Annotated in this window: 105 protein-coding genes, 5 pseudogenes and 1 riboswitch (2 of these 111 running past the window's edge); of the genes and pseudogenes, 72 read left to right on the plus strand and 38 right to left on the minus strand. The window is 66.7% G+C overall.

All coding sequences use genetic code 11. The features are described from left to right. The 10 genes and pseudogenes from OG874_RS09635 to OG874_RS09680 all read left to right on the plus strand — a co-directional run. Positions 1 to 389, plus strand: partial view of a serine/threonine-protein kinase gene (locus OG874_RS09635; protein ID WP_330254770.1) — the 3' portion only. 1,279 nt of this gene lie to the left of the window's left edge; the window shows 389 of its 1,668 coding nt (coding positions 1,280-1,668); the start codon falls outside the window, past its left edge; it ends in the stop codon at positions 387 to 389. A gap of 18 nt (positions 390 to 407) precedes the next feature. After that, complete coding sequence (locus OG874_RS09640; protein WP_330254771.1) at positions 408 to 1,079, plus strand: HAD family hydrolase; 672 nt, start codon at positions 408 to 410, stop codon at positions 1,077 to 1,079. Positions 1,080 to 1,286: 207 nt separating this feature from the next. Then, on the plus strand, positions 1,287 to 2,150 hold the full coding sequence (locus OG874_RS09645; RefSeq protein ID WP_330254772.1) for a HalD/BesD family halogenase: 864 nt from the start codon (positions 1,287 to 1,289) through the stop codon (positions 2,148 to 2,150). 10 nt (positions 2,151 to 2,160) lie between these two features. Further along, complete coding sequence (locus OG874_RS09650; protein WP_330254773.1) at positions 2,161 to 2,997, plus strand: class I SAM-dependent methyltransferase; 837 nt, start codon at positions 2,161 to 2,163, stop codon at positions 2,995 to 2,997. Further along, entirely contained in the window at positions 2,994 to 4,805 is a 1,812-nt protein-coding gene (locus OG874_RS09655; RefSeq protein ID WP_330254774.1) for a choline/carnitine O-acyltransferase, read from the plus strand. The genes OG874_RS09650 and OG874_RS09655 overlap by 4 nt, the downstream gene beginning before the upstream one ends. A 163-nt stretch (positions 4,806 to 4,968) precedes the next feature. After that, complete coding sequence (locus OG874_RS09660) at positions 4,969 to 5,250, plus strand: phosphoribosyl-ATP diphosphatase (RefSeq protein WP_174415078.1); 282 nt, start codon at positions 4,969 to 4,971, stop codon at positions 5,248 to 5,250. Positions 5,251 to 5,296: 46 nt separating this feature from the next. Beyond that, positions 5,297 to 6,148: an ATP phosphoribosyltransferase gene (hisG, locus tag OG874_RS09665; RefSeq protein WP_330254775.1), complete on the plus strand. Its 852-nt coding sequence runs from the start codon at positions 5,297 to 5,299 to the stop codon at positions 6,146 to 6,148. A 132-nt stretch (positions 6,149 to 6,280) separates the two neighbouring features. Then, on the plus strand, positions 6,281 to 6,415 hold the full coding sequence (locus OG874_RS09670) for a hypothetical protein (RefSeq protein ID WP_330254776.1): 135 nt from the start codon (positions 6,281 to 6,283) through the stop codon (positions 6,413 to 6,415). Then, positions 6,415 to 7,582: pseudogene (locus tag OG874_RS09675) on the plus strand (YeiH family protein). Before OG874_RS09670 ends, OG874_RS09675 begins: the two are co-directional and overlap by 1 nt. Positions 7,583 to 7,793: 211 nt before the next feature. Next, positions 7,794 to 7,943 carry a hypothetical protein gene (locus OG874_RS09680; RefSeq protein ID WP_330254777.1) on the plus strand — a complete coding sequence of 50 codons (150 nt, stop codon included), beginning with the start codon at positions 7,794 to 7,796 and terminating at the stop codon, positions 7,941 to 7,943. A 24-nt stretch (positions 7,944 to 7,967) separates the two neighbouring features. Here the strand turns inward: OG874_RS09680 and OG874_RS09685 are convergent, their stop codons facing one another. Then, positions 7,968 to 8,879, minus strand: coding sequence for a RecB family exonuclease (locus OG874_RS09685; RefSeq protein WP_330254778.1), 912 nt, complete (start codon positions 8,877 to 8,879; stop codon positions 7,968 to 7,970). A gap of 81 nt (positions 8,880 to 8,960) precedes the next feature. Here OG874_RS09685 and OG874_RS09690 point away from each other — a divergent pair, with 81 nt between their 5' ends. Further along, a complete protein-coding gene (locus tag OG874_RS09690) occupies positions 8,961 to 9,794 on the plus strand; it encodes a tRNA (adenine-N1)-methyltransferase (RefSeq protein ID WP_330254779.1) in 834 nt (277 codons plus the stop codon). Here OG874_RS09690 and OG874_RS09695 read toward each other — a convergent pair. Continuing rightward, entirely contained in the window at positions 9,791 to 10,306 is a 516-nt protein-coding gene (locus OG874_RS09695) for a hypothetical protein (RefSeq protein WP_330254780.1), read from the minus strand. The two genes, OG874_RS09690 and OG874_RS09695, sit on opposite strands and share 4 nt — an antisense overlap. 179 nt (positions 10,307 to 10,485) lie before the next feature. On the opposite strand from OG874_RS09695, the gene arc reads away from it, so the two are divergent. The 5 genes from arc (at position 10,486) to OG874_RS09720 (ending at position 15,118) form a co-directional block, all read left to right on the plus strand. Further along, entirely contained in the window at positions 10,486 to 12,246 is a 1,761-nt protein-coding gene (gene arc, locus OG874_RS09700; RefSeq protein WP_330254781.1) for a proteasome ATPase, read from the plus strand. 284 nt (positions 12,247 to 12,530) lie between these two features. Next, the gene (locus OG874_RS09705) at positions 12,531 to 13,166 is read left to right on the plus strand and encodes a TetR/AcrR family transcriptional regulator (RefSeq protein WP_330254782.1); all 636 of its coding nucleotides are present in this window, start codon (positions 12,531 to 12,533) and stop codon (positions 13,164 to 13,166) included. Then, positions 13,159 to 13,608, plus strand: a complete 450-nt coding sequence (locus OG874_RS09710) for a glycosyltransferase family 39 protein (protein WP_330254783.1) — start codon at positions 13,159 to 13,161, stop codon at positions 13,606 to 13,608. Before OG874_RS09705 ends, OG874_RS09710 begins: the two co-directional genes overlap by 8 nt. Then, a complete protein-coding gene (locus OG874_RS09715; RefSeq protein ID WP_330254784.1) occupies positions 13,599 to 14,588 on the plus strand; it encodes a hypothetical protein in 990 nt (329 codons plus the stop codon). The genes OG874_RS09710 and OG874_RS09715 overlap by 10 nt, the downstream gene beginning before the upstream one ends. 101 nt (positions 14,589 to 14,689) lie before the next feature. Continuing rightward, a complete protein-coding gene (locus OG874_RS09720) occupies positions 14,690 to 15,118 on the plus strand; it encodes a VOC family protein (RefSeq protein ID WP_330254785.1) in 429 nt (142 codons plus the stop codon). Between the two features lie 132 nt (positions 15,119 to 15,250). On the opposite strand, the gene OG874_RS09725 is transcribed toward OG874_RS09720, so the two are convergent. Together OG874_RS09725 and OG874_RS09730 are read right to left on the minus strand one after the other, a co-directional pair. Further along, a complete protein-coding gene (locus OG874_RS09725; protein ID WP_330254786.1) occupies positions 15,251 to 15,979 on the minus strand; it encodes a peptidylprolyl isomerase in 729 nt (242 codons plus the stop codon). A 150-nt stretch (positions 15,980 to 16,129) separates the two neighbouring features. Next, a complete protein-coding gene (locus OG874_RS09730) occupies positions 16,130 to 17,584 on the minus strand; it encodes an aminotransferase-like domain-containing protein (RefSeq protein ID WP_330254787.1) in 1,455 nt (484 codons plus the stop codon). Positions 17,585 to 17,706: 122 nt separating this feature from the next. Here OG874_RS09730 and OG874_RS09735 point away from each other — a divergent pair, with 122 nt between their 5' ends. From OG874_RS09735 to OG874_RS09775, 9 genes are all read left to right on the plus strand, one after another. Next, positions 17,707 to 18,543: a nitrilase-related carbon-nitrogen hydrolase gene (locus OG874_RS09735; RefSeq protein WP_330254788.1), complete on the plus strand. Its 837-nt coding sequence runs from the start codon at positions 17,707 to 17,709 to the stop codon at positions 18,541 to 18,543. Between the two features lie 16 nt (positions 18,544 to 18,559). After that, on the plus strand, positions 18,560 to 19,981 hold the full coding sequence (gene hydA, locus OG874_RS09740; protein ID WP_330254789.1) for a dihydropyrimidinase: 1,422 nt from the start codon (positions 18,560 to 18,562) through the stop codon (positions 19,979 to 19,981). Between the two features lie 40 nt (positions 19,982 to 20,021). Then, positions 20,022 to 21,059: a TIGR03842 family LLM class F420-dependent oxidoreductase gene (locus OG874_RS09745; RefSeq protein WP_330254790.1), complete on the plus strand. Its 1,038-nt coding sequence runs from the start codon at positions 20,022 to 20,024 to the stop codon at positions 21,057 to 21,059. Positions 21,060 to 21,275: 216 nt separating this feature from the next. Next, positions 21,276 to 22,163, plus strand: coding sequence for an ABC transporter permease (locus tag OG874_RS09750; RefSeq protein ID WP_330254791.1), 888 nt, complete (start codon positions 21,276 to 21,278; stop codon positions 22,161 to 22,163). Beyond that, entirely contained in the window at positions 22,160 to 23,044 is an 885-nt protein-coding gene (locus OG874_RS09755) for an ABC transporter ATP-binding protein (RefSeq protein ID WP_330254792.1), read from the plus strand. Before OG874_RS09750 ends, OG874_RS09755 begins: the two co-directional genes overlap by 4 nt. Beyond that, positions 23,041 to 23,817 carry an ABC transporter permease gene (locus OG874_RS09760; protein ID WP_330254793.1) on the plus strand — a complete coding sequence of 259 codons (777 nt, stop codon included), beginning with the start codon at positions 23,041 to 23,043 and terminating at the stop codon, positions 23,815 to 23,817. The genes OG874_RS09755 and OG874_RS09760 overlap by 4 nt, the downstream gene beginning before the upstream one ends. After that, on the plus strand, positions 23,814 to 24,956 hold the full coding sequence (locus tag OG874_RS09765; RefSeq protein ID WP_330254794.1) for an ABC transporter substrate-binding protein: 1,143 nt from the start codon (positions 23,814 to 23,816) through the stop codon (positions 24,954 to 24,956). The genes OG874_RS09760 and OG874_RS09765 overlap by 4 nt, the downstream gene beginning before the upstream one ends. Beyond that, positions 24,957 to 26,264, plus strand: a complete 1,308-nt coding sequence (locus tag OG874_RS09770; RefSeq protein WP_330254795.1) for an aspartate aminotransferase family protein — start codon at positions 24,957 to 24,959, stop codon at positions 26,262 to 26,264. It abuts the gene before it with no gap. A 202-nt stretch (positions 26,265 to 26,466) separates the two neighbouring features. Next, positions 26,467 to 28,002 carry a glycosyltransferase family 39 protein gene (locus tag OG874_RS09775; RefSeq protein ID WP_330254796.1) on the plus strand — a complete coding sequence of 512 codons (1,536 nt, stop codon included), beginning with the start codon at positions 26,467 to 26,469 and terminating at the stop codon, positions 28,000 to 28,002. A 138-nt stretch (positions 28,003 to 28,140) separates the two neighbouring features. Here the strand turns inward: OG874_RS09775 and OG874_RS09780 are convergent, their stop codons facing one another. Continuing rightward, complete coding sequence (locus OG874_RS09780; RefSeq protein ID WP_330254797.1) at positions 28,141 to 29,091, minus strand: helix-turn-helix transcriptional regulator; 951 nt, start codon at positions 29,089 to 29,091, stop codon at positions 28,141 to 28,143. 64 nt (positions 29,092 to 29,155) lie between these two features. On the opposite strand from OG874_RS09780, the gene OG874_RS09785 reads away from it, so the two are divergent. From OG874_RS09785 to OG874_RS09795, 3 genes are all read left to right on the plus strand, one after another. After that, positions 29,156 to 30,319, plus strand: coding sequence for an epoxide hydrolase family protein (locus OG874_RS09785; protein ID WP_330254798.1), 1,164 nt, complete (start codon positions 29,156 to 29,158; stop codon positions 30,317 to 30,319). 67 nt (positions 30,320 to 30,386) lie between these two features. After that, a complete protein-coding gene (locus OG874_RS09790; RefSeq protein WP_330254799.1) occupies positions 30,387 to 30,758 on the plus strand; it encodes an arsenate reductase family protein in 372 nt (123 codons plus the stop codon). A gap of 57 nt (positions 30,759 to 30,815) precedes the next feature. Beyond that, positions 30,816 to 31,496 carry a TIGR00266 family protein gene (locus OG874_RS09795; RefSeq protein ID WP_330254800.1) on the plus strand — a complete coding sequence of 227 codons (681 nt, stop codon included), beginning with the start codon at positions 30,816 to 30,818 and terminating at the stop codon, positions 31,494 to 31,496. 223 nt (positions 31,497 to 31,719) lie between these two features. Here OG874_RS09795 and OG874_RS09800 read toward each other — a convergent pair whose 3' ends face one another. Further along, a complete protein-coding gene (locus OG874_RS09800) occupies positions 31,720 to 32,229 on the minus strand; it encodes an NUDIX hydrolase (protein ID WP_330257241.1) in 510 nt (169 codons plus the stop codon). A gap of 78 nt (positions 32,230 to 32,307) precedes the next feature. On the opposite strand from OG874_RS09800, the gene OG874_RS09805 reads away from it, so the two are divergent. Further along, a complete protein-coding gene (locus tag OG874_RS09805; RefSeq protein WP_330254801.1) occupies positions 32,308 to 32,685 on the plus strand; it encodes a nitroreductase family deazaflavin-dependent oxidoreductase in 378 nt (125 codons plus the stop codon). Between the two features lie 53 nt (positions 32,686 to 32,738). Here the strand turns inward: OG874_RS09805 and OG874_RS09810 are convergent, their stop codons facing one another. From OG874_RS09810 to OG874_RS09820, 3 genes are all read right to left on the minus strand, one after another. Then, on the minus strand, positions 32,739 to 33,389 hold the full coding sequence (locus OG874_RS09810; protein ID WP_330254802.1) for a slipin family protein: 651 nt from the start codon (positions 33,387 to 33,389) through the stop codon (positions 32,739 to 32,741). A 315-nt stretch (positions 33,390 to 33,704) separates the two neighbouring features. Beyond that, positions 33,705 to 34,595: a membrane protein insertase YidC gene (gene yidC / locus OG874_RS09815; protein ID WP_330254803.1), complete on the minus strand. Its 891-nt coding sequence runs from the start codon at positions 34,593 to 34,595 to the stop codon at positions 33,705 to 33,707. A gap of 111 nt (positions 34,596 to 34,706) precedes the next feature. Further along, positions 34,707 to 35,006 carry a DUF6412 domain-containing protein gene (locus OG874_RS09820; protein ID WP_330254804.1) on the minus strand — a complete coding sequence of 100 codons (300 nt, stop codon included), beginning with the start codon at positions 35,004 to 35,006 and terminating at the stop codon, positions 34,707 to 34,709. Between the two features lie 114 nt (positions 35,007 to 35,120). On the opposite strand from OG874_RS09820, the gene OG874_RS09825 reads away from it, so the two are divergent. Next, on the plus strand, positions 35,121 to 35,549 hold the full coding sequence (locus tag OG874_RS09825) for a hypothetical protein (protein WP_330254805.1): 429 nt from the start codon (positions 35,121 to 35,123) through the stop codon (positions 35,547 to 35,549). Here the strand turns inward: OG874_RS09825 and OG874_RS09830 are convergent. From OG874_RS09830 to OG874_RS09855, 6 genes and pseudogenes are all read right to left on the minus strand, one after another. Continuing rightward, positions 35,531 to 35,626: pseudogene (locus OG874_RS09830) on the minus strand (sterol desaturase family protein); the annotation flags it as partial. The gene OG874_RS09825 and the pseudogene OG874_RS09830 sit on opposite strands and share 19 nt — an antisense overlap. Beyond that, positions 35,627 to 36,445: an AraC family transcriptional regulator gene (locus OG874_RS09835; protein ID WP_330254806.1), complete on the minus strand. Its 819-nt coding sequence runs from the start codon at positions 36,443 to 36,445 to the stop codon at positions 35,627 to 35,629. 75 nt (positions 36,446 to 36,520) lie between these two features. Further along, positions 36,521 to 36,673: a hypothetical protein gene (locus tag OG874_RS09840; RefSeq protein ID WP_330254807.1), complete on the minus strand. Its 153-nt coding sequence runs from the start codon at positions 36,671 to 36,673 to the stop codon at positions 36,521 to 36,523. Between the two features lie 259 nt (positions 36,674 to 36,932). After that, positions 36,933 to 38,105, minus strand: coding sequence for a PucR family transcriptional regulator (locus tag OG874_RS09845; protein ID WP_330254808.1), 1,173 nt, complete (start codon positions 38,103 to 38,105; stop codon positions 36,933 to 36,935). Positions 38,106 to 38,203: 98 nt separating this feature from the next. Next, complete coding sequence (locus tag OG874_RS09850; RefSeq protein WP_442943323.1) at positions 38,204 to 39,220, minus strand: AMP-binding protein; 1,017 nt, start codon at positions 39,218 to 39,220, stop codon at positions 38,204 to 38,206. Between the two features lie 231 nt (positions 39,221 to 39,451). Continuing rightward, a complete protein-coding gene (locus tag OG874_RS09855; protein ID WP_330254809.1) occupies positions 39,452 to 40,234 on the minus strand; it encodes a helix-turn-helix domain-containing protein in 783 nt (260 codons plus the stop codon). Between the two features lie 71 nt (positions 40,235 to 40,305). Between OG874_RS09855 and OG874_RS09860 the strand changes: the two are divergent. Further along, positions 40,306 to 40,515, plus strand: a pseudogene (locus OG874_RS09860) (alpha/beta fold hydrolase); the annotation flags it as partial. Positions 40,516 to 40,535: 20 nt separating this feature from the next. Here OG874_RS09860 and OG874_RS09865 read toward each other — a convergent pair. Beyond that, on the minus strand, positions 40,536 to 42,308 hold the full coding sequence (locus tag OG874_RS09865; protein ID WP_330254810.1) for a DUF4873 domain-containing protein: 1,773 nt from the start codon (positions 42,306 to 42,308) through the stop codon (positions 40,536 to 40,538). Then, positions 42,305 to 43,203: pseudogene (locus tag OG874_RS09870) on the minus strand (AurF N-oxygenase family protein). Before OG874_RS09870 ends, OG874_RS09865 begins: the two are co-directional and overlap by 4 nt. Positions 43,204 to 43,274: 71 nt before the next feature. Between OG874_RS09870 and OG874_RS09875 the strand changes: the two are divergent. After that, entirely contained in the window at positions 43,275 to 43,688 is a 414-nt protein-coding gene (locus tag OG874_RS09875; protein ID WP_330254811.1) for a hypothetical protein, read from the plus strand. Here the strand turns inward: OG874_RS09875 and OG874_RS09880 are convergent. From OG874_RS09880 to OG874_RS09890, 3 genes are all read right to left on the minus strand, one after another. Beyond that, on the minus strand, positions 43,685 to 44,230 hold the full coding sequence (locus OG874_RS09880; RefSeq protein ID WP_330254812.1) for an NUDIX hydrolase: 546 nt from the start codon (positions 44,228 to 44,230) through the stop codon (positions 43,685 to 43,687). The two genes, OG874_RS09875 and OG874_RS09880, sit on opposite strands and share 4 nt — an antisense overlap. Before the next feature lie 19 nt (positions 44,231 to 44,249). Further along, on the minus strand, positions 44,250 to 44,990 hold the full coding sequence (locus tag OG874_RS09885) for a hypothetical protein (protein ID WP_330254813.1): 741 nt from the start codon (positions 44,988 to 44,990) through the stop codon (positions 44,250 to 44,252). Between the two features lie 212 nt (positions 44,991 to 45,202). After that, positions 45,203 to 46,444 (minus strand): DUF418 domain-containing protein, encoded by a 1,242-nt coding sequence (locus tag OG874_RS09890; RefSeq protein ID WP_330254814.1) that lies wholly within the window; start codon positions 46,442 to 46,444, stop codon positions 45,203 to 45,205. A gap of 129 nt (positions 46,445 to 46,573) precedes the next feature. On the opposite strand from OG874_RS09890, the gene dop reads away from it, so the two are divergent. The 5 genes from dop (at position 46,574) to pafA (ending at position 51,820) form a co-directional block, all read left to right on the plus strand. Then, positions 46,574 to 48,073 (plus strand): depupylase/deamidase Dop, encoded by a 1,500-nt coding sequence (gene dop / locus OG874_RS09895; protein WP_330254815.1) that lies wholly within the window; start codon positions 46,574 to 46,576, stop codon positions 48,071 to 48,073. Positions 48,074 to 48,389: 316 nt separating this feature from the next. Then, on the plus strand, positions 48,390 to 48,584 hold the full coding sequence (locus OG874_RS09900) for a ubiquitin-like protein Pup (RefSeq protein ID WP_014351559.1): 195 nt from the start codon (positions 48,390 to 48,392) through the stop codon (positions 48,582 to 48,584). Continuing rightward, complete coding sequence (prcB, locus tag OG874_RS09905; protein ID WP_330254816.1) at positions 48,581 to 49,447, plus strand: proteasome subunit beta; 867 nt, start codon at positions 48,581 to 48,583, stop codon at positions 49,445 to 49,447. The genes OG874_RS09900 and prcB overlap by 4 nt, the downstream gene beginning before the upstream one ends. After that, entirely contained in the window at positions 49,444 to 50,259 is an 816-nt protein-coding gene (gene prcA / locus OG874_RS09910) for a proteasome subunit alpha (RefSeq protein ID WP_330254817.1), read from the plus strand. Before prcB ends, prcA begins: the two co-directional genes overlap by 4 nt. A 202-nt stretch (positions 50,260 to 50,461) precedes the next feature. Continuing rightward, positions 50,462 to 51,820 (plus strand): Pup--protein ligase, encoded by a 1,359-nt coding sequence (gene pafA / locus OG874_RS09915; protein WP_330254818.1) that lies wholly within the window; start codon positions 50,462 to 50,464, stop codon positions 51,818 to 51,820. 140 nt (positions 51,821 to 51,960) lie between these two features. On the opposite strand, the gene OG874_RS09920 is transcribed toward pafA, so the two are convergent. Beyond that, positions 51,961 to 52,257, minus strand: a complete 297-nt coding sequence (locus OG874_RS09920; RefSeq protein WP_330254819.1) for an MTH1187 family thiamine-binding protein — start codon at positions 52,255 to 52,257, stop codon at positions 51,961 to 51,963. A gap of 88 nt (positions 52,258 to 52,345) precedes the next feature. Here OG874_RS09920 and OG874_RS09925 point away from each other — a divergent pair, with 88 nt between their 5' ends. The 7 genes from OG874_RS09925 to OG874_RS09955 all read left to right on the plus strand — a co-directional run bounded on the left by OG874_RS09925 (position 52,346) and on the right by OG874_RS09955 (position 60,603). Next, positions 52,346 to 53,341, plus strand: coding sequence for a helix-turn-helix transcriptional regulator (locus OG874_RS09925; protein WP_330254820.1), 996 nt, complete (start codon positions 52,346 to 52,348; stop codon positions 53,339 to 53,341). A gap of 136 nt (positions 53,342 to 53,477) precedes the next feature. After that, positions 53,478 to 54,467 carry a helix-turn-helix transcriptional regulator gene (locus OG874_RS09930; RefSeq protein ID WP_330254821.1) on the plus strand — a complete coding sequence of 330 codons (990 nt, stop codon included), beginning with the start codon at positions 53,478 to 53,480 and terminating at the stop codon, positions 54,465 to 54,467. Positions 54,468 to 54,488: 21 nt separating this feature from the next. Further along, entirely contained in the window at positions 54,489 to 55,550 is a 1,062-nt protein-coding gene (locus OG874_RS09935; RefSeq protein WP_330254822.1) for a 2-dehydropantoate 2-reductase, read from the plus strand. Between the two features lie 149 nt (positions 55,551 to 55,699). Next, the gene (gene tatA / locus OG874_RS09940; RefSeq protein ID WP_330254823.1) at positions 55,700 to 55,963 is read left to right on the plus strand and encodes a Sec-independent protein translocase subunit TatA; all 264 of its coding nucleotides are present in this window, start codon (positions 55,700 to 55,702) and stop codon (positions 55,961 to 55,963) included. 102 nt (positions 55,964 to 56,065) lie between these two features. After that, positions 56,066 to 57,019, plus strand: coding sequence for a twin-arginine translocase subunit TatC (tatC, locus tag OG874_RS09945; RefSeq protein WP_330254824.1), 954 nt, complete (start codon positions 56,066 to 56,068; stop codon positions 57,017 to 57,019). 2 nt (positions 57,020 to 57,021) lie between these two features. Further along, the gene (locus tag OG874_RS09950) at positions 57,022 to 59,721 is read left to right on the plus strand and encodes a DEAD/DEAH box helicase (protein ID WP_330254825.1); all 2,700 of its coding nucleotides are present in this window, start codon (positions 57,022 to 57,024) and stop codon (positions 59,719 to 59,721) included. Positions 59,722 to 59,868: 147 nt separating this feature from the next. Continuing rightward, a complete protein-coding gene (locus tag OG874_RS09955; protein ID WP_330254826.1) occupies positions 59,869 to 60,603 on the plus strand; it encodes a DUF4333 domain-containing protein in 735 nt (244 codons plus the stop codon). A 159-nt stretch (positions 60,604 to 60,762) separates the two neighbouring features. On the opposite strand, the gene OG874_RS09960 is transcribed toward OG874_RS09955, so the two are convergent. Then, the gene (locus tag OG874_RS09960; protein ID WP_330254827.1) at positions 60,763 to 61,728 is read right to left on the minus strand and encodes a 5'-3' exonuclease; all 966 of its coding nucleotides are present in this window, start codon (positions 61,726 to 61,728) and stop codon (positions 60,763 to 60,765) included. A gap of 89 nt (positions 61,729 to 61,817) precedes the next feature. Between OG874_RS09960 and OG874_RS09965 the strand changes: the two genes are divergently transcribed. After that, entirely contained in the window at positions 61,818 to 62,945 is a 1,128-nt protein-coding gene (locus tag OG874_RS09965) for a M24 family metallopeptidase (protein WP_330254828.1), read from the plus strand. Positions 62,946 to 63,014: 69 nt separating this feature from the next. On the opposite strand, the gene OG874_RS09970 is transcribed toward OG874_RS09965, so the two are convergent. Further along, complete coding sequence (locus tag OG874_RS09970) at positions 63,015 to 63,425, minus strand: PPOX class F420-dependent oxidoreductase (protein WP_330254829.1); 411 nt, start codon at positions 63,423 to 63,425, stop codon at positions 63,015 to 63,017. 776 nt (positions 63,426 to 64,201) lie between these two features. On the opposite strand from OG874_RS09970, the gene OG874_RS09975 reads away from it, so the two are divergent. Genes OG874_RS09975 through OG874_RS09990 form a run of 4 tightly spaced genes read left to right on the plus strand, consistent with a single transcriptional unit; the run spans position 64,202 to position 67,683 of the window. After that, on the plus strand, positions 64,202 to 64,957 hold the full coding sequence (locus tag OG874_RS09975; RefSeq protein WP_330254830.1) for an SDR family NAD(P)-dependent oxidoreductase: 756 nt from the start codon (positions 64,202 to 64,204) through the stop codon (positions 64,955 to 64,957). Positions 64,958 to 65,014: 57 nt separating this feature from the next. Then, complete coding sequence (cbiE, locus tag OG874_RS09980) at positions 65,015 to 66,295, plus strand: precorrin-6y C5,15-methyltransferase (decarboxylating) subunit CbiE (RefSeq protein ID WP_330254831.1); 1,281 nt, start codon at positions 65,015 to 65,017, stop codon at positions 66,293 to 66,295. Positions 66,296 to 66,352: 57 nt separating this feature from the next. After that, a complete protein-coding gene (locus OG874_RS09985; RefSeq protein WP_330254832.1) occupies positions 66,353 to 66,943 on the plus strand; it encodes a hypothetical protein in 591 nt (196 codons plus the stop codon). Further along, positions 66,940 to 67,683, plus strand: a complete 744-nt coding sequence (locus tag OG874_RS09990) for a cobalt-precorrin-6A reductase (protein ID WP_330257242.1) — start codon at positions 66,940 to 66,942, stop codon at positions 67,681 to 67,683. Before OG874_RS09985 ends, OG874_RS09990 begins: the two co-directional genes overlap by 4 nt. Position 67,684: 1 nt before the next feature. On the opposite strand, the gene OG874_RS09995 is transcribed toward OG874_RS09990, so the two are convergent. Beyond that, complete coding sequence (locus tag OG874_RS09995; protein WP_330254833.1) at positions 67,685 to 68,215, minus strand: PadR family transcriptional regulator; 531 nt, start codon at positions 68,213 to 68,215, stop codon at positions 67,685 to 67,687. A 101-nt stretch (positions 68,216 to 68,316) separates the two neighbouring features. Between OG874_RS09995 and OG874_RS10000 the strand changes: the two genes are divergently transcribed. Beyond that, entirely contained in the window at positions 68,317 to 68,952 is a 636-nt protein-coding gene (locus OG874_RS10000; protein ID WP_330254834.1) for a GntR family transcriptional regulator, read from the plus strand. 329 nt (positions 68,953 to 69,281) lie between these two features. On the opposite strand, the gene OG874_RS10010 is transcribed toward OG874_RS10000, so the two are convergent. From OG874_RS10010 to OG874_RS10025, 4 genes are all read right to left on the minus strand, one after another. Then, positions 69,282 to 69,545 (minus strand): dihydrofolate reductase family protein, encoded by a 264-nt coding sequence (locus OG874_RS10010; RefSeq protein WP_330257243.1) that lies wholly within the window; start codon positions 69,543 to 69,545, stop codon positions 69,282 to 69,284. After that, entirely contained in the window at positions 69,542 to 71,230 is a 1,689-nt protein-coding gene (gene cobJ, locus OG874_RS10015; protein ID WP_330254835.1) for a precorrin-3B C(17)-methyltransferase, read from the minus strand. The genes OG874_RS10010 and cobJ overlap by 4 nt, the downstream gene beginning before the upstream one ends. Next, a complete protein-coding gene (locus OG874_RS10020; protein ID WP_330254836.1) occupies positions 71,227 to 71,862 on the minus strand; it encodes a precorrin-8X methylmutase in 636 nt (211 codons plus the stop codon). Before OG874_RS10020 ends, cobJ begins: the two co-directional genes overlap by 4 nt. A 113-nt stretch (positions 71,863 to 71,975) precedes the next feature. Continuing rightward, positions 71,976 to 72,413, minus strand: coding sequence for an Lrp/AsnC family transcriptional regulator (locus tag OG874_RS10025; protein ID WP_330254837.1), 438 nt, complete (start codon positions 72,411 to 72,413; stop codon positions 71,976 to 71,978). 138 nt (positions 72,414 to 72,551) lie between these two features. On the opposite strand from OG874_RS10025, the gene ddaH reads away from it, so the two are divergent. After that, positions 72,552 to 73,427, plus strand: coding sequence for a dimethylargininase (gene ddaH / locus OG874_RS10030; protein ID WP_330254838.1), 876 nt, complete (start codon positions 72,552 to 72,554; stop codon positions 73,425 to 73,427). Between the two features lie 114 nt (positions 73,428 to 73,541). On the opposite strand, the gene cobG is transcribed toward ddaH, so the two are convergent. After that, positions 73,542 to 74,717, minus strand: coding sequence for a precorrin-3B synthase (gene cobG, locus OG874_RS10035; RefSeq protein WP_330254839.1), 1,176 nt, complete (start codon positions 74,715 to 74,717; stop codon positions 73,542 to 73,544). A 79-nt stretch (positions 74,718 to 74,796) separates the two neighbouring features. Between cobG and OG874_RS10040 the strand changes: the two genes are divergently transcribed. From OG874_RS10040 to OG874_RS10050, 3 genes are all read left to right on the plus strand, one after another. Next, complete coding sequence (locus OG874_RS10040; protein ID WP_330254840.1) at positions 74,797 to 74,940, plus strand: hypothetical protein; 144 nt, start codon at positions 74,797 to 74,799, stop codon at positions 74,938 to 74,940. Between the two features lie 175 nt (positions 74,941 to 75,115). Further along, positions 75,116 to 75,215: riboswitch (cobalamin riboswitch) on the plus strand. Positions 75,216 to 75,247: 32 nt separating this feature from the next. Beyond that, the gene (gene cobN, locus OG874_RS10045; RefSeq protein WP_330254841.1) at positions 75,248 to 79,036 is read left to right on the plus strand and encodes a cobaltochelatase subunit CobN; all 3,789 of its coding nucleotides are present in this window, start codon (positions 75,248 to 75,250) and stop codon (positions 79,034 to 79,036) included. A 172-nt stretch (positions 79,037 to 79,208) separates the two neighbouring features. Next, positions 79,209 to 79,736, plus strand: a complete 528-nt coding sequence (locus tag OG874_RS10050) for a hypothetical protein (RefSeq protein WP_330254842.1) — start codon at positions 79,209 to 79,211, stop codon at positions 79,734 to 79,736. A 111-nt stretch (positions 79,737 to 79,847) separates the two neighbouring features. Here OG874_RS10050 and OG874_RS10055 read toward each other — a convergent pair whose 3' ends face one another. After that, a complete protein-coding gene (locus OG874_RS10055) occupies positions 79,848 to 80,840 on the minus strand; it encodes a helix-turn-helix transcriptional regulator (protein WP_330254843.1) in 993 nt (330 codons plus the stop codon). A 255-nt stretch (positions 80,841 to 81,095) separates the two neighbouring features. Here OG874_RS10055 and OG874_RS10060 point away from each other — a divergent pair. The 6 genes and pseudogenes from OG874_RS10060 to OG874_RS10085 all read left to right on the plus strand — a co-directional run. Next, positions 81,096 to 81,422, plus strand: a pseudogene (locus tag OG874_RS10060) (GNAT family N-acetyltransferase); the annotation flags it as partial. Positions 81,423 to 81,466: 44 nt separating this feature from the next. Further along, positions 81,467 to 82,240 carry a DUF5984 family protein gene (locus OG874_RS10065; RefSeq protein WP_330254844.1) on the plus strand — a complete coding sequence of 258 codons (774 nt, stop codon included), beginning with the start codon at positions 81,467 to 81,469 and terminating at the stop codon, positions 82,238 to 82,240. A 223-nt stretch (positions 82,241 to 82,463) separates the two neighbouring features. Beyond that, entirely contained in the window at positions 82,464 to 83,357 is an 894-nt protein-coding gene (locus OG874_RS10070) for a class I SAM-dependent methyltransferase (protein ID WP_330254845.1), read from the plus strand. 463 nt (positions 83,358 to 83,820) lie between these two features. Then, positions 83,821 to 84,966 carry a lipase family protein gene (locus tag OG874_RS10075; RefSeq protein WP_330254846.1) on the plus strand — a complete coding sequence of 382 codons (1,146 nt, stop codon included), beginning with the start codon at positions 83,821 to 83,823 and terminating at the stop codon, positions 84,964 to 84,966. A gap of 255 nt (positions 84,967 to 85,221) precedes the next feature. After that, positions 85,222 to 86,388: an epoxide hydrolase family protein gene (locus OG874_RS10080; RefSeq protein WP_330254847.1), complete on the plus strand. Its 1,167-nt coding sequence runs from the start codon at positions 85,222 to 85,224 to the stop codon at positions 86,386 to 86,388. A gap of 117 nt (positions 86,389 to 86,505) precedes the next feature. Beyond that, positions 86,506 to 86,892 (plus strand): PPOX class F420-dependent oxidoreductase, encoded by a 387-nt coding sequence (locus tag OG874_RS10085; RefSeq protein WP_330254848.1) that lies wholly within the window; start codon positions 86,506 to 86,508, stop codon positions 86,890 to 86,892. A gap of 9 nt (positions 86,893 to 86,901) precedes the next feature. Here OG874_RS10085 and OG874_RS10090 read toward each other — a convergent pair whose 3' ends face one another. Further along, positions 86,902 to 87,165 (minus strand): helix-turn-helix transcriptional regulator, encoded by a 264-nt coding sequence (locus OG874_RS10090; protein WP_330254849.1) that lies wholly within the window; start codon positions 87,163 to 87,165, stop codon positions 86,902 to 86,904. A gap of 38 nt (positions 87,166 to 87,203) precedes the next feature. Then, entirely contained in the window at positions 87,204 to 88,832 is a 1,629-nt protein-coding gene (locus tag OG874_RS10095; RefSeq protein WP_330254850.1) for a hypothetical protein, read from the minus strand. 203 nt (positions 88,833 to 89,035) lie between these two features. Between OG874_RS10095 and map the strand changes: the two genes are divergently transcribed. Continuing rightward, entirely contained in the window at positions 89,036 to 89,800 is a 765-nt protein-coding gene (gene map, locus OG874_RS10100) for a type I methionyl aminopeptidase (protein ID WP_330254851.1), read from the plus strand. A 13-nt stretch (positions 89,801 to 89,813) separates the two neighbouring features. On the opposite strand, the gene OG874_RS10105 is transcribed toward map, so the two are convergent. After that, entirely contained in the window at positions 89,814 to 90,203 is a 390-nt protein-coding gene (locus OG874_RS10105; protein ID WP_330254852.1) for a hypothetical protein, read from the minus strand. Between the two features lie 76 nt (positions 90,204 to 90,279). Here OG874_RS10105 and OG874_RS10110 point away from each other — a divergent pair, with 76 nt between their 5' ends. Together OG874_RS10110 and OG874_RS10115 are read left to right on the plus strand one after the other, a co-directional pair. Continuing rightward, entirely contained in the window at positions 90,280 to 90,717 is a 438-nt protein-coding gene (locus tag OG874_RS10110) for a hypothetical protein (RefSeq protein WP_330254853.1), read from the plus strand. A 9-nt stretch (positions 90,718 to 90,726) separates the two neighbouring features. Further along, positions 90,727 to 91,116, plus strand: a complete 390-nt coding sequence (locus OG874_RS10115) for a PPOX class F420-dependent oxidoreductase (protein WP_330254854.1) — start codon at positions 90,727 to 90,729, stop codon at positions 91,114 to 91,116. 35 nt (positions 91,117 to 91,151) lie between these two features. Here the strand turns inward: OG874_RS10115 and OG874_RS10120 are convergent, their stop codons facing one another. The 3 genes from OG874_RS10120 to OG874_RS10130 all read right to left on the minus strand — a co-directional run bounded on the left by OG874_RS10120 (position 91,152) and on the right by OG874_RS10130 (position 94,993). Further along, positions 91,152 to 92,555, minus strand: a complete 1,404-nt coding sequence (locus OG874_RS10120; protein ID WP_330257244.1) for a metallopeptidase TldD-related protein — start codon at positions 92,553 to 92,555, stop codon at positions 91,152 to 91,154. Between the two features lie 5 nt (positions 92,556 to 92,560). Then, positions 92,561 to 94,090 (minus strand): TldD/PmbA family protein, encoded by a 1,530-nt coding sequence (locus OG874_RS10125; protein WP_330254855.1) that lies wholly within the window; start codon positions 94,088 to 94,090, stop codon positions 92,561 to 92,563. 132 nt (positions 94,091 to 94,222) lie between these two features. After that, positions 94,223 to 94,993 carry a glucose 1-dehydrogenase gene (locus OG874_RS10130; protein WP_330254856.1) on the minus strand — a complete coding sequence of 257 codons (771 nt, stop codon included), beginning with the start codon at positions 94,991 to 94,993 and terminating at the stop codon, positions 94,223 to 94,225. An 87-nt stretch (positions 94,994 to 95,080) separates the two neighbouring features. On the opposite strand from OG874_RS10130, the gene OG874_RS10135 reads away from it, so the two are divergent. Both OG874_RS10135 and OG874_RS10140 read left to right on the plus strand, forming a co-directional pair. Then, the gene (locus OG874_RS10135) at positions 95,081 to 95,398 is read left to right on the plus strand and encodes an ArsR/SmtB family transcription factor (protein ID WP_330257245.1); all 318 of its coding nucleotides are present in this window, start codon (positions 95,081 to 95,083) and stop codon (positions 95,396 to 95,398) included. A 76-nt stretch (positions 95,399 to 95,474) separates the two neighbouring features. Then, positions 95,475 to 96,128 (plus strand): helix-turn-helix domain-containing protein, encoded by a 654-nt coding sequence (locus OG874_RS10140; RefSeq protein ID WP_442943325.1) that lies wholly within the window; start codon positions 95,475 to 95,477, stop codon positions 96,126 to 96,128. 1 nt (position 96,129) lies between these two features. Here OG874_RS10140 and OG874_RS10145 read toward each other — a convergent pair whose 3' ends face one another. After that, a complete protein-coding gene (locus tag OG874_RS10145) occupies positions 96,130 to 96,897 on the minus strand; it encodes a TSUP family transporter (RefSeq protein WP_330254858.1) in 768 nt (255 codons plus the stop codon). Between the two features lie 77 nt (positions 96,898 to 96,974). Between OG874_RS10145 and OG874_RS10150 the strand changes: the two genes are divergently transcribed. The 6 genes from OG874_RS10150 to lnt all read left to right on the plus strand — a co-directional run bounded on the left by OG874_RS10150 (position 96,975) and on the right by lnt (position 103,435). Further along, on the plus strand, positions 96,975 to 98,150 hold the full coding sequence (locus tag OG874_RS10150; RefSeq protein ID WP_330254859.1) for a sensor histidine kinase: 1,176 nt from the start codon (positions 96,975 to 96,977) through the stop codon (positions 98,148 to 98,150). A gap of 42 nt (positions 98,151 to 98,192) precedes the next feature. After that, on the plus strand, positions 98,193 to 98,852 hold the full coding sequence (locus OG874_RS10155; protein ID WP_330254860.1) for a response regulator transcription factor: 660 nt from the start codon (positions 98,193 to 98,195) through the stop codon (positions 98,850 to 98,852). 84 nt (positions 98,853 to 98,936) lie between these two features. After that, positions 98,937 to 99,419, plus strand: a complete 483-nt coding sequence (locus tag OG874_RS10160; protein WP_330254861.1) for an FxsA family protein — start codon at positions 98,937 to 98,939, stop codon at positions 99,417 to 99,419. Between the two features lie 246 nt (positions 99,420 to 99,665). Continuing rightward, the gene (locus OG874_RS10165) at positions 99,666 to 99,932 is read left to right on the plus strand and encodes a hypothetical protein (RefSeq protein WP_330254862.1); all 267 of its coding nucleotides are present in this window, start codon (positions 99,666 to 99,668) and stop codon (positions 99,930 to 99,932) included. Between the two features lie 53 nt (positions 99,933 to 99,985). Then, a complete protein-coding gene (locus OG874_RS10170; protein ID WP_330254863.1) occupies positions 99,986 to 101,584 on the plus strand; it encodes an amidohydrolase in 1,599 nt (532 codons plus the stop codon). A gap of 171 nt (positions 101,585 to 101,755) precedes the next feature. Beyond that, complete coding sequence (gene lnt / locus OG874_RS10175) at positions 101,756 to 103,435, plus strand: apolipoprotein N-acyltransferase (RefSeq protein WP_330254864.1); 1,680 nt, start codon at positions 101,756 to 101,758, stop codon at positions 103,433 to 103,435. A gap of 82 nt (positions 103,436 to 103,517) precedes the next feature. On the opposite strand, the gene OG874_RS10180 is transcribed toward lnt, so the two are convergent. Beyond that, positions 103,518 to 103,712: a hypothetical protein gene (locus OG874_RS10180; RefSeq protein ID WP_330254865.1), complete on the minus strand. Its 195-nt coding sequence runs from the start codon at positions 103,710 to 103,712 to the stop codon at positions 103,518 to 103,520. A gap of 120 nt (positions 103,713 to 103,832) precedes the next feature. On the opposite strand from OG874_RS10180, the gene OG874_RS10185 reads away from it, so the two are divergent. Further along, positions 103,833 to 115,343 carry the 5' portion of an amino acid adenylation domain-containing protein gene (locus OG874_RS10185; RefSeq protein ID WP_330254866.1) on the plus strand. The gene runs 2,169 nt beyond the window's last position, so 11,511 of the gene's 13,680 nt are visible here — the first part of the coding sequence; its start codon is at positions 103,833 to 103,835; its stop codon lies beyond the right edge, outside the window.

A 115,343-nucleotide genomic window follows, 5' to 3' on the forward strand; every position in this document is an offset into this window, starting at 1 on the left:
CGAGCAGCACGCCGACGCCGACCACGTCGGCCAAGCCGTCGACCTCCGCGCCGCCCACGACCACCACCACCCCGTCCGGCCCCGCCACCGCCGACCGGATCTCCCAATTCGTCTACGGCTACTACGGCATGCTGCCCGGCAACGCCCAAGGCGCATGGTCCCAGCTCACGCCCGCCTATCAGGCCCAGACCGGTGGCTTCGGGTCCTACTCGCAGTTCTGGTCCACGGTCCGTTCGGTGAGCGTGGGGGCCGTCACATCGAGCGGTGAGAACCGGGCGGTCGTTTCGCTGACCTATAGCCTGAAGAGCGGCTCGACCTCCTCGGAGAACCGTTGGATCCAGGTCGCGTCGGACAACGGGCGATTGCTGATCGCCGCTTCGGGTCTATAGACAGAGGAGACGGATCGAGTGACGGCGATACTTGCCGGTGTGCTGTGGGATATGGACGGCACGCTGCTCGATTCGGAGAAGCTGTGGGATATCGGCGTGCGCGAACTGGCACGCGCTCATGGCCACGAGATGAGCGCGGAGTTGCGGCACGCGCTGATCGGCGCGTCGGGGCCGAACGCGCTGCGGCTCATCTTCGACGGCCTCGGCATCGAGCCGACGCCCGAGACGGTGCGGGCCGCGGGCGAATTCATCGATCGGCGGATCACCGAGTTGATGGCGGGTCCGATTCCGTGGCGTCCCGGTGCGAAGGACGCGCTGTCGCTGGTGCGCACCGCAGGCCTCGCGACCGCGTTGGTCACCAATACCAAGCGGTCGCTTACAGAATTGGGTCTGGATACCCTCGGCCGCGACTTTTTCGACGTGTCGGTCTGCGGTGACGAGGTCGAGCACGGCAAGCCCGAGCCGGACATCTATCTGCGCGCCGCCGAACTGCTCGGCGTCGACCCGCGAGACTGTGTGGCATTGGAGGATTCGCCCACCGGCGCGGCCGCGGCCACCGCGGCGGGCTGTGCGGTGATCGTGATCCCGTGTGAGATACCGGTTTCCGACGCGCCAGGGCGGGTATTCCGAGAATCGTTGGAGGGTTTGACCCTCGAAGATCTGGAAGATGCTCTGCGCGTTCGTGGTTGAGCGTCGCACTGCGCGGCGCCGGGGTGTGTTCGGGACGGATCATGATCATTCGGTCCGTCCGGTTGTGCGCCGACACACCCGACCTCGGCATAGCGAGAGTTACTGTGCCGCAACGCAAGTGCGCGCTGCTGGTAGGTGTGACCGTAGTCACCGGCAACTTTCTCGAATCCCGGGCGTGTCGTCGGCCGCGCCCACCAAAATTACGCCATGGCGGCGACGGGTGTCCTGGACGAGATCGTCGATTCGGCACGGTATCCGCTGGGGGATCCGAACGGTGCCGGGTGGCAGCAGGCGGTGGCGCGGGCGCGGGCCGAGCTGGCCGCGAGCGGCTGCACCGTGCTGCGGGAGTTCATCCGCCCAGAGCTGATCGAGACTCTGCGCGCGCAGGGCGAGGCGATGGCACCGGACGCGCATTACAAAGTCGAACGGGTCAACGCCTACAACATTCCGTTGGATACCGAACTGCCGGACGATCATCCGGGCCGCATCGTGCTGGAACGCGGCAACGCGTTCGTCCCGCGCGATCGCATTTCGCCTGCGGCGCTGATCCATCGGCTCTACACCAGCACGGTGTTCCAACGCTTCGTCGCGGACTGTTTCGGACTGGCCGAGCTGCACGAATTCGCCGATCCGCTGGCCGGACTGTGTCTGAACGTAGTGTCCCCCGGAATGTCGCACCCCTGGCACTTCGACACCAACGAATTCACCGTCAGTATGTTGACCCAGCCCGCCGCGGCCGGTGGAATCTTCGAGTACTGCCCGAATATCCGCTCACCCCACGCCGAGCATCTCGATGACGTGCGCGATGTGCTCACCGGTTCCGGTGCGCGCCTCGTCCAGCGCCTCGAGCTGCGACCCGGCGACCTGCAGTTGTTCCAGGGCCGCTTCTCACTGCACCGCGTATCACCGGTCGAGGGCGGCACGGCAAGGCATTCGGCGATCTTCGCCTATACCGATCGGCCCGGTGTCATCGGCACCGTGGAACGCACTCGTCAGCTGTTCGGACGAGTGCTACCCGATCACCTAACCGCCGCGGCCGACGCCGTCCGTGGCGATCGGTTGCTCGACTGAGAGGGACGATATGCCAGCGCCGTTGCATACGACCGGGAAAGCTTCCTTCGACAATATCTACGACCGTCCCGATCCACGCGAATACTACGCCCGGATGTCCGAATTGGACTATCGCATACCGGAACTGGCCAAACCGTTCTTCCAGCAACAGATTCGGGAATACCGCGCCCGCGCGCGCGTCGATTCCCCGACCGTCCTCGATATCGGCTGCTCCTACGGCGTGAATGCGGCACTGCTGCGCCTCGACACCACAATCAGCGATCTGGCCGACCACTACCGGGTCGGCGCGGATGCCGACCACGCCGCACTCATCGCGCGCGACCGGGGCCTCGTGGCCGCGCGCGACCAGTTCACCGGCGTTCGCTTCATCGGCATGGACGCCGCCCGACCCGCGCTCGCCTACGCGCGGGAAGCCGGATTCCTGCACGACACCGTGCACGCCGATCTCGAGGCCGGCGACCCGACCGATGCGCAACGCCGTACGCTGGCGGCCGCGGATATCGTCATCTCGACCGGCTGTATCGGCTACGTCACCGAGAAGACCGTCAAACGCGTGGCACTGGCGCATCCGCGTCGGCGGCCGTGGATGGCACACTTTGTGCTACGCATGTTCAGTTTCGAACCGATCGCCGCGGAACTGGCCGCGCTCGGTTACCACACCGAGCGAGCCCCCGGGGTGTTCGAACAACGTAGATTCGCCTCCGACAGTGAACGCACCCAGGTGCTGAATACCTTGGCCGCCAACGGTATCGACACCGAAGGCCAGGAAAGCACGGGCTGGCTGCTCGCCAACCTGTATATCTCGCGACCGCTCCAGAACCACGCCGACCCCGAGGACCCGCATTGACCGAACGCACCTTCGCCGCCGACGACCACCTGCCCCGGGTGCCCCTGCCGACGCTGGAGGACAGCGGCGAGCGGTTGCTGCAGTGGTGCGCACCACTGCTGACCGCCGACGAATTCGCCGCTACCGAGGCTGCTGTCGCCGATCTGCTGAGCGCCGACGGCCCCGGCCGGAAACTGCACGCGGCACTTGCCGAATACGACGCGACCCCCGGCGTCGGCAGCTGGCTGGACCTGTTCTGGCCCTCGCGCTATCTGGGCCGGCGCGATCGCATCGCGTTGAACGCCAACTTCTTCTTCCTCTTCCGCGACGACACCCCACTGGCCACCTCCACCGAAGCGACCCAGGTGGACCGCGCGGCCGGAATCGTCGCGGCGGCGGTCGATTACAAGCTGGCGCTCGATATCGAGGCCATCGCGCCGGTCACCCAGCGTGGGCAGCAGCTGTCGATGTGGCAGAACAAGTACCTGTTCTCCGAGACCCGGATTCCGGGAGTGCCGCAGGATTCCGTGCGGGTGCCCTACAGCGACGAATGGCCGGGCCATTCCGATGCCAGGCATATCGTGGTGTTCTTCCGCGGCAGCATGTTCCGGATGGATGTCATCGGCCCGGACGGTGCGCCATATTCGCACGATGATCTCGCCGACGGGCTGCGCGCGGTGCTCAAGGCCGGTGCGCGCTCGGCCCGCACCGAAACCGCCGTCGGGCACCTGACCACCAAGGCCAGGGCCGAATGGGCGGCCAGTAGACAGGGATTGCGCGCCGAACCCGCGAACGTCGCGGCGTTGGACGCTATCGAGACCGCGCTGTTCTGTCTGTGCCTGGAGGACTTCACGCCGCGCGACGAACTGCAGGCCTGCGATCAGCTGCTGCACGGCGACAGCGCCAACCGCTGGTTCGACAAGGCGGTGTCGTTCATCGTCTTCGGTGACGGGCAGGCCGGCATCAATGTCGAGCACTGCGGACTCGACGGCACCACCATCCTGTCCTTCGTGGACACGCTGCTGCAGACCCCCGCCGCCGAGCACGCGAGTCGGTCCGGGGCACAGCCGCAGGGTCTGCCCGCGGTGGAGCCGATCGAGTTCGTGCTCGACGCGGCGCAGCGGGCCGATATCGCCGCCGCGGGTTCGGCATTCGCCCGGTACGCGGCCGAGAACGCCACCACGACAGTGTCTTTCGATTTCGGTACGGGTCGGGCCAAGCAGTTGGGCATCTCGCCGGACGCGTTCGCGCAGCTGAGTTATCAGCTGGCGCATCGGCGCAGCAAAGGTCTGACCGGGGCCACCTATGAGTCCATCGCGACCAGGCAGTACCGCAACGGGCGCACCGAAGCGATGCGGGTCGTGACGCCGGAGATGGTGGCCTTCGTCGATGCCATGCAGGATCCGGCGGTCGCTCCGGCCGAGCGGCTCGTGGCCGCGCGGACCGCTGCGGGCGCGCACGTCGAACGGGCCAAGCAGTGCCAGCAGGGTGACGCGCCCGAACAGCATCTGTGGGAGCTGGAGTGGATCCAGCGGCGGCGCGGCGCGGAACTCGGCGTCACCGACCCGATCCCGCTCTACACCAGTCCCGGCTGGACGATCATGCGCGACGACTACCTGAGCACCAGTTCGGCTCCGTCGGTCAATATCCGCTACTTCGGTTTCGGATCGACCAGCCCGAAGTGCATCGGCGTCGCCTATGTCCTGCTGCCGGATCGGTGGAACCTCTACCTGGCCACGCCCACGCCGGTCGCCGACGAGATGTACGCCTTCGCGGATCATCTGAGGACCGCCGTCGCCGACCTGGAGGCCCTGCTCTCCGGATCCTGATACACCCGGAGTTCCCGCATCACGTCTGGGCGTCGCACCCTCTGTAGGCACCTACAGAGGGTGCGACGCCCGACAATGGGTGCGGCTGTCGGGCTGGTGCGGGTGAGCACGGATCAACGGGATACGGGGCCGGTGGGCCGGAGCAACGGCCCCGCATACCCGTCTGAAACAATGGCTCACCGTGAAGAACTTCGAAACCCTGTTCGCCGAGCTGCAAGATCGTGCGGTCACCCGCCCCGAGGGGTCCGGAACCGTGGCGGCATTGGACGCGGGCGTGCATTTCCAGGGTAAGAAGGTGCTCGAGGAGGCCGGGGAAATCTGGCTGGCCGCCGAGCACGAGGGCGACGAAGCGCTCGCCGAGGAGATCTCGCAACTGCTCTACTGGGTCCAGGTGCTGATGGTCGGCCGTGGATTGAAGCTCGAAGACGTGTACCGACATCTGTGACGGCGCGTCGATCCGAAGTTTCTCCTCTCCGAAAGGACCCGTTCCCATGCTGCGTGTAGCAGTCCCCAATAAAGGCGCCCTGTCCGAATCGGCCACCTCGATCCTCGCCGAGGCCGGTTACCGCAAGCGCACCGACGCCCGCGACCTGACCGTCCTCGATCCGGCCAACCAGGTCGAATTCTTCTTCCTGCGACCCAAGGACATCGCCATCTACGTCGGCTCCGGTGAGCTCGACCTCGGCATCACCGGCCGCGATCTGGCCCTGGATTCCGGTGCACCGGTCCAGGAACGGCTTTCGCTGGGCTTCGGCCGCTCCACCTTCCGCTACGCCGCCCCGGCCGGGCGCGAATGGAAGGTCGAGGACCTCTACGACAAGCGCATCGCCACGTCCTACCCGAACCTGGTGCTCGGTGACTTGCGGCGGCGCGGTATCGAGGCCGAGGTGATCCGCCTCGACGGCGCGGTGGAGATCTCCATCCAGCTCGGTGTGGCCGATGCCATCGCCGATGTGGTCGGTTCGGGCCGCACGCTGCGCCAGCACAATCTGGTCGCCTTCGGCGAGACGCTGTGCGATTCGGAGGGCGTGCTCATCGAGCGCACCGGCTCCGATCCGAGGGAACGGGTCCGCAACCAGCTCATCGCCCGCGTCCAGGGCGTCGTCTTCGGCCAGCAGTACATCATGCTGGACTACGACTGCCCGAAGGAACTGCTCGACGAGGCGGTCAAGATCACCCCCGGCCTCGAATCGCCCACGGTATCCCCGCTGGCCGACCCGAACTGGGTCGCGATCCGCGCCATGGTCCCGCGCAAACAGGGCAACGAGGTCATGGACCAACTCGCCGAACTCGGCGCCAAGGCGATCCTGGCCTTCGATATCCGCTCCTGCCGCGCCTTCTGAGAACCACACTGCCGCAGCGCATCCGGTTTGTCGCATATGCGTGATTGATTCACGCTGAGCGCAACCGGTGTGCGCGGGTTTCGGACGTCGGTACGCTGCGTGCCTCTTGATGGGGAACGCAAGGAGAACGACGTGTCGCAGACACCGCCCGAGGAACGTCCGGGCAGCACATTCGCGTGGAACGAGGACTGGCTGGCCGCCGTCGTCGGGCTGGTACTGATCGGGCTCGTGCTGGTCGGTGCGATTCCGGATTGGCTGGTGCCGTGATGTCGGAAAATGACGGCAAGACCGCGCCGGACACAGCTTCCGAGTCCGATGTATCGGACGCCCCCGTGCGCTCGGAAACATCTGCGCTGCAGTCGATCTCGCGCCCAACCGGGGCGGAGATAGCGGCCGGTATCGTGACGGTCATCCTGCTCGGCGCGTTGACCCGATACTTCGACACCCACGTCCCCCAGTGGGCGGTGGACACACCGTTCAATCGGGTGGCCAAGTCGATCGAATTCCCGGTGTACGCCATCGCGATCGGCCTGATCGGCAATGTCGTGCTCGCGAAACTCGACCTCCGGGAACGTCTTTCGGCCGGTTTCCGCACCGAGTTCTTCATCAAGACCGGCGTCGTGCTGCTCGGCGCGTCGATCAACCTGAAGATCCTGGTGACCGCGGCGGGTCCATCGATCGTGCAGGCGCTGCTGCTGATCACCGCGGTCTTCGGCTTCACCTGGTGGCTGGGCGGTCGACTCGGCCTCGACGACAAGTTGCGCGCGCTGCTCTCCTCGGCCGTTTCGATCTGCGGTGTCAGCGCCGCCATCGCGGCCGCCGGCGCGGTGCAGGCCAAGCGCGAGCAGATCGCCTACGCAGCCTCGCTGGTGATCATCTTCGCGCTGCCCTCGATCTTCATATTGCCCTGGCTCGCTGATGTTTTCGGCCTGTCCGATGCGGTCGCCGGCGCCTGGATCGGCGGCAATATCGACACCACGGCGGCCGTCGCGGCATCCGGTGCCATCGCGGGGGAGCAGGCGCTGCAGATCGCCACCATCGTCAAGACCACGCAGAACGCACTGATCGGCATCGTCGCGATCGCGCTGACCGCCTATTTCACGCTGCGGGTCGAGCGCAACCCCGGCGCGGCCCGGCCCTCGGCGCGCCAGTTCTGGGAGCGGTTCCCGAAGTTCGTGATCGGCTTCGTTGCCGCCTCCGTCATCGGGACCGTTTATCTGCAGTCGGTGGACAAGAAGACCGGCACGGCGCATATCGCGATAGTCAACGATCTGCGCAACTGGTTCCTGATTTTCGCCTTCGTCTCTATCGGCCTCGAATTTTCTCTGCGCGGCCTGCGCGAGGCGGGGTGGCGGCCGGTCGTCGGCGGCTCTGGTGAATCTGGCGGTCGGCTTGGGCCTTTCGGTGCTGCTGTTCCACAACTTCACCGTGTAGATCCGCACCGGTCACCTGCTGTTCCGATGTTCGCCGGTCATTCCGGCGAGCATCGGGGCGGTGTGTGTCTCGGGCCGTGCATTTTGTTCGATGCGAAACTCACGAAAATTTAATGATTCGCCCGCAACACTGGGGGCATGTCGGGCGAAATTATCAATGGAAGGGCCCGGGCGGCGAGACCGTTCAGGTATGAGGCATAGGGGAGGATGCAGTGAAACCAGATGCGGGGCCGGTCGGCTCGTGGTGGCGGATTCGCAATGTGCTCATCGTGATCGGTGATGTCATCGGCGTACTGGTGCTGATCGGCGTGATCGCGATACTCGGATCGCACGGCTTCCATTCGGAGGTCTTCCTCGGCTGAGCCGATCCCAGTGCGGCGCGGCGGTCACTCGGATACCGCGTCCAGCAATGTCTCGTCCGGCGATTCGGTGGTGCCGCCGTCGGGCCAACCCGGATAGGGCGGTGGGGTGCCGCCGAATTCGGGGCACAGGTTCTTGTAGCTGCAGAAGCCGCACAGCCAGCTCGTACTCGGCTGGAACTCACCAGTGCGGCCCGCCGCAAGAATGGCCTGCCACAAGGCCGAGAGGGTGCGTTCGAAGCGCACCAGTTCGTCCTCGTCGGGGGCATAGGTGAGGATCTGTTCATCGGCCAGATAGATCAGCCGCAATTGGGTCGGCAGGATGCCGCGGGTGCGCAACACCACCAGTGCGTAGAACTTCAGCTGGAATAACGCCTTCGTCTCCTGTGCGAGGCCCGGCGCCCGCCCGGTCTTGTAGTCCACGACGCGCAACTGACCGGTCGGCGCGACATCGATCCGGTCGACGAAACCACGCAACAGCACACCGTCGTCGAGTTCGACCTCGACCCGCGATTCGCACGACTCCGGATCGAACCGGGTCGGATCCTCCAGCCGGTAATACGTCTCGACGAGCGCGCGCACCTCGCCGAGAAAGCCGTCCAGCCCGTTGTCGGCGACCAGCCCGGCGATCTCCGGTTGGTCGGCCAGCACCCGCGCCCAAGCGGGCTCGACGAGCGTGACCGCGCGTTCCTGCCGACGGTCCGCGGCGGGCAGTCCGTACAGGTCCTCGAGCACCGCGTGCACCACCGTGCCCCGCACCGCGTTACGGGTGGGCGGCTCGGGAATCCGATCGATCGCCCGGAACCGGTACTTCAGCGGGCACTGCTTGAAATCCATTGCCCGAGAAGGGGACAGCGCCGGGCGCGAGCGCTGGGCCGGCACCGCGGGCGCTGGTTCCCGCGCGGCGTCGGCAGGGGGCGTGGATACGGGCGAATGCATACCTGGCAGGCTATCCGGCGGCACCGACACGCCGGTGCGGTAAAGCCGAGACAGCACCAATCGACCAGCGAACGGAGATACATGACGGCCAGACGGACCGGGCCATTCACCATCGGGGACCGGGTACAGCTGACCGATGCCAAGGGGCGCCTCTACACGGTGGTGCTGGAACCCGGCAAGGAGTTCCACACCCATCGCGGCGGTATCAAGCACGACAACCTCATCGGCGCCGACGAGGGCAGCGTCGTGCAGTCCACCAACGGCACACCGTATCTGGCTTTGCGTCCCTTGCTGATCGACTACGTGCTGTCGATGCCGCGCGGTGCGGCGGTGATCTACCCCAAGGACGCCGCGCAGATCGTGCACGAGGGCGATATGTTCCCCGGCGCGCGTGTGCTGGAGGCCGGTGCTGGTTCCGGCGCGTTGACCTGCTCGCTGCTGCGTGCGGTCGGCCCGGAGGGCGAGGTGGTCTCCTACGAGATCCGCGAGGACCACGCCGAGCACGCGATCCGCAATGTCGAGACCTTCTTCGGCGAGCGTCCGGACAACTGGTCGATCACCGTCGCCGATGTCGCCGACTACGACGGCCCGCCGGTCGATCGGGTCGTGCTGGACATGCTCGCGCCATGGGATGCGCTACCCGCGGTGTCCAAGGCGCTGGTCCCCGGCGGCGTGCTGGTGGTCTATGTGGCGACCGTCACACAATTGTCGAAAGTGGTCGAGGCGCTGCGCGAGCAGGAGTGCTGGACCGAGCCGCGGTCGTGGGAATCGATGGTGCGCGGCTGGCATGTGGTCGGTCTGGCGGTGCGGCCCGAACATCGCATGCAGGGCCACACCGCCTTCCTGGTCAGCGCGCGGCGGCTCGCCGAGGGTACGGTCACCCCGAAGCCGCAGCGTCGCCCCTCGAAGGGTTAGGCCGGGACGCAGGGCGCCTGCGCGAAACCGAGCATCAGGCAGCCGCTGGCATCCGAGAGCTTCCAGGTGCCGTCGACGTGTTCCCAGGTCATGGGCATGGCGGGGGCGGTGCCATGCGGTGAGGTGATGGTCACTTGCGCGGTCGCGGTGTTGCCGCTGGTAGTGATGTCGGTGACCGCGTAGGTGAGCTTGCCGTAGTTGCCGAGCGCCTGGTTCATCTGGTCGATATTGGCGGTGCGCTTGTCACCATTGACGATCAGTTTGGCCTTGTCGGCGGTGGATTTGGTCGGGTCGGACAGGGTTTCCAGGACTGCGGTCAGCGCCTCGGCGGTCGGCGCGCCTGCGGTCCCATGATCGCCGTGACCTGCGGCGCTGGTGCTCGCAGCGGCCGATGTGGTCGCCTTGGCGTCGGATTTGTCGTCGGAGCCGCAGGCGGTGAGACCGACGGTAACGGCGACGGCCGCGGCGGCCATAGCCAGAGAAATACGGGAAATCCTGGCGGGAAGGAGCATCGTCAGCAACCTTTCGGTTCGGTCGGCGAAGCGGGTCGCCGTGGACTGGTTAGGGCAGGCTAACATGGTTGTTCCGCCGCCGATCGCAGCCCAGATGTGATCACGACGAAACCATGTCGGAAAGCGAGAACGGTTCGCGCCCGGTAGCGTTAGTAGACCGGGACTGGGAGGAGCAGCACATGAGCCCCATCGAGAATTCGGATTCGGCGGCCTGGAGAGAGCTCGAGGCGGTACGCGCCGAAGCGGCTGCACTCCGCAGGCAACTAGCCGATTCGCCGGATCGTGCACGGGAATTGGAAGCCCGTATCGATTCGCTGACCATTCGCAACACCAAGCTGATGGACACCCTCAAGGAAGCGCGCCAGCAGCTTGTCGCGCTGCGTGAGGAGGTCGATCGGCTCGGTCAGCCACCCAGTGGATACGGCGTTCTGATCGGTGTGTACGAGGATCAGACGGTCGATGTATTCACTTCGGGCCGCAAGATGCGTCTGACGTGTTCACCCAATATCGACACCTCGACCCTCGAATACGGCCAGACCGTGCGCCTCAACGAGGCGCTCACGGTCGTGGAGGCCGGCATCTTCGATGCCGTGGGTGAGATCGGCACATTGCGCGAGATCCTCGACGACAGTCGTCGCGCGCTGGTCGTCGGACATGCCGACGAGGAGCGCGTGGTGTGGCTGGCGGGTCCGCTGGCCAAACTTGCCGAGGTCGACGATCTGGACGATCCGGATCAGCCGATTCGCAAACTGCGGCCGGGTGATTCGCTGCTGGTGGATACCAAGGCGGGCTTCGCCTTCGAGCGCATCCCCAAGGCCGAGGTCGAGGACCTCGTACTCGAGGAAGTGCCCGATGTCGACTACACCGATATCGGAGGCCTCGGTCGGCAGATCGAGCAGATCCGTGACGCGGTGGAATTGCCGTTCCTGCACAAGGATCTGTTCCGCGAGTACGCGCTGCGGCCGCCGAAGGGTGTGCTGCTCTACGGCCCGCCCGGTTGCGGTAAGACGTTGATCGCCAAGGCTGTCGCCAACTCGCTGGCGAAGAAGATCGCCGAGGCGCGCGGTGAGGATGCCAAGGAAGCCAAGTCGTTCTTCCTCAACATCAAGGGCCCTGAGCTGCTGAACAAGTTCGTGGGCGAGACCGAGCGCCACATCCGGATCATCTTCCAGCGGGCCCGGGAGAAGGCCTCCGAAGGTACGCCGGTGATCGTGTTCTTCGATGAGATGGACTCGATCTTCCGCACCCGCGGTTCGGGCGTGTCCTCGGACGTGGAGACCACGGTCGTGCCGCAGCTGCTCTCGGAGATCGACGGTGTCGAGGGCCTCGAGAATGTCATCGTGATCGGTGCTTCCAACCGCGAGGACATGATCGACCCCGCCATCCTGCGGCCCGGACGTCTCGATGTGAAGATCAAGATCGAGCGGCCGGACGCGGAATCGGCGCAGGACATCTTCTCGAAGTACCTGGTCGAGGAACTGCCGCTGCACGCCGACGATCTCGAGGAGTTCGGCGGCGACAAGGGTCTGTGCATTCGCGCGATGATCGAACGGGTCGTCGATCGGATGTACGCCGAGAGCGAGGACAACCGCTTCCTGGAGGTCACCTACGCCAACGGTGACAAGGAGGTCCTGTACTTCAAGGACTTCAACTCCGGCGCCATGATCCAGAACATCGTGGACCGCTCCAAGAAGTACGCCATCAAGGCGATACTCGATACCGGCAACCCGGGCCTGCGCATCCAGCATCTCTACGATTCGATCGTGGACGAGTTCTCCGAGAACGAGGACCTGCCCAACACCACGAATCCCGATGACTGGGCCCGCATTTCGGGTAAGAAGGGCGAGCGGATCGTCTACATCCGCACGCTGGTTACCGGCAAGAACGCCTCCGCGAGCCGCGCCATCGATACCGAGTCGAATACGGGTCAGTACCTGTAGATCTTGGAGCCGAGGGGCCGCGCTTCCGTTGGGAGCGCGGCTTTTTCGGGTGAGCGGATCGTCTGCATCCGGCTGCGTCTAATTCACCGGCAAGAACGCCTCCGTGAGCAGGGCGATCGATACCGAGTCGAATACGGGTCAGTACCTGTAAGTTTTGGAGCCGAGGGGCCGCGCTTCCGTTGGGAGCGCGGCCTTTCGGCGTTCGGGGGTCATCCTCGTGGTCTACATGCCGGTCATCCTCGGGGTTGATGTGGGTGGTTGGCCGGTTGGATTAAAATTTGGCCATGCGGTCAGGAAATGGGACGGACGGTCGGCAGCGGTCGTTCATCGAGGAGGCGCGGCGGCGGCAGATCATCGCGTCCGCGGTGGAGGTGATCTCCGCGGTGGGGTACGGGGGTGCTTCGCTGGCGCGGATCGCCAAGCATGCCGGGATCTCGAAGGGAGTGATCTCCTATCACTTCGAGGGCAAGGACGATCTGATGACGCAGCTGGTGATTCAGCTGTACGTCTCCGGTGCGGAGCACATCGCACCCGCCGTGATGGCGGCCGAGGGGGCGCGAAATCAGTTGCTGGCCTATGTGGAATCGAATCTGGGCTTCATCGATGCGAATAAGAAGTACGTCGCGGCGCTCACCGACGTGGTGTTGAATTTGCGTGACGCGGACGGCAAGCCGCGGTTCGCCTCGGCGGATGGGGAGCAGGAGATCATTCAGCCGCTCGTCGACATCATGCGCGAGGGGCAGCGGGCCGGGGAATTCGGCACATTCGATCCGCTGGTGATGGCCAAGTCGATTCGGGACGCCATCGATGGCGCGGCCGGGCGCGCCATCCGGGAGCAGGACTTCGATATGAAGACGTACTCGGCGCATGTGTGCCGGTTGTTCGATGTGGCAACCCGGAAGGAGGGAACTGATGACTAGTGTGGTGGAAACCCAAGCGCAGCAGGAAGATACGGTCGAATCCGGGCCGCCGTTCGCCTGGGTCGGCGTCGGGGCAATCGCGGCGGTGTCGGCGGTCATGCTGTTCGTATCGCTCGGACGCTACGGGTTCTTCGGCGACGAACTGTATTTCGTGGCGGCCGGGCGCCGACTCGGATTCGGCTATGCCGATCAGGGGCCGCTGCTGCCCGCCATCGCGCGGCTGATGGATCTGATCGCGCCGGGATCGCTGGCGGCGCTGCGGATTCCGGCCGCGCTGGCGACGGTGGTCGCCGTCCTGATCAGCGCCCAGATCGCGCGCGAGCTGGGTGGCTCGAGGACCGCGCAGGCGCTGACCGCGACGGCGTACGCGACCTCGCCATTCCTGCTCGTACAGGGAACTCAGTTGGCCACCAACTGGTCACGGCGCTCGATATGCAGGTGAAGTGGCTGATTCCGTTCTTCTGGCTCGCGATTGCGATCGGTGTGGCGGTCTACGGTCCGCGGGAGCTGTTGCGGCGGCCCGCGCTGTGGCTGGGCGCTGTGCTCGTGGTCGTGGTGACCGCGCCGACCTTGATCTGGCAAGCCGGTCACGACTGGCCGCAGCTGCGGTTGGGTGCGGTGGTCGCGGCGGAGCAGGCGACGATCGGTGGCCGGTACACCTGGCTGCCGCTGGCCCTCGCTGCCGCCGGATTGTTCGGCGGGGTCATGCTGATCGTGGGCATCTGGGCACTGTTTCGCTCGGAGTCGTTGCGGCCGTACCGATTTCTCGCGCTACTGCCGCTGCTGCTGACGGTGGTGTTCATCGTCACCAACGGTCGTCCGTACTACGCGGCCGGGTGCTATGCGGCCGTAATGGCGGCGGGTGCGGTTCGGTGGACCGAGAACGCCCGACGGTGGCGGATCTATGTGACCGTGGCGCTGGTGGCTGTTTCGGTGGCGATCGCGGTGTTCTCGATGCCGTGGCGATCCGAGTCGACGATCGACCCGGTCGACAATCAGGCCGAGGCCGGTATCCAGATCGGCCTGTACGGCAGGTTCGGCTGGCCGGAGCTGCGTGCGGCGACCGCCGACGCCTACCGGGCGCTGCCGGAATCCGAACGGACCAAGGCCGTCATCATCACCGACTCCTATTGGCAGGCAAGCGCTTTGGACGTCGAGCGCGAGCATTACGGGCTGCCCGCCGTCTACAGTCCGAACCGTGGCTTCGGATACTTCGGCACCCCACCGGATTCGGCGGCAACGGTGCTGTGGGTCGGCAATGCCGAAGAGGAAATGCGTTCCACCTGTTCGGAATTGACGCCTATCGGCCGCGTCGACGCACGGCTGGGCTACCCGGATGTCACCCGCAACGTCACCATCTGGCGCTGCACACCGCGTCATCCCTGGTCGCAGGTCTGGGCGGATATGCTCCGCCTCGACTGAATCGGCGTCCTCCGATTCGTTCAAGACCGCCGGACACTGGCCGTATTGACTGGAGCCGGGGCTGCTCGCCGGCCCCGGCTCGAGCATCAGGAGGTATCGGTATGAAGGCCCACATCAACGCGATCACTTTGGCCGTCAGTGACCTGGAGCGGTCCCTGCGCTTCTACCGCGACGGCCTCGGCCTCTCCTCACCGGGCATCGTCGGCACGGAATTCGTCCGCGATGAGCGGACTCCGGGCGGTTCGGTCGCCATGTTCACCCTCGACGGCGGGCTCATCCTCTCGCTCTATTCGCGCACCGATCTGGCGCTGGATGCGGGCATCGCGCCCGAGCGAGTCGCCGGTTCACCGATCAGCCTCGGCTTCTTCGCCGAGAGCCGCGAGGGCGTCGATCACATTCTGGAACAGGCCGAACAAGCGGGCGGCACGATCGTCCGTCCGCCGCTGGTCCGCCCGTGGGGAATTTACGCGGGCTACTTCAGCGATCCCGACGGTCACCTCTGGGAAGCGATTTACTTCTTGAACAACTGATCATCGCGGATCAGCGGGGACTGGTCAGTGCCCGTGTGGTCCGGCATAGGCCACTGGGGTCGCCCGTCGAGTGCGACCACGAACCGGCCACGCGCGGTGCGGCCCGCAGGGGGGGTCGCACCGCGGCGCGGGTCAGTTCTTTGTGGTGGTTACCGTGTTCAGGACGACATCGGCGCTGGGGCGGCCGTCGCCGGAGCTATCGGCGACGCCTGCCTGGGCGACCCGGTCGAGGACGTCCGTGCCGTTGGTGATCTTGCCGAACGGGGTGTAGTTCGGGGGCAGTTGCGAATCCTTGTACACCAGGAAGAACTGGCTGCCGTTGGTGTCGGGGCCCGCGTTCGCCATGGCTACGGTGCCCGCCGGGTAGGTCGCGCCGTCCAGGTTCTCGTTCGGGAATTGGTAGCCGGGGCCACCCGTTCCGGTGGCGCTCGGGTCACCGCATTGCAGTACGAAGATGCCCGAGGTGGTGAGGCGGTGGCACTGGGTGTGGTCGAAGTACTTCTGACCGGACAGGAAGACGAAGGAATTCACCGTGCGCGGCGCACGGCCCGCCTGCAGTGCGATATCCACGGTGCCGCAGGTGGTCTCCAACTTCGCGGTGTAGGCCGCGCCCGGATCGATCGTCAGCGCGGGTTCGGCGTCCCACTGTTTGGTCTCGGGCTTGACCATATCCGGGGCCGCGCAACCGGCGACCGGTGTGCTCCCTGGATCCGCCGAGACGCCGCCCGGGGCAAAGACCGCGAGGCTCGCGCCGACGGCGAATACGCCAAGGCCCCGTAGCAGGGCGGTCCCGACTCGGCGATGCTGCTGCCTGGTGGGCTGATGGTGGTCGAATTGCCGCGCCTGCACATCGCTGCTCACCGGTGGAGGTCTCCTTCTGTTGGGGATCGCATCGGGTGATGCTCAGCGGATCATTCCATCTCGACGCCCCGAGTGGAACGGATACCGCATTGCGACTGTGTGGCAATAGATATGCGGCCACGATCACCGAGCCGATTCGTGAATGTCGGGTCAGGCGCGGCGGACGCGGCGGTAGGTGGGGGCGGCGGTGGTGGCGGCGACCAGTTCGGTGGTGAGCCAGTCGAGGTCGGCGTCGGTGATGGGGGCGACGGTGATGCGGAGGTGGTCGCCGAGGGGGTGGTCTTCGATCTCGAAGGGGCGGCCGGGAGCGGCCTTGATGCCGGCGGCGGCGAGGGAGATCATGGCCGCGTTCTCATCGGCCACCGGGAGCCAGAGGTTGATGCCGTCGCCGCGAGCGATGGTAGTGCCCTTGCGGGCCAGGCCGCGCCGGAGTTCGGTTGAGCGCCTTCGGTATTCGGTGCGGGCCGCGGTCACGGTGCGGGCGGCGGTGTCGTCGTCGAGCATGGTGAGCAGTAGGCGTTGCAGTAGGCGGCTGGTCCAGCCCGGGCCGAGCATGCGGCGCTCGATCACCGGGTCGAGCAGCTCGGCGGAGCCGCCGACCACTGCGAGGCGCAGATCGGCCCCATGTGATTTCGAGTAAGACCGGATATGTGCCGTTCGAGGCAATCGCGCGCCAAGGGAACGCAGTGCGGCGGAGGCGATTCCGGCGGAGTGGTCGTCCTCGATGACGAGTGTATTCGTGCCGGAAAGGATTTCGGTCAGCTCGCGGACACGTCTGGCGGTCAGCGAGACGCCCGTCGGGTTCTGTGCGCGCGGCTGCAGGATCAGCGCAATGGCACCTTGTTTTCTGACAGCGCGCCTCAAATCGTCTGGTAGCAAACCAGATTCGTCCATCCGAACGGCTACCGGCCGAGCGCCGATACGGGCGAGTAGATCGAGAAATGGTGGGAAGCACGGATCTTCGACCGCGACCGCATCACCGAGCCGCACGTGCGTGGTGAGCAATCGATCGACGGCATCGAGAGCGCCATCGAGAACCGCGAGCCGTTCGGCGCGAAACGGCCAATCGGCGCGCACCTTCGCGGCCAATTCCGGTAACACCGCCTCGCCGAGATAGTCGGCGGCCAAACCGCCCCGCCCATGATCGGTGATCGCGTGCAGCGCGGCAGCCAGATCGGGCAATAGCTCCGGATCCGGCGTCCCCCGGGAAAGATCGATACGGAACGCACTGTCCGAGGGCGGATGCAGTCGCTGATAACGCCCGGTCGGCGGCACCGGACGGGTTCCGTCCGGTTCGCCGACAAATGTCCCGGCCCGCCCCCGCGCCACGATCGCACCGGTGGCCGCCAACGCCCGCCAAGCCTGGTTGACGGTAGCGGGCGAGACCCGCAACTCTCGAGCGACCTCCCGCACCGTCGGCAACCGCGCCCCGGGTTCGACTGCCCCCGAACGAATCCGCCGACTCACCGCCGCCGCGATTCCGGCCGGCGTCCGATCTTCGAGGTCCCCGCTGAACAGCCCCGACCCGATAACGGCAGGTGCCGACGCGGCGTCTCGCGCATCGTCTGCGGGCACCTGTGGCGCGGTAGCGGGGTCGAAGTTCACAGCGTCATTCTGCGTCGGGCACAGCGCCGGAACTATGACCGGCCCCAAGGTTTACGGCTACGAAACTGTTTCCGCAATCTTGTAACACAACCGAATTGAGTCTCGGTGAAGTATAACAAAGCATGGGAATCGTTCGAGCCGCGCTCGTCCAGACGAACTGGACAGGCGATAAAGAGTCCATGATCAAGGCGCACGAGGACTACGCCCGCCAGGCCGCCGCACAGGGCGCCAAGGTGATCTGCTTCCAGGAGTTGTTCTACGGCCCGTACTTCTGCCAGTTGCAGGACGCGAAGTTCTACGACTACGCGGAATCGGTGCCGGGTCCGACCACGGAGCGATTCGCCGCCCTGGCGAAGGAATTGGGGTTGGTGCTGGTCCTGCCGGTGTACGAGCAGGAACAGCCGGGCCTGCTCTACAACACCGCGGCGGTCATCGATGCGGACGGCAGTTACCTCGGTAAGTACCGTAAACACCACATTCCGCACGTCAACGGGTTCTGGGAGAAGTTCTACTTCCGCCCCGGCAACCTGGGCTGGCCGGTCTTCGACACCGCGGTCGGCAAGGTCGGCGTCTATATCTGTTATGACCGGCACTTCCCGGAGGGCTGGCGTGCGCTCGGCCTGGCGGGCGCGGAGATCGTGTTCAACCCCTCCGCGACCTCGCGCGGGCTGTCCGGCTACCTGTGGCAACTGGAGCAACCCGCCTCCGCGGTCGCCAACGAATACTTCATCGGGGCCATCAACCGGGTGGGCATCGAGGAGTACGGTGATGACGATTTCTACGGAACCAGCTATTTCGTAGATCCGGAAGGTAAATTCGTCGGAGACGTCGCCTCGGACACCGACCCCGAGCTGGTGATCCGTGACCTCGATATGGATCTGATCAAGGTGGTGCGCGACCGCTGGGCGTTCTATCGCGATCGCCGCCCCGACGCCTACGGACCGCTGGTGGCTCCCTGAGGCTGGTGATATCGATATGACGAAGACGTTCATTCATGGCGGCACGGTGGTCTCGGCTACCGGATCGCAATTGCTCGATGTGCTGATCGACGGCGAAACAATCGTCGCCGTCCTGCAGCCGGGTGCCACCGCACTGGGCGCGGATCTCACCGCGTCCGCGGATGTGGTCATCGACGCGACCGGCAAATACGTGATTCCCGGCGGCGTGGACGGGCACACGCATATGCAACTGCCCTTCGGCGGCACCGAGGCCTCGGATACCTTCGAGACCGGCACCCGGGCCGCCGCCTGGGGTGGCACCACCACCATCGTCGACTTCGCCGTGCAGAAGCCGGGGGAGCGGGTGCAGGACACTCTCGGGCTGTGGCACGAGAAGGCCGCGGGGAACTGTGCGATCGACTACGGCTTCCACCAGATCATCGGTGAGGTGAACGACGAATCCCTCAAGGGGATGAGCGAATTGGTGGCCGAGGGCGTCACCAGCTTCAAGTTGTTCATGGCCTATCCCGGGGTCTTCTACTCCACCGACGGTCAGATTCTGCGGGCCATGCAATCGGCGGGCGATCTCGGCGCGCTGCTGATGATGCACGCGGAGAACGGCATTGCCATCGATGTGCTGGTCGAGCAGGCGCTGGCGCGCGGCGAAACCTCGCCCTACTACCACGGCGTCACCCGGCCGTGGCAGATGGAGGAGGAGGCCACCCACCGCGCGATCATGTTGGCGCAGTTGACCGGTGCGCCGCTGTATGTCGTGCACGTCTCGGCCAAGCAGGCGATGGAACAGATCGTTGCCGCACACGGCAACGGGCAGAACGTCTTCGGCGAGACCTGTCCGCAGTATCTGTACCTTTCGCTCGAAGAGCAGTTGGGTGCACCGGGTTTCGAGGGCGCGAAATGGGTGTGCTCGACACCGCTGCGTTCGAAGGCCGAAGGCCATCAGGACGAGCTGTGGCGCTACATCCGCACCGGTGCGGTCACCTCGGTCAGCACCGACCACTGTCCCTTCTGCATGAAGGACCAGAAAGAGCTGGGCGTCGGCGATTTCAGCAAGATCCCCAATGGGATAGGCGGCGTCGAGCATCGGATGGACCTGATGTTCCAGGGCGTGAAGAACGGCCTGATCTCACTGGAACGCTGGGTCGAGGTGTGCTGCACCACCCCGGCGCGGATGTTCGGCATGTATCCGCGCAAGGGTGTCATCAGTCCGGGCGCCGACGCCGACATCGTGGTCTACGACCCGAACGGCCATACCAGCATCGGCTTGGGCAAGACCCACCACATGAATATGGACCACTCGGCCTGGGAGGGCTTCGAGATCGACGGACATGTCGACACCGTGCTCTCGCGCGGCCGCGTGATCATCGACGATGGCGCGTACCTGGGCAGCACCGGCCACGGCCGGTTCATCGTACGCGAACTGTCGCAGAACCTGATCTGACTCGAAATGGCCTGATCTGACCCGAAATGGAGAGTGCCGCATGGATATCGGTGTGGTGCTGCAATGCACACCCCCCGCATCGCGGGTGGTAGAACTGGCCAGACAGGCGGAGACGCACGGCTTTTCGCACGTGTGGACCTTCGACTCGCACCTGCTGTGGCAGGAGCCCTATGTCATCTACAGCCAAATCCTCGCCGCCACCCGCAAGGTCGTCGTCGGCCCGATGGTGACCAACCCGGCCACCAGGGACTGGACGGTGACCGCGTCGACCTTCGCGACGCTCAACGATATGTTCGGCAACCGCACCGTCTGTGGTATCGGCCGTGGCGACTCCGCGGTGCGGACCCTCGGCGGCAAACCGACCACGCTGGCGATACTGCGCGAATCCATCGAGGTGATAAGGGAACTCGGCAATGGCCGCAGCGCCCGCATCGGTGACACCGTGGTGCGGTTTCCGTGGGCGAGCGCCTCGGCACTCGAGGTGTGGGTGGCCGGATATGGCCCGCGCGCGCTCGATCTGACCGGCGAGGTGGCCGATGGATTCATTCTGCAGCTCGCCGATCCGGATATCGCCGCGTGGACGATCGCCAGGGTGCGCGCGGCCGCCGAGAAGGCGGGCCGTGCTCCCGGATCGGTGAAAATCTGTGTGGCCGCACCGGCTTACGTCACCGACGGTTCCGATGCCGCGACGGCGCACGCCCGCGAACAGTGCCGCTGGTTCGGTGGCATGGTCGGCAATCATGTGGCCGATATCGTCGCGAAATACGGTACCGACGGCGACATTCCGACCGCGCTCACCGAGTACATCGCAGGCCGCCGGGGCTACGACTACAACGAGCACGGCCGGGCGGGTAATACGCACGCCGAATTCGTGCCGGACGCGATCGTGGACCGCTTCTGCCTGATCGGCACCCCCGACGAGCAATTGGCTCGGTTGCACGAGCTGGAGAAGCTCGGCGTCGACCAGTTCGCGGTTTACCTCCAGCACGACGCCAAGACCGCCACGCTGGAGGCGTACGGGGAGTCGGTGCTGCCGCGGTTGGCGCATCCGGTCACGGCGACGGCGGGCGCCGAATGATCGCCTCGGCGGCGGCGCTGCTCGCGTTGGCGGCGGCCTGCTACGAGGTGGCCAGACGTCGTCTCGCCGAGGCCGAGACAGCACATGTGCCGGTATCAGAGGGTGATCGATGAGCGTGGGAAATCGGCGAGTGCGCCGTCACGTGGATGCGGTCGGCACGCTCGCGGCTATGGCGCGCGCGGCATTTGACACATGCTCGATACCGGTGGGTGCGCGATGAGTGCGGTCGCCCGGGCGCGTCGAGTCGCGTACGCGGTCGGCGTCCTTCTGTTGGTCGTCGCCGTGTGGGAGCTCGTGAAGGCTTTTGTGCCCGAACGTGGGGTCAGCATCGGTGATCAGCGCATCCTGCCGCGCACGAATGACGGTGCGCTGCCGCATGTCTGGTCGGTCATCACGGTGCTCGGTGACAAGGACGGCTCCGGCACCGTCGGTGGCACACTCGTGCGCACAGCCGGATTCACCTTCGGCCTCGCACTGCTGGCGTTGGCGATCGGCACGGTCGTCGGTATCGCGCTGGCCGTGGTGATGCAGCGCTTCTCCTTCGTCGAACGGGGATTGCTGCCCTATATCATTGTCTCGCAAACGGTTCCGCTGATCGCGCTGGCGCCGCTGGTTGCCGGATGGGGCGGCAAGATCGTCATCGCCGGTGAGCCGTGGCGGCCGTGGATGAGCATCGCCGTCATCGCGTCGTATTTGGCCTTTTTCCCGGTCGCGGTCGGGATGTTGCGCGGACTGCAGGCACCGTCGAAGGCCTCGGTTGAACTGCTGTACAGCTACTCGGCGAGCTGGTGGGAAACGCTGTTGCACTTGCGGTTTCCGGCGGCGGTCCCACATTTTCTGCCCGCGCTGCGCCTGGCCGCTGCGGCATCGGTGATCGGTGCGGTGGTCGCGGAGATCTCGACCGGGACTGCGGGCGGGATCGGCCGCCAGATCATCGTGTTCTCCCAGCAGGCGACCGGCGATGCCGCCCGGCTGTACGCCGCCGTGCTCGTCGCCGCCCTGCTCGGCGTCGCCGTCACCGCCGTGGTCGGCTTCGCCGAATTCGCACTACGTCGTTACAGCCGTCCGGTCGGGGCGCGCAGCTCGTCAGGAGGTACCCGTTGACCGGGAAAGCAGAATCAGCCGTGGCGGATACCGATGAGACGGTGGTGCCCGAACCCGAGCGGCCGGCCGATGTGGCCGCGGTCGATCTGGTCGATGTCGGCAAGATCTTCGACGCGGGCTCGGTCACCGCGCTCACCGACGTTTCGCTGAAAGTCCAGGCAGGCGAATTCGTTTCCCTGATCGGCCCGTCCGGCTGCGGCAAATCCACCCTCCTGCGCATCATCGCCGATCTGGAGCAGCCGAGCAGCGGCACCGTGACCGTGCACGGTAAAACCGCACGGCAGGCCAGAATCGACCAGGACTACGGCATCGCCTTCCAGCAGGCGGGCCTGCTCGACTGGCGCACCGTGCAGGCCAATGTCGAACTACCCCTCGAACTACACAAGGTCCCGAAGGCCGAAAGACGCGCACGCAGTGCGGAACTGCTCGAGATGGCCGGTCTGACGGATTTCGCGCAGCGCTATCCGGCGGAACTGTCCGGTGGCATGCAGCAGCGGGTGGCGATCGCTAGGGCACTGGCCCGCAAACCCTCGCTGCTACTGATGGACGAACCATTCGGCGCACTGGACGAGATGACCCGGGAACGGATGCAGGGCGAACTGCTGCGCATCGCCGGCGAGACCACCGCCGCCGTCGTTTTCGTGACGCACTCGATTCCGGAGGCGGTCTTCCTCTCCGACCGCGTGGTGGTCATGTCACCGCGCCCCGGTCGCATCACCGAAGTCGTGCCGACCGGCGGCTGGGGCCGCGAGGCGGGTGTCAGCGGGGACGATATCCGTTCCAGCGAAGCCTTTTTCGAGGCAGTCGCCGCCGTCCGCACCGCGCTGCGCGGCGGGCACGAGGCCGCCGACATCATCGTGGCCGGACAGGATGTGCGATGAAAACCTGGCTACCACCGGTGGTGTTCGGCGTCGGCGGCCTGGCGCTGTGGCAGGTGCTCACGGTCGTCGCCGGTGTGCCGTCGTTCCTGCTGCCCGCACCGACCGCGATCGCGAAACAGTTCACCGAGAACTTCGGCCGCATCGTCGACGCCGCGACCGCGACCGGCACTAACGCCCTCATCGGCCTGCTGGTCGGTGCCGTCCTCGGCATCGTCGCGGCGATGCTCGCGGTGCGGTTCCGACTGGTCGAGGGCCTGCTGACCCCGCTCGCCGCCGCCGCGGCCGCGGTGCCGATCGTCGCGCTCGCCCCGCTGCTGAATTCGATGTATTCCACCACCACCGATACCCCGCGCCGCATGGTCGTCGCCATCGTGGTGTTCTTCCCGATGTTCGTCAGCACCGCCCGTGGCCTGCGCCAAGTGCCGCAGGTGCACGCCGATCTGATGACCTCGTATGCGGCCGGCGGCTGGCAGATCACCCGCACGGTGCGGTTGCCCGCGGCACTGCCCTACCTGTTCACCGGTCTGCGCATCGCGGCGCCGGGCGCAGTGATCGCCGCCATTATCGCCGAATACTTCGGCGGCTTGCAGAACGGCCTCGGCAGTCGAATCACCTCGGCCGCAGCCAATACCGCCTATCCACGGGCGTGGGCCTATGTGGTCGGCGCCATGATCGTCGGCCTGCTCTTCCTCGCCGCCGTGCTGATCCTCGAACAACTGACCCGCCGACCCCGGACCATCCTGATCCGCGACATCTTTGGGAGATCGAAATGAGAAGTAATACCAGGCGTTTGCGTGCTTGTCTCGCGCTGGTGGCGTTGGCGGCGGCCGCGCTGACCGGCTGCAGCACCACCGACAACACCTCCGGGACCACCGCCGACGGGCTGACCAAGGTCCGCCTGCAACTGCAGTGGTTCAAGCAGGGCCAGTTCGCCGGTTATCTGGCCGCCGTGGACCAGGGCTTCTACAAGGAACAAGGCTTATCCGTCGAAATCCTCGACGGCGGTACCGATATCGTGCCCCAGACCGTACTGGCCCAGGGCCAGGCCGATTACGCGATCGCCTGGGTGCCCAAGGCGCTCGCCTCCCGTGAGGCCGGGGCGGGCATCACCGATGTGGCCCAGGTATTCCAGCGCTCGGGCACCAAGCAGGTCTCGTTCAAATCCGACAATATCTCGGGCCCGGCCGCACTGCGCGGCAAGACCGTCGGAAACTGGGGCTATGGCAATGAATTCGAGCTGTTCGCCGGGATGACCAAAGTCGGCATCGATCCGGCCAAAGATGTAAAACTCGTTCAGCAGCAGTTCGATATGAACGCGTTCCTGGCCAAGGACATCAACGCCGCCCAGGCCATGTCCTACAACGAATACGCCCAGCTACTCGAGACGAAGAATCCGGCCACCGGAAAGCTGTACACCGCGGATGATTTCGCCACCATCGACTGGAACGACGAGGGCGTCGCCATGCTGCAGGACGCGATCTGGGCGAATTCGGAGAAGCTGAAGGATCCGAAATACCAGGACCAGACGGTCAAGTTCATCGCGGCCTCGCTGAAGGGCTGGGCCTTCTGCCGCGACAATGTCGACAAATGCCGCGATATCACCGTCGCCGCGGGCAGCACCCTCGGCGCGACCCATCAGCAGTGGCAGATCAACGAGGTCAACAAGCTGATCTGGCCCTCGCCCAACGGCCTCGGGATGATCGACAAGACCGCATGGGACCGCACCGTGAAGATCGCCAAGGAGACCAAGAACCAGGAGGGCGTGACGGTGCTGAAGAAGGATCCCGATGCGGACGCCTTCACCAACGAATACGTCACCAAGGCACTGGATCTGCTGAAGTCCGGCGGAATCGACGTCACCGGAACGGGATTCACGCCGCAGCAGGTGACCCTGACCGAAGGCGGTAAATAGGTGGTCGATCACGTCTTCTATCCCTGGAGCGCCCAGGCGACCCTGAATCCGGTGCCGATCGTCGGCGCGTCGGGCTCGTGGTTCTGGGAGGAGAGCGGCAAGCGCTATCTCGACTTCTCCTCCCAACTGGTGAATGTCAATATCGGCCACCAGCATCCGGATATCGTCGCCGCGATCATCGAACAGGCACAGAAACTCGCCACCATCTCGCCGACCGTCGGCAACGAGACGCGCAGCGAACTGGCCAGGCTGATCGTCGAACGCGCACCCGGTGACCTGAATCGGATTCTGTTCACCACCGGCGGCGCGGAGGCCGTCGAGCATGCGGTGCGGCTGGCGCGCAGCTACACCGGCCGTACCAAGATGCTCGCGGCCTATCGCTCCTATCACGGCGGCACCGGCGTCGCGATCGGTCTGACCGGCGAGCCGCGGCGCTGGGGCGCGGAGCCGACCAATGTCGACGTCGTCCGCTTCTTCGGTCCGTATCCGTATCGATCGCCTTGGGGTACAACAACTCTCGAAGACGAGACGACGGCGGCGCTGAATCACCTGCGTCAAGTCATCGAATTGGAGGGGCCGCAGCACATCGCGGGCCTGATCCTGGAAACGGTGGTCGGCACCAACGGTGTGCTCGTGCCGCCGCCCGGCTATCTCGCCGGCGTACGGGAGCTGTGCGACGAATTCGGCATCGTCTACATCGCCGATGAGGTCATGGTCGGATTCGGCCGGGTCGGTGAATGGTTCGCGGTGCAGGCCTTCGACGTCGAACCCGACATCATCACCTTCGCCAAGGGCGTGAACTCCGGATACGTCCCGCTCGGCGGCGTACTGATGGCCGAGCGGATCGCCCAACGCTATGACGAGACGGTGTATCCGGGTGGGCTCACCTACGCCGGACATCCGCTCGCGTGCGCGGCGGGCGTCGCTTCGATCGGCGTTTTCGAACGCGACGGCATCCTCGACCACGTGCGCTCGGTCGGTGCCGATGTGCTCGGAAAAGGCTTGGCGGAGTTGGCATCCCGGCATTCGAGCGTCGGCGAGGCGCGCGGGCTCGGCTACTTCTGGGCGCTGGAGCTGGTGCGCGATCCGCACACCCGCGAGCCGCTGATCCCGTTCGCGGCCGCCGGTCCCGCCGCGGAGCCGATGAACCGGGTCACCGCCGCCGCCAAGGAACGCGGACTGTGGCCGTTCAATGCGGGCAATCGTTTCCAGATCGCGCCGCCACTGACCACCACGGCCGAGGAACTGCGTACTGGCCTGGAGATCGTCGACGAGGTGCTGGAGGTCGCCGACGAATACGTGCCGTGATCGCGGCGAGTTCGATGACGACCCCGCCCTGCTGCCAGGTCTGATAAGAATCGGCTCGCACGGGTTTGCCGTCCGGGTCGAAACTGGTCGGCAGGGCAGGGCGACACACTGACGATCGGGACTTGCCCGGCGGCTCAGGGGCGCGACGGCTGATTCCCGCTACATTCGAGCGGTCCATCTCGGAACCCCTCCAGGAGCTGGCGTGACCGACACCGCAGATCGTCAGGGGGCAGCCACCGCGCCTGCGGTCCGTCCGCCGCTGGCGACCGCCGGCATCGGCGTCATCGCGGCCGTCGCACTGGCGGTGTTGGTGTTCTCGGCGAGCCGCTACGACTACTTCGGCGACGAGCTCTACTTCCTGGCGGCGGGACGGCGGCCGTCGTTCGGCTATGCCGATCAGGGGCCGGTATTGCCGATGCTGGCGCGGTTGATGGATACCATCGCGCCGGGCGATTTCTTTGTACTGCGGCTGCCGGTGGTAGCGCTGACCGTGCTCGGCGTCGTGCTGTGCGCACTGATAGCGCGCGAGCTCGGCGGCGGACGCGGCGCGCAGATCTTCGCCGCGATCGCCTACGCGACCTCGCCGTTCCTGCTGCTCCAGGGCAAGATGCTGACGACCAACGCGGTCGACACCGTGCTCTGGGTGATCATCACGTGGCTGGTCGTGCGCTGGGTGCGGACCCGCCGCGATGGCCTGCTGCTGTGTGCGGCTCTGGTCACCGCGGTCGATATGCAGGTGAAATGGTTGATCCCGTTCTTCTGGATCGGCGTCGCGGCGGGGTCGCTGATCTTCGGTCCGCGCGAACTGGTGCGGCGGCCGCTGCTGTGGCTCGGCGGGGCGATCGTGGTGGCGGCGACGGTGCCGTCGTTGATCTGGCAGGCGCGCCACGATTGGCCGCAGCTGTCGATGGGGGAGGTGATCAGCGGTGAGCAGGGCATCCTCGGCGGCCGGGTGATGTTTGTGCCGCTCGCGCTGCTGCTGGCCGGATACTTGGGCGCGGTCTTGTTGATCTACGGCGTATGGGCGCTGCTGCGCCATGTCTCGCTGCGGCCCTACCGGTTCCTCGGGGCGACCCTGCTGATACTGGTCGCCATCTTCCTGGCGATCGGCGGACGGATCTACTACGTCGCCGGGATGTACGGCGTGGTGCTCGCTGCGGGTGCGGTCGGTCTCGCCGAACTGGCGGGTCGACTGAATCCGGCCCCGCGCCGCTTGGTCGCAGGGGCCGGTGCGGTACTCGCCGCGGTGGCCACGGGCTATCTGCTGTGGGCGACCCCGTGGCGCGACGCCGCACACGTCCAGCCGCCGGCCGGTGACGCCGAGGCCGCCATCAATATCGGCGTCTACGGCGAATTCGGCTGGCCGGAACTAACTTCCGCCGTCACCAAGGCGTACGACTCGCTCACCCCGGCCGAACGCGCCGACGCTGTCATCGTCACCGACACCTACTGGCAAGCCAGCGCCCTTGACCAATTCGACCGTGCCCACCTGCCCTCGATCTACAGTCCCAGCCGCGGCTTCGGTTATTTCGGCACACCCACGGACAACGCGTCGGCAGTCATCGCCGTCGGCGTCAACGATGCCTTCCTGCACTGGGATTTCGACAACTGCGCACCGGTCGCCAAGGTGGACAGTCGAATCGGCTACCCGGGCAATACCCAGGACGTCACGGTCTGGACTTGCACCGGTCTGCGCCACCCGTGGTCTGAGGTATGGCCGGCCTGGATGCACCTGTAGTCGACCATGTCGAACTGGTTGCCAAGGTGGACAGCCGAATCGGCTACCCGGGCAATACCCAGGACGTCACGGTCTGGACTTGCACCGGCCTGCGCCACCCGTGGTCTGAGGTGCGGCCGACCTGGATGCACCTGTAGTTCAGGCCAGCGCGGCCCGGAATCGGTCGGTGATCGCCCGCAGGTGGGCGGCGAGTTCGGCGCCGTCCTCGATATGGAAGTCGGTGTCGATGGCGGCGAGCAGGAAGACCAGTGCCCGCGGATTGTCCGCCCCGATATCCAGCAGACAGCTGTGCTCGTCGACCGCGGTGACGGTCCCGTAGCCCGCCGCGTCGCGGGCGACAGTGGAGTTGGCGGGTACGTGCAACCGAATGATCGCCCGCGAGGGCCACATTCGCGCCACATTGCTCGAAACATGGCTTGCCGCATCGCCGCCGGGGATGGGACGCGGCTCGAACCGTGGCCCGGTCGGGATGATCGGACTGATCCGGTCGGCTCGGAACGTGCGCCAATCGGCCCGATCTCGATCCCAGGCAACGAGATACCAGCGCGGACCCCAGGTGACGAGCTCGTGCGGCTCGGTATCGCGACGACTCGTCCGCCCGTCGTGGCCGCGATAGTCGAAGCGCAGCCGGTGCCGATCGCGACAGGCGGTGGCCAGGGTGGTGAGCACCTGCGCGTCCACCGTCGGCCGGGTGCTCGGCGCGGAAACCGCTGCCGGGCGTAGCAATTCGACCCGATGGCGCAGCCGGGCGGGCAGCAGCTGTTCGAGCTTGACCAAGGCGCGCAACGCGGTCTCGCCGATCCCGGTCACCCCGGAGGTGGTGGCGGTGCGCAGCGCGATGGTGATGGCCACCGCCTCCTCGTCATCCAATTGCAGTGGCGGCAGCCGGGTTCCGGCATCGAGTCGATACCCGCCATCGATGCCCTTGCTCGCGTGCACCGGATAGTCCAGCGCGCGGAGCTTGTCGATATCCCGGCGCACGGTGCGGGTGCTGACACCGAGCCGATCGGCGAGGTCTCGGCCGGACCATTCCCGTCGTGTCTGCAGCAGTGCCAGTAGCCGCAGCAGCCGAGCTGAGGTCTGTTTCACGATTTCTCAGTCTGCCAGGACTAGAGGACAGAAGTTGTCCGCTAGTGCCCATAGCGTTCTTTCCATGAGCAACGAGATCACCCCCTTCCAGATCGACATCCCGCAATCCGACCTCGACGATCTGAACGCCCGGCTGGCCGCCGCCCGTTGGCCCGCGCGGCTGCCGGATGTGGGCTGGGCCCGGGGCGTGCCGGTCGAGTATCTGCGCGAGCTGGTCGAGTACTGGCGCACGGCCTACGACTGGCGGGCGCAGGAGGCGCAGTTGAACAAAATCCCGCAGTTCACCACCGAAATCGATGGGCAGAACGTGTATTTCGTGCATGTGCGCTCGCCGCGGCCGGATGCGACGCCGCTGATTCTGACCCACGGCTGGCCGGGTTCGTTCGTGGAGTTCCTCGATGTCATCGGCCCGCTCACCGATCCGGCGGCGCACGGCGGCGATCCGGCCGACGCCTTCCATGTGGTGATCCCGTCGCTGCCCGGCTTCGGCTTCTCCGGGCCGATCGTCGAGACCGGGTGGAATGTGGCCCGGGTCGCGGCGGCGTGGGCGGAGCTGATGCGCCGACTCGGCTACCAGCGCTTCGGTGCGCAGGGCGGCGACCTCGGCGCGTTCGTCGCGCCGGAGCTGGGGCGGGTGGCCGGTGCTCGGGTGCTCGGCGTGCACGTCAACGCGGCGACGTTCGGCTTCATCCCCTTCGGCGAGGTCGCCGAGGACGAGCGCGCCACCATGACCGAGGCCGAAGTGGCCAGACTGGGTCGCATCGCCGATTTCCGCGGTGACGGCAGCGGTTATTTCAAGATCCAGTCGACGCGGCCACGGACCCTGGCCTACGGCCTGCACGACTCGCCGGTCGGGCAGTTGGGCTGGATCGTGGAGAAGTTCAAGGAGTGGAGCTTCCCCGCGGACGCGCTGCCCGAGGCCGCGATCGATCGCGACCGGCTGCTCACCAATGTGATGCTCTACTGGCTCACCGGAACGGCGGGCTCTTCGGCCGAAATGTATTACGAGAACATGCATTCCAGCAATTACCACACCACCCCGGCGACGATGCCGACCGGTGTCGCGGTCTTCGCGCAGGACATCGCGATCCGCCGCTACGCCGAAACCGGCAACAACATCGTGCACTGGTCGGAGTTCGAGCGCGGCGGGCACTTTGCCGCGCTGGAGGCGCCGGATCTGTTCGTCGATGACGTGCGGTCGTTCTTCCGGAGCCTGGATCGAGGGTGAGCCGCAGCGCCGGGGTTCGGCCGGCCGGTGCCGACCGCACCCCGGCGGTCATGGTTAATTGGAAGCCATGACATCTGGGGAGACCGAGATCTGGCACAACCCGCGGTGCACCAAGAGCCGCAACGCGACCGCGCACCTGGACGAGGCGGGCGTCGAGTACACGGTGCGGCGCTACCTCGACAATCCGCCGACCGCGGCCGAACTGCGCGCGGTGCTGACGCGGCTGGGGGCCGAACCGTGGGAGATCACCCGCACGGGTGAGCAGATCGCGAAGGATCTCGGCATGTCCGGGTGGGGGCGCACCGCGGCCGATCGGGATCAGTGGATCGAGGCGCTGGCGACGCATCCGCAGCTGATCCAGCGCCCGATCGTGCTCACCGCGGACGGTGGCGCGGTGATGGCGCGGGACGAGGAGACACTGCGGTCGCTGGCCCCCTGATTTCCGGGTCGAATCGGCGGCCCTTTCGCGGCGAATCAGGCGGTAGGGTCGGCAAATATGAAGGTACAACTGCGGCATAGTCCGGCCTCCGCCGTCGCGCGGTGCTTCCTGGCCGGCGGCGAGCCGATGCGGGTCGAGAGCGGCGCCATGGTCGCCCACTCGGCGGGAGTTTCGTTGCAGGCCAAGGCCGAAGGCGGCATCCTCGCCGGCCTGAAGCGATCGGTGCTCGCCGGCGAATCGTTCTTCGTCTCGACCTTTACCGCACCGCCGCAGGGCGGTTGGGTCGATGTGGCGCCCGCGCTACCCGGCGACATGCTGAACCTGCAGATCACGCCGGATCGGCCGTTCTTCATCAGCCGCGGCGGCTGGATCGCGAACTCGCACGGCGTGCAGGTCGAGGGCAAGTGGGGCGGCTTCGCGAACCTGTTCGGCGGCGAGGGCGGCTTCGGTCTGCGTGCGCACGGCGACGGTGAGGTGGTCGTCGGTGTGTTCGGCGCGATCGATGTCATCGATCTGCAGCCGGGCGAGCCGATCACCATCGACACCGGGCATGTGGTGGCCTATGACCTGGCGATGAACTTCACCATTCGGCGGGCCGTCTCCGGGCGGTCGATCCAATCGCTCAAGTCGGGTGAGGGCTTCGTCTTCGACTTCACCGGACCCGGTCGGGTGCTGCTGCAGACCCGCAATCCGGGCGCGTTCGCCGCGTGGGCCGGATCGACCGCGTCCTCGGGCTAGGTCCGCGTTTTCACGGGCCCCTTACCTGCTGGACATGTAGATCGTGCAAAATGCAAATTTCATATCGGGTCCAGCAAGGGAATGTACATGGAGCTCCTCGAGGTCGCAGCGACCATCCTCACCCAGTTCATGACGGTTCTGAGCGGTAGCGCCGCCTGATCGGAGACTGCGGTGAGACGGCCCATCAGGTCCAGGACCTGATGGGCCGTCGCTGTTGTCGGCCTCAGTCGAAGAGTTGGTCGATGAGCACGCGGGTATCGGGAACGAACGGCCACGCCGAATCGGCCAACCGCGTTCGCAGTTCGGCATCGGTCCACCACCAGCCGTCGACGATCTCCTCGGGCTGGTGCCGGATGGGCCCGTCGTAGCGCAGTTCATAGGCGAACAGATGGCAGCGCATCGGCTTGCCCTGCCATTCACCGTCCCAGGACGCGCTGGCCCGCAGCGGCAGCGGAGGTGCGTCGGCGGGCCGGACGATGCCCAGTTCTTCCGCGAGTTCACGGATAGCGGTCTGCGCCGGGGTCTCGCCGGGATCGACGACGCCACCGGCCAGACAGTCGTGCATGCCCGCGAAAACCATCTTGGTATCGGTGCGGCGGTGCACGTAGATCCGCTCGCCGTCGCCGGAGCGGACCAGCACGCCCGCGCTGGCGTGCCAGATGCCGTCGCGATAGACGGTGGCCCGGTCCGCGACGCCGATTTCGCGACCCGCGGGGTCGTAGATCGTGATCATCTCCGAGTGAGGGTGCACAGACACCGGTCGAGGGTAACCTGATCACCGCACGCCACCCTGAGAGAGGACCGCCCCAGAATGGTGCTTCCGCGCGCCCTGGCGAAATTGAACCGCCGTGTCACCAATCCGCTGCTCGGCCGCCTAGTCGGCCGGGTCGCGCCGATGGCCATGGTGGTGCACAAGGGACGAAAATCCGGTCGCCCCTATCGAACTCCGGTGTGGGCGTTCGAGCGCGACGGTGTCTACCGGATCGCACTCACCTACGGACGCGATGTCGATTGGGTCAAGAACATCACGGCCGCAGGCGGTTTCGAGCTCGAGACCAAGGGTACGGTCGTGCTGCTCATCGATCCGAGGGTGGACAACGACCCGTCGGCGCGGTGGGCGCCGCTCGGTGTCCGGCAGGCGCTGAAGTTGATGGCGGCCACCGACTACCTGCAGGTGCGCCCCGCCTAGCGGTACCACTGAACGCCGAAACCCCTTGTCCGAGCTTGGACAAGGGGTTTCATTCAGGCGCGCTCGCGCGGGTCGAGCACCACCTGCGTCCCCGGTGTGGTCGCGACCTGCAGGGTGCGCAGTCGCAGCAGTGCCGGGTGCTCCTCCAGCAGCCGCGCGGTGTTGGCGAGCGAGCGCAGCGCCGCAGCTTCCGCGCGGGCTCGTTCCAGTTCGGCACGACCGCGCTCCTTGGCGAGCACCGTTTCCAGTGCCGCCTTGCGCAATTCACCCGGCAGCATGAGATCGCGGGCGTTCAGGCCATCGACGCGAAGGCCGAGTCCGGCCACCGCCGTGGCGATTTCGACGAGATCACCGACGAGCAGGGCACGGTCGGCGACCAGCTCGTCGAGGGGGTGACCCGCGACGGCCCGGCGCGCCGCGTCCTGTACCGCGGCGTAGAGCACGCTCTCCGGATACTGTGCGCCGGTGGTGAACTCCTCCGGATCGGTGACCTGCCAGTTCAACGCGTAGCTGACCCGCAGCGAAAGTCCGTCGAGGGTGAGCAGCTCCTGTCCGCTGACGGTCAGCAGCCGGGGCCGCATGTCGACCACGATCAGCGTGCAGCGCTTGTCGTCGTACCGGTGGCGTCCCGGCTCGAGCACTCGCTCGAGGGTACCGTCGCGGTACAGCAGCGTCCGCTGCCATGCCATGACCGTTGTATACATGTTTCTCACTCCTCCCGTGGTGTGTGTCGTTGGCTACCCGGTGGTTTCGGATGTCACCCGGTCCGGGTCACGGGTCCGCGACGGGGGTCTCCCACGGTTGTAGCCGTGGAGCCCGCAGAGCCGTTTGCCGCATCCGACCCGGAGCCGGATGGCATCGCTGAGGAATCGAACCTCATCCAGGCTTTCGCCCTTCGCCAGGTAAGAGGCCGAGTCCGACACGGGGAACGCGATCCGGAGATTCCGGTGCGCCCCTTGACTCGACCTCGGATAACGATAGGGATCGCGGCCGGAGTGTGCGAATGATTTATTGGGCGGTCACCGTCGCTGGCGCTTCGGTTTCGCGCCGGGTTTCGGGGCCGCGGCGACGCGGGCCGCGGCGACGCGCGTTGCCTCGGCGGCTGTTTCGGCGTCGAGCCGCCGGTAGACGAAGTGTTGTTGTGCGAGCGTCCACGCGTTGTTCGTGACGAAGTACAGCAGGATCGCGACCGGCAGCAGTGCGCCGCCGGCAATGGCGGCGGCCGGGAAGGCCCACAGGGTGAGGTGGCGCATGAACGGCAGCTGCGTCGTTCCGGCACCGGTCTGCCGGTCCACAGCCGCCCGCGCCGTGAAATGCGTTGCGACAGCGGCGATCACCATGATCGGCAGTGCGACGATCGCCACCGTTGAAAGCAACTCGCCCGCGCCGGCGACGGTGGCCGACAGCGGTGCGCCGAATAGCTCGGCGTGCAAGAAGGACTGGACGTCGCCGGGGCCGAAGAGGTAGTTCGCGGTGGCGGCGTTCTGTTCGGCGGTCATCGACGCCGTGCGGCCGATCGGCAGATAGTCGAAGGTGCCGGTCCGGTCGAAGGAACGCAGCACATGGAACAGCCCGACGAAGACGAATATCTGGGCGATCAGCGGAACCAGGCTGGCGAAGGGATGCACGCCGTTGTCCTTGAAAAGCCGTTGGATTTCGGTGTTCTTGCGCTGCGGATCGTCTTTGTATTTCCGCTGAATTTCCTCGACTCGTGGCCGCAGTCGCTGCATGGCGGCCTGCGTGCGCGCCTGTTTCAGGAACGGCAGGAACAACGCCGCCCGCAGGGTGACGACGAGAAAGATGACCGCGAGCATCCAGGCGAGTCCACTCGCTGGACCGAGGACGGCGCCGAAGGCGGTGTGCCACACCCAGAGAATGGCGGACACGGGGTAATAGATGAAGTCGAGCATGGGAGAGCACCTGACTGTGGAAACGTGCGTCCACGCACGTCGTTGGGAACGGGTCAGCCGAAATGCCGACGACCGTGCGGCCGTCAGGCGGCAGCGACCGCAGAACAGTCGCTACGCGGCGACCGACCCCGGTGCTCGGGGGCGCGGACGTCCCGCGGTGTCCGGATTGCTCTGGCGCAGGAACGAACCCCGACGCCGACGCTGTGCCGAGGGCGGCGGACCCGAGTGGGCCAGCGCTAGCGGCAAGAGTTGGGTGCTCCGCACCGAGAGCAGCGCGAAAACCAGCGCAGCCGCGATGACGCCGAAGGCGGCCAGCGCCGCCGGCTCGTTCGTGGGTGCCGCGGCCAGCGCGAGCGCGGGCACGACGAGTGCGAAGACCGCAAACGCCAGCAGATGTACCCGCGAGAACATGCCAAAGAGCCTACCGGCCGGATGCCTGCCCCGGCGATATAGTGACTCGGCGCTCACCGAAATTGCTGATGGCCCCAGCTATCGAAAGAATCCAGCGATCGAAGGAGCAGTGCCGTGAATTCGTACGACTCTTTCTCCGCCGAGATCATGCCCGCATCGGTCCGCACGGCCCGAATTCTCGCGTGGTGCCTGGCCGGACTCGGCGTCGGGTTGATCATCATCGCCATCGTGACCGGCAATCCGGACCTCGGTGGTGCGATCGCGTTCGGCTACCTGTTCGCCTGGCTGCTCGGCGGCGTCGCCTTCGCCTTCGGTATGGACGGTCGCACCGTACAGGTGATCGCGGTCGCCCTCGCGGCGGTGTCGGCGTTCCTGTGCCTGGGTTTGACGGCTGTCGGCCCGCTGCCGGGGTTCGCGGGCCTGTGCCTGTCGGTCGCTGTCATCGTGCTGCTGTGCAAGCGGGAATCCACCGCCTGGTTCATCCGGCATCGACAGGCCACCACCGACTACATTGCGCAGCCGCCGTCGGATGTGAACGGGTAGACGAGCTGATCCCAGATCAGTGTGAACAGACCGAAATTGACGTCGCCGACACCGGCGAACTTCAGGTGATGGAATCGCTAGGGTGCGTCGCCGAGATCCCACTGGATGCGGCGGCTCAGCGCCGAGGGCGGCAGGCCGAAGGTACGGCGGCAGGTGCGAGTCAGATGCGAGCTGTCGGCGAAACCGGCGGCGTGGGCGGCGGCGGTGAGGTCGTCGCCGGAGCGGACGCGGGTGATCGCCACATGTAGTCGGAGCCAGAGTATGTAGGGCCGCAACGGAATTCCGACCTGCGCGGTGAACAGATGGGTGAGTCTGGTCGCCGAGATGCCGACCCGGCGCGCGACATCCGCGCCGCGGATCGGGCCGTCGCCGACCAGACTCGGTAGTAGTTCGAGTGCGTCGGTGACCGCCTCGTGGCGATCGTCCTCGACCTGCTGGGTGTTGTCGCGCTCGAGATCGTCGACGACGTCGGCTACCAGATCAGCGAGCGTTTCCCGCTCCGGATCGATGGGCAGCGAATGCGCGCTGTCGGCCCAGCCGTACGTATGGGCCCTGCGGTCGGCGGCCGCGCCCGCGACGGATTCGGGGTCCAGATAGATCGCGGTGCCCCGCTCGGCGCCGGTGGCGATGCGGTGCGGTGCGTCGGCGGGAACGATGACATGGGTGCCGCGGTGCCGGATACCGCTGGCGTCCACCACGACCACCGGCGTACACGCGGCGACAACCCGGACGGCATGGTGCGCGTGCAGCGAGGTCGGGCCGATGGTGCCGCCGAAGGCGAGGACGCCCGCCCGCAGCAATGCGGTGCCCTCCCAACGCAGTTCACCGGGTGTCCCGGGGGCATCGTGCATGGATCGGGGAGAGGTGGTTGCCCCGCTGGTAACCAGAGCCTTCATCATTGGATGCTCCCGGGTGACTGCGAATCCCGAATCGGATCCCTCACGGAGACTATCCCGGTCGCACGGCCGCTGTCAGGGTAACGGCGACGCGATCGAGGAACTCGGTGACCAGGGGCAGGCGGTCGGGGTGTCCGGGAACCGGGTGCGCAGGCCGAGGCCGTCGTCGGGGTGGATGGCCGCGTCGGCGGCCCGCACTGTGGTGGCGAAGTCACGTTCGGCGGGCACCCGGGCCGGGGCGTTGGCGACCGGCCGGCCGAAGGTGTTGTGTGGTGGCGCGGTTCTCGCCGGCTGCGCACCGGAAACACCGGATCGGTCTCGGCCGCCCGATACAACTCCCCGGTTATGTCCGGTGCGTCGAAGTTGCAGTGCAGTGCGTCGTGGCGGGGGATACGGGCAGCGAGTGCGGGTCCGTCGATCGGACCCGCGACATCGAAATGCGCGGCAAGCCAGGTCGTCAGTCCGCCGTTGCGGGACACCCCGGCGGTCAGGGGGCGAAGTCTGCGGATTCGAGGCGACGGGCGAGGCGTGCGGCAGAGAGGGTCATGGCGTCGGCGGGGCGATGTGGATCGAGGCCGGTGAGTTCGTGTACACGGGACAGGCGATAGGTCACCGTGTTGCGGTGCACGCTGAGCTGTCGCGCCGTCGCCAACTGGTTGAACCCGCTGTCGACGAACACCTCGAGGGTCGCCGCCAGCATCGGCTGGGTATCGAGCGGCGCGAGCACCGCGGCCAGCCCCGGTCGTGCCGCGTCACTCACCGCAACCGTGTACTCGAACTGTAAATTCGTTCTGCGGCAGAGGATTTCGCGACGAGTCAGACATCGGCCGAGTTCGGCGAGCACCCGCGCCTCGGCGAACATCGCGGGGATCTCCGCCCTGGTCAGTGCCGCGCCGACGCCGACCCAGTACGGCGGCGCCTGGTCGGGTTGGTGTGCGGGTAGTCGCGCGGTGAGCCCGGTAAGGGCGGCCGCACCGTCATCACCCGGCTGCAGCGGGATGAGTGCGGTCCAGCCGCCCGCGTCCAGCCGCAGGAAGACGCCCGGAGTCGCCTCCACCCGATGCCGCAGCGCCGATGCCGGCCCACCGCGGGTGCCGCACAGGCGGAAGACCGCGACGAGGAAGGCGTCGGCGACCGTGATGACGGGGTCGTTGGCCCACTCGACCGGGTCGTGCCCAGTGAGCAGGGCCTCGGCGATGCCGCGCCGACGCTCCAGCAGTTCCCAGCGCGGATCGTGCGAACGCTGCGTCGCCGCGGTGGCGATGCGGGTGGTCACCAGGGTGACGTATTTCAGCAGCACCAGTGCGGCGTCGAGCAGCAGGTCTTGTTCGGTGGCGGTGGCCGATTCCCGCAGCCGCTCCCAGATGAAGGCCGCGCCGAGCCGATACCGGTCGAGCACTTCGGGCAGCGGCGCGCCATCGCGGAGCCGGTCCATGGCCAACTCGACGAGCTCACGGGTGTCCTCCTCCGAGGGTTCGGTACCTCGGCGCAGATACTCGAAGAACAGGTCGACGTTGAGCTTCGTACCGCGCGCGAAGTCGGTCTCCACCAAGGACTGCGGTAGCCGCGGATAGGGTGGCAGGGTGGCGTAGAACCCGTCGACCAGCGCGGCCGCCCTGCGGTGCAGATCGTCGAACGCCCGTGTCCGCGATGGCATCATTGAAACTTCTCCGTCCCGAACCTACTTCGAGTAGAAGCTCTCGATCGTATCCGTGTAGCGGGTGGCGATCGGGGTGCGTTTGAGTTTGCCGGTCGCCGTCAGGACGTCACTGCCCGGCTCCCAAACCTCGGGCAGCACGATGTACTTCTTGATCTGCTCCACCCGGGAGAGTTTGCCATTGGCGGCGGCGACACCCCGCTCGATTGCGGCCAAGACCTCCGGAAGAACTCGTGCACCTCGGGTGGGATGGCCACCGAACCGGTGACCGCGGCACGGACCTGATCCAGGCCGAGGCGGGTGCGGATCGACGAGAGCACCAGGCGATCGGCGAGATTGTACTGGAGTTTCGCCGATAGACCATGGGTTCGGCCATCGGACGCGGCCCTTGCGCGGGCGCGGCCGGTCCGCACCGCCCACTGGATCAGCGCGTGTTTGACCGGGCTCGGTTCGGCGGCGAAGCGCTCCTCGAGCGCGCCCTTCACCTTCACCCAGATCCGGGGCACGCCGAGGAAGACGGTCGGGTGCACCTCGGCCAGCGCCTCGGCGACCATCTTCAGGTCGGCGACGGTGGTGATCTCGCCGCCTTCCAGCATCGTCAGGTAGTGCGCGAACCAGCGGTTGGCGGCGTGCGCGTCGGGCAGGTACGAGATCACCCGGTCGCTGCTGCTGCCGCCACCGAATTGTTCGATGACGCGGGCGTTTTCGATGAAGTTGGTGTGGGTGAGTTCGACGCCCTTCGGCGGGCCGGTGGTGCCGGAGGTGTAGACGATGGTCAGCAGGTCATCGGGTCCTACACCGCGCCAGGTGGTTTCGAAGTCGAAGTCCTCCTGAGGTGTCGCCTCGACTGTCGACAGTGCGATCGTGCCCGCCGCAGCCTCATCGACGCAGATCACGTGCTCGACGTTATTGCCCTGGGCCGCAGCCTTTTTCACGGCCTCCAGGATCTTCGGCGCGAACTGGCGCTCGCAGATGACGATTGTGTTGCCCGCGTTGCCGAACTGGTAGGCGAGCAGGTCGACGGGGTTGGTGTTGTACACCGAGAACGGGGTGCCGCCCGCGTGCAGAACGGCGGTATCGCAGAGGTGGAATTCGGGCTCAATAGATGTCGAGGTCACACGGCTGGCGAACGCTTGTGCAGGTGACTCCGTCGTCGCCTTTCAGCACAACGCATCGGCGCGGCGCGGCGCTAGCGACAAATGCGCAGACTGTTGTGCTTTGTCTTGTGCACGTGACCAAAATGCGTCCGATCGGTGGGTTGGTTCTGCCTCGGTTCGTCGACCACCACGAGGCGGATCACGTCATCGGTGACAAATCGGCCGAACTCTACTTCGACGTGTAGTCCCGAATCAGTCGAGGTGGAGTTCGCTGTTGATGGTGGTGAAGGCGGTGGGGGTGAGGCCGAACATGGCGCGGAAGGTGTCACTGAAATGTGAGGGGGAGGCGAAGCCGGCGTCGACGGCGGCGCGGGTGAGGTCGTGGCCCGCGGCATAGGCCTCGGCTACCCGCAGCATTCGGGCCCACTGGACGTAACGGCGGAAGCTGGTGCCGGTTTGTTCGGCGAAGGTGCGCAGGAAGTACGACGTGGACAAGCCTGCGGCGCCGGCCTTTTCGGCGGCGCGTTGTTGCTCGGTCGGATCGGCGCGGATGGCCGTGGCGACGGCGGCGATGCGCGGATCGCGGATGGTGGGGATCGGGATGCTGGCGAGGTCGAGGAGCCGGTCGATATCCGGCCGCGGATCGGCACAGAGCTCGATCAGTTCGGCCTCGTGGCGGTGGTCGGCACTGTATCCGTTGACGGTGCGCCGCATGCCGCCCAGGCAGCGGGCCATGCTGGTCGAGGTCGGGTCGAAGAAGCAGAACAGCTTGCGGACGTCGGGGTCGAGGACGTGGTGGGTGACGCGGGCTCGGAACAGGAAGCTGCGGGCGGTGATATCGGGGGAGTCGGCGACGCGGACACGAAACGGGCCGTCCAGTCCGACGCCGAGGCAGGCGACCGCGGTGGAGTGCGCGCCGAGGGCCATGCCCGGCCCGATGTAGACGGCGTGCCCGAGCCGTAGCCAGAGCTGCGCGTGCGCGGTGGCGACCGCCGCGTCGGGAGGACACGTTTCTGGAAGTGCTGACCGCACCATGTCCGCGACGATACCGAAGGACGCTCCGCGAGACGGTGAGGAGATCAAGGATGAAATCGGATGAGCAAGCGATGTCGATAGGTGAGCCGACATTCGAGTTGCGCGAGGTAACGGTCGATGGTGCGCGACTGCGTTACGTCGATACCGGACAGGGCGAGCCGCTGGTGCTGCTGCACGGCTGGCCCGAGAGTCACGCCGCGTGGCGGCACCAGATCGGGCCACTCGCGTTGTCGCGCAGGGTGATTGCACCGGACTGGCTCGGCTGGGGCGATTCCGACCGCGACCCGGCACTGAGTTGTGACTACGACAGCGAGGTCGACCGGATCGTGTCGAGCGCGTACGGAGGATCGCCGATGCCGACGACGCGGAGGTTGCCCCACGGGTCGCGCTCCTGGAGTCGGCCCGCGGTGGGCTCCCTGCCGGGCAGGGTCAGGAATACCTCGGCCCGCCCCGGATCGGGCAGTTCGCCGCCGTCAGCCGGTGCGAGGCGTCCGTACCAGTGGTAGAGGCCGTCGATCGGATCCGGATGTCCGCTGAGGGTGACTTCGACCGGAACCTCCGCGCCCGGTGCATCGAGTAATGTCGGGCCTGAATACTGGTGTGCCGGTTCACGATCCGCAGGCACGGTCAGGTCGTAGTGCCCTGGATCAGGTCTGCGCATTCTCCGCCAGTAGGAGACGCTGGAGCCGGGCCATGCGGCGCGGTTGACCTCGTGCTCGTCCAGGTACCAGCTCTGGCAGCCACCCGAATTCCACACGGTACCAGCCAATTTCGCCTGCATGCGACGGTTGAACTCGTGCTGCGGCGCGGCCCGGACTTCGATGCGGCTGCTCGAGGTCTTGCCCAGCAACTCCAGGCATCGGCGGATATACCGGGCCTGCGCCTCGATCATGAAGACGATGGATTGGTTTCCCCCACCGGAATTCGGGCCCATGATGAGGAACAGATTCGGGAACCCGTGCACCGCGACACCGAGAAAGCCTGCCATTCCAGCGCGCCAGGCATTTTGCAGCGTGCGCCCATTCGCGCCGACGATGTGCTGGTCGGCGAACCGATCGGAGATCTTGAATCCGGTGCCGTACACGATGGCGTCGAATTCCTGCTCGATGCCATCGGCGGTGACGATCCCGGTCTCGGTGAGCGAGGTGATCGGCGAGGTGACCAGTGTGACGTCATCGCGTTGCAGTGCCGGATAGTAGTTGTTGGACACCAGAATTCGCTTGCACCCGAGCCGGTAGCCGGGCGTGCGGCTGCGGCGCAACTCCGGGTCGGTCACCTGCCGACGCAGATGCGCGCGAGCGAGGACTTCCACGCGCCGCATGAGCTCGGGATTCATGAACGCCGGGATCAACGACTCGTAGCCCCAGTAGATCGCCCAGCGGTAGAGCCGTTGCGATCCCGGCAGATACCGGAACATCCGATGCTCCACCGATGACAGCGGCCGATCCGGCTTCGGCACGATCCAGTGTGGTGTTCGCTGGAACACCGTCACGTGCTCGGCCTGCGTTGCGATCTGCGGTACGAATTGCACTGCGCTGGCCCCGGTTCCGATGACGGCGATCCGCTTGCCGGTGATATCGAAATCGTGATCCCACTGCGCGGAGTGAAAACTGCGCCCCCGGAACGTCTCCCGGCCAGGGAAGTCCGGCACGCTCGGTTCGTGTAGCGGCCCCGGCGCCAGCACCACCGCACGCGGCCGGAAGTACCGCCCGTCCGCGGTGCGCACCTGCCAGCGGTCGGTCTCGTCATCGAAATCGAGCGCGACGACGTCGGCACGCAGCCGAATATGCCTGCGGATATCGAATTTATCCACCGTGCGGCGTAGATAGTCCAGTATCTCGGGCTGCCGGGCGAACATCCGGGTCCACCGCTGATTCGGTTCGAACGAATAGGAGTGCATCAGCGACATGACATCGCAACCGCACCCGGGATAGGTGTTCTCCCGCCAGGTTCCGCCGATCTCATCGGCCTTCTCCAGCACGACGAAGTCGTCGAAACCGGCCTTGCGCAGTTCGATCGCCATGCCGATACCACCGAAACCGGCTCCGACGATGAGGATTTCGGGTTCGGTCATGCGTACAGCCCCCGCCAGCGCCAGATGCGCTTGCCCACCGGACCGATCAACCCCTGCTTGTCCAAGAACGCGCCGAGATTCGCGGCACCGGTGCCGAGCGCCTTCTTGGCGTACGGATTGCCGGTCGCGATCTGCCGGGCCGCGCGCCCGTCCAACCCGGCGCGGTCGTACATGTGCCGATTGGTCATGAGGTACACGAACAGCGGCGTGGCCACCGCGACACACAAACGGGTGTAGGCCAATTCGGCCTGCGACATGGTGGCCACCCGCCGGGCGAGCGCATCGCGCGCGAACCCGATATGCCGTGCCTCCTCGGTCACGTGGATGCGCATCGCCCGAGATACCAAGGGCTGCAACTCCGGATCGTCGAGGGTGCGCCGCTGCAACGCGTCGAAGATCTCCTCACCGACCAGCGCGCCCACCCAGGTCATCGACCCGCGCAGGAACAGTGGCAGCGCGCCGATGGCCAGCCGGCCGGGCAGCCGGGGCCCGTACGGACGCGCCTCGATCCGATCGATGAGTTTGCCGAACATCATCATGTGCCGGCACTCATCGCCCATTTCGGTGAGCGTGTAGTGCGAATGCCGGGTGGTCGGGTCATCGCGCAGCAGCTCGCGCAGTAGCAGCCGGTTGAGCAGGTTCTCGAACCAGATGCCACCGAGAGCACGTTCGCCAGCTCCTGGCGGGACAGTTCCCGACGCTGCTGCGGGCTCATGGATTCCCACAGCGCGGTGCCGTACAGCGAGATCACTTCGGGCGGCAGGAACAGTTTGTCCGGATCCAGCGGCGCGTCCCAGTCCAAATCGACGGCAGGCTCGTAGGACTTCTGCACCGAACCGGTCAGCAGGCGCTGCGCGAAGGATTCCTGCGGGATGGCCGCGGCCTCGTTGCCCATGTCAGCTCCAACTCTCGAATATCCGATACAAGCTGTTACACTCAGATTAGTGAGACACGCTGCGCGATGCCGTGCACGGTGCGGTCGGTACCTACGTCGGCTGGGTGGAACGGCATCCGAATCTGCACCGATTCCTGGGTGAGGCCGCACCGCAAGGGGATTCGTCGCAGGCGCTCACCGGCGCGCGTAACCGCATCGGCGGCAGGCTGGCCGATCTCTTCGCGGTCTCATTGGCGCGCTTCGGTATCGACCCGAACCGGGCCCGCCCGATGGCCTTCGGCATCATCGGCTTCGTCGACGGCTTCGTGAACAACTGGCGCGCCGACGCCGCGACCACGCTGACCTCCGATCAGGTCGAGGGGATTCTCACCGAATCCGTCCTGGCCCTGTTCGAAGGCAACGCGCGCAGCCTCGGAGTTCCATTGGCGCGCGACACGATCGTGGCCGATCTGCTGAACCGCGCCGAACCCGTGCGGTCGCCCTAGCGATCATTGGGTGCATCTCGCTGATGGAATTCCATTGCGAGAGCGAGTAATTCGGCCATGTGGTCACCATCGGTGCGGGACAGTCGCACCGCTTCGTCGGGCGCGAAGGTGCGGACCTCGAGAATATTCTCGCCATCGTCGGGATTGGTCGGCTCGGAATCGAGCACCACATCCGCCGTACACCACAGCCACGCTTTGTGCGGGTGCGGCTGCCACGGATAGTAGGGCTCGGCGTGATCGGTGGTCGTGTGATGCGCGCCGATCGGGCGTACCGGTCCGACCGGGCGGGCACCGGCCTCCTCCCGAAGTTCGCGGCGTACACAGTCATCGATCGTTTCGCCCGCTTCTCGAGTGCCACCGGGCACGATCCAGATATCGCGATCATCGCGGCACAGCACGATCTGCCCACCGACGAAGCAGATGACGTGGATATTGCTGACGAGTTCGTCGGGCGGCAGCTCGGTGGAAAACCGGACATCCAGACCGCCCCATTCCCAGCGGGTCGGCGTGTGCAGCAACGGGTATCGTTCGGCGAGCGTCACACCGGCGACGCTAGTGCACTCACTCGGTCCCGGACTTGCCGATCTGGAAGTGGATATGGTCGATATGCGCCGCGCGTCCGGTCGGCTGTGCGTCCGGATGATCCGGATGCATGATGAAACTCGGCGCACCGATGCTGGAGATGGCGCTGGTGGGATCGGGACTGTCGGAGCCGTCCTGCCATTCGCTCGCGCCGAAATCGTAGACACTGCGGAAGAAGTCGGCGACGAACAGGTCGCCGTCGGGATCGCCGAGCGGACTCGCATCGGGTTCGTCGAGTCGATAACACACGCGCGAGCCGGTGCCGCGCGGCCAGGTGCCGCCGGGTGTCACCGCGGTCTCCACGATGCTCCAGTGCGCCGCCACGGTGATCTTGCGCGATACATCGCCGACCGGCATGGTGACCCCGGCGAAATCCACCGCGCGACCCTGGCCGTGGCAGTCGACGCGCGGGGAGCCGTCGGAATGCGTTCCGCCCCCGTCTATTCCGATCGTGAACATATCCGTGACGCCGAAATTGGCGGCCAGGAAACGGCAGAATCGCCACAGCGCCAATGCATTTCGCGGGTCGAGGTGTTTCGGTGCCGCTGGCATATCGCCATCGTGGACGATCACCCCGGCGATATTGCCCGGTTGGCGTTTTCCGGAGTGCGGGTCGAATCCCGCGAATCCGATCATGGCCGGAGACGCTGGCCCATCGAAGAGAATCAGATCCTCGTTCGCGAGACGTTCGAGTTCGGCGAACGCGTGGTCCTTACTCATGGCTCGGGCCGGTTCCGACACGACGCACCTCCGGTGCAACTGAAAACGATACGTCGACGCAGTTCGGTGACGCTGCGTAAGAATCCGGCACCCGAGCGAAAAGAACACGAGTAGTTCGGTACTCGTGTTCTCTTCGTCCCGCCCGTCGCTGAACTCGACGGCCTGTGCACCTGTTTCGGGCGGCTGAACTGCGGCGATGTGCTCGAGCGTGGCTAAGCGGCGGTGTTGGTCCGCGGTTCGCGGGCCAACGTGCGGTAGCTGAGATTCCACAACCACTCCACCGGACCGCGTTCGAACCGGCGCAGCCACAGATGCGCCGCCGTAACGATGATCAGCGCGACCAGCAGGTAGACGCCGATCGTGAACGGCACGCGTGCCGCAGGCGAGACCCGGGCGGCAAGCCCGAAACCCCACCCGTAGCACAGGACCGATGCGACAAGATTCTGCAGGATGTAGCAGCTCAGCGCGGTGCGGCCGACCTCGGTGAGTCGTCCGCCGACGAATCCGACCCGTGGGCGGCGCAGGTAGAACTCCGCGACCAGCGCGAGAATGCCGAAGGCGACGAACGGTGCGGTGCCGTATCGGGTGAGCAATACCAGGTCGCCGCCGCCGAGCACACCGACCGCCAGATCGATGGGCGCGGCGATCGCGAATCCGAGGATCATCAGCCGCTGGCGAATGCGCGCGCCCTCCGGGCCGAACACGCCGGCCCGGAACAGCTGCGCACCGGCCAGGAACAGCGCGATCGACATCGGGAAGACGAAGATCGGCTCGAAACGGAACGTGCCCGCATCCCGCAGACGGAACAGCGCCAGATCCCAGAATGATCCGCCGGCATAGGGATTCGGATCCAGCGTTCGGGGTGTCGTCGAATTCTGTTGGCCCGCAAGGGCGATGGCGGTCCCGATGAGCGTCAGCATCGCGATGTGGAATCCCGCCGCGATCATCAGCCAACGACGTTGCGCGCGTGCACTTGTCGCGAGGATGTAGGCCACGACCAGCCCGGTCATCGCGTAGCCCATCAGTACGTCGAACTCGGCGACGAATACGAAGTTCAGCACGCCGTCCAGGAACAGCAGTCCGGCCCGCCACGGATAGCTCCCCGGCCAGCGTCGACCGCCGCGCACCGCCGAACCCTGCTGGATGGCGAGGCCGATGCCGAACATGATGGTGAGCAGCCCGAGGAATTTGCCCTGCGCCAGCTGCTGCAATATCGGCTCGGCCCACAGCCGGCCGGTCGCGGAGCCGCGGAGCTCGTCGAGATAGCCGACCAGGCCCTCGGCGTTGGTGAGGATCCAGACATTGGTGCCGAGCGTGCCGAGGATCGCGATTCCGCGCAGCACGTCCAACGCGACCAGCCGCGTGCGGACAGCGCTCTTCGACGCGACGGACTCGTCCGGTTTGCGGTGCCGCGCCGCGATGTCGGATCGGGAATCGGCGATCGAATCGGTCATGCTCCGAATATCCCGGCCACCCCGGCCTGCACGTATCCTTCGGAAGTACCACCCTGGGTATGACATTGAGGTCCATCGAGATCGCCGGTCGCGCCAGGCCGCACGCGCGCGTCGCCTAGGCTCGACGGTATGCAGCGCATCATCGGCATCGAGGTCGAATACGGCATCTCCACTCCCACCGAGCCGTCCGCCAACCCGATCCTCACCTCTACCCAAGCGGTTCTCGCCTACGCGGCCGCGGAGGGTGTGCCGCGCGCCAAGCGAACGCGCTGGGACTATGAGGTGGAATCGCCGCTGCGTGATGCGCGCGGTTTCGACCTGAGCCGGATGAACGGTCCGGCCCCGGTGATCGACGCCGACGAGGTCGGCGCCGCCAATATGATCCTGACCAATGGCGCCCGGCTCTACGTCGACCACGCCCACCCGGAGTACTCCGCGCCCGAGGTCACCGACCCCATCGACGCGGTCATCTGGGACAAAGCGGGCGAGCGGGTGATGGAGGCGGCGGCCCGGCACGCCTCGAGTGTGCCCGGCGCCCCGCGGCTGCAGCTGTACAAGAACAATGTCGATGGCAAGGGCGCCTCCTACGGCACCCACGAGAACTACCTGATGAGCCGCGATACCCCGTTCAACCAGATCATCGTCGGGCTCACCCCGTTCTTCGTCTCGCGCCAGGTGATCTGCGGTTCCGGCCGGGTCGGCATCGGCCAGTCCGGTGACCACGCCGGGTTCCAGCTGTCCCAGCGCGCGGACTACATCGAGGTCGAGGTCGGCCTGGAGACCACGCTCAAGCGCGGCATCATCAACACCCGCGACGAACCGCACGCCGACGCCGACAAGTACCGCAGGCTGCACGTCATCATCGGCGACGCCAACCTCGCCGAGATGTCCACCTACCTGAAGGTCGGCACCACCGCGCTGGTGCTGGACCTGATCGAGGCCGGGGAGGATCTGTCGGATCTGCAACTGGCCCGTCCGGTCACCGCCGTGCACCAGATCAGCCACGATCCGACCCTGCGCGCGACGGTGGCGCTCACCGACGGCCGCGAACTCACCGGTCTGGCGCTGCAGCGCATCTACCTGGACCGGGTGGAGAAGTTCGTGGCCCGTAGCGGCAGCGACGACGCCCGCGTCAAGGACATCCTGGAGAACTGGGCCATGGTGCTGGATCTGCTGGAGCGCGATCCGCTGGAGTGCGCCAACCTGCTCGACTGGCCCGCCAAGCTGCGCCTGCTCGAGGGTATGCGCCAGCGTGAGGGCCTGAGCTGGGCCGCGCCCAAGCTGCACCTGATGGACCTGCAGTACTCCGATGTGCGCCTGGACAAGGGCCTGTACAACCGCCTGGTCGCCCGCGGTTCGATGAAGCGCCTCATCAACGAGCAGCAGGTGCTCGACGCGATGACCAAGCCGCCAACCGACACCCGCGCCTACTTCCGTGGCGAATGTCTGCGTCGTTTCGGTGCCGATATCGCGGCGGCCAGCTGGGATTCTGTGATCTTCGACCTTGGTGGCGATTCCCTGGTGCGCATCCCGACCCTGGAACCCCGCCGCGGGACGAAGGCGCACGTCGGCAAACTGCTCGACGGTGTGAATACTGCCGCTGAACTGGTCGAACAGCTGACCACCTAGCCCAGATGAGTGAATAAGCCCAGGTCGCAACGATTATCGTGGAAGTAACCACGTCGGAGCGACCCGTACGAGCAACCCGTTCGCGGCCTGTCCAGCGTCCGAGTCGTCGAAGCGCATGCGACGCAGTCGCGAGCCTCGACGACTCGGACGCGAGACCAAGGGGGCCGCGAACACGCCGCGGCCACACGGCCGATAACAGAGCACGTTGTCGGGATGGCTGGGTAGTGTTTAGGTACGGGCACGGACATTGCTCATGATCAGGGTCGTGCTCAGAATGGAGCCCTGGTCGTGATGAGGACAGAGGAGGTCGGCTGCCATGGCACAAGAGCAGACCAAACGCGCCGGGGGCGGCGACGAGGACGAGGGCCCGGAGGGCGTAGACGCCGCCGGTCAGGAGCGCCGCGAGAAACTGGCGGAGGACACCGACGACCTGCTCGACGAGATCGATGACGTGCTCGAGGAGAACGCGGAAGACTTCGTTCGCGCGTATGTGCAGAAGGGTGGCCAGTGACAGCAGGTGACCCGTTGCGTCTCCACCCGGGGCACGCTCTCTCGTCGTTCACCGAGCACCTGCGTATGCACGCTCCGGAATTGTTGCCCGGCAACAGATTCGGCGCGATCGAGGGTGCCACCGGAATTTCCGGTGGCACCGCCGCGAAGGATCTGGCTCCGCATGGAACCACCATCGTGGCCGTCTCGTTCCGCGGTGGTGTGCTGATCGCCGGTGACCGGCGGGCCACCCAGGGAAACCTGTTGGCCAGCAGGGATATCGAGAAGGTGTACATCACCGACACCTACTCGGCGGCCGGTATCGCGGGCACCGCGGGTATGGCCATCGAGATGGTGCGGTTGTTCGCGGTGGAGTTGGAGTACTACGAGAAGATCGAGGGCGTCTCGCTGACCTTCGACGGCAAGGCCAACAAACTGTCGAAGATGGTGCGCGACAACCTACCCGCCGCACTGCAGGGTCTGGCGGTGGTTCCAGTGCTGGTCGGCTATGACCAGCACGCCACCGATCCGGACAAGGCCGGTCGCATCGTGTCCTACGACGTGGTCGGCGGGCGCAGCGAGGAGCGGTTCGGTTACACCGCGGTCGGCTCGGGTTCGATGTTCGCGAAGTCGTCGTTGAAAAAGCTGTACGCCAAGGGAATCGCCGAGGACCGCGCATTGCGCATCGCCGTCGAATCGCTCTTCGACGCGGCCGACGACGACACCGCCACCGGCGGACCGGATTTGGTGCGCGGCATCTACCCGACGGCGATCGTCATCAACGACGAGGGTGCCGACGACGTGACCGAATCTCGTCTGGAGGAGATCACGCGGGCGATCGTCGCCGATCGCGAGGCCGCGGAAGAGGGGAGTGCCTCAGCATGACACTGCCGTATTACGCGTCGGCCGAACAGATCATGCGCGATAAGACCGAACTCGCGCGCAAGGGTATCGCTCGCGGTCGCAGTGTGATCGTGCTGACCTACGACAAGGGTGTGCTGTTCGTCGCGGAGAATCCGTCGGCGACGTTGCACAAGGTGAGCGAGCTGTACGACCGCGTCGGGTTCGCGGCCGTCGGCAAGTACAACGAGTTCGAGGCGCTGCGCCGCGGCGGCATCCTGCAGGCCGACCTGAAGGGCTACCAGTACGACCGGCGCGATGTCACCGGTCGTGGGCTGGCCAACGCCTACGCGCAGACTCTCGGCACGATCTTCACCGATCAGCTCAAGCCGTACGAGGTGGAGATCTGTGTGGCCGAGGTGGGCTATCCGGAGCAGTCATCGGAATCGGTGCTGTACCGGATCACCTTCGACGGTTCGATCGTGGACGAGCGCGAATACGTGGTGATGGGCGGCACGACCGAGCCCATCCTCACCGCGTTGAAGGCGTCCTACCAGCCCGGCGTCGACCTGTCCACCGCCGTCGCGGTGGCGGTGGCGGCACTCCAGGCCGGTGTGCCCGACAGCGCCCCCGACAAGGAGAAGCGCGTCGTCGGCGTGACCTCGCTCGAGGTCGCGACATTGGAACAGGCCCGGCCCCGGCGCGCGTTCCGGCGGGTCGCCGGTCCGACGTTGGAGCAGTTGCTAACCGGTGGTAAGTCGGGCAGCAAGAGCAAGGCTGCGGCGGCCACGGCCGCGGCCGAGGCCGAGGAGAAGGACGCTCCGAAGTCGGATAAGGAGACTCCGAAGTCGGAGTAGGTGCCGGGCGCGGTCACCATGTGGCTGTCCGCCCTACCAGGCGTGCCCGAGAGGCCCCCTCGATTTGTCGAGGGGGCCTCGCTCGTGGGCGGTGTTTTTCCGTTGAGCGTTGCGCTCACGTGCGAAATTGTTGTGAAGACGTATGCATCCGGGTTGTCCGCAGCCCCACGCGAGTGCATGACATGGCTGTAATGTCGATAGTGTGCAGCGACGAATCATGGGGATCGAGACCGAATTCGGTGTGACGTGCACCTTCCACGGACACCGTCGGCTCAGTCCTGACGAGGTGGCCCGGTATCTGTTCCGCCGGGTAGTTTCCTGGGGCCGTAGCTCTAACGTGTTCCTCCGCAACGGTGCTCGGCTCTACCTCGATGTCGGGTCGCATCCGGAGTACGCGACCGCGGAGTGCGACAACTTGGCGCAGCTGGTTACCCACGACCGGGCCGGTGAGCGCGTGCTGGAGGAGTTGCTGATCGACGCCGAACAGCGCCTCGCGGAGGAAGGCATCGGCGGCGACATCTACCTGTTCAAGAACAACACCGATTCCGCGGGCAACTCCTACGGCTGCCACGAGAACTTCCTCGTGGTGCGCGCGGGTGAGTTCTCCCGGATCTCGGATGTGCTGCTGCCGTTCCTGGTCACCCGCCAGCTGATCTGCGGCGCGGGCAAGGTCCTGCAGACGCCGAAGGCCGCCACGTTCTGCCTGTCGCAGCGCGCCGAGCACATCTGGGAGGGCGTCTCCTCGGCGACCACCCGTTCGCGGCCGATCATCAATACCCGAGATGAGCCGCACGCCGACGCGGAGAAGTACCGCCGCTTGCATGTGATCGTCGGCGACTCGAACATGTCCGAGACCACCACCATGCTGAAGGTCGGCACGGCGTCACTGGTACTCGAGATGATCGAGGCAGGCGTCTCGTTCCGCGATTTCGCCCTGGACAACCCGATCCGCGCCATCCGCGAGGTGAGCCACGATCTGACCGGTCGCCGGCCCGTTCGGCTCGCCGGTGGACGCCAGGCCAGCGCCCTCGACATCCAGCGCGAGTACTACGCCCGCGCCGTCGAGCACCTGCGCAACCGCGACCGCGATCCGAATATCGACCAGGTAGTCGACCTGTGGGGCCGCACCCTGGATGCGGTCGAGGCGCAGGACTTCGCCAAGGTCGATACCGAGGTCGACTGGGTGATCAAGCGCAAGCTGTTCCAGCGCTACCAGGACCGCTACGGTATGGAGCTCTCCGACCCCAAGATCGCCCAACTGGATCTGGCCTACCACGACATCAAGCGTGGCCGCGGCGTCTTCGACCTGCTGCAGCGTAAGGGTCTGGCCAAACGGGTCACCGAAGACGAGGCCATCGACGCCGCCGTGGACACCCCACCCCAAACCACCCGGGCCAAACTCCGCGGCGACTTCATCACCGCCGCCCAGGAAGCCGGCCGCGACTTCACCGTCGACTGGGTGCACCTGAAGTTGAACGACCAAGCGCAGCGAACGGTGCTGTGCAAGGACCCGTTCCGCTCGGTGGACGAGCGGGTCGATCGGCTGATCGCCTCGATGTAGCCGCCTGCGCCGCCGTCCGAGGGGGAGGCAGCGATCGATGTGATCGCGCCGCCTCTGTAGTCCTCGCAGATCTATTGGGTGCCTCGCGCAGGTTGTGTGACTTCTGTGAGGAGGCCGACAGGTGTGCGAGGACGTCGCGGCTAGTTCTCGGCGAGGTAGCGTTCGACGGTCTCGACCTTCGAGGCCATCGCGTCGGTGACGCCGGGGCGGATATCGGCTTTCAGGACGAGGCTGCAACGGGGTGCGACCGCGAGTATGGCATCCGTGGCGTCCTTGACCACGGCCATCACCTCGTCCCACTCGCCCTCGACGGTGGTGAACATGGCGTCGGTGCGGTTCGGGAGGCCGCTGGCTCGCACGACGCGCACCGCCTCGGCGACGGCTCGGCCGACATCTACACCCGCACCAAGCGGGGTCACGGAGAACGCGATGATCATGGGTCCATGATGACGGCCGGCCAACCGGAACGGTGTGAATAGCGCGCCGACGCGCGGTGGCGGCGTGCGGCCGATTACCCTGTGTCGAGTGGCGATATCCAAGGTCGAGCGGCTGATGAATCTGGTCATCGCGCTGCTGTCGACCCGGCAGTTCCTGACCGCGGAGCGGATTCGGGACAGCGTCGCGGGGTACGAGGATTCGGCCAGCGACGAGGCATTCAGTCGAATGTTCGAGCGAGATAAGAACGAACTGCGTGACCTGGGCATTCCCTTGGAAGTCGGGCAGGTCAGCCGGTATTCGACGGTGGAGGGCTATCGGATCAACCGCGACGCCTACGAACTACCCGATATCGATCTGACCAGCGAGGAAGCGGCGGCAGTCGCGGTCGCGGTGCAAATGTGGGAGTCGCCGGAGCTAGCGGCTGCGGCCGAGGGCGCACTGCTGAAGCTGCGCGCGGCGGGGATTCATGTGGAGACCGATGCCGCGGTGGCGTCGGTGCCCGCAGTCCCGGCGCGCACCCGCGGCTCGGATGCGGTGCTCGGCAAGCTGCTCGCCGCGGTCGATGCGGGTCAGGCGGTGCGGTTCGAACACCGGGGTCAGATCAATGAGCCGTACGTCATGCGTGATGTGGAGCCGTGGGGCGTGGTCACCCACAACGGCCGCTGGTACCTGGTCGGGCACGACCGGAATCGGGACGCCGTTCGCAGCTTCCGGCTATCCCGCATCGGCGACGACGTGACCGCCTACGGGCCGCCGAACGCGGTCCGCAAACCCGATGGCGTCGACCTACGGGAGATCGTCGGCACCGTCACCGGCAGTGCTCCGGTCACCGGCACCGCGACCGTGTGGGTCGCCGATGGCCGCGGCCGGGAGATCCGCAGACTCGGCCCCGTCATGGCGGAGCGGACCATCGGCGGCCGCTCCGGCGTCGTCGTCGAACTGCCGATCCGATCCCGAGATTGGTTGGCGCGCTTGATCACCGGACTCGGACCCGACGCCGTAGTGCTCGCACCCGATGATCTGCGCGCGGACGTGGTCGCGCGGCTGCGCTCTGTCTTCGACCACACGGAGGTCACCGCGTGAGAGTGCGCAGTCGAGTGAACCATCGGCGCATCGCGCGTTCGGGCGGGACAAAGCCGAGCACCAGTGCGGTGAGCCAGCGAACCGTGACGCAGCGTGCATCGCACATGACGGAGCCGGGCGCCGGCGAGGTGCAGGCATGAGCGAGCGCAGTCGCCTTTCGGTGCGGCTGTCGCGGCTGCTCAACATGATCCCGTACTTCATCGCCAACCCGGGCATCAGCGCCGCCGAGGCCGCGGCGGATCTGGGTGTGACGACCAAACAGCTGATGAGCGATCTCAATCAGCTGTGGATGTGCGGCCTGCCCGGGTACGGTCCCGGCGATCTCATCGACCTGTCGTTCTCCGAGGAGAGCATCGAGGTCACCTTCTCGGCGGGCATCGACCGTCCGCTGCGCTTGACCTCCACCGAGGCGACCGCGCTGCTGGTCGCGCTGCGATCAATCGTGGATATGCCGGGCATGGTCGATCCGACCGCGGCGCATGCGGCGATCGCCAAACTCGAATCGGCCATCGTCGGCGGCGCGACCATCGACGACACCGAATCCCGTGAGTCGGCGCTGCCGCCGACCGAGGCCCCGGCTGTTGCGACGGTGCGGTCCGCCCTGGCCCGCCAGCACGCGCTGCGGCTGGTCTACTACTCGGCGAGTCGTGATGTCGTCTCGGAACGTGTCGTCGATCCCATTCGTATTGTCCTTGTGGACAACAACAGCTACCTCCAGGCCTGGTGCAGGCAGGCCGAAGGGGTGCGGCTGTTCCGCTTCGACCGGATCGAGGCGGCCACCGAACTCGACGAGCCCGCTCGCCCGCCGAGCCACGCGACCGAGGCGGCCGCCGCGCTCGACCTGTTCCAGGACGATCCCGCGGTTCCGTTGGCGCGCTTGCGGATTCGCGGTGATTACGGCTGGGTACTAGACCAGTACCCGATGCACCGGATGGCCGTGCATCCGGATGGCAGCATCGAGACGACCATGCGCTTCGCGACCCTGGACTGGATGGCCCGACTACTACTGGGTTTCGGTTCCGGTGTCACTGTGCTCGGCCCGCCGGAGTTGGTCGCCGCCGTGCGCGAGCGGTCGAATGCCGCGCTCGCCGCGTACGAGGCGGCCGGGTTGCTGGAGAACCGATGAACGCACGGAGGCTGGATCTGCGTGAGTGAGGTGATTGCTCCCGCTCGGGTGCTGGTACTCGGCGCGGGGAGCATCGGATCGTTCGTGGGCGGGAAGCTGGCGGCGGCAGGTGCCGAGGTCACGTTCGTCGGTCGGCAGCGTGTGCTGGACGAGCTAGAGGTATCCGGGCTACACCTGACCGATCTCGACGGCGGCGACGTCGCGGTGGCCGGCGACGCGGTCGGATTGGCGACCACGCCGGAGGATGTCGGGTCCGCCGACCTGGTGCTGGTCACGGTGAAATCGGCGGCGACCGGCGCCGCCGTGCGAGACCTCGACGGCAAGATCCGTCCCGGCACTGTGGTCCTGAGCTTGCAGAACGGGATCGGCAACGACAAGGTAATCCGCGAGATCCTGCCCACCTGCGTCGTGCTCGCGGGCATGGTGATGTTCAACGTGGTGCACCATCCGGACGGCCGGTTCCATCGCGGCACCGAAGGCGGACTCGCCATCCAGGACGATCCGGCGCTCGCCCCGTTCACCGACGTATTCCAGCGGGCCGGTCTGGCGCCGCGCCGCTATCCCGATCTGTTACCGGTGCAGTGGGCGAAGCTGCTGCTGAACCTGAACAACCCCATCAACGCACTCTCCGGCAGACCACTGCGCGAGCAGCTGGCCGACCGCGACTACCGTCGCTGCCTGGCACTGACCCAGCGTGAGGCGCTCGCCGCGATGAACAGAGCGCGAATTCGCCCGGCCCGCCTGACGCCGCTGCCGCCGGAATTGATGGCCCGGCTGCTGACCGTGCCGGATGGGATCTTCCGCCGGGTCGCCGGAAAGGTCCTCGCCATCGATCCGGTCGCCCGCTCGTCCATGGCCGACGATCTCGCGCTCGGGCGCAAGACCGAAATCTCCTGGTTGTGCGGTGAGATCGTGAGCCTCGGGGCGATGGTAGGCCTGCCGACGCCGGTGAACCAGCGGCTCATCGAACTGATCGTGGCCGCCGAACACGGTGACAAACGCACCTGGACCGGGCCGGAACTGTTGGAGCAATTGCGCGCGGCGGCGGCTGACACGGTAGAGCGACCTCGCGGCGGTCACTAGCGGCGCCGGGCTGCTCCTGAGCAGCTCCGGGGCCGATCTTTGTGGCACAGAGGTGAGTCTGAACGCATGGCAAACGCATATGGACGCGGGAGTTCTCCCATGTCATAGTCCGGTAGCATCAGAGCTACCACATTCTTTGGAGGTAGATTATGGGCAGTCTGAGCATCTGGCACTGGCTGATCATTGCCGCGGTCTTCGTGATGTTCTTCGGCGCGAAGCGTATGCCCGATGCCGCCCGTAGCCTGGGCCGTTCATTGCGCATCTTCAAGAGCGAAGTCAGCCAGATGCAGAACGAGAACACCGCGCAGGCAAGTGCAGCACCGGCCCAGCAACCGGCCGCGGAGCTTCCGCAGGCCCAGCCGACGGTCGTCCAGCCGCAGGCAGAGCCCCAGGCGCAGCCGAAGTCGCTCTGAGCCCAGCGTTGCCGCCGGGGTGAGTGTGAACTCGCTCCGAGCGCAGTGCTGTTGCCCGCCGATCGGTGCGGGCACCGTCGACCCAGGGGCCAACACACCACCATGCGAATCCCGTTCGATCCCCGGCGCAGCAAGCGCAGGACGAATCCCGACGGCACCATGTCGTTGGTCGAACATCTGCAAGAGCTGCGGCGTCGACTGCTGATCTCGATCGCCGCGGTCGTGATCACCACGGTGTTCGGGTTCTTCTGGTACGCGCACACGATCTTCGGCCTCGAAAGCCTCGGCTCGCTCCTGACCGGACCGTACTGTTCGCTGCCCGCCTCCTCGCGAGCCGTGCTGACCGCCGACGGCGCGTGCCGACTGCTGGCCACGGCGCCCTTCGAACAGTTCATGTTGCGGTTGAAGGTCGGCATGACGGCGGGCGTCGTGCTGGCCGCCCCGGTGTGGCTGTACCAGATCTGGGCGTTCATCACCCCGGGTCTGTACTCGAAGGAACGCAAGTACGCGGTCGGGTTCGTCACCTCGGGCAGCGCGCTGTTCATGACCGGCGCGGTCCTGGCGTATTGGGTTGTCGCCCATGCGTTGAGCTTCCTGCTGAATATCGGCAACAATGCGCAGATCACCGCGCTGAGCGGCTCGCAGTATTTCAGCTTCATCATCAATCTGCTGGTGATCTTCGGCGTCAGCTTCGAAATCCCGTTGCTGGTAGTCGGATTGAATCTCGTCGGGGTGCTCAAGTACGAGAAGCTCGCCAAGTGGCGGCGCGGAATCGTGTTCGGGCTCTTCGTCTTTGCCGCGATCGTGACCCCGCAGGATCCGTTCTCGATGTTGGCGTTGGCGTTCGCGCTGACGGTACTGTTCGAGGTCGCCATCCAGTTCTCCCGGGTCAACGACCGGCGGCGCGCCCGCCGAGAGGCCGCGGAATTGGCGGCGCTCGCGGATGAGGAGGCCTCCTCGATCACCGGACCCGAGCCGATCAACCCGGCCGATTCGATCATGGAACCGCCCGAGAAATCACCGCGCCCCGTGTCGGACTACTCCGATACCCTCTGACGGTGACATATCAACGGTCGCAGGCAGGCGAGCTGGCAAAGTTTTCCGCCGAGCTGACTTTCGGGTTGGATCCCTTCCAGCGCAACGCCTGTGCGGCCCTCGAGGGCGGGCACAGTGTGCTGGTCTGCGCGCCGACCGGCGCGGGTAAGACCGTCGTCGGCGAGTTCGCGGTGCACCTGGCGCTCGCCGCGGGCGGAAAGTGCTTCTACACCACGCCGATCAAGGCGCTGTCGAATCAGAAGTTCGCCGACCTGACCGAACGGTACGGACGTGACCAGGTCGGGCTGCTCACCGGCGACCAGTCGATCAACCCGGACGCGCCGGTGGTCGTGATGACCACCGAGGTGCTGCGCAATATGCTCTACGCCTCCTCCGACGCGCTGCGCGGACTGTCGTATGTGGTGATGGACGAGGTGCACTACCTCGCCGACCGCTTCCGCGGCGCGGTGTGGGAAGAGGTCATCCTGCACCTGCCACCGGACGTGCGGCTGGTCAGTCTGTCCGCCACGGTCAGCAACGCCGAGGAGTTCGGCGCGTGGATGGAGACCGTGCGCGGCGATACCTCGGTGGTGGTCGACGAGACCCGGCCGGTGCCGCTGTGGCAGCACGTCATGGTCGGGCGGCGGATGTTCGACCTCTTCGACACCGACTCCAGCGATCAGAAGGTGCTCGTCGACGAGGACCTGGTGCGTTATATCCGCCATCGCGAGGCCGCGGACCGGATGAACGGCTGGGGCGGGCCGCGCGGTGGTCGCGGTGGGAACCGGAACTTCCGGCCGTTGCCGCGCCCGGAGGTTCTCGCGAAGCTCGATGAGGAAGGGCTGCTGCCCGCGATCACCTTCATCTTCAGCCGGGCGGGCTGTGACGGGGCGCTGGCGCAATGCCTGCGTTCGCGCCTGGATCTCATTCGAGCGGACGAGACCGAAGAGGTCGACGCGATCATCGAGAAGCACACCGGGGATCTGCCGAAGGATGATCTCGAGGTGCTGGGCTACTGGGAGTGGCGCGAGGCGCTGCACCGCGGGCTCGCGGCGCATCACGCGGGGATGCTGCCCGCGTTCCGGCACACCGTCGAGGAATTGTTCGTGCGCGGGCTGGTGCGGGCCGTATTCGCCACGGAGACACTGGCATTGGGCATCAATATGCCGGCGCGGACAGTGGTGCTCGAGCGGCTGGTCAAGTTCAACGGTGAATCGCACGCCGAGCTGACGCCGGGGGAGTACACCCAGCTCACCGGTCGGGCCGGGCGGCGCGGGATCGACGTCGAGGGGCATGCCGTGGTGCTGTGGCAGCCCGAGGTCGATACGAGTGCGGTCGCCGGTTTGGCCTCCACGCGGACCTATCCGCTGCGCAGTTCGTTTCGGCCGGGCTACAACATGTCGATCAATCTGATCGATCGGATGGGCGCGGACGAGTCGCGGGCGTTGCTCGAGCGTTCCTTCGCGCAATTCCAGGCCGACCGGTCGGTGGTGGGGCTGGTCCGTGGCATCGAACGCAATGAGGGGCAGTTGCGGAAACTGCGTGATCAGCTCGGCGGCGAGGACGGCGGATTCCTGGAGTACATCTCGTTGCGCGAGCGGATCAAGCAGCGGGAACGTCAGATCGAGCAGCAGGGTCGGGCCGATCGGCGCGGCGCCGCCGTGGACGCGCTGGTTTCGTTGCGGCGCGGCGACGTGGTGGCGATTCCGTCCGGGCGGCGGGCCGGACTCGCGGTGATTCTGGAACCGGATGCCACACCGGGAGACCCGCGCCCGCTGGTGCTGACCGAGGACAAGTGGGCGGGCCGGGTGTCGGTCGCGGACTTCCCAGTGCCGGCAAAGGCGTTGGGTCACATGCGGCTGCCCCGCAAGATCGATCACCGCACCGCGCGCACCCGCCGCGATCTGGCCTCGGCGCTGCGCAGCACCGGGATCTCGGCGCCGGGCCGGCAGCGGCGCGGTGACCGGTCGAAGGCGGGCGACGACCGGGAATTGTCGACGCTGCGGCGCAGTCTGCGTTCGCATCCGGCGCATACCCGGCCCGATCGGGAGCAGATGAGCCGAGTCGGCGAGCGCTACAACCGGCTGCTGCGCGAGACCGAGACCATGCGCCAGAAGGTTGCCGCGACCACCAATTCATTGGCGCGCACCTTCGATCGGATACTCGGATTGCTGGAGGAGCGCGGGTTCGTGCACGAGGGCGAGGTGACCGCCGACGGTCGCCGACTCGCCCGGATCTACGCCGAGAGCGATCTACTGGTCGCCGAATGCCTGCGGCAGGGACTGTGGCGCGGGCTCGGACCGGCCGAGCTGGCCGCGGTGATCTCCATCCTGGTGTACGAATCCCGCCAGGAGGGCGGCTATCTCGGCGCCAGCGGTCCGACCGAACCCATCCGCCGCGCGGTCGGCGCGACCGTCGGCGTGTGGAGCGAGTTGCGTTCCGACGAGGCGCGGCACAAGCTGCCGCCGACCCGCGAACCGGATCTGGGCTTCGCGACCGGGGTCTACAAGTGGGCGCGCGGCGACGGGTTGGCCGAGTCGTTGCTGGCCAGCGGTGATCAGAATTCGCCGCTGTCCGCGGGCGATTTCGTGCGGTGGTGCAGGCAGGTCATCGATCTGCTCGATCAGATCCATGGGACCGCCGATGACGTGGAGGTCGCGGCGACCGCGGCCAAGGCGGTCCGGGCAATCCGACGGGGTGTCGTAGCCGTGGACGCCGCGTAGCGGATTCGATTGTGATTTGATTTCTTTCGCGTACCGACCGTGGCGGAGGAGTCGGACAGGATCACCTCGACAGGATCGGTCCTGTTGGGCGACGAGTCTCACGCGGGGGGCTACCGTATGTATAACGATGCGAGTGGAGGCAAGCAGATGAGCGGCCCGTACGGACCGAACGACGCCCCTGGTCCCGGGGAGGGACGCAACGATCCGACCCAGCAGTGGGGCGGACAGCAGGCACCCGGTGCAGCCGGGCCGGCCCAGCCGTGGGGTGGTACCCCGCCCGCCCAGCCGACCCAGCAGTGGGGGGATCCGAACGCGCAGCAGCCGCCGCAGCAGCCGTGGGGTCAGCCGAATCCGGCGAGTCAGCCGAGTCAGCCGCAGTGGGGTCAGCCGAACCCGCCCAGTCAGCCGAGCCAGCCCCAGTGGGGCCAGCCCAGTCAGCCGAGTCAGCCGCAATGGGGGCAGCAGCAGCCGACGCAGCAGGACTGGGCGGCTCAGCAGGGCCAGCAGCCGTGGCAGCAGAGTCAACCGCAGTGGCAGCAGCCGCAGCCGACTCCGACGCCGAGCAGCGGTGGCAAGAGCAAGGGCCTGTTCATCGGCCTAGGTGTGCTCGCGCTCGCCGTGATCGGCGCCATTGTGGTGCTGGTGCTGGTGCTGACCAGCAAAGACGAGCTCGACCAGGCCGCCGTCCAGGACGGTGTCAAGAAGGTGCTCTCGGATTCCTACGGCATCCAGGACGTCGCCGACGTCTCCTGCCCCTCCGGCCAGCAGGTCGAGGTCGACGCGACCTTCACTTGTGACCTGAAGGTCAGCGGTGAGCAGAAGAAGGTCAGCGTCAAGATCACCAAGGACGACGGCACATACGAAGTCGGCCGCCCGAACTGACCTTCCGGATTTCGTCCAACGGGCGGCCCGCGTTCCCGCACGGGCGCCCGGTGAATCCTCGGCCCTGCTCCCGGTCCGGACTGTGGGCCTCCCGCTGGTGTCGGGCGCGTGGGCAGTTCGCTGCCAGTGATGGGACCAGCGGTCGGCCGGCGGTCGCGCTCAGCGCGGTGCGTTGAGCGCGATGATCAGGCGAGTGATGGGGCTTTCGGCGTTGTATTCGGATGCCAGCTTGTGTAGGCGGTCCGGGTCGACCGGGGCGGTGGGGAGGGTGTCTGGGCAGGAGAGTTCCACGTCGGCATCGCAGACCACGCGGGTGACCGGGGCGGCGGCCTTCAGGTAGCTCTCGGCGGCGCGGAGTTTGGCGCGCACGCCCTGGGCGATGTCGGCGGTGGGGTCATCGATGGCGGCAGTCAGGGCGTCGAGGGAACCGAAGCGGGAGATCAAGGTAGCGGCGGATTTCTCGCCGATACCGGCGACGCCGGGCAGGCCGTCGGAGGAGTCACCGCGCAGGGTCGCCATATCCGCGTAGGCCGGGCCCGCATTCTTCAGGGGCACACCGTATTTCGCGGATACCTCGGCAGGGCCGAACAGTTCGGCCTTGGCCAGGCCGCGACCGGCGTAGAGCACGCGGACCGGCGGCGTCGGTTCGTCGCGGACGAGTTGGAGCAGGTCACGGTCGCCGCTGACGACCACAACGGGGTCGGTCTGCTCGCGGGTGGCCAGGGTGCCGAGCACGTCGTCGGCCTCCAGCCCGGCCGCGCCGCCGGTAGCGATACCGGCCGCGGCGAGTACGTCGAGAATCATCTCGACCTGCGGGGTGAGCGTATCGGGCACGGTTTCGGCGCCGGGCGCGGCATCGGCGGAGGTGTCGAGGCGGTGAGTTTTGTAGGTCGGCACCAGAGCTACCCGGAAAGCGGGTCGCCAGTCCAGGTCGAGGCAGACGACCAGCCTGCTCGGTTTGTGCTTGGTGATGAGCGAAGCCACCATATCGGTGAAGCCGCGTAGCGCGTTCACCGAGCGGCCGTCGGGCGCGGTGATCTTCTCGGGAATCGCATGGAACGCGCGGAACCACAGGCTCGCGCCATCGAGCAGCAGCAGGGGCCCACCGGAAGTCGCAGAGTTCACGCCGCTGAGGCTACCTGTCCGCCACGACAAACCGGGGTGATCGGAGTTCGGGTTCGGGCTGATCCTCGAGCCGGGTAACGTCGGACGGTATGAGCTCGCACACGGAGTCCCGATTCGCGGCGGATGTCTACGGTGATCGACTCGAGCGGGCGGTGCAGCTGATGCGCGCCGCTCACCTGGATGCCCTATTGATCACGCCGGGTCCGGATCTGCGCTATCTCATCGGCTCGGCGGCGGAATCGTTCGAGCGTCTGACCTGCCTCGTTATCACGGCCGACGGCGCGACCCCGTCGGTGGTCATCCCTAAACTCGAACTGGCATCGCTGGAGGGTTCGGCCGCCGGCGACCTCGGTCTGCAGGTGCTGGATTGGGTCGACGGCGTCGATCCGTACCAGTTGGTGAAGTCCGCGCTGCACGTCGGTTCCCGGGTCGCGGTCACCGATGTCATGCCCGCACTGCACCTGCTGCCCCTGGCCGAGTCCGTCAGCGGTCTGCCCACTTCGGCGACGCCGGTGCTGCGCGAACTGCGAATGATCAAGGACCAGGCCGAGATCGAGGCGCTGCGGCGCGCGGGCGCGGCCATCGACCGAGTGCATGCGCGGATGGGTGAATTCCTGCGCGTCGGGCGCACCGAAGCCGAGGTCGGCGCGGATATCGCGGCCGCCATCGTGGAGGAGGGGCATACCGAGGCGGCGTTCGTCATCGTCGGCAGTGGACCGCACGGCGCGGATCCACATCACGGCGTCTCCGATCGCGTCGTCGAATCCGGCGATGTGGTGGTGATCGACATCGGCGGCCCGGTCGAGCCCGGCTACTACTCGGACTCGACCCGCACCTATGTACTCGGTGCGCCCAAACCCATCGTGGCCGCGCAATTCGCCGAACTCGAGCGCGCCCAAGCCGCCGCCGTGGCCGCCGTTCGCCCCGGCGTCACCGCCGAATCGGTCGACGCCGCCGCCCGAAACCCGTTGACCGAAGCCGGTTTCGGCCCCGCCTTCGTGCACCGCACCGGCCACGGCATCGGCCTGTCGGTCCACGAGGAGCCCTACATCATCGAGGGCAACACCCTGACTCTCCAACCTGGCATGGCCTTCAGCATCGAACCGGGCATCTACTTCCGCGGCGACTGGGGTGCGCGCATCGAAGATATCGTCGTGGTGACCGAGGACGGGTGTGAGTCGATGAACCAGCGTCCGCATGGGTTGACGGTGCTCTGAGGCGCGAGGGGCCGCGCCTGGTTCATGGTGCTGCGTGGGGCGAGCTATCCGTATGTGGCGGAGTCGAATTCAGTGTGCAGCGCCGTTGAGTGTGCTGCTGGCCAGCACCCGCTCGACTCGGATCTCGATGACCACGCGGGTCGGGTTCTCGCGGGGAACGCGGTAGCGGCCCGCATAGCGGTCGACCGCCTCGGCGACGCTGTCCGGGTCGTCGAGCACCACCGCTGGGCCTTCGAGGGTGAGCCAACGGATTCCGTCCACCTGGCTCACCGCCGCGTACCCGGAGCGGCGCACATTGCGCACCTTCACCGAGCCGTCGTTGGTGATCACCCGTGCGATTCCGCCCTCCTGATCCCAAGTGAATCCGACCGCCACCACATGTGGCGTGCCATTGGCACGCAACGTGGACAAGGTCGCGAGGTGCCGCTCGGCAACGAATTCGAGCGCGGCAGGGGACAACTGTGCAGTGGTCGTCGGCATCCCCCGACCGTAGCCCGCCGCACTCCGCCGCCCAAACCCATGCCCGCAATCCGCGCTCCTGAACAGTCGCGCGAGACAGCGTGGTTCGGCCAGGCGTATCAACCGTGGGCGCTGTGCCGGTCCGCCGCTTACGCGGCACGCCGCGACCCTGGATAGCTCCTTTGTGCGGCGTTCGCACCCCGATGGGCAGTACTAGGGGTGCGACGGCCGAAAGAGGGGGCGGATCACGAGAGATGACCGCGCGAGGCGGGGCGTGGACGACGGAGCGCGCCGCGAAACCTGTGAGCCCGGGAGTGGTCCTGGAGCGCGGAGTCGAACGGCGCAGCTTTCGGTATGTCGCAGATTTTCGGTCCCAGTAGGTGAGGGTCATTTTGAAGGTTGGATTTATCCATTGGATTATCTGGATATGCGCATCTATATATGAATGGCGCTTATCGCTTACGCACCAAACTCGCCACCACTTCAAACCCACAAGGACACCGGAGGGGTGAAATCAGGCGCGGACTCGTGTCGCATCCGAGCGCGACAGCAGAGGGGTTGTGAGTGGAGTCGGATCTCGAGGAGGGGACGGTGAGTGGCTGGGGGTGTGAGCGGTGCCTAGGCGTCCGGGCTCGTGGCCAGCGGGGCCGGTGAAGGGGCCGACAGCGGCTGCGGATTGCGAAAGGGGGCGGGAGAGGTGCGCGCCGGAAGACGAGGCGCTATTGCGTGGGCGGGTAGCTGGGGATCGGGGATGGCGGGGTGCACGAGGTGTGGGGGTGGGGTGAAAGACTGACGGTATGGGATTGCGAGGGATTGCCGAGGGGGCGGTGGTGGTGCTCGGGGGGCGCAGTGAGATCGGGCTGGAGGTGGCGCGGCGGCTGGCGGCGGGGCGGGTGGTTGTGCTCGCGGCGCGGCGCAGTGGGGAGTTGGTCGAGGAAAGTGCGGTGGTCGCGGCGGCGGGGGCAACGGCGGTGCACACAGTCGAGTTCGATGCGGACGATACGGCCGGTCATGCCGCGCTGTTGGAGAAGATCGCGGCCGAGCACGGTCGGATCGGGGTGGCGGTGGTGGCGTTCGGGGTACTGGGCGATCAGGCGCGGGCCGAACGCGATCCGGCGCACGCGGTCGCGGTGGTGCACACCGATTATGTCGCGCAGGTCAGCGTCCTCACCACGCTCGCGAATCTGCTGCGCGCACAGGGCGAGGGCCAGATCGTGGTGTTCAGTTCGTTCGCGGGTGCGCGGGTGCGCCGTGCCAACTACGTCTATGGATCGGCGAAGGCCGGCCTCGATGGATTCGCCAGCGGTCTGGCGGATGCGTTGCACGGCAGCGGCGTGTACCTGCTGCTGCTGCGTTGCGGTTTCGTCATCGGCCGCATGACCGAGGGCATGGACCCGGCCCCCATGTCGAGCACCCCCGACCAGGTGGCCGACGCGGTCGTGCGCGGCCTGCACCGCCGTGCGTCCCGAGTCTGGGTCCCCGGCATCCTCCGCCCGGTAATCTTCGCGATCCGCCTACTGCCCCAACCCATCTGGCGCCGGATGCCCCGGTGAGCGCCTTTTCGGGTGGAGTTGGCGGCCGACGCTCGCGGTGCGGCTAGGAGTGCGGTAGTGGCGGAGTGGGGCGGAGCGCCGATCTCGGTGGTCGGGATCGGCGCGGATGGCTGGTTCGGGCTCGGATCGGCTGCGCGAGAAGTGGTCTCGCGTGCCGAGGTGCTGTTCGGGTCGGCGCGCCAACTTGCGCTGATTCCGGATGACGTAGTCGCGGTGCGGCAGGAGTGGCCGTCGCCGTTGGTGCCAGCGCTGCCCACGCTGTTCGATGACTACGCGGGTCGGCGATTGTGTGTGTTGGCCAGTGGGGATCCGATGTTCTATGGCATCGGGGTGAGGTTGGCGCGGCTGTTCGGGGCGGGGGCGTTGCGGGTGATTCCGCAGCCGTCGTCGGCTTCGCTCGCGTGTGCGCGGCTGGGGTGGGCGCTGGCGGAGGTTCCGGTGGTCAGTGCCGTCGGGCGGCCGGTGGCGACGGTATTGCCCGAGTTGGTGGATCGGCGGGCGGTCTTGGTGCTGAGCGCCGATGAGCACACCCCTGGTCGAATCGCGGAGCTGTTGCGGGACAATGGATTCGGGGAATCGACGCTGACCGTGCTCGAACAGCTCGGTGGTCCGGGCGAGCGGATCGTGACCGAGCGAGCGGCGAAGTGGGAACTTCCGGCGGGTGATCCGCTCAATATCGTGGCGATCGACTGCGTCGCCGATCCGAAGCGCCCGCGGGCGACGCGGCTGCCCGGACTGCCGGACGGCTTTTACGGCGGCGACGGGCAGCTGACGAAGTCCGAGGTCAGGGCGTTGACACTGGCCGCGCTGGCACCTGCGCCGGGGGAGTTGCTCTGGGATGTCGGCGGGGGTTCGGGGTCCATCGCGATCGAATGGTGCCGCACGCATCCGAGCTGTCGGGCGGTGAGCTTCGAGCGGCTGGAACACAGGCGGCGGCAGATCGCCGACAACGCCGCCGCCCTAGGTGTCCCGCACGTCGGTGTGCGCGCGGAGGTGCTCACCGAATTAGGAAAATCTACCGAATCAGCGCCTCCTGACGCTATTTTCGTCGGTGGCGGCCTCACTGAAGGTGGCGTACTCGAGACATGCTGGTCGCATCTACGCCAGGGTGGGCGTTTGGTGGCAAATGCAGTGACCGCGGAATCGGAAGCGCTGCTGCTGAACTGGGCCGCCGCGCACGGCGGTGAACTGCGGAAGTTTCAGATCTACCGGGCCGAAGCCCTCGGCAAGTTTACGACCTGGCGACCGCAACTGCCGGTCACCCAGTGGTCGGTGGTCAAGGAGGGCCCGCTCCGAAAACCGCACGTTACGGGTGAAACGGACTCGTTTCACCGGTAGGGTCGGTCCCCGAGATCCGGTCGTTATCGCCGGATCCGCGTCCTATTGGGGAGATTTATGAAGTACAAGAAGTTTGCCGCTACCGCGATGATGGCCGTTGCCGCCACCGGTATCGCGGCGGGTACGTCCGGCGCCGCTCCAGCGGCACCCGCTCCGGCCGTGCAGAACCAGGCCGCGCCCACCGTGCAGGGCGAGGACCACGGCGTGAACTACGCGGTGCAGATGGTCGACAAGTCGATCGTCGCGGCCGTCACCGGCGGGACCTTCGGCCTCGACGCCGACCAGAAGTACGTCACGGTGAAGAACTCCGAGGGTGCGCTCGTCACCTCGATTCCGCTGAAGGCGATGGTCGGTGACCAGCTGATCCCGATCGCGGCCACCATCGACGACTCGGCGCAGAAGCTGACCCTGACCCCGGACGTCAAGCCGACCGCCAGCGCGGTGGCGGCCAGCGCCGAGGCCATCTCCTCGCAGGAGTGGTTCTTCAGCGAACTGCAGCGCGCTTCGCTCGGCGCGGTCATCGGCGGCATCATCGGGTTCTTCTTCTTCGGTATCGGACTGCCGGTGGGCGCGCTCATCGGCCTGCTCATCGCGGGCGGCCCGGACCTGATCAACGCGGGCATCGCCTACTTCAGCGGGCAGCCCTGAAAATTCTGATTCTGGGCGGCACCCGGGAAGCCAGGGAACTCGCCCATATCGCCTCCGGCGAGCGAGGATTCGATATCGTCTCATCGCTCGCCGGTCGTGTTCGTGACCCACTGCTACCCGAGGGGCCGGTGCGGATCGGCGGCTTCGGCGGCGTCGATGGTCTGCGGAAGTGGTTGGTGGCCAACGAGATCGCGGCCATCGTCGATGCGACACATCCATTTGCGGGCACGATCAGTGCGAATGCGGCAAGTGCCGCAACAGATCTCGGTCTACCGCTGCTGCATGTGCGGCGACCCGGCTGGTCCGAAAAACCCGGTGATCGTTGGATTCGGGTGCCCGACCTCGATGCGGCCGCACACACACTCGTCGGTCTGGGCGACCGCGTTTTCCTGACGATCGGCCGCCAAGGAGTCGCCGCCTTCGCGCGACTGACGGACCAGTGGTTCCTGATCCGCGCCATCGACCCGCCCACCGGCGAGTTGCCCCCGCGCCACGAATTACTCCTTGCGCGCGGACCTTTCTCGCCTGCCGACGAATCGCGCCTACTCGCGCAACACCGCATCGATGTCCTGGTCACCAAGGACAGCGGCGGCGACCAGACCGACGCCAAACTCGCCGCCGCCCGCGCGGCAGCCATACCCGTGGTCGTCGTCGACCGCCCCGCGCTGCCGGTCGACGCGGTGGTCGCCGCGACGGTCCCGGACGCTTGGGAATGGTTGTGCAAGTGGAAATCCCGGTGATTCAGCGGCCGAGCAGCTCCGGTAGCTGGTCGAACCACGCCAGTACCGTGCGCTCGTAGCCGATACCGAATTCGAGGGTGGCGTGCTGGTAGGGGGACATCCCAGTGTGGTTGTCGGTGAGATAGCGGTCCAGGCGCTGCTGGTGAATCTTCCTGTTGGCGGCGATGATTCGATCGAGATGCTCGGGATCGACGTGCTCGCCGAACGATAGCGTCAGCAGCAGCGGCACCCGGATGGTCTCCGCGCCAGGATCGCGGGCCACCCATTCCAGGAAGGCTTCGCGCCCGGCATCGGTGATCTGATAGGGCGTGCGCTCCCGGGCGCCGGTCTGGCCCTTCTCGACCAGCCCGGCCGCGTCCATCGCGGCCAGTTCCCGATACACCTGACTCTGCGTGATCGTCCAGAAGTCGCCGATCCGGTCCTGGGCCTGGGTCACCAGATCCCAGCCCGACATCGGACCGTCGTGTAGAAATCCGAGCAGCGACGCCGCCGTGGAATTCAGCGACTTGCGTGCTGTCGAGGTATTCGTCAACAGACTGCTCCCTTCGCTCTCAACGTTCCATAGTGGAATATTATACGACTCGCATGCCGGGCGGCTGCCGACTTCTATCGCGTGTCGCTAAGATACTACTTGTGTCTAAGACGTATTCATCGGCCGAGCTGGCGTACCGCGAGGTCAAGGAACGCATCCTGACCGGTGCGTTGCCCGGTGGTGAGCTCATCAGCGAGGGCGAGATCGCGACCGATCTCGGCATGTCCCGCACCCCGGTGCGCGAGGCGTTTCTGCGACTCGAGGTGGAGGGGTGGATGAAGCTCTACCCCAAGCGCGGTGCGCTGGTGGTGCCGATCCCACCCGCTGAGGCCGAGCATGTCGTACACGCCCGCTACGTTGTGGAGACCGGGGCGGTGCGCGCAGTGATCGCGGCCGATCGCTCGGCGCTGATCGCCGAACTGCATGCCTCGCTCGCGCGGCAGCGCGAGGTGGTCGCCGACTTCGACCGATTCGCGGTGGAGGACACCGACTTTCATCGCACGTACGTGGTGGCCGCTGGAAATCCGCTGCTCACCGGGTTCTACGACTCACTGCGTGAACGGCAGCGCCGTATGAACAGCGCCGCGCTGCACCGCGGTTCGACCGATACCGCCCGCATCATCGAGCAGCACACGCGGCTGGCCGAGCTGATCGAAACCGGCGATGTGGCCGGATTCGCCACCGCGCTCGTCGATCACATGTCCGGCGTACACCAGCTCGAACTGCGAGGCCTGTAGTGGCAACGCTGGCCACCGTCGAAACCCGATCGCCGGAACTCCGGCAGGGCTCGGGTCGGTGGTGGGGCGTCGCGGCCGCGATGTTCGCGATCGCCTGGGGCGGAAACGAATTCACGCCGCTGCTGGTGATGTACAAAGCAATGGATTACCCGTCACCACGGTGGATCTGCTGCTGTTCGACTACGTGCTCGGTATCGTGCCCGCGTTGCTTCGTCGCCCGCAACTATCGCGACTGAGCGGGCTCCGGCATTCATGAAGATAACCCGTCGAGCCGGGGAGACCGCCTGACAGGTTGGGCGTGCATCCCCGGTCGTGAGCGGTGCGGGCGCTCAGGAGTTCTTCGGCCGGTAGACCAGTTCGGTGACCCCACAGTCGAACTGTGTCGCGAACACCAGGTCCAGCCGGGTGGTGCCACCGAAGACCGGCATACCCGCACCGATCGCGGTCGGACTGACGAACGGGTGCAGTTCGTCGATCAACCCCTCGGCGATCAGATTCGAGACAAGCGTGCCGCCGCCGTAGACGATGATGTCGCCGCCCGGCTGGGCCTCGAGCCGGTTGATGTTCTCGGCGAGGTCCGGGACCGGAATCAGCGTTGGTAGCGGCGCGAGGTGTAGACCCGGGTGCCGTGGTCGGACTCGATGACGGCGGTGGTGGACGCGCCGATGATCAACAGTGTGCGCATGTCGACCTCGGCCGGATCCAGGTCGGCGAGGGTGATCACTCGAACGGACTCGGTGGGGCCGCCGACATCGCGACCGAGCACCACCGGGGTATCGGGTTTACGGTGCTCCAGCAGCACATCACGCATGGCAGCGACCTGCCAGGTGCGCTGACTGGAGGCCGGATTGTAGATCGCGATCGCCATATCCGCCGCGGCGACCGCCGAAAGGCGTTGCGCGACAACCTCCCACGGCTTGAGCCGATCCGAGAGCGAGATCATCGCGTAGTCGTGGCCCAGCGGTGCGCCGACCCGGCTGGCCACCGCATTCGCCGCGGTGAGCCCGGGTAGCACTCGCACCGGCACGCCGCGCCACTGTGGGTCTGCGGATTCCTCGAACACCGCCGCCGCCATCGCGAACACCCCCGGATCACCGGAGGACACGACCACGACCTTGGCTCCCTGCCCAGCGAGATCCAATGCCATCGCGGCCCGTTCGGACTCCACGCGATTGTCACTGGCATGCCTGCGCTGCCCGGGACGCGACGGCACCCGATTGATGTAGGTCGTGTAGCCGACGAGATCGGTCGCTTCGGCAAGTGCGCGTTCGACTTCGGGAGTTGTCCAGTCGGGAGAGCCCGGCCCAAGCCCCACAACCACCACTTCGCCGAGCTCCGAGGCAGCTCCGTTGTCGGCGCCAGTCCCGTCGCCGGGGCCCGAAGCGGCTCCGCGCTCGGTGGCATCCTCGCCACTGAAAATGCGTGAGGCCGAACCGGCACCCGAAGTTCGGGACCGGCCGGTCGGGACTGCCCGCCCGGTGTCTGTAGTCGACACGTCGGCTGCTCCTGCTCTGTGCTGCTGAGCGCGCGCCGAATTCGCAAGGCGTAGTGGGGTTGTCGGCCGGGGGCCGGGGACGAGGGTGATGGAGAAGTACGGTACGTCGGCGTCGTCGACATCATCGGCGGCGAGCACACGCTCGCGGGTGCTGCTCGCGCGCTCGATGTAGTAGGCGTCGGCGAGGCGTCCGGAGTCCGAGAGGGCTTGGCGCACACCCGGGTAGGTACGGCCGAGCTTCATGATGGCGGCGGCGTCGGTGTCGCGCAGGCGGCGGGTGAGCTCGTCGGTTGGCAGGGTGCCGGGCAGTACGGTCAACACCTGCTCGCCCTCCACCAGCGGTGTGCCGAGGGCGGCCGAGGCCGCACTCACGGAGGTGATGCCGGGGATGATCTCGGCCTCGAACCGGTCGGCGAGGCGGCGGTGCATATGCATATAGGAGCTGTAGAAGAGGGGGTCACCCGCCGCGAGCAGTGCGACCGACCGGCCCGCCGACAGATGTACGGCGAGGCGCTCGGCGGAGTGCTCGTAGAACTCGTCGATGGCCCCTTGATAGCCGCCGGGGTGATCGGTCGTCTCGGTGGTCACCGGGTAGATGAGGTGCTCCTCGAGCTGGTCCGGGCGCATATACGGCGCGGCGGTCGCGCGCGAGATACTGCGACCGTGGCGCGCGCTGTGGAAGGCGATGACATCGGCCGCCGCGATCACCCGCGCCGCCTTGACCGTCACCAGCTCCGGATCGCCGGGTCCGAGCCCGACGCCCCACAACTTCCCGTTGCTCATTCCTGTTCGCTCGCAATCGCATTCAGCGCCGACGCGGTGATGGCGCTGCCGCCGCGTCGCCCGCGCACGGTCAGATATTCGACTCCGCCGAACTCGATCAGCGCGTCCTTGGATTCCGCGGCCCCGACGAACCCGACCGGAATGCCCAGAATCGCGGCGGGCCGCGGTGCCCCCGCGTCGATCATGTCGAGCAGATGGAACAATGCCGTCGGCGCGTTCCCGATGGCGACCACCGCGCCATCCAACCGATCGCGCCACAGTTCCAGCGCGGCGGCCGAGCGCGTATTGCCCAGCGCCGCAGCCAATTCCGGCACCCGCGGATCAGCGAGCGTGCAGATCACCTCGTTATCGGCGGGCAGCCGCTTACGCGTCACCCCGGACGCGACCATATTCGCGTCACACAGAATCGGAGCTCCGCCCCGCAGCGCCTCCCGCGCCGCCGCCACCACCCCGCTCGAAAACGCCACATCTCCCGCCAGATCCACCTGCCCACACCCATGGATCATCCGCACCACCACCCGTGCCACGTCGTCCGGAAACCCACTCAGATCCGCCTCGGCCCGGATCGTCGTAAACGACCGCCGATAGATCTCGGCCCCATCAGTGAGGTAACCAGCACGAACATCGGACATGCGCACCACCCTAAGAGGTCCCCCCACCCCCACGCCCCCGCGGGTCACATCCGTCGAGAATGCGCTGGTACAGGTAAACGTCCAGGCGAACTGCACGAGCGCATTCTCGACAGTCAGGTTCGGGGGCGCTCGAGGATGCGGGACATGACTATGGAGCTTCGGGTGCGGCCTACTCGGGTGTTTTCGCGGATTCGTTCTACGGTGGATTCGATTTCGGCCATATCGGTTGCCATGACGTGGACCAGGGCGTCGGCTTCGCCTGCGATGGTCCAGACGCCGACGACCTGGGGGATGGGTTCCAGGCTGCGGCGGAGTTCGGCGGGGGTGATGTTGTCGCGGTAGTAGACCTCGACGTAGGCCTCGGTGGTCCAGCCGAGGGCGGCGGGGTTGACCAATGCGGTGAAGCCGGTGATCTGGCGGCTGGCGACCATTTTGTCGACGCGGCGCTTTACGGCGGGGGCGGAGAGGCCGATTTTCGCGCCGATCTCCTGGAACGAGGCGCGTGCCGATTTGAGCAGATGCGCCAGAATTCGTCGGTCGATGTCGTCCACGCCACACTCGCTCTCGACTAGCACAATGATTCGCTGGATTTACATGATCTTGCGCAATGAATCGTTGTTTCTGGCGCAATAGTAGGCGAATTACCTTCGTGTCAGTGGAATGATCCGCGCCTACCTCCGGGAGACACGTTGACCTCTGTAACCACCCTCCGCATCGAGCCCGCTTCGCGGCAGCCGACACCACGACGGTTCGTGATGTGCCGCCCGGACCACTTCGACGTCTGCTACTCGATCAATCCGTGGATGGATCCGCAGAAACCGGTCGAACGTGCGCTGGCGCTGTCGCAATGGGAGACGCTGCGCGCGACCTTCGAGGGGTACGGCCATCGCGTCGACGTGGTGCCCGGTGAGCCTGGTCTGCCCGATATGGTCTTCGCCGCGAATAGTGGTCTGATCGTTGGCGATCGGGCGATGTCGGCGCGGTTCACCCACCCCGAGCGTGCCGCCGAAGGTCCCGCGTATCACCGCTGGTTCGCGCAGCGGGGTCTCATCGAGCTGGTCGAGGCAGCCGAAATCAACGAAGGTGAGGGCGACTTCCTGCTCGTCGGTGAGCGCATGCTCGCCGCGACCGGATTCCGCAGTTCGCTCGCCGCGCACCGCGAGGTCGAGCGGTACTTCGACCTGCCGGTGGTTTCGCTCGAACTCGTCGATCCGCGCTTCTACCATCTGGATACGGCGCTGATGGTCCTCGACGACACCAATATCGCCTACTTTCCGCCCGCCTTCAGCGCCGAAAGCCAGGCCGTTCTTGCTGGGCTCTACCCGGACGCGATCCGCGCTACGGACGACGACGCGGTGGTGCTCGGTCTGAACGGCGTGTCCGACGGACTCAACGTCTTCATCAGCAGCCGTGCCGAAAATCTGGCCGCTGAGCTGCGCGGACAGGGTTACAACCCGGTGGGCGTCGAGCTGTCGGAGTTGCTCAAGGCCGGTGGCGGCGTGAAATGCTGCACCTTGGAGATCCACGAGGATCCGCGGAGCGAGCCGACCGCAGTTGCCTCCTGAACTGTGCCACGGGCGGTAATCGAGAGCCAGCCCTCAGGATCGACAGTCGAGGTGGCGTGTAGATCCGCAGCGATGCCGCCACCATATCCCGGCGATGATGAGCGATGCGGGCTGTCAGTTGATCCGGTAGCCGTCCGCGGTGGCGACGATATCGGTCACCGCGCCGCGGGGGCGGCCGCAGCGGCGTTCGCATCCGGACCAGTGCTGACGTCCCGCAACGGTGACGTCTTCGGCGTCGCGAACTTCCATGGTCCGAACGTCCTCCGACGCAGGCAGCACCCGACCCGACTCGACGGCGGCGGCCGCGTCGGCGCGGACATCGGTGCGGGACTTCGCGCAGCCGGGTTGCCCCGCGCAGGCGCTGACCTGGAGCCAGGGGGAGTTGGCGTCGAAGATGAGGCCGATCGGGGCGAGCACCCGGACAACCTGTTCGGCGGGCCATTCGTCGAGATCGGTGATCACCAGGCTGCGCCAGGGCGTGATGAATATGGGCCGTTCGATGGCGACGATGAATTCGGCGATGCGAGCGGGGAGGGAGCCGAGCCGCACAGCGGCGCCGAGGCTGACCAGACCGTTGTCCTGATCGAGCCAGCCGATCGGAATGTCTTGGGCAACACCGAATTCCAGCCGATCGGGGCCGGGCGCCAAGCCGAGTATGTCGATCACCCGCTGCGCGCCGCCATCGACTTCGTGCAGCCGCCACTGACCGGAGCCGAGGTCGAGGAAGCCGTGCGCGGCGGCGAGCAGTACCTGGACCGCGTCGGCCGCGGAAATCCGGATGCCGGAATCGCGACCGGCCAGCACCACCGCGAATTCGTCCGCGCCCGTGGCATGTACGCCGATATCGCCACCGAGCCCGCTGATATCGCCACGACCGTCGTCGAGGGTGAACAACACCCGTCCGGGCAGTTCGGCCAACCGCGCCGCGGCGCGCAAACCTTCGTCGAGCTCCGGGACCAGCTCGTGCACATCCGTCCAACCGCCGATCCGGCCCGACAGCGGCGAGGCGACGATATTGCGCACCCGCTCATGCGTATGACTCGGCAGCAGCCCGGCCGCCGACAACCGCTCCGTCAGCGCCGCCGCATCCCGCACCTGCCGCAATTGCACATTCCCGCGCGAGGTGAGCTCGATATTCCCGTCGCCGAGGTCCCCGGCCGCCTCGGCCAACACCTGCAGCTGCGCCGGTTCCAGCCGCCCACCGGGCAGCCGGATACGAGCCAGCGGTCCGTCGGCCGCCTGATGCAGCCGCAGCACACCGGGACAGGAGTCGGGATTCGTACGCGTCATGACCCGTCAAGCCTACGACCTGCCCCACCGTGTTATTCGGAAGCGGCCTCAGTGGTCGGTTATTAGGGTGAGCGAATGAGTGAAATCTCTACCGTTGCACGGCAAGACCCGTACCTTCGTCGGCAGCTACGCCATCGGCGTGGAACGCACTGCCGCAGGCTGGCGCGTCGACAAATTCCACTACCTCCTGAAGGTGATCGACGGAAACGCCGACCTGACCTGAGCGTTGGGTACGGCGGACTGGCCCGGTTTCACCGAAGCGTCCAGCGGGCGTCCTTGCCACCGAGCGCTGGGTGGACCGTGATTCCGCCGGACTGCGCGATTCGATCGGACGGAGCATGACGCGGCCCGCGACGACACTTTTGAGGCGCCCACCGGTCGAGGAGAGGTGGCGGGCTAGCATCTGGGTGCTCGGCGGGCGATGAGGAAACCGGTGGAACTCCGGTGCGGTCGCGCCACTGTCAAAAGCCAGACCCTCTCCGGCGAGCACCGTAACCGATGGGCGCGTAACCCGAGGAAGGCTGCCACCTGTGATTCTGCTGCTGTCGACGTCCGACACCGATCTGTTGAGCGCCCGCGCGAGCGGCGCCGAGTATCGGTGGGGCAACCCGGCTCGGCTGCTGGTCGATGACCTGCCCGCGCTGCTCGACGGCGCAGATCTGGTGATCGTGCGAATTCTCGGCGGCAAGCGGGCCTGGGAGGACGGTCTGGCGGCGGTGCGCGCCAGCGGGGTGCCGATGGTGGCGCTCGGCGGCGAGATCGCGCCCGATGCTGAGTTGATGGAGTGCTCGACAGTGCCCGGTGGTGTGGCCGCCGACGCGCACAACTACCTCGCCGCCGGTGGCGCGGAGAACCTGCGCCAGCTGTACAACTTCCTGTCCGACACCGTCCTGCTCACCGGGCACGGTTTCGAACCGCCGGTGCAACTGCCGAGTTGGGGCGAACTCGAGCGGACCTCCAGCGCGACCGGATCTTCTGGGCAGCCCGCGGGACCCGAGACGTCCGAACGACCGACGGTCGCGGTGATCTATTACCGCGCACAGCATCTCGCCGGGAACACCAATTACATCGACGCGCTGTGCACCGCGATCGAACAGGCCGGTGCGAAACCGCTTCCGCTCTACAGCGCGTCCCTGCGCACCGCCGAGCCGGAACTGCTCGACACCCTCCGCGCGGCCGATGCGCTCGTGGTAACCGTTCTCGCGGCGGGCGGTACCAAACCCGCCGGCGCGTCGGCCGGTGGTGACGACGAGGCCTGGGATGTCGCGGCACTCGCCGAATTGGATGTGCCGATCCTGCAGGGCCTGTGCCTCACCAGCGGCCGCGCCCAATGGGAGGCCAACGACGACGGGCTCTCCCCGCTGGATGTCGCGACCCAGGTCGCTGTCCCGGAGTTCGACGGCCGCATCATCACGGTCCCGTTCTCGTTCAAGGAATTCGACGCCGACGGCCTATCCGCCTATGTGCCCGATCCCGAGCGCGCGGCGCGGGTCGCCGGTATCGCGGTGCGGCACGCGCGACTGCGCTATATCCCGGCCGAACGGCGCCGCATCGCGATCATGATGTCGGCCTACCCGACCAAACACGCGCGCATCGGCAATGCCGTCGGCCTGGACACCCCGGCCAGTGCGATCCGACTGCTCACCGAGATGCGGTCGGCCGGTTACGATCTCGGCGGTGACGGTGAGGTGCCCGGACTGGCGGAGCGCGACGGCGACGCGCTGATCCACGCGCTGATCGCCGCGGGCGGCCAGGATCCCGACTGGCTCACCGCCGAACAGCTCGAGGGCAACCCGATCCGCATCAGCGCCGATCAGTACACGAGCTGGTTCGACACCCTGCCCGATGACCTGCGCGCGGCCGTAATCGAGGCGTGGGGCCCGGCGCCCGGTGCACTCTATGTCGACCGATCCACCGATCCCAACGGCGAAATCGTCATCGCCGCACTGCGTTTCGGCAATATCGTGCTGATGGTGCAGCCGCCGCGCGGTTTCGGCGAGAACCCGGTCGCCATCTATCACGACCCGGATCTGCCGCCCAGCCACCACTACCTCGCCGCCTACCGCTGGATCGCCGCATCGGACGGTTTCGCCGCCGACGCCATGGTGCATCTCGGCAAGCACGGCAACCTGGAGTGGCTGCCGGGCAAAACCCTCGGCATGTCCGCCTCCTGCGGCACCGACGCCGCCCTCGGCGAGCTGCCGCTGATCTACCCGTTCCTGGTCAACGATCCGGGGGAGGGTACCCAGGCCAAGCGCCGCGCCCACGCAACCCTCGTCGACCATCTCATCCCACCCATGGCCAGGGCCGAAAGCTATGGCGATATCTCGCGTTTGGAGCAGCTGCTCGACGAGCACGCCAATATCTCCACCCTCGACCCGGCCAAGCTACCCGCCATCCGCCAGCAGATCTGGACGCTGATGCGCGCGGCCAAGATGGACCACGATCTGGGGCTGGCCGAGCGTCCCGACGAGGACGTCTTCGACGATATGCTGCTGCACGTCGACGGCTGGCTGTGCGAGATCAAGGATGTGCAGATCCGCGACGGCCTGCACATCCTCGGCCAGGCACCGACGGGGGAGTCCGAACTCGATCTGGTGCTCGCCATGCTGCGTGCCCGCCAGCTGTGGGGCGGCGAACGGAATGTGCCGGGCCTGCGGGAAGCCCTGGGGCTGAACGAATCCGGCAGCGAGGCCCGAGAGCGGGTCGACGCCGTGGAGAGCCAGGCCCGCGAGCTCGTCGGCGCGCTGCAGGCCGCCGACTGGTCGGCCGACGCCGTGGACCAGCTCGTCGCCGACTTCGCTGCGTCGCTCGCCGCTCCGGGGGCCGGGGTTGCACCGCACACCGGCGCGCCGACGTCCGCTATCGCTGTCGCAGGCGATGGAACCGCCGCTGCTGGTGTGGGATCCGTCGTCGCCGGCGCGGAATCGGCCGAGGCCGGCGGGCGCGTCGGCGCAGCGGACGCCGATGCCCGCTTCGCCGCTGTACGCATGGTGCTGCGCTTCGCGGCGACCGAGGTGGTGCCGCGCCTGCGTCAGACCGGGATCGAGATCGATCGAATCCTGCACGCGCTCAACGGTGGTTTCATTCCGGCGGGTCCGAGCGGGTCGCCGCTGCGCGGTCTGATCAATGTCCTGCCGACCGGTCGGAATTTCTACTCGGTCGATCCGAAGGCGGTCCCGTCGCGACTGGCCTGGGAGACCGGTCAGGCAATGGCGGATTCGCTGCTCGAGCGATATAAATCCGATCACGGCGAGTATCCGCGCTCGGTCGGGCTTTCGGTGTGGGGCACCTCGGCCATGCGCACCTCCGGCGACGATATCGCGGAAGTGCTTGCGCTGCTGGGCGTGCGCCCCGTGTGGGACGAGGCGAGCCGCCGCGTCACCACCCTCGAGGTGATCTCGCCGGCCGAGCTGGGCCGCCCGCGCATCGACGTCACGGTCCGTATCAGCGGCTTCTTCCGCGACGCCTTCCCACACGTGCTCGCACTGTTGGACGATGCGGTCCGGCTGGTCGCCGAACTCGACGAGCCCGCCGAGTCGAATTACGTGCGCGCCCATGCGCAGGCCGATCTCGCCGAGCACGGTGACACGCGCCGCGCCACCACCCGCATCTTCGGCTCCAAGCCCGGCACCTATGGCGCGGGCCTGCTGCAGCTGATCGACTCCAAGAGCTGGCGCACCGACGACGACCTCGCGCAGGTCTACACCGCGTGGGGCGGCTATGCCTACGGTCGCGACCTCGACGGCGCGCCCGCCGCCGACGATATGCGTACCGCCTACCGCCGAATCACGGTGGCGGCCAAGAACACCGACACCCGCGAGCACGATATCGCCGACTCCGATGACTATTTCCAGTACCACGGCGGCATGGTCGCCACCGTGCGCGCGCTCACCGGGAAGAATCCGGAGGCCTACATCGGCGACAGCACCCGACCCGACGCCGTGCGCACCCGCACCCTCTCGGAGGAGACCTCGCGTGTCTTCCGCGCCCGGGTGGTGAACCCGCGCTGGCTCGAGGCGATGCGCAGGCACGGCTACAAGGGTGCCTTCGAGATGGCGGCCACCGTCGACTACCTGTTCGGCTATGACGCCACCACCAATGTCGTCGCCGACTGGATGTACGAAAAACTGGCGGAGAGCTACGTTTTCGATGATGTGAACCGCAAGTTCATGGAGCAGTCCAATCCGTGGGCGCTACACGGCATTGCCGAACGTCTGCTGGAGGCGGCGCAGCGTGAGCTCTGGGAGCATCCGGAGCAGCAGACGCTGGACCGACTGCGTCAGATCTACCTGGAGACCGAGGGTGAACTGGAATAGCGGAAAAGCAATCCCCCAGTTCCTTGGGTATTTCCAATATTTTGATCTTGCAACATAATTCGATTTCCTGATTCCCGCGACGCCGATCGCGTAGAGAGCGCATGATGATCGATGTCCCATGTCCGTTTCTCGGGGAACATCAATCGAATCGGCTGGATGATTGGAAATCCTGATGAAGATCAAAAAACTGGTAGCGACAACGGTTTTGACCATTGCCGCGACAGGTATCACTGCGGCCACCGCCTACGGCTCGCCTGAAGTGGCGTCCGAAACCGTGCTCAACGGGGTGGATCGCGGCATCGAATACACCGCGGCGGTGGCGGCCGACCGCTCGGACGCCACCATCACACTGGCCTCCGGCAGATTCGTGCTGACGCCGGACGCGGGCATCACCGTGTTGGCACCCGACGGCTCGGTGGTCGCCACCGTGCCGACCACGCTGCAGACCGCGGCGGGCCAAGTGCAGGTCACACCCGAAGTCGATGCCGCGGCAACGACATTGACACTGACGCCGGTCAACGCGCCGGTCGCGCAGTGGGCCCCGCTGCAATACATCGGTGACGCGGGCACCACGGTCGCGGGTGTCTTGATCGGATGCGCCGTCGGCGCGCTGATCGGGCTCCTGTTCTTCATCGTCGGATTCCTTCCCGGTTGCGTCATCGGAGGAATCATCGGCGGCATCGCGGGCGCCAACCAATGACGGGGTATACAACCGCCTGAATAAGTATCGAGCGAGTACCCTCGGCCGGGCTTTCGCCTGAATTCGCCCGACCGGGGTTCCCGCTTATCGAAATTCAGGACACATCGCATTTCAATTCTCGCCCGCCGCTTTCCGAAACCGTTCCGCGGTTGCCCGGAGGTGCGCCGCGAGTTCCGGCGCGTCGAGCACTTCGAAATCGGCGTCGAGCAGACCGAGATACAGCGTCAACATATGCGGAGTGTCCGAACCGACCTGGATCACACAGTGATTCGAGCCGTCGGCTTCGACCGTGACGGCGGCGGGCAGGCGCGCACGCACGTCGGTAGCGGGTGCCGCGACACGCACCGTGGCCCGGTAGCGCCAGGTCGCCGCGCCGACCCCGCGCTGGATCCGTTCGGCCACCTCACTTTCCGGAACGGTGCGTGGCGTGAAGCGCCGACCATTCGGGGTGCGCGGCGTCATCCGGTCGACCCGGAAGGTGCGCCAGTCCGCCCGCCCGATATCCCAGGCGACCAGATACCAGCGGCCGTTCCAGTGCGCCAAGCGGTGCGGCTCGACTTCGCGCCGTGACATCACCGCGGCCGCGTCACCGGCCCGCCGCGCCGCTGCGGCCGAATGGGTTTCGTAATCGAACCGCAGCCGCTCACTCGCCCGGATGGCGGCGGCGGTAGTGGTCAGCACGCCCGCGTCGACCGCCGACCGACCCGGCGTCGGCACATGCACGGTCGCCGAGGTCAATGCCTGCACCCGATGCCGCAGCCGCGACGGCAGCACCTGTTCGAGCTTGGCCAGCGCCCGCACCGAGGTCTCCTCGATCCCGGTCACCGCCCCATTGGCCGCGGTCGCCAACCCCACTGCCACCGCAACGGCCTCCTCGTCATCCAAAAGCAATGGCGGCAGCGAAGATCCGGCGCCCAGCCGATACCCACCCGCAACCCCCGGCGTCGCATCCACCGGATACCCGAGCCTGCGCAACCGCTCGATATCCGTACGAATAGTCCGCGTCGAAACCCCGAGCCGCTCAGCCAACGCGGGCCCGGTCCAATCCCGATGCATCTGCAGCAACGACAACAACCGCAACAACCGTGCCGAAGTCTCCAACATCCCTCGATGATCCCAGCAATCGCGGAACAAAGCCTTCCGCATTCGTCGAGCAGGCATCGGGTCCGCCGACCGCCGTCGACGGACCTTGTGACGCGAGCGCTCAGCCGGAAGGTTCTACTCGGGGACGGCTCGCGGCCGGGTACGGCTCCCGCTCCGGCTGCTGGCAACTGGACGGCGGCGACGGCCATTCGACATCGTCGATACCGCGAGATCGTGGTCATGCGCGCGTCCGGTCAATAGGGTGGCGTCGGCACGGCGCTCATCGACCGACTCGACGAAATCGCTCGCGCGCAGGGGTGTTCACGTCGGTGGTTGGTGACAACCAACGACAACCTCGATGCGATCAGGTTCTACCAGCGGCGCGGGTTCCGGCTCACCGCGATCCTCGGTGTGGATTGTCCGCTACTCGGCCAGATCCCGTTCGACCCCGACGTATGCGCCACGAGAGATCAGGGCATACCGATGGTGATCACCGATCCGGAATCGACCACTTCGGCAGCGTTCCGCGCCATCGCGACCACATTGGCCGACAGGCCTCGCGGCATCGCCGGGATGAGCCTGGCGGTGTATCCGACCGGCTGATTTCGCTATCGCGGAATGGACACGATCAAACCCCCCGCGGTTGTATGTCAGCCGTGATCCGGTTTCGATTCGGTCTGGTGCCTCTCGACGAGGTCACCCCATGGGGTGAGCGCAATGTGCTGCACTGGTTCGGCTTGACCCAAGGCTGGTACTGCATCGACATCGACGGTCATGAACTGCTGCGTTACTCCGACCACACGATGGGCCTGTGGAGTACCGACTCGGCCGGTGCGAGAGCCCATCCATGGGTGGACTACTACGTCGTCCGGCTGTGGGAAGACGTGCTGGAGGTGCTGCCGCACGCACTCGAACCGGTTCCGGAAGATCTGGTCGAGTTCGTGGCGAGCGAATCCGCGAACTGGTGCGAAACCGACGACCCGGCTGCCGACGCCGCACTGTCCGCGCACGCAGACCGCACGGTCGATACCGGTTACCTGCGTGTAGGGCCGTACCTGCGGTGGTGGCGCGAAGCCCATGCCGAAGACACCATCGTGATCGCCTGGCGGCACACCGAGGATCCGCACGGCGAAATCTCATTCACCGCACCGGAATGCGGCCGAGCATCGGTTTCCACCGAGGAATTCGTCTCGGCAGTCACCGATTTCGATCGTTCCCTGTTCGACGCCATGCAGACCCGAGTCACACAGTTGGCCTCAACCGGCCCACGAACCGACGTCGAACTGAATGTCGAAGATCTGCATCGGGAGCACAAGGACCGGCAAACCTGGTTTCCTCGCGCACTGAGCCGACGCGTATGCACGGACTGGGATGCCGTACGCGCCGGCGCCCGCATCTTGTCCGGCCAAGGCATGGTATGAATCGGCGGCTGTCGAGCTTCGAGCCCCCTGCCGACCACCCGTGGTACGCGGTGGCCGTGCTCCCGAGACGCGGTCGTATGATCAAGTTCGTAACCAGCTCTACCCATCGACATCAGCATATTTGCCACGCCGAACAAGAGGGCTCCCGCTTCCTCGCTCGAGCGTAATCCCGGATTCCGACTTGTCAGCCATGGCAATCAGGACACTTCGAGGGGACAGCATTATGCGTAGCGAAGGCGATACCTGGGACATTGTGAGCAGCGTCGGCATGACCGCGCTCGGCGTCGCGGCCGCACGGGCTATCGAGACGAAACGGCCCGATGCCCTCGTCCATGACGAGTACGCCGCCCAGTTCGTGGTGGCATCCGGCGATTCGGATATGAACCGACTGATCAACGATCCGACGCTGTGGGCGCAGATCCCGTTCACCTCTGGATTCATCGGATATCGAAGTAGGTTCTTCGACGAATTCTTCTTGTCCATGGCGGCGGACGCAGTGACCCAGGCGGTGATTCTGGCTGCCGGGCTGGATGCCAGGGCCTACCGGCTGGATTGGCCGGCGGGCGCGGTTGTATTCGAGATCGACCAGCCCAAGGTGCTGGAGTTCAAACGTCAGGTGCTCACCGAATCCGGCGCCGTGCCGCGATCGGACCGGCGCGAGGTGGCCGTCGATCTGCGAGGCGACTGGCCCGCGGCGCTTGTCGAGGCGGGGTTCGATCCGAGCTCGCCCACCGCATGGTCGGCGGAGGGGCTGCTGCCATACCTGCCAGGCGCCGCACAGGATGCCTTGTTCGCACGGATCGGTCAGCTTTCGGTGCCCGGTAGCAAGGTGGCGGCGGAGACTGTCGGCAAGGGTGTCGATATCGCCCGCATCGCCGAGCAGGAGTCCGAACACTTGAAAGACACTCCGTTCGGCAAGGTCGACCTCGCGTCACTGTTCTACACCGACGAACGCACCGATCCGGCTGAATTGCTCGCCGCCCACGGTTGGACCACCTCATCCCTGCGCCTGCAGGAACTGGCCGAACGCTACAACCGTCCAGTGGCACCGGTCGCGGAGCCACTGGCGGAAATATTCGACAGCACGCGATATCTGACAGCTATCAAGCCGTTCTGATTCGCCGGCGCCCGCATCTGTGAATTCGGCCGGTTACGAAGCGGCAGTTCACATTTGAGCTATGTGATCTACACGATCGCTACCGTCGAACGGCCGACGGCCGGAAGTTCACCGAGCGGGTCTGCGAGACCCGATACCTCGACAACTCGCCGCTGGTGGGCTCACCGCCGGAAGAGAACGGAGTGGGCATGGATGTATCCGACCCGTTTCGGCGAGCCACGAGCGGGCAGTGTCCGAGATCCCGCCCCGAAGTGTCATTTTCGGCGCATCCGACTCTTTCCACATCGTGTCGCTGTAGATTTGCCGGCGGTGGGATTTGGATTCAGCCTGGCTTGTCGACTAATACCGCGAACAATCCGTGGAGGTCAAGGTCGTGACTCGTCCGTTTCATCTTCGTTTCCTCGGCAGCAGGTGCAGCGGTTGGGCCGCTGTTCTCGGTGCATTCGGCGTTGCACTCACGCTGATGCTGGCGACGACGGCCACCGCGGAACCGCTGTATCCGCAGCCCGATCCCGACCCGTTCTACACCGCCCCGGCGGATCTGGGCGCGCACCAACCCGGTGACGTCCTCGACGTGCGGGCAATGCCGCCGGTGCCACTCTTCCCCGGCGCCACCGTTACATTGGTCAAATTCCGGTCGACCGACTCGCACGGCGGGCCGATCGCGGCGACCACCACGATCCTCACCCCCTTCGGCCACCAGCCCGACGGGCCGTTGCTGTCGTATCAGCATTTCATCAACTCGCTGGGCACCGGCTGCGCGATATCGCACATGCTGTACAGCGGCGATGTGAATCTGTCGACGACGGCGTCGATGTTGAACGTCATGCTGCAGGAGGGGTGGAGTATCGCGATGCCGGATCATCTCGGACCGCAGTTCGCTCTCGGAGCGGCGCATTTGGGTGGCCACATCGTGTTGGACGGCATCCGGGCGGCGAAACGTCTGCCCGAACTCGCTGTGCAGCACAGCCCTGTCGCGATGGCGGGCTACTCCGGTGGCGGCCTGGCCACCTCATGGGCGGCAGTGCTGCAGCCGTCGTACGCGGCTGAGCTGCAGCTCGCGGGCGCGGCCATCGGTGGTGTCCCGGTGAATTTGGTGACGATGGCGCAGGCGCTGGGCCTCGAGCCGCACCCGGCCTTCGGCCTGGCCATGGCGACGGCAATCGGTCTGGAGCGGGAGTATCCGGACGAAATGCCGACCAGCTTGTATCTGAATCCGCGTGGCATAGCGCTTCGTGACGCCATGGCCAATCGCTGCACCAATGAGATCCTCGTCATCGGAGCCAACGGTAGTGCGCGTGAGTTCGTCACCACCACTTCGGTCTTCGACAGGCCCGAAGCCCGGTCGGTGGTAGAGGACAACAGTCTGGAGATCTACCCCGGGGTGCCGGAAATTCCCATGTTCGAATGGCATTCGCCGAGCGACCCGCTGATTCCGGTCGATGCCATCAACATAACCAACCGCCGCTGGTGCAATGCCGGGGTGCAGCTGCAGACGCGGTTGGTGTCGGTGCCCGAGCATTTGTCCGCGGCGGTAGCGGGCGCCCCTGAGGTACTGAGGTGGCTCAACGGCCGCGTTCACGGAGAGCCCGCGCCTGTCGCCTGCTGACATCCCGATCAGATCCTGCGGGCTCGATATCGAGGTGTTCATCCCGATCTTCGTGATGAGCCGCAGCACGGGCCGCGCATTGTCAATTCGCTGCTCGGTGTCCAGGCCTGCGCTGTGAGATTTTGGCAGCGATTGCATGGGCGCGGTCGCCGTCTTTCCTGCGCCAGAGGGCGAGGTCGTTTCCGATGCGGACGGTACGGAAGGAACTCCGTAATGCGGAAGCAGGTCTTCCGTAATGGGGTCGAGAGTGGTCGCATGACGAAAACAGCGGCCATCCGCCCCTTCCGGATCGACATTCCGCAGCCCGAGCTCGATGAGTTGCGTACGCGGCTCACGCACGCTCGGTTGCCGCACCCGGTGCCCGGCACCGAAGCCGATTGGAGCCGTGGCATCGCGCCCGGCTACCTTCGGGAGCTGGCCGAATACTGGCGCGACGGGTTCGACTGGCGGGCGCAGGAGGCGAAGCTCAATGCCTTCGACCAGTTCACGACCGAGATCGACGGGCAGAGCATCCATTTCTTCCATGTTCGCTCGTCCGAGCCGGATGCGGTGCCGCTGCTGATCACCCACGGATACCCGAGCTCGATCGTCGAATTCCTCGAGCTGATCGGCCCGCTGACCGACCCGCGGGCGCACGGCGGGGATCCGGCGGACGCATTCCATGTCGTGATTCCATCTCTGCCCGGCTTCGGTTTCTCCACGCCGCTGGCCTCGACCGGATGGGAGCTGGCGCGTACGACGGAGGCCTTCGCCGAACTCATGGCCCGGCTCGGCTATGAGAAGTTCGTCGCCCAGGGTGGTGACGTCGGCGCGGGGGTGACCGGACGGCTCGCCGCCACCCATCCCGAGCGGATCATCGCGACGCATGTGAACAGCGACCGCGGCTCCCTCGGCCTGGTGGGCGAACAGCTGCCGATGCCCGAGGGCTTGACCGAGGGCGAACTAGCCGCCATCCAGGCCCAGCAAGCCAGGTGGAATCAACAGAAGGGCTACCTGGTACTGCAGACCACCCAGCCCAACGGCATCGCCGCCGCGCTGACCGATTCGCCGATCGCCCAGCTGGCGTGGATCGCCGAGAAGTTCCAGGTCTGGACCGATCCGGCCCGCGCCGAGGGCGAGGCGGTGGACCGCGATCTGCTGCTGACCGATATCAGCATCTACTGGTTCACCCGCAGCGGCGCCTCCGCCGCGCAGTTCCTCTGGGAGACAGCACATTCCGGCATGGACTGGGTGGCGCCGTCGAGTGTGCCGCAGGGGTGGGCGGTCTTCAATACCGATCCGCTGATGCGCCGGGTGATGAACCCGGACGGGCATATCGAGCACTTCACCGAATACACCGAGGGCGGTCACTTCGCCGCAATGGAACAGCCGGAGCTGTTCCTGGATGACGTCCGAACCTTCTTCCGGGCCTATCGCGGCTGAGTGGGCAAAACGATGGGGCGTGCATGGGCGCGCCCCATTCATACGTCAGGGCGCGTACGAACGAGTTCTGTCCGTGTACGGATGTCGCGGGCACCGCCACGGCCTACCGTTTTCGGTATGACCTGGAACGACATGAGCACGAGCAGCTTCGCCCTGCTGACTACCTACAAGAAGGACGGCACGCCGGTCGGCACACCTGTCTGGGTGGCCCCGGACGGCGACGAGATCGTGGTGTGGACCAATCCGAAGACCTGGAAGGTCAAGCGCATCCGACGCAACCCGCAGGTCACCCTGCAGGTGTGCGACGGCCGTGGTCGCCCGAAAGGGGATGCGGTATTCGTGGGGAAGGCCGAGGTCCTCGACGCGGCGGGTACGCAACGTGTGCGCGAGATCGTCGCCCGCAAGTACGGCATCATCGGGAAACTGCTGATCTGGGGTCACAAGCTGCTCCGGGGTGCGGATGCGTCCGTCGGCATCGCGATCGCGCCCGCGACCGGCGAATAGTCGCCCGGTTCAGGCGGATTCGGCGAGACCCGCCGAGCACCAGGTCTCGGCGAGTTCCTGCAGCGGAATGTCGAGGACGGCGGCCAAGGACACAACCGTGCCGAACGCGGGTGTCGGCAGCCGTCCGGTCTCGATCTTGCGCAGCGTCTCGGGCGAGATTCCGGCCGCCTGAGCGATCTGCGCCGGATCGCGATCGGCGCGCGCCCCCCGCAGCCGGGCGCCGAGGCGACGACCGGCCTCGACCTGGGCGGGAGTCAGCGGAAGTCGGACCATGACACCAGACTATGGGCGGTATTTAAATACCGCAAGCATCAGCGGTCGAACTTCACCCGGAACGGTCCGCCGACGCTGTTGAACAGCAGATCGCCATTCGGAAGGAACTCGATCAGCGCGTAGGCGCCGTTACCCAGATTGCTCTGTCCGAAGATGGTACGGAGTACCGTCTTTCCGGACTGCCAGTCCAGCCCCGTCACTTCCCAGCCGTCGGCCTTGGTGTAGCCGTTGACGAATACGACGCCGGATTTGGTGCTCTCGGTGGGCACCATGCTCGTCGACACCACATCGCCGCGCGACCACAGCGAGGTCCAGTGGTTGTTGGCCGGATCCCATTGGAACCGTTCGATACCCGACGGCGGTGCGAAGACCGGTCCGCCCGCGAGCGCATCGACGAGCCGGTCCGGCGAGCCCTGCGGCCGGGCATTGTTGACCACGAACGCGCCGTAGCCGTCCACCACGACCGACTGCTCGCTCTGGATGAACTCCGGTGCCTGATTCAGCCCGGCGGTGACCTGGATCTGGTCGGCGATCCGGTTGGATTTGGTGCCCGGCTTCGGCTGGAACCCTTCGGGAATGGCGTCGCGCCAGAATGCGACCAGCTTCATCCGGTTCGCACCGTCGGTGAGCACCACGAGTCGGTCGTCCTTGCCGTAGCCCATGAGCGTCGGGGTCGAGCCGGTGCCGACGCCGAACTTCACCGCGGGTGGCTGCTGGCCGAAGTCATACGGTGCTGACCAAGCGCCGTCGCCGGCATCGGCGGAGAGTTTGCTTCCGGTCCACACGATTTTGCGCATGATCTTGTCCGAGGCGGCGTAGATACCGCCCGCCTCGTCGACCGCCATCGCATTGGAGACGACCTCGTCCGCGCCGAAGCGGACCCGCTGCGGTTCGCCCTGCAGACTGCGGTCGATGATCGAGAGCCCGCGCGTGCTGAGCACGGCCAGTTTGCCGTCATAGGTCATGTTCAGGCCGACGACAGTTTCGGGTAGACCGCCGATACCAGCGCCGGTGCCGAGCCACGGCTTGAAGTCGAGGCTGCGCAGAATCCGGACGCCTGCAGCGGGATTGTTCGCATTCGTCAGGCCGAAGACGACGATCTGCGCGTCCTGGGTGACGTAGTAGACCCGATTGTCCTTGTCCACCAGGCTGTAGACGCCATTGGTGATGCGGGTCCAGTCGATGCCCCAGTCGTTGTGCACGGCGTTCTGCACTTGGCCGACGTCGGTGAAGCTCTGGTCGAGCACCTGGTCGAGGGCCTGCGGCGACAGTGATTTCACCCCGGGCGCGTCCGCGCGGGCGATCTCGTGGAACATGCCGTCGCCCACCTGGACGTAGACCACGCCCTGGGTGGAGGAGATCCACATGTAGTCCGGATTGGTGGCGGCCAGCGTCATGATGTTGACCGGTCCCGAAGCGACGCGCTGCTGCTGCTTCGGATCGAAATGGAACTCGCCCTGCGGTGTTTGAAACGGGAAGGTGTCGGACTGGGCCGGATCGATGTGGGTGAGGCCGTAGGTCGCGGCAGCGAGGTAGGGATTGCGGGCGGGACCAGAGGCACTGCCGGACTGGTTCTGGTTCTTCGCTGAATCGCCGCCACAGGCGGGCGTGGCGAGAGCGAGGGCCATCGCGACGGCGACGACAAGAGCTTTGCGACGCATCCTCATGAGGTGCTCCTACGTGCGCTGATGGCGCTGTCGGGCAGTCGATCGGGCGGAACGCATACCGCGCGGGGCGGCGAACAACGATACAACCAGTGCTCTTTTGTGCTCGCGAACATAACACATGGCCAGGTCAAACGGGGTGAGTGGTATTAAAATACCGAAGCGGGCTATGCTTGGTATTAAAATACCGATGTGGAGGATTGGGCATGGTGGAGTTGAAGTCGCCGGCGGAGATCGAACGAATGCGGGTGGCGGGGCGGTTCGTCGCCGAGATCCTGGGCGAACTGCGCGAGCGTGCGCAGGTCGGGGTGAACCTGCTGGAGTTGGAAGCTCATGTGCGGGAGCGGATTCGGGAGCGTGGCGCGGTGTCGTGCTATTGGGACTACGCACCGTCCTTCGGACGCGGACCGTTCCGCAACACCATCTGCCTATCGGTGAACGACGCTGTCCTGCACGGACTTCCGTTCGACTACGTGCTGCGGGACGGGGATGTGCTGAGCATGGATCTGGCGCTCGGCATCGACGGGTGGGTCGCCGATTCGGCCGTCAGCGTGATCGTCGGCAGTGCCGCGCCGGAGGATCTGCGGCTGGTCAAGGCGACCGAGGATGCGCTGGCGGCGGCCATCGCGGTAGCGCTGCCGGGCAATCGGATCGGCGATATCTCCGCGGCCATCGCGGAGGTGGCGGGGGCGAACGGCTATCGCGTGAACACCGAATTCGGCGGGCACGGACTCGGGCGCACGATGCACGAGGATCCGCACGTGCCCAACGCGGGCCGCGCGGGTCGCGGATTTCCGCTGCGGCCCGGATTGACCATCGCGATCGAGCCGTGGTTCGCCCGCACCACCGATCGGGTCTATACCGATCCGGACGGCTGGACCATTCGCTCCGCCGACGGCTCGCGCACCGCGCATTCCGAACATACGGTCGCGATCACCGGGGACGGGCCGCAGGTGCTCACCACCGCGTGAAATCCGCGGCTGCTCAGTCCGTTTCGGACAACCACTCGGCGAGATCGGTGGCGGCGCGCAGTTCCGCGGCGACTGCGGCGCGCTCATCCTCCGTGAGCGTCATCGCTCGGAGTTCGGCGCGTAGTTTCTCGGCTCGCTCGGAATCGTCCGTGGCGTCGGCCAATTCGGTGAGTGCGGCGAGCGCTCGTGCCTTGTCGACCGGCGGCGCTTCCGCGCCGTAGCGGCCCAGGCCGACCTCGAGCACGCGGATCGCGGCCGCGTCGTCGTTCTTGAAATCGCGCAGGATACGGGCGTTGTCCAGTACCCGTGCCAAGCCTTCGAGTTCGCGGGAGCCGCCGTAGTCGAGCTCCTCGGGCTCGTCGCGCTGGATGTAGATGATGGTGTTGCCCACCGGGTCGATCACGCTGAATCTGCTTTGGCCGGGCCGGAATCCCGGGTCGATCTATCACGCGCTCAAACAGCTGAGCCAGGAGGGCAAGTTGAGCGCGTTCGGAGTCGAGGGGAGCAGCCAGGGACCGGGCCGGACCCTGTTCGAGCTGACCGAGGCGGGGGAGGACGAGTTCCGCAAACTTATGGACGCGGCGCTGGTCAGCGTCGATATGGAGGAACTCGGCGCGGGTATCGCCTTCATGGACGCGCTCCCCAGCGTGCACGTCATCGAGAAGTTACGCGAACAACGCCGCAACAGTGCGGCAGTCCGCGACGACCTGCTCGCGATGATCCCGACCTTTCCGGGCCGCTACGAGCCGCCGCATGCGACCGATCTGCTCGAGCTCTGGAGCGGGGTGTTCGACAATCTGGCCACTTGGACGGGCGGCATCCTCGCGCGGCTGGAGGCGGGGGAGTATCGGATGGCGGACGCCGAATCCCGCGGTTGGCGACCGCATGACGAGCCCGCACCGGCGAACCCGGACTAGGCTGCCCTCATGACGACGACGCTCGAGGCGCTCGGCAAGGCCGACTACGTGCTGCTGACCACCTTCCGCAAGAACGGCACACCGGTCGGCACCGCGGTGTGGGCCGCCGAAGCCGACGGCAAACTCTATGTCTGGACCGAGACCGAGAGCTGGAAAGTGAAGCGCCTGCGCAATAATCCGGCCGTCACCTTGCAGCCGTGCAGTCCGTCGGGTAAGCCACGTGGCGAGGTGATCGAGGGCACCGGCGTGGTACTCGACGCCGAGGGCACCGAACGCGTCCGCAAGCTGATCAAGCGCAAGTACTGGCTGCTGGGTCCGCTGTTGGTCACGGCCAGCGTCATTCGCCGCGGCAAGTCCGGCACCATCGGCCTCGAGATCACACCGGCCGCGCAATCGTGAGTGTCGGGCTCCACGGAGCCCGACACTCAGCGAGCTCAGGTCGCCTGGCTGACCGATGACATGTGGAAGTCCGGAATTCGCAACGGCGGCATGGCGGTTCGGGTGAACCAGTCCTTCCATTCGCGGGGCAGGGTGGTCTCGGTGGCGCCCGCCTCGGTGGCGCGTCGGAGCAGGTCGATCGGGCTCTCGTTGAACCGGAAGTTGTTGACGGCCGCGGTGACCTCGCCGTTCTCGACGAGGTAGACCCCGTCGCGGGTGAGGCCGGTGAGCAACAGCGTCGCCGGATCGACTTCGCGGATGTACCAGAGCGTGGTCAGCAGCAGGCCGCGCTCGGTGTTCGCGATCATTGTGTCGAGTGTCGTCCCCGACCCTCCGGTGAGTAGCAGGTTCGCACCGGGAACCGTTGCGGTGGCACCGAATTCGGCGGCGGTGGCGCGCGGGTAGACGAGAGATTCGATGACGCCCGCACGCAACCAATCGACGCGTTCGGCCGGCATGCCGTTGTCGAAGACCGACAGTGACTCCGAGGACGAGGGCGTCGCGACGAACGGGCGGTATTCGAGTCCGTCGGCGCTGGGATCGGAGAAGAGCGTCAGCGGAATCGCACTGAGCCGCTCGCCGATTCGGGTGCCGCCCGCCTTCGCGAAGGCATTGTGACCTTCGTGTGCCCCCCGGCCTTCCATGGACCAGGCCAGGTAGATCATCAGATCCGCGACCGCCGAAGGCGGCAGCAGGGTTTCATAGCGCCCCGCGGGCAGATCCACCCGGCGCTTGGACCAATCCAGTCGCCGCGACAGCTCACTGAGCAGACCGGGCACGTCGACATCGGTGAAGTCCGCGGTGCCGACCCCGACCCACGCACTCGCCAGATCCGTGCCCGCGCTGCGCTTTCCATTGATCTCCACCGAACCCGTCGGCTGCACGAAGCGACGGCGGATGCCGGTGGAGGTGCCCAGCCAGGTGGTGTGCATCTGGTGGTGCGCGAAACCGTAGAGCCGGTCGGTGCCGTCGAATCCGCCCGCCAGATCCCGCGCCACCTCGGTGAAGACCTCGATGCCGGTGCTGCCCGGCGCGGATGCCCAATCGGCGGTGTCGTTGCGCGCGCCCGGCACGCCGTCGGCGCCATCGGGCGTCAGCAGCGGCATCGCGTCCTTGGCAGGTTCGGCGGTGCGGGCTGCGTTCTCGCTGGCCCGGACCACCGCCTCGATATCGGCGGGGTCGACGCTGGTGGAGCTGACGCTGCCGACGCGTGCGGAGTTCGGGCCCTCGCGGAAAATCGAAATGACCGCCCAGTCACGGGAGATCGAGGAACCGTTGGTGGTCATCGAGTTGCCCGCCCAGCGCAGCGACGCCTCGTGCGCGTCGGTGACGATCACCATCGCCTCGTCCGCGCGCGAGAGCGCCAGCGCCTGCTCGACGACCGCGCCCGCCGGCGTCATCGGATTCACGCCCCTGCCTCCGTCCGGGTGTTCAGAATATTGATGCCGCGCACCAGGACCGCCGGGCAGCCGTGGCTGACCGCCGCGACCTGGCCGGGTTGGGCCTTTCCGCAGTTGAACGCGCCGCCGAGCCGCCAGGTGGACGGGCCGCCGACCGCCTCCATCGAACCCCAGAAGTCGGTGGTGGTGGCCTGATAGGCGACATCGCGCAGCTGGCCGTCGAGCTGGCCGTCGCGGATGCGGAAGAAGCGCTGACCGGTGAACTGGAAGTTGTAGCGCTGCATATCGATCGACCACGACTTGTCGCCGACGATGTAGATGCCGTTCTCGACTCGGGAGATGAGTTCAGCGGTGCTGGTGTCGTTGTCGGGGTCCGGTTGCAGCGAGACGTTGGCCATGCGCTGGATCGGCACATGGTGCGGGGAGTCGGCGTAGGAGCAGCCGTTCGAGCGATCCAGGCCCAGGCGCGGGGCGAAGACGCGGTCGAGTTGGTAGCCGACCAGCACGCCGTCGCGGACCAGATCCCAGCGCTGCCCGGCAACCCCCTCGTCGTCGTAGCCGACCGAGGCGAGGCCGTGCACCTCGGTGCGGTCACCGGTGACGTGCATGATCGGGGTGCCGTACCGCAGCGTGCCGAGTTTGTCCGGCGTGGCGAACGAGGTACCCGCATAGGCGGATTCGTAGCCGATGGCGCGGTCGTATTCAGTGGCGTGACCGATGGATTCGTGGATGGTCAGCCACAGATTGGTCGGGTCTATCACCAGGTCGGTCGGACCCGCTTCGACGCTGGGCGCCTTCACCTTCTCGGCCAGCCATCCCGGGATCTGCGTGAGTTCCGCACTCCAATCCCAGATTCCGTCCGCGCCGGTGACGTACTCCCATCCGCGTCCCGCCGGGGCGGCGAGGGTGCGCATGGTCTCGAAGACGCCGGCTGCGGCGTCCACCGTGATCGCCTCGAGCTGCGGATGCAGGCGCACCCGCTGCTGGGTGATCGCGGAACCGGCGGTGTCGGCATAGAAGGTCTGTTCCTTGACCTGCAGTACCGAGGCGGTGACGTGGTCGACGCCGCCGGCGGCGGACAGCCGCCCCGAATAGTCCTGCAGCAGTGCGACCTTGTCGGTGGTCGGCACCGTGAACGGGTCCAGGTCGTAGGCCGAGACCCAGTGCGCGTTGTCGTAGCGAGGTTCGTCGGCGAGTTCGACGCGTTCGCGATTGAGGGCACGCAGGGTGGTCGCCACCGTGACCGCCCGGCGCGCCACCTCGGCGGCGGTGTCCGGGGTCAGCGCGGCGTGCGAGGCGAAACCCCAGGTGCCGTCGACGATCACGCGCACGGCGAAGCCGAGGTCGGTGGCATTACTGATCGCCTCGACCCGGCCGTCGCGCAAGCGGATCGACTGGGTGACCAGCCGGTGCACCCGCAGATCCGCGTGCTGGGCGCCCGCCGCGCGCGCCGCGGACAGCGCGGCGTCGGCGAGCGCGTGCAGTGGTAACGCAAGGAACTCGGCGTCCACATCTTTGGATGTCGCGATGCTCACCCGACCAAACGTAGTCGGTTCGGTGAGCGAGCGCCGCTTCCCGCGCGCTGGCGCAGACCATGTCGTCGGGTATCGGCCGCGCCACCGCACGAAATGCCCGGCGGTGCACGAAATGCCCAGCGCTGTGGTGATTCAGACCATGGCCCCGGGGGTGGCGGTGACCAGGCCGCCGTCGATGAGCAGATCCTGTCCGTTGATATAAGACGCCTCATTGGATGCGAGGAAGGCGACCGCGGCGGCGACGTCGTCCGAGGTGCCGATGCGGCCCGCGGCCACCGCCGCGACGGCGGCGGCCTGGACTTCCGCAGAAGCTTCGGCATAGAACGCCGGGGTCGCGGTGTAGCCGGGGCTCACGGAATTGACCCGAATTCCCCTGGGTGCCAGTTCGGCCGCCAGCGTGCGGGCCAAGTTGTGCACGGCGGCTTTGGTCGCCGAGTAGAGGGCCGCGCCCCGCCCGCCCCGATGCAGTGCGAACGACGCGTTGATCACGATCGCGCCATGGTCGGCCAGCAGGGGCAGGGTCTTCTGGATGGTGAAGAATCCGGCCTTGAAGTTGGTATCGACGACGCGATAGAACTCCGCCTCGGTCACATCGGTGAGCGGCTGGAACGCGCCGATGCCCGCATTGGCGAACACCACGTCCAGCCGTCCGTAGCGGGCCTCGATCGCGGCGGCCAGCGCATCGAGATCGGCGAGATTCGCGGCGTCGCCTGGTAGTGCGAGGACACGGTCCCCGCCGTCGAGCTCTTCGACCGCCGCGTCGAGGCGAGTCTTGTCGCGCCCGGTGATGACTACATATGCGCCCTCGGCGAGCAGTCGGTGCGCGGTGGCCAACCCCATGCCGCTGGTGCCGCCGGTGATGAGCGCGATCTTGTCGGCGAATCGGGAACTGTGCGCGGGCATGGCACGACCTTTCAGAGAGTTGTATTGTTCAAATACTTACGAACAGTTCGGCTGTATGTCAACAATCGAGCTATTCTGGTTCGCGTGATGACGGCACATCCCGAGCGCACTCAGATCCAGTTGGCGAATGTGCTTGCCGCCATGGGTAGTCCGCTGCGGCTGCGCATCGTGCGCGTGCTGGCGGACGGGGGCGAGCACACCTGCGGCTCGATCGTGGACGGGGTGGCCAAGTCGAATCTGACGCATCACTATCGGGTGCTGCGCGAAGCGGGGATCATCTGGCAGCGGCCCTCCGGCCGGGAGACACTACAGTCGTTGCGCCGCGACGATCTCGACGCCAGGTTTCCCGGTCTGCTGGACGCGCTGATCGATGCGGCGTGCCTGGAGGCCGCCGCCGAAGTTTGATCACGGTTTGGCCGCACGGCGCGCGTGAAAGTCGTGCTTACCATACCCAAGTGGCGTTATGCCGTACTGTGCCCGCGTGCCGCCATCCGCCCTCCGCGATCGTAAACGGGAACGTACCCGCCGCGCCCTCCTCCAGGCAGCCGTCGAACTTTTCGAGGACAGAGGTTATGAGGAGACCACGGTGGCCGATATCGCCGCCGCGGCGGAGGTCGGAACCCGCACGTTCTTCAACTACTTCGCCAGTAAGGAAGAGTTGCTCTTTCCGGAGCAGGACGAACGGGTCCGCGCCGCGGTCGCGGCGATCGCCAGCCGTCGGCCCGGCGAGCGGCCGGTGGAAGTGCTGTTGCGGGCGTTGCGGGCGGCGGGCGACAACCCTGGCGAACACCTCGTCGACAATCTGAGCGCGCGCATTGCCGCACTGCGCGCACAGGTTTCGCGCACCGTGCCCGCGGTGAGCGGTCGCGCCGCGTACGCGCAACTGGTCGCGCAGCGCGAGATCGCGCGGCAGTTGCATATGGCGTTTCCCGCCGAATTGGACGAGGTCGGCGCGGCCGCGCTGGTCGGTGCGGTGGTCGGTGCGGTGTCCGGTGCGCTGACCGTGCTGTTCCAGAGTCCGATCGACGGCGCGGACGGGGAGCGGCTGCATCGCCGGATCCACGAGACGACCTCGCGGGTGCTGCGACCATGGCTCGCGTCCAACACCACCATGCACACCGAAACCGTGCACTGATTCAGCCGAACTGCTGCCAGCCCAATCGGATAACCATGCCGATGACCACCACGAGCAGCACGACGCGCACGAACTTCGCGCCGTTGCGTAAGGCCATGTGGGAGCCGATGATCGCGCCCGCCACATTGCCGACGGCCATAGCTGCGCCGAGCGCGAACATGATGTGGCCGGTGACGCCGAAGAAGATCAGCGCGCCGAAGTTGGACCCGCAGTTGATCACCTTCGCCATCGCCGCCGCGCGGACGAATTCGGTGCCGAGCAGGGTGGCGAAGGTGATGATGAGGAATGTGCCGGTGCCGGGGCCCAGTAGTCCGTCATAGAAGCCGATCAGTCCGGCCGCCAGCGCGATGACGAGTATGACCTTGCGTCGGGTGGGTGCATGGGTGGCCATAGTTATGCCGATCGACGGGCGCAGCGTGACGAACACGGCGACCCCGACCAGCACCACCATCACGATCGGAATGAACAGGTCGCGATCGATGAGCGATACGGCGGCGGCGCCGGTGGCCGCGGTCACCGCCGCGATCGCCGCCGCGGGCAGCAGCGTCCGCCACTGCATCGGGACCTTGCGCGCGAAGGTGATCACCGATGCGCTCGTGCCGGCGACCGCGGCGAGTTTATTGGTGCCGAGCGCGGTCTGCGGGGCGATGCCCGGCGCGACGAGGAACAGTGTCGGCAGGATGATCAATCCGCCGCCACCCACCACCGCGTCTACCCAGCCCGCGGCGGTCGCGGCCGTTAGTAAGGCCGCCCAGTCTGCAAAATCCACCCGGTCAGCCAAGCAGATAACATGCGGGCTCGGCCGGGCGGCATCCGGCGGCTTCGGTCACACCTAGGCTGATGGTCGTGCGTCGGTTCAGCCTGTGGCTTCGCGGAAAGCCCCTCATCTCGGATTCGATACTGGCCGCCGCGCTCATGCTGCTCGAGATTCTCGGCGTCGGCAATTCCGATCAGAAACTGGCGTATCTGGGGATCGGCCTCCTGCTGCCGGGGCCGGTGGCGTTCCGGCGGCTGTATCCGCGGGCCATGGCGGCCGCGATGCTCGGGCTCTCGATCGCCTCGACGCTGGTGAGTTACGCGTCCGGGGACAAGGCCGATCACATCGCGCTGTTCGGGCTCGGCATCATGCTGTACACCCTGGTCGCATATGTCGGCCGTCGGGAAGCCCTGTGGTACGCGCTGGGTCTGGTCGCAGACAGCACCCTCTCATTTCTGTTGCTGCACAAGCCGGCTGGTTCGGATCTGATCTTCACCGCGATGTTCTACGCGCTGTGCTGGACCTTGGCCGAGTTCATCGGCGCGCGGCATGCTTACGACCAGGAGGTGGCGGCTCGGCTGGCGGTCGCCGACTACGATCGGGAACGCCGCGCCCACGATGCCGTCGCCGCCGAACGCACCCGTATTGCCCGCGAACTGCACGATGTCGTCGCGCATGCGGTGAGCGTGATCATCGTGCAAGCCGACGGCGCGAAGTATGCGCTGCGCCGCGATCCCGATGTCGCCGAGCGGGCGCTGACCACGATCGCGGGCACCGGCCGGGAGGCGCTGCGCGAACTGCGCCGCACCGTCGCGTTGCTGCGTATCGAACACGCACCGGATCAATTGCCGCAGCACGGCACCGCTGGTCTGGCCAAGGTGGTGGAGATGATGCGCGATACCGGTCTGGCGGTGGAACTCGAAATGACCGGTGAGCTCGACGACATCACGCCCGAGGTGAGTCTGGGCGTGCACCGCATCGTGCAGGAGTCGCTCACCAATACGCTGCGACATGCGGGTTCGCACCCGAAGGCGTGGGTGCGGGTGCAGCGCCGGGACGACGATGTGGTCATCGAGGTCACCGATTCCGGTGGGGTGCCGGTGGAGCAGGCCGCGAGTCCGATCGAGGGGGGCGGGATGGGGCTGGTCGGCATGCGCGAACGGATCGCCGTGCTCGGCGGCACGCTCGAAGCCGGTCGGATGCCCGACGGCGCGTGGCGGGTGCACGCGACGATCCCATTGGTGCGCGGCGGCGAAATCTGTTAGCGGGTGCGGAAACCCGCTGGACGGTGCCGTTAGATTGGGGTCGTGCCGATTACCGTTCTCGTTGTCGACGACCAGGAACTCATGCGTATGGGTTTGAAGATGGTGCTCGGTGCGCATCCGGACATCGATGTGATCGGGGAGGCCGAGAACGGGGCCACCGCCATTGCACGGGCCAAGGAATTGCGGCCGGATGTGGTGCTGATGGATGTGCGGATGCCGGTGGTCGACGGCGTCTCGGCCACCCAGCGGATCGTCGAGGCGGGCGACGGCTGCAAGGTGCTGGTGATGACCACCTTCGATCTCGACGAACATGCGCTTGGCGCGCTGCGGGCGGGGGCGAGCGGGTTCCTGTTGAAGGACACGCCGCCGGAGGATCTGGTCTCGGCGATCCGGAGCGTGGCAGGCGGTGACGCGGTGGTGTCGCCGAAGGTGACCAAGCGGCTGCTGGACCGGCTCATCGCCGATGATCCCGGCGGGATGCGCGATCCGGTGGTGCTCGAGGTGCTGACCGCGCGGGAACGCGAGGTACTCGAGCAGATCGCGGCGGGGCGCTCGAACGCGGAGATCGCCGAGCAGTTGTATCTGTCCGAGGCGACCGTGAAGACGCACGTCGGGCGGGTGCTCACGAAACTCGGTCTGCGCGACCGGGTTCAAGCGGTGGTGCTGGCGTACGAGACCGGGTTGGTTCGGCCGGGCGGATGAGATCTCAGCGAGCTATCAGGCGGGATCGGGAGAAAAATCGGCGACCGCGACGTTGAACCGGGTAGATCGTCCGAAAGGATCGCCATGCCCGCCGTACTGTTCGTGCTCTACGTCATCGTCGAGATCGCCGCGCTGATCGGCGTCGGCTCGCTCATCGGGGTGATGCCGACCATCCTGTTGCTCATCGCCGGTTCCGCGGCGGGCATGCTGCTCATCGGCTCCCAGGGCCGACGCGTCTTCGAACAGTTCCGCCGTGCGGGCCGCGGCGAAATCGAGCCGGGCACCGCCGTCGCCGATGGCGCGCTGGTCGCCGCGGGCGGGTTCCTGATGTTCATTCCGGGTCTGGTCACCTCGTTCGTCGGGCTGCTCCTGCTGCTGCCGCCGACCCGGTTCCTGGTCCGGCCGCTGGTAGCCGCCTTCGCCGCCCGGCGGTTCGGCCGTCTGGCCGCGGCCATGCCGTATCGAGGCGTGATCATCGATGGGGATGACGTCGTCGACGGCGTCGTGGTCACCGAGTGGTACGACGACCCCCGGCCGTCCACCCGGCCTGCGCTCGGGCGCGGCTGATCCCGCCGCCGCGTGGCCGGGAGTGTACTGAACGTCGCTCCGGTCGCCCGGAGCGGCCGCGGTGCGAGGAGACGAATGGCCGCAGCGCCCGCTGCTGTGCTGAATCAGCGGGCCGCAGGATTTACGAAGGAATGGGCGCTCAGGCCAATCCCTCGCACCATCAAGAGTGTGCCACTGCCGTAAACCGTGCTAACTATCACCGTCGTGCCCATTTCGTGAGACGGGGCGAAGGACTAAGGTGGCCGGATGGCGACCGAAGAGCTCACCGTCACGGTGAGCGAGGAGCTGGCGGCGGCGGTCAGGCAGGCCGCGGCGGCTGCGGGACAGTCGATTTCCGGATTCACGGCGGCGGCGTTGCGGCTGGAACTGATCGCGGTGGAGGCGGGCATGCGGGCCGCGCCCGATCGCGGTGGCGCGCCACCGAAGTATGCGGAGGTCATGGCGGTGCTCGCGGAGCCCGCGGACGTCTCGTTGCGGGCGGACTCGTTCGAGCGACCCGCAAGCGGTCGCTGACAACGCTGTCCGACTTGTAGGACTGAAACGCGCATACGGCAGACTGGTCGATCGTGAGTACCCAGTTGCTGATCGGCGGTCGTTTCTACAGTTCGAGTGCACCCGACGCGACGGCGATGGCCGTGACCGACGGCACGGTGGTGTGGCTGGGCGCCGAGCAACCGGGACGCGCGCTGCATCCCGATGCCGAGATCACCGACCTGGACGGCGCATTCGTGGCGCCCGCGTTCGTCGATCCGCACGTGCATGTGACGGCGCTGGGACTGAAGCTGACCGGACTCGATCTGTCGACGGCACGATCGCTGGCACAGTGCCTGGAGCTCTTACGCGCGTTCGCGGCTGCGCATCCCGATGGCGCGATCCTCGGCGACGGCTGGGACCAGACCGGCTGGCCCGAGGGTCGTCCGCCGACGATCGAGGAGATCGACGCGGCGGTGCAGCCGGGTCGACAGGTGTACCTGTCGCGGGTGGACGCGCATTCGGCGGTGGTGTCCACGGCATTGCTCGACGCGGTACCGACGGTCACCTCGGCGGCGGGATTCACCCGCGGTGAACCGCTGCGCGCCGCAGCACATCACCTGGTGCGCGGTGCAGTCCTCGCGGGATTGGATCGCGCGCAACGGGATCGGGCGCGCAAGGCGGCGCTGGATTCGGCTGCCGCCCACGGCGTCGTCGCCGTGCACGAATGCGGGGGACCGGAGATCGCCGGGCGCACCGATATTCGCGAACTGCTCGAGTTCGAGCACGGCGTCGAGGTCCGGGCCTATTGGGGTGCGGCGGTGCGCAGCGCGGGCGAGGCGCGCGAACTGGTCGCCGAACTCGGCGTGCACGGGCTCGGCGGCGATCTGTTCGTCGACGGATCGATCGGCTCACACAGCGCTCGGTTGCGTGCGCCGTACGCCGACGCCGCCGGAACCGGCTTGGGCTACCTCGACGCCGACAGCATCGCCGCACATGTGCGCGCCTGCACCGAGGCAGGCATCCAAGCCGGATTCCACGTCATCGGCGATGCCGCGATGGACGCGGTCGTCACCGGAATCGGGCAGGTCGTCGACGCGCTCGGCGTGCCGGCCGTCGCCGCGCGTGGACACCGAGTCGAGCACGCGGAGATGATCGATGCGAATCAGATCGCCGAACTGGGTTCCTGGGGTGTAATCGCCAGCGTCCAACCGGGTTTCGACGCGACCTGGGGCGGACCCGACGGTATGTACGCCACCCGCCTCGGCCCCGAACGCGCCGCCACACTGAATCCCTTCGCCGCCATGGCCGCTGCGGGCATCGCCCTCGCCATCGGCTCGGACGCTCCCGTCACCGCGCTGGATCCCTGGTCCGCGATCCGCGCCGCCGTCAATCACCGCACCTCCGGCCACGGCCTGTCACCCCGAGCAGCCTTCGCCGCCGCCACCCGTGGCGCCTGGCGCGCCGGCGGCATCCGCGACGGCATCGCGGGCACCCTCGTCCCCGGCGCCCCCGCCTCCTACGCGATCTGGGACGCCGCCGACCTCGTCGTGGCCGCGGCCGCCGACACCGTCCAACGCTGGTCCACCGACCCCCGCTCCCGAGTCCCCGGCCTCCCACCCCTCGACCCCGCCGCGGACCTCCCCACCTGCCTACGCACTGTCCACCGCGGAGTGACCATCCATGAGGCCTGAAACGGCTCCGATCCCCGTCCCACGCTCGCATTCCCGGTGCGACGGAGCCGAATTCGTGACGAAATCGCCGAATCTGGCCCGACGGCCCCGAATCCGGCGCGCTGTTCCAGGTGTCGCACCCGAACGACGTACCGGCCGTATTCGCACGGATGAACCGAAGGGCGAGCGGTGATGAGTGACGGAGCCGGGGTGCGGCGCGTGGCGGCGGTGTTCGCGAAGTATCCGGTGTCGAGCCGGTCGGTGGCGGCGGTGCTGGCTGGTCTGCTGATCTTCGGCAGCTTTCCGCCGCGGCCGTTCTGGTTTCTGGCGCCCATCGGGGTCGCGGTGCTCACGTTGGTCGTGCGCGGTGCCGGGCGGCTGCGGGGTGGGTTCGGGTACGGGTTCTTGGCCGGGCTCGGGTTCTTCGTACCGTTGTTGCCGTGGACCGGGATCTATGTGGGGCCGGTGCCGTGGCTCGCGCTGTCTACGGTGTGTTCCTTATATATAGGCCTATTCGGGCTGCTGGCACGGTTGTTGTTCGTGCTGCGGGGGTGGCCGCTGTGGATTGCGCTGGCCTGGACGGCTACCGAGTGGCTGCGGTCGAGTTTTCCGTTCGGCGGATTTCCCTGGGGCCGCCTGGCATTCGGTCAGGCGGACGGGTGGTACCTGTCGCTCGCGATGGTCGGCGGCGCGCCGCTGATCGGATTCGCGGTGGCGCTCACCGCAACCGCCGCGGCGGCGGTTCTCATGGCACTGTGGGCGCGCACGGCGGGTGCCTCGTCCAGTGTCGTGTCCGGCCGTCCCGCGTCCACCCGACTCGGCATTATCGCCGCGGCAGCGACGCTGGTTGTCGTCCCGGCCACCGGAGTGATCCTGCGGACCGCGCTGCCCGGCCCGGCGGAGGGCGACCGGATGATCACGGTCGCGGCCATCCAGGGCAGCGTGCCGCGGCTCGGCTTGGATTTCAATGAGCAGCGGCGCGCTGTGCTGGACAACCATGTCCGGCGCACCGAGGAGTTGGCACGGGCGGTCGCCGACGGACGGGCACGCAAGCCGGACGTGGTGATCTGGCCGGAGAATTCGTCCGATATCGATCCATTGCGCAATGCCGACGCGGCCGCGGAGATCACCGCGGTGTCCGAGCAGATCGGCGCCCCGATTCTGGTCGGCGCGGTGCTGGTGAACGATGACCGCACGACAACGAACTCGGTCATCGTCTGGAACGGTGCGGCCGGGCCGGCGGAGCGGCACGACAAGAAGATCATCCAGCCGTTCGGCGAGTACTTGCCGATGCGAAGTTTCTTCCGTCTGTTCTCGGAATACGCCGACCGCGCTGGATACTTCGTGCCCGGTCACGGTGATGGTACGGTCCACGCTGGCCCTTTCGAGCAACCTGCGAGCAGTCGCTACGGCGACGGAGTCGATATCGGCGTAGCGACCTGTTATGAGGTCGCCTTCGACCGTGCCTTCCGCGATTCGATGCACGCTGGCGCTCAACTGCTGACCGTACCCACCAATAACGCCACTTTCGGCGACAGTGAGATGACCTATCAGCAGTTGGCCATGTCTCGCGTCCGCGCGGTCGAACACGGCCGCGCCCTTGTCGTCGCCGCCACCTCGGGCGTCAGCGCCATCATCACCGCCGACGGCACGGTCCAGCAGGAGACCCCGAAGTTCGTCCCCGCCGCACTGGTCGCCGAACTTCCGTTGCGGGACAACATTACGATTGCGACTCGATTCGGCCACGCGCTGGAACTCCTCTCCGTTATCCTGGCCGCTGCTGCTGTGGTGGTCGCAGCAATCCGGCGTAGAAATGCCCGCGGCGGGAGCGCGACCGACCGGGATGCCACCGTGGACCAGCCTGTCGGCTGAGCTCCGCGGACCGCTGTGGGCGGCGAACGAGGCTTCCTAATAACCGAACATTGAGTATGTTTCGGGGCCGGATAACCGGTGTTCACCCTGCCTCGCGCCCCCACATGGCGTTTGCCAGACTATAGCCGAGGTTGTCGCCCGTTGTCGTTGCCGCCTGCATATCTGGCGTTTCTACTGGCATATCTGACCAAATCGGCTGATTTGCATGAAGGTAGCCCGCGAAAGTCCCCCGCTGCCAACGGCGTTCAATGTGAAACAAATCCGCATCGCTGGCCATCCGCCGCATCCGATGCTCCGAATCAATGGGCGTGGATCACGTCCTACGGCTGGCGCATGCGCGCCTGCGGTGGCGGTGCTCGGGGAGTTGTGCATCAACAGCGGCAAGAAGGAGTGATTGATGAGTTCATTGGCCACGGATCGCGTCGACCAATGCTCTTCCGGTGAATTCTCGGCACAACCATTCGCACTGTCGCCTGCGCAAACGGCCCTGTGGTACGCCCAACGGATCCGCACCGACATACCTCTCACGATTGCGCAATACGTCGAGATTCACGGAGACCTGGATGTCGGTCGCCTGCTCTACTCGATCGAACGCTTCGGTGCCGAGACCCAGGTCGGGCACGTGCGGCTGCTGGAGATCGATGGCGTCCCGCATCAGGTGATCGATCACGCGCGCCGCCCGGGCTGGGCCAGGGTCGATCTGCGCGCGGAGGCCGATCCGCACGCGGCCGCGCTGCGCTGGATGAACGAACATGCCAGCTCGCCGATCGATCTGGAACACGATCCGCTGACCACGAACGTGGTGATTCGAACCGGGGATTCGGACTACATCTGGTACGCCCGTGCCCACCACATCGTGATCGATGGTTACGGCGCGATGAACGCGCTCACCCGCACCGCGGAGATCTATACGGCGGTGGAGAACCGCACCGAACCCGCGATCTCGCGGGCCACGCCCCTGGCTACCATTTATGCGGACGAATCCACCTACCGCGACTCCAGCCGGTTCCGCAATGACCGCGACTATTGGCTCGAGCAATTGGCGGGCGCGGGTGGGCCGATGACGCTGTCCAGCGTGATCGGCTTGACCGCCGCCCCTGATGCGGGGCGGCGGCGTGCTTGTGCGGTCCTGGATGCCCGCGCCGAGGACGCCATGACCGCGGCGACGGCGGAACTCGAGACGCACAGCTCGACCATGTTCGTCGCGGCGCTGGCCTGCTACGTGCGCTCGGTGACCGGTAATCGGGACGTGGTGCTGAGCCTGCCGGTTTCGGCGCGCACCACGGTCGCGCTGCGCCGTTCGGCGGGTGTCGTATCGAATGTGGTGCCGATCCGGATCGAATTCGGGCCCGAGACCACGGTGCGTGACGCGGTGCGCGCCGCCGAATTGCAGATCACCGGCGCGCTGCGCCATCAGCGCTACCGCCACGACGACATCCGCCGCGACTGCGGCTACTCCCGCGACGCACGCGGCTTCTTCGGCCCGATGGTCAACATCATGCTGTTCCATACCGAGCTGAAGTTCGGCAGCCTGCTCGGCTCGCTGCACGTACTCGCCACCGGTCCGGTCGAAGACCTGTCGATCAATCTGTACAACGGCGAGGCCGGGCGCATCCATATCGACTTCGAGGCCAACCCGCGGCTCTATGCGGAGACCGAGGTCGCGGTGCACCACGGCCGGTTCCTCGATTTCCTGACCCGCTTCCTGGCCGCCGAACCCGACACCGTCGCCGAGAGCCTCACCGCGATCACCGACGACGAGCGTGAGCGCGTGGTGCACACCTGGAACGCCACCGAGACCGCGCCCCAGCAGGGCACGCTCGCGGGTCTGTTCGCCGATCGGGCGATGATCTGCCCGGATGCGGTCGCACTCGAATTCGGCGACGAGACAATGACCTACCGCGAACTCGACGAGCAGGCCAACCGGCTGGCCCGGCTGCTCATCGCCCGCGGCGCGGGACCGGATACGGTGGTCGGCCTGTGCCTGCAGCGCAGCCTCGAACTCGTCGTCGGCATATACGCGATCGTCAAGGCAGGCGCGGCCTACCTGCCGCTGGATCCCGACCACCCCGTCGACCGGATCGATCAGATCCTGCGGCATGCCGATCCGGTCTGTGTATTGACCGCGGCCCGAGACGAACTCGCGTTGCCGGAACGGGCCACCGAGGTGGCGATCGACACCATCGATCTCGCCGATTTCGAGGCGCACCCGGTCACCGACACCGACCGGCTCGCCCCACTGCGCGCCGATCATCTCGCCTATCTAATCTTCACCTCCGGCTCCACCGGAAAACCCAAGGGCGTCGGCGTCACCCATGCCGCGATCGTCAACCGGCTGCGCTGGATGCAGCAGGAATATCCGCTCGACGGCTCCGACGCCGTCCTGCAGAAGACTCCGGCCACCTTCGACGTCTCGGTATGGGAATTCTTCTGGCCCTTGCAGATCGGCGCGCGCCTAGTGGTCGCGGCACCGGACGGTCATCGCGATCCCGGCTATCTGGCCCGGATCATCGACGAAAAGTCCATCACCACAGCCCATTTCGTGCCGTCCATGCTGTCGGTCTTCGTGACCGACACCGATGTGCGCGCCTGCACCGGCCTGCGCCGGGTGTTCTGCAGCGGGGAAGCGTTGCCCGCGGCCACCGTTCGGGATTTCCACGCCGCTCTGCACGGGCCCGAGTTGCACAATCTGTACGGACCGACCGAAGCCGCCGTCGACGTCACCTACTGGCCCTGCCCGGCCGACCCGGCCACCGTGCCCATCGGATCTCCGGTGTGGAACACCCAGACCTACGTCCTCGACGCGCGGCTGCGGCCCGTGCCGCCCGGAGTCGTCGGCGAGCTGTATCTCGCGGGCGTCCAGCTGGCGCGCGGCTACCTCGGCCAATCATCGCTGACCGCAGACCGTTTCGTGGCCAACCCGTTCACGCCGGGCACTCGGATGTACCGCACCGGTGACCTGGCCCGCTGGCAGGGCGGTCCGGATCTCGGCCGCCACGAAGGCGATTCGGATCGCGGCGTCCTCGAGTACCTGGGCCGCAGCGACTTCCAGGTCAAGATCCGCGGCCTGCGCATCGAACTCGGTGAGATCGAGGCGGCGCTGCTGGCCGACGAGCGCGTCGCCCGCGCGGTCTGCGTCGCCCATCACGGACACACCGGCGACGAATTGGTCGCCTATGTCGTCGCCGCGCCGGCCATGAACATCGACACCACCGCGCTGTTGAACGCGTTGCGCCGCACCTTGCCCGGCTACATGGTGCCCGCGGTGCTGATGGTCCTCGACGAACTACCACTCAGCGCGAACGGCAAGATCGACCGCAACGCCCTGCCCGAACCCATCGCCGCCCGCCCGGCGACCCTGGTCACCACCGAGCCGCGCACCGAGGTGGAGCGGGTCCTGGCGGGCATCTTCGGCGAAGTCCTCGGCATCGATGGGATCGGCGTCGAGGACGGTTTTTTCGACCTCGGCGGAAATTCGCTGATCGCCGCCCGCGCGGTCGCGCGGATCAACGCGACCCTCGGCACCGGACTGACCATCCGCGACCTGTTCGAGGCCGGGACCGTCGCCGCGCTCAGTGAGCGCTTCGCCACCCACAATCCGGACACCTCGTCCCCGAAACTGGTTCCGGCGCAACGGCCGCAACGAATTCCGCTGTCGCTGGCCCAGCAGCGGCTGTGGATTCTCAACCGCTTCGCCGAGCACGCCGCCGCATACAACATGCCGCTGGCCGTCGAGATCGACGGACCGATCGATGTGGCGGCGCTGCGCGCGGGGCTCGTCGACGTGATCGAGCGTCACGAATCGCTGCGCACCACCTTCCCGGACGGATCCGAAGGGCCGTGCCAGGTCGTGCATCCGGCCGCCGAGATACCGCTCACCCTGGACCCGATCGACGCCATCGGCGCCGATGTGCGCGAACTCGCCGAGGAATTCGCCGGTTACGGCTTCGATCTGCGCAGCCAGGCCCCGATCCGGGTAGCGCTGTGGACCACCGGACCGGATCGGTACGTATTCCTCCTCGTGCTGCACCACATTTGCGGCGACGGCTGGTCGGTCGCGCCGCTGGCCAGGGATCTGATGTCCGCAGTCACCGCCCGCGCGCAGGGCGCCGCACCGCGGTGGACGCCACTGCCGGTGCAGTACGCCGATTTCGCGCTCTGGCAACGCGAACTGCTCGGCGACGAAGCCGATCCGGCCAGCGCGCTGAGCCGTCAGCTCACCTACTGGCGTTCGGCCCTGCGCGGCCTGCCCGATCAGCTCGACCTGCCGCTGGACCGCCCGCGCCCGCTGCGGCGCTCGACCGTCGGTGGCCGGGTCGAGTTCACCATCGCACCCGAGATCCGCCGCGCCGCGGGCGAACTCGCGGCCAGCCGGGGCGTCAGCATATTCATGGTGCTGCACGCCGCATTGGCCACCCTGCTCGCCCGGCTGTGCGCGAGCACCGATATCGCCATCGGCACCCCGATCGCGGGCCGCTCCGACCCGGCGCTCGATGAACTCGTCGGCATGTTCGTCAACACCCTGGTGCTGCGCACCGAGGTCGATCCCGCCGCCGGTTTCGACCAGATGCTCGACGTGGTCCGGGAAACCGATCTCAACGCCTTCGCCAACGCTGATGTGCCGTTCGAGCGGTTGGTCGAGCTGGTCAACCCGGAGCGCTCCGCCGCGAGGCATCCGCTGTTCCAGGTGATGCTGTCCTATGACCACGCACCGGATCTGCGCATCGATCTGCCCGGCGTGCAGGCACACGTGCTGCCGATCGCCGCCGATATCGCGAAATTCGATCTGCAGCTCGAGGTGCACGACAGCCTGTCCGACGGTCCGCTGCGCGCCGAATTCGGTTACGCCACTGATGTTTTCGACCAGCGGACGGTCGAGTCGTTCGCCCGCCGCTTTGTCGCCGTGCTCAATACCGTTGTCGCGGCGCCGAATCTGCCGGTCGGCGACCTGGAGATCCTGGACCGGCGCGAGACCGCGAAGCTGGTGCCGATCTCCGGTGCGCCTGCCGAGCCATCGATCACGCTGGCGCGGTTGCTCACCGATATCGCCGAGCGGCTGCCCGATGCCGTCGCCGTGCGCTACGAGGGCGTCGACACCAGTTATCGCGAGCTCGACGAGTTGTCGAATCGACTGGCGCGCACCCTGATCGAGCACGGGGCCGGACCCGAGGTCGTGGTGGCGATCGCGCTGCCGCGCGGTCTGAATTCCATCGCGGCCATCTGGGCGGTCGCGAAAACCGGTGCGGCGTATGTGCCGATCGATCCGAGCTATCCGGTCGAGCGGATCGGACATATGATCACTGATTCGGGTGCCTTGCTCGGGCTCACCGTCCCGGACTGCTTGGCCGCCATGCCCGCGTGGCCCGCCACCCGGGGCAAACACCGCAAGCATGGTGTGGACTGGCTGGTGCTTGGTTCCGAGGAGCTGGCGACCGAATCCGCCTACTACTCCACCGCTTCCGTCACCGACGCGGATCGGCACTATCCGCTGCGCACCACACATCCGGCCTACCTGATCTACACCTCGGGCTCCACCGGGACACCGAAGGCGGTGATCGTCACCCACGCCGGTCTCGCCTCACTCGCACAGGAGCAGATGCACCTGTTCGGCGTTACGGATTCGGCACGGACGCTGCACTTCTCGTCGCCGAGCTTCGACGCGTCGGTGCTGGAGCTGCTGCTCGGCTTCGCGGCGGGCGCGACCATCGTCGTCGCACCCGCGGGCATTTACGGCGGCGCGGAACTCGCCGAGCTGTTGCGCGACGAGCGGATCACCCATGCTTTCATCACCCCGGCCGCGCTGGCCACCGTGCCCGATGCGGGGCTCGACGAACTCGCGGCCGTCATCGTCGGCGGTGAGGCGTGCTCGGAGGAACTGGTCGAGATCTGGTCGGCGAAGCATCGCATCCACAACATGTACGGACCGTCCGAGGCGACCGTCGCCGCCACCGCAAGCGCCGCGATGCTGCCGGGCCGCCCGGTGCCGCTGGGCCTGCCGGTGCGCGGGATGCGGCTATTCGTGCTGGACGCCCGACTGCACCCGGTGCCGCCGGGCACGCCGGGTGAGCTGTACCTGTCCGGGCCCGGTCTGGCACGCGGCTACCTCGGCCGCCACGGGCTCACCGCACAACGTTTTCCGGCCAACCCGCACGGCAGGCGCGGGGAACGGATGTACCGCACCGGCGATCTCGTCGTCGCCGATCCGAGCGGGCAGCTGCGCTTCCTCGGCCGCGCCGATGACCAGATCAAGATCCGCGGCTTCCGCATCGAATTGCGCGAGATCGACCACGTGCTGCGGGCGTATCCGGGGGTGAACGCCGCACTCACCGTCGTGCACACCGACGAACAGGGCCAGCCCCGCCTGGTTTCCTATGTGAGCGCGGACGAACCGATCGTCTCCGCCGATCTCACCGAGACCGCACGACAGCGGCTGCCCGGCTACATGGTGCCCGCATCGATCGCCGTACTCGACGAGATGCCCGTCACCCCGTCCGGCAAGCTGAACCGAAAGGCCCTGCCCGCACCGGTTTTCGCGGTGGCGGGAACGTCGCGTGCGCCGCGCACGGAGCTGGAGGAGTGCGTCGCGGGTGTCTTCGGCGAAGTCCTCGGCCGCCCGGTGACAGGTGCGGACGACAGCTTCTTCGATGTGGGCGGCAACTCGCTGCTCGCCACTCGGCTCGCTGCCGCGCTGCACGCGGAGTTCGGTGTCGACCTGCCGGTGCGGCTGATCTTCGAGGTGCCGACGGTGGCCGGGGTTGCGGAACGGATTTCGGAAGCGCCCCGGACGCAACGGATGGCGCTGGCTGTGCATACGCCGCGTCCGGGACGCATTCCATTGTCGCTGCCCCAGCAGCGACTGTGGTTCCTCAATCGATTCTCTCCCGAATCCAGCGCCTACAACATCGCATTCGTCATACGGATCGACGGCGATCTGGATGTGGCCGCACTGCGGGCGTCGCTGACCGACCTGGTGGAGCGGCACGAGGTGTTGCGGACCGTCTTCCCCGAGGACAGTGCGGGCGCACAGCAGTTGGTGCTGCCGGCCGCGCGGGCCATGCCGGCCGTGGAGCCGGTCGCGATCGACGACGACGCGGCCGAACAGGCGCTGCACACCCTGGCGCGCACCGGATTCGATCTCACCAGGGACATCCCGCTGCGGATCACCTTGCTGCGCACCGGCACTCAGCGTCATCTGCTGGGCATCGTGGTCCATCACATCGCCGCTGACGGCTGGTCGCTCGGCCCGCTGACCCGGGATCTGGCCACCGCCTACCTGGCCAGGCGCGACGCCGTCGCACCCGAATGGACGCCGCTTCCGGTGCAGTACGCCGACTTCGGGCTGTGGCAGCGCGCCTGCCTCGGCGACGAGGGCGACTCGGACAGCCCCGCGGGCGCACAGCTCGCGTACTGGCGCTCCGCGCTGGCGGATCTGCCCGAGGAGCTGCCGCTGCCCTACGATCGTCCGCGTCCGGCCGAGCCGACGCAGCAGGCGGGCACAGTGCGCTTCTCCGTGCCCGAGCCGGTGCAGCAGGCACTCACCGAACTCGCACGCGAACAGGGCGTCAGCATGTTCATGGTGCTGCGTTCGGCGCTGGCGGTATTGCTGCGGTTCGTCACGGGCGGTCGCGATGTCGTGATCGGCACCCCGGTCGCGGGCCGCACCGATACCAAGCTCGACGAGTTGGTCGGCATGTTCGTCAACACGCTGGTGCTGCGCTCGGATGTCGACCCGGACAGCCCGTTCGCGACGCTGCTGCGCGCGGACCGGGATACCGAGCTGGCCGCCATGGCCAACGCCGATATTCCGTTCGAGCGCATTGTCGAGGAACTCGGCCGCGACGCCCGCGGCAGCAGTCGCCACCCGCTCTTCCAGGTGGCGCTGACGGTTCAGGACGCGCCGGTGCCGACCCTCGAGTTGCCCGGCCTCGCGCTGCGTGCCGAAGAACTCGATATCGCGCTGGCGAAATTCGACTTGGAATTGCGCGTCGCGTCGACCGCCGGTTCGGGTGCGGCAGCTCGCGCCTTCGAATTCGTCTACGCGGCCGAACTTTTCGACGCGACAACGGTCGAGACCCTGGCCGACCGGTTCCTGCGGGTACTGGCGGCCATCACCGCCGCCCCGCGCGTTCTGGTTCGCGATATCGACGCGCGAACCGAATCCGAGCGCCGCACGCTCACCCCGGCCACCGGCGGCCCGAGCACACCGCAGTGCACCTTGGCCGCCTATTTCATGGCCACCGCGCATGTGCATCCGCACCGCACCGCGGTCCGCTACGGCACCACCTCGCTCACCTACGCCGAAATCGACGAGCGCTCGAATCGGTTGGCGCGGGCCCTGATCGGGCGCGGACTCGGCGCGGGGGATCGGGTCGCACTCGGGTTGACCCGCTCGATCGAGTCGGTCGTGACGATGCTCGCCATCGCCAAGTCCGGCGCCGCGTTCGTGCCGGTCGATCCGAACTACCCCTCCGATCGGATCCGGCATATGCTGACCGACTCCGGCTGCCGAGTCGGCGTCACGCTGACCGAGCACGCCGATGTGTTGCGGGGTGACACGGCAGCGGGCACGGTGTTGTCGGCCCGCTGCGCGGGTTCGGCTCCTTCGACCGACTGGCTGCTGCTCGACGCCCCCGCATTCGAGGCCGAGCTGGCCGAACTCGACGACAGCCTGGTCGACGACGCCGACCGGCTGCGCACGGTTCGGGTCGCGGATCTGGCGTACCTGGTCTACACCTCGGGCTCCACCGGCAAACCCAAGGGCGTGGCCGTCACCCACGGCGGCCTGTCGAATTTCGGTGACGAGATCCGCGAACGCATGGGGGTCGACCGCGATTCGCGCACCCTGCACTTCGCCTCGCCGAGCTTCGACGCCGCCGTGTACGATCTTCTGCTCGCCATCGGATCGGGCGCGATGATGGTGATCTGCCCGACCGATATCTACGGCGGCGATGAGCTGGCCGCGCTGATGGAACGCGAACAGATCACCCACACGTTCATGACCCCGGCCGCGCTGGCCACCATCGATCAGGATCGGTGGCCGTTGCCGAACCTACGTGCGCTGATGGTGGGCGGCGAGGCGGTCGGCCCCGAACTCGTGGCCCGTTGGTCGTCCGGACGGCAGATGCACAATGTGTACGGCCCGACCGAAACCACCATCGTCGTCACGATCTCCCGGCCGATGGGCGTCGGCGAACCGGTCACCATCGGCACGCCGGTACGCGGTGCGCGGGCGCTGGTGCTCGACGAGCGGATGCGTCCGGTGCCGGTCGGTGTGCCCGGCGATCTTTATTTAGGTGGATTCGGTGTTTCGCGTGGGTATTACGATAGGTTGGGGCTGACCGCGAGCCGGTTCGTCGCCGACCCGTACGGTCCCGCGGGTTCCCGGATGTACCGCAGCGGTGATGTGGTGCGCTGGAATGCCGCCGGCGAAATCGTCTACCTCGGCCGCAGCGACCATCAAGTGAAGGTGCGCGGCTTCCGCATCGAGCTCGGCGAGATCACCAACGCGCTCGTCGAACATCGGGATGTCCGCTTCGCACATACCGAGGTGCGTCATATCGCGGGCGCGGACCGGATCGTCTCGTTCATCCAGCCCGCCGACGATACCGGCGAACCGGATATCGAGGCGGTGCGCGCCCACCTCGCCGAACAGCTGCCCAGACATATGGTTCCGGCGAGCATCACGGTGCTGGACGGGATTCCGCTGACCCCGACCGGGAAGCTGGATATCGCGGCGCTGCCGGAACCTCAACTGGCGGTGCGGGCGGCGAGCCGCGCACCCGAGACCGACTCCGAGCGTTTGGTCGCCGAGGTGATGGGTGAGCTGGTCGGCGTCGAGACCGTCAGCGCCGACGACAGCTTCTTCGATATCGGCGGAAACTCGCTGCTGGCAACCCAACTTGTCGCACGACTGGCCGCGGCGACGAATACCCGGCTCGAGGTGCGCACCGTATTCGTGGCGCCGACCGTCACCGAACTCGCGGCTCTGCTCGACGCGGGACCGGGTGCGGATGCCCGGCCGGAGCTGGTGCGCCGCGACCGGCCCGAGCGGATTCCGCTGTCGGCGGCGCAGCATCGGCTGTGGTTCCTGAACCGGTTCAACCAGACCGGCGACGATGCGGGGCATACTGCCGGGGCCTACAACATCCCGGTGATGCTGCGGCTGCGCGGCGAACTCGATGTCGACGCGCTGGTGCGGGCGCTGCATGCCGTGCAGCGTCGGCACGAGACGTTGCGCACGATCTTCCCCGAGATCGATGGGGTGCCTGCGCAGCAGGTGCTCGATCCGGTCGATGCCGCCGTCACACTGTTCGTCGCGACGATGCCGCCCGCGGAAGTTCCCAGCGCCGTGCAGAGTTTCGCGGCATCTGGATTCGACCTCGCGGCGACCGTGCCGATGCGCGCCGCGCTGATCACGGTCGATCCGGCGGCCGACCCGACCGGCGCCGTCGACACCAGTCCGGGAGCATTGACCGAAAACGTGTTGGTGCTGGTGGTGCACCACATCGCCATGGACGGCTGGTCGCTGGAACCCCTGGCCGTCGATGTGGCCGTCGCGTACCGGGCGGCATGCGAGGAGCAGACGCCCGACTGGCCGGAATCGGAGGTCCAGTACGCGGATTACACGCTCTGGCAACAGGACACGCTCGGCACCGAGGCCGATCCCGATTCGGTGGTGAACCGCCAGCTCGACTACTGGCGACGCACCCTCGACGGAATTCCGGAGCTGCTGAACGTGCCCGCCGACCGGCCGCGGCCGCCCACACCGACCTATCGCGGCGGCAATGCCGAATGCGCGATCGATGCGTTCACCCATCGGGAACTGCGGACGATCGCCACTAGCAATAACGTCAGCATGTTCATGGTGTTGCACGCCGCGCTCGCGGTGCTGCTGCACCGGATAACCGCCACCGACGACATCACCGTCGGCACCCCGATCGCGGGGCGCGGCCATCCCGCGCTGGACCGGATGGTCGGCATGTTCGTCAATACGCTGGTCCTGCGCACTCGGATCGACCCCGATGCCAGGTTCACCGATCTGCTGTACGCCGTGCGCGACACCGATCTGGACGCCTTCGCGCATGCGGACCTGCCGTTCGAACGTCTCGTCGAGGTGCTCAATCCGGCTCGCTCGCAGGCGCATCACCCGATGTTCCAGGTGATGCTGTCGGTGCGGAACCATCCGGTGCGCGAACTCGAACTGCCGGGGTTGCGCATCGAATCGGAGGATATCGACACCGGTATCGCGAAATTCGATCTGCAGTTCACGCTGACCGAATCCCACACCGACACAAAGGCACCGGGCGGGCTCACCCTGTCGGTCAACTACGCCAGCGATCTGTTCGACGAGCAGACCGCGCAGCGGCTCGGCAAGCGAATGGCCCGTCTGCTCGCCGCCGTGGCCGCGAATCCGACCGCCGCCGTCGGTGATCTGGACCTGCTCGATTCCGCCGAATGGTCCGGGCTGGCCCCGGTGCGCGGTGCGGAAGCGGATCGGCCGGTCACCTTCCCGGAGGTGTTCGAGGCCGCGGTGTACGTCGACCGGAAGGGCGTCGCACTGCGTTCCGGCGACACCCAGGTCAGCTACGATGCGCTCGACCGGTGGACCAACCGGCTGGCGCGGGTGCTGATCGAGCGTGGGGTCGGACCGGAAACGCTGGTGGCGCTGGGGATTCCGCGCTCGGTGGAATCGGTCGCGACGATGCTCGCGGTGGCCAAGGCGGGGGCGGCCTTCGTGCCCGTCGACCCGCTGTATCCGGCCCAGCGGATCACCCATATGCTCACTGATTCCGGTGCGGCGCTGGGGATCACGCTGGCTGAGCATCACGATCGGATGCCCGGCGACACCGAGTGGATCGTGCTCGACGATATCGAATTCCGTGAGCGGGTGCTGGGTGCGTCCGCCGCG

The sequence above is a fragment of the Nocardia sp. NBC_00565 genome (assembly GCF_036345915.1).
Lineage (GTDB): Bacteria > Actinomycetota > Actinomycetes > Mycobacteriales > Mycobacteriaceae > Nocardia.

Coding starts and splice junctions, on each gene's coding strand:
- OG874_RS09645 (WP_330254772.1), top strand. CDS start 1,287: ATGGCGGCGACGGGTGTCCTGGACGAGATCGTCGATTCGGCACGGTAT.
- OG874_RS09650 (WP_330254773.1), top strand. CDS start 2,161: ATGCCAGCGCCGTTGCATACGACCGGGAAAGCTTCCTTCGACAATATC.
- hisG (WP_330254775.1), top strand. CDS start 5,297: ATGCTGCGTGTAGCAGTCCCCAATAAAGGCGCCCTGTCCGAATCGGCC.
- OG874_RS09685 (WP_330254778.1), bottom strand. CDS start 8,879: ATGCATTCGCCCGTATCCACGCCCCCTGCCGACGCCGCGCGGGAACCA.
- OG874_RS09690 (WP_330254779.1), top strand. CDS start 8,961: ATGACGGCCAGACGGACCGGGCCATTCACCATCGGGGACCGGGTACAG.
- OG874_RS09695 (WP_330254780.1), bottom strand. CDS start 10,306: ATGCTCCTTCCCGCCAGGATTTCCCGTATTTCTCTGGCTATGGCCGCC.
- arc (WP_330254781.1), top strand. CDS start 10,486: ATGAGCCCCATCGAGAATTCGGATTCGGCGGCCTGGAGAGAGCTCGAG.
- OG874_RS09705 (WP_330254782.1), top strand. CDS start 12,531: ATGCGGTCAGGAAATGGGACGGACGGTCGGCAGCGGTCGTTCATCGAG.
- OG874_RS09710 (WP_330254783.1), top strand. CDS start 13,159: ATGACTAGTGTGGTGGAAACCCAAGCGCAGCAGGAAGATACGGTCGAA.
- OG874_RS09715 (WP_330254784.1), top strand. CDS start 13,599: ATGCAGGTGAAGTGGCTGATTCCGTTCTTCTGGCTCGCGATTGCGATC.
- OG874_RS09720 (WP_330254785.1), top strand. CDS start 14,690: ATGAAGGCCCACATCAACGCGATCACTTTGGCCGTCAGTGACCTGGAG.
- OG874_RS09735 (WP_330254788.1), top strand. CDS start 17,707: ATGGGAATCGTTCGAGCCGCGCTCGTCCAGACGAACTGGACAGGCGAT.
- hydA (WP_330254789.1), top strand. CDS start 18,560: ATGACGAAGACGTTCATTCATGGCGGCACGGTGGTCTCGGCTACCGGA.
- OG874_RS09745 (WP_330254790.1), top strand. CDS start 20,022: ATGGATATCGGTGTGGTGCTGCAATGCACACCCCCCGCATCGCGGGTG.
- OG874_RS09750 (WP_330254791.1), top strand. CDS start 21,276: ATGAGTGCGGTCGCCCGGGCGCGTCGAGTCGCGTACGCGGTCGGCGTC.
- OG874_RS09760 (WP_330254793.1), top strand. CDS start 23,041: ATGAAAACCTGGCTACCACCGGTGGTGTTCGGCGTCGGCGGCCTGGCG.
- OG874_RS09765 (WP_330254794.1), top strand. CDS start 23,814: ATGAGAAGTAATACCAGGCGTTTGCGTGCTTGTCTCGCGCTGGTGGCG.
- OG874_RS09785 (WP_330254798.1), top strand. CDS start 29,156: ATGAGCAACGAGATCACCCCCTTCCAGATCGACATCCCGCAATCCGAC.
- OG874_RS09790 (WP_330254799.1), top strand. CDS start 30,387: ATGACATCTGGGGAGACCGAGATCTGGCACAACCCGCGGTGCACCAAG.
- OG874_RS09795 (WP_330254800.1), top strand. CDS start 30,816: ATGAAGGTACAACTGCGGCATAGTCCGGCCTCCGCCGTCGCGCGGTGC.
- OG874_RS09800 (WP_330257241.1), bottom strand. CDS start 32,229: ATGATCACGATCTACGACCCCGCGGGTCGCGAAATCGGCGTCGCGGAC.
- OG874_RS09805 (WP_330254801.1), top strand. CDS start 32,308: ATGGTGCTTCCGCGCGCCCTGGCGAAATTGAACCGCCGTGTCACCAAT.
- OG874_RS09810 (WP_330254802.1), bottom strand. CDS start 33,389: ATGTATACAACGGTCATGGCATGGCAGCGGACGCTGCTGTACCGCGAC.
- yidC (WP_330254803.1), bottom strand. CDS start 34,595: ATGCTCGACTTCATCTATTACCCCGTGTCCGCCATTCTCTGGGTGTGG.
- OG874_RS09820 (WP_330254804.1), bottom strand. CDS start 35,006: ATGTTCTCGCGGGTACATCTGCTGGCGTTTGCGGTCTTCGCACTCGTC.
- OG874_RS09835 (WP_330254806.1), bottom strand. CDS start 36,445: ATGAAGGCTCTGGTTACCAGCGGGGCAACCACCTCTCCCCGATCCATG.
- OG874_RS09845 (WP_330254808.1), bottom strand. CDS start 38,105: ATGATGCCATCGCGGACACGGGCGTTCGACGATCTGCACCGCAGGGCG.
- OG874_RS09855 (WP_330254809.1), bottom strand. CDS start 40,234: ATGGTGCGGTCAGCACTTCCAGAAACGTGTCCTCCCGACGCGGCGGTC.
- OG874_RS09865 (WP_330254810.1), bottom strand. CDS start 42,308: ATGACCGAACCCGAAATCCTCATCGTCGGAGCCGGTTTCGGTGGTATC.
- OG874_RS09885 (WP_330254813.1), bottom strand. CDS start 44,990: ATGAGTAAGGACCACGCGTTCGCCGAACTCGAACGTCTCGCGAACGAG.
- OG874_RS09890 (WP_330254814.1), bottom strand. CDS start 46,444: ATGACCGATTCGATCGCCGATTCCCGATCCGACATCGCGGCGCGGCAC.
- dop (WP_330254815.1), top strand. CDS start 46,574: ATGCAGCGCATCATCGGCATCGAGGTCGAATACGGCATCTCCACTCCC.
- OG874_RS09900 (WP_014351559.1), top strand. CDS start 48,390: ATGGCACAAGAGCAGACCAAACGCGCCGGGGGCGGCGACGAGGACGAG.
- prcA (WP_330254817.1), top strand. CDS start 49,444: ATGACACTGCCGTATTACGCGTCGGCCGAACAGATCATGCGCGATAAG.
- OG874_RS09920 (WP_330254819.1), bottom strand. CDS start 52,257: ATGATCATCGCGTTCTCCGTGACCCCGCTTGGTGCGGGTGTAGATGTC.
- OG874_RS09930 (WP_330254821.1), top strand. CDS start 53,478: ATGAGCGAGCGCAGTCGCCTTTCGGTGCGGCTGTCGCGGCTGCTCAAC.
- tatA (WP_330254823.1), top strand. CDS start 55,700: ATGGGCAGTCTGAGCATCTGGCACTGGCTGATCATTGCCGCGGTCTTC.
- tatC (WP_330254824.1), top strand. CDS start 56,066: ATGCGAATCCCGTTCGATCCCCGGCGCAGCAAGCGCAGGACGAATCCC.
- OG874_RS09955 (WP_330254826.1), top strand. CDS start 59,869: ATGAGCGGCCCGTACGGACCGAACGACGCCCCTGGTCCCGGGGAGGGA.
- OG874_RS09965 (WP_330254828.1), top strand. CDS start 61,818: ATGAGCTCGCACACGGAGTCCCGATTCGCGGCGGATGTCTACGGTGAT.
- OG874_RS09970 (WP_330254829.1), bottom strand. CDS start 63,425: ATGCCGACGACCACTGCACAGTTGTCCCCTGCCGCGCTCGAATTCGTT.
- OG874_RS09975 (WP_330254830.1), top strand. CDS start 64,202: ATGGGATTGCGAGGGATTGCCGAGGGGGCGGTGGTGGTGCTCGGGGGG.
- OG874_RS09985 (WP_330254832.1), top strand. CDS start 66,353: ATGAAGTACAAGAAGTTTGCCGCTACCGCGATGATGGCCGTTGCCGCC.
- cobJ (WP_330254835.1), bottom strand. CDS start 71,230: ATGAGCAACGGGAAGTTGTGGGGCGTCGGGCTCGGACCCGGCGATCCG.
- OG874_RS10020 (WP_330254836.1), bottom strand. CDS start 71,862: ATGTCCGATGTTCGTGCTGGTTACCTCACTGATGGGGCCGAGATCTAT.
- cobG (WP_330254839.1), bottom strand. CDS start 74,717: ATGACGCGTACGAATCCCGACTCCTGTCCCGGTGTGCTGCGGCTGCAT.
- OG874_RS10050 (WP_330254842.1), top strand. CDS start 79,209: ATGAAGATCAAAAAACTGGTAGCGACAACGGTTTTGACCATTGCCGCG.
- OG874_RS10055 (WP_330254843.1), bottom strand. CDS start 80,840: ATGTTGGAGACTTCGGCACGGTTGTTGCGGTTGTTGTCGTTGCTGCAG.
- OG874_RS10065 (WP_330254844.1), top strand. CDS start 81,467: ATGTCAGCCGTGATCCGGTTTCGATTCGGTCTGGTGCCTCTCGACGAG.
- OG874_RS10070 (WP_330254845.1), top strand. CDS start 82,464: ATGCGTAGCGAAGGCGATACCTGGGACATTGTGAGCAGCGTCGGCATG.
- OG874_RS10075 (WP_330254846.1), top strand. CDS start 83,821: ATGCTGGCGACGACGGCCACCGCGGAACCGCTGTATCCGCAGCCCGAT.
- OG874_RS10080 (WP_330254847.1), top strand. CDS start 85,222: ATGACGAAAACAGCGGCCATCCGCCCCTTCCGGATCGACATTCCGCAG.
- OG874_RS10085 (WP_330254848.1), top strand. CDS start 86,506: ATGACCTGGAACGACATGAGCACGAGCAGCTTCGCCCTGCTGACTACC.
- OG874_RS10090 (WP_330254849.1), bottom strand. CDS start 87,165: ATGGTCCGACTTCCGCTGACTCCCGCCCAGGTCGAGGCCGGTCGTCGC.
- OG874_RS10095 (WP_330254850.1), bottom strand. CDS start 88,832: ATGAGGATGCGTCGCAAAGCTCTTGTCGTCGCCGTCGCGATGGCCCTC.
- map (WP_330254851.1), top strand. CDS start 89,036: ATGGTGGAGTTGAAGTCGCCGGCGGAGATCGAACGAATGCGGGTGGCG.
- OG874_RS10115 (WP_330254854.1), top strand. CDS start 90,727: ATGACGACGACGCTCGAGGCGCTCGGCAAGGCCGACTACGTGCTGCTG.
- OG874_RS10120 (WP_330257244.1), bottom strand. CDS start 92,555: ATGACGCCGGCGGGCGCGGTCGTCGAGCAGGCGCTGGCGCTCTCGCGC.
- OG874_RS10130 (WP_330254856.1), bottom strand. CDS start 94,993: ATGCCCGCGCACAGTTCCCGATTCGCCGACAAGATCGCGCTCATCACC.
- OG874_RS10135 (WP_330257245.1), top strand. CDS start 95,081: ATGACGGCACATCCCGAGCGCACTCAGATCCAGTTGGCGAATGTGCTT.
- OG874_RS10160 (WP_330254861.1), top strand. CDS start 98,937: ATGCCCGCCGTACTGTTCGTGCTCTACGTCATCGTCGAGATCGCCGCG.
- OG874_RS10165 (WP_330254862.1), top strand. CDS start 99,666: ATGGCGACCGAAGAGCTCACCGTCACGGTGAGCGAGGAGCTGGCGGCG.
- lnt (WP_330254864.1), top strand. CDS start 101,756: ATGAGTGACGGAGCCGGGGTGCGGCGCGTGGCGGCGGTGTTCGCGAAG.
- OG874_RS10180 (WP_330254865.1), bottom strand. CDS start 103,712: ATGGCCAGCGATGCGGATTTGTTTCACATTGAACGCCGTTGGCAGCGG.